Source organism: Roseivirga pacifica, from assembly GCF_900111145.1.
Classification (GTDB): Bacteria; Bacteroidota; Bacteroidia; order Cytophagales; family Cyclobacteriaceae; genus Roseivirga; species Roseivirga pacifica.
Genome location: NZ_FOIR01000001.1, coordinates 1,103,257 through 1,218,599, shown reverse-complemented (window position 1 = coordinate 1,218,599; position 115,343 = coordinate 1,103,257). Strand labels below are relative to the sequence as shown.

Genomic DNA, 115,343 nt, shown 5'->3' with positions numbered 1-115,343 from the left:
ACCAAAAATATTCTAGGCACTTGGAATATCACCAAACTGCAACCACGTAAAACTCGAAGAAAGGGAACGCTAATGAACATGGGGATGACAGTAGAGTTCCACGATCCAACAAAACAAATAACCAACATTGCCATCGAAAGTGATTCTGTTTTCATTTCCTTCTTATCAAACAATACATATCAGTTATTAACTGGCAACAAGGTGCTTGATGAAGGAAGCTGGAAACATATTGAGTCCACTCGTCTAATTGAAATTAAAAGTTTCGATAAAGAACGACTTTCTTTGTTCTTTGGGGCAAAGTATCTTCACATTGACAAAATCTCAAAAAACAACGTTAAAATAAGGAGTGAATTCGGCCTATTAAATATTAAAGATGAGGTCTTAATCGAACCGGCAAGAATCACGCTCAGAAAAGTAAAAAGATGAAAAAACTACTACTTACAACTTTCCTAATTTCCTGTTTCACCAATTTTCTGTTGTCTCAAACCTACAACGAATACGAGGTATCTTTCGACAACCGTGTTCACCATGAGGCGAATATCAAAGTCACTTTTAGCAACCTTGAGAACAAGGTGCTTGAAGTACGCATGAGCCGCAGTTCTCCTGGCCGATATGCCGTGCATGAGTTTGCTAAAAACGTATACTCAGTAAAAGCAACTGACGGAAAGGGTAAAGAATTGGCAGTTACCAGATCTAACCCTCATCAGTGGGATATAGCCGGCCATGACGGCACTGTAGTTTTTGAATACACTTTGTTCGCTAACCGTGCAGGCGGAACCTATTCGGGTATAGACGAAACGCACGCTCACCTGAATATTCCTGCTACTTACGTTTGGGCAAGAAATTACGACCATCGCCCAGTAAAAGTGAAGTACAACTTACCTACAGGTTCCAACTGGAAAGTGGCCACGCAAATGAAGGACTTGGGTAACGATACCTTCTACGCGCCAAACACCTACTACTTTATGGATAGCCCAACAGAAATCGCTGACTTCCATTTAAGAGAAAGAATGGTAGATGGGCAAAATATTCGTTTGGCGCTCCACACTCCTGCTACTGATGCAGAAGTTAATGCTTATTTCGAAGAAGTGATTGGCATTGTAGAGCAGCAGGCCGCAGTTTTCGGTGAGCTTCCGGATTTCGATTTTGGTGAATACACCTTCCTTTCTTGCTACGTACCAAACGCCAGCGGTGATGGCATGGAGCACAGAAACTCTACTTATGTGGTGTCGGGTAAACCAAACGACCGACCATTGGGCAGCACTTCAATGGGTACTATTTCTCACGAGTTTTTCCATGCTTGGAATGTGGAGAGAATCCGTCCTGCTTCTTTGGAGCCTTTTAGCTTTGAAGATGCTAATATGAGTGGCGAGCTTTGGTTTGCCGAAGGTTTCACCAGCTATTACACCAACTTGATAAGAGCGCGATCTGGAAGCATTACACCCGAGCAATACGTAAACGGACTGGGTGGTGCTGTAAGCTATGTAATCAATGCTCCGGGCAGAAAATACTTCAACCCAATCGAGATGAGTTACCGCGCTCCGTTTGTAGATGCCGCCAGCTCAATCGACCCAGACAACAACTCAAACATCTTCATTTCTTACTACACTTATGGTTCAGTACTCGGTTTGGCACTAGATATGTCGCTCCGCACTATGGACAATGGCAAAAACCTAGACGACTTTATGAAGCATGTTTGGCAAACTCAGGGTAAGCCAGAAATTCCTTACTCTGTGCGCGACCTTCAGGCTAGACTGGCTGAATATGCTGGGGAAAACTTTGCGAATGAATTCTTCAGCCAACACATCTTCAAAAGTGAGATGCCAGATTATGAGGGCTTATTCAAGGAAATGGGTGTAGTGTTTGAAAACCCAAATGCAGGTGCTCCTACATTGAATGCTCGCATAATTGTTAGGAGTACAACAGGCTCCATGGTTCAGAACGCTCTTGTTGGAACTCCACTTTATGAAGCTGGTATTGAAAAGGAAGATAAAATCCTGAGCATCAACGGAACATCACTTGCTACTTACCAAGGTAGAAATGTAGATGAGCTAATTGCCGACAAAAAACCGGGAGATGTAATTGAAGTTGAAATTGACCGATGGGGCGAAAAAATGACTAAAAAAGTAACGCTTGCAGCTAGCCAAAACATGCGCTCTAGCTGGGATGCCAATGCAAATGCTACCGCTAAAAAGAGAAGAGAAGATTGGTTAAAGGCGAAGTAGTATTGGGTACTGAGATATGAGTATTGAGTACATAGTACTAAGATGCTAGATTTCAGATATCAGATTTTAGACACTAGATATTAGAGAAAGGGCTCTGGAGTAATTCAGAGCCTTTTTTTGGTTAGACAATTTCCTAATTTAAGCTAAACCCTTGAGGTTTCGGTCTTTTGTAGCTTGGGTTTAAGTACAGCGGTTGCAGTCAGAATGTAGCCCTCTTCCAACTAAATCGAAGTACGTTTGAGCAGCACTATTTATGTCAGCTTGAGCAGCTTCATCATTAATAGCAACATTCACCTCCTTTAGAATACAATAAAAAAAGGTGTAACATCGGTTGTTTTCAATATGACACTCATAGCCTTCTTTAAAAAAGTCTATCCTTCTGATCTCATTTACTGTTTCTCCAATACTGGATGCTTGCGTATGCTTTTTATTTAAATTCATACACAAAATTACTCAGAAGGTGATGAAAGGATGGGCTGGTAATTACGGTTTGAAGAAAAAATATTAACAAGTTTAAAGCTGGGTAGATCTCTCGACTTCGCTCGAGATGGAAAAGGATTTGCATCTATGCTTACGGTAAATAAAAAAAGGCTCCCAAGAGCCTAAGTAGTCGTCTGACCACTTCGAGTGGTCTGACGACAAATTTATACTAGTAACTAATTCCCCTCCTTTTTCAAGGAGGGGCCGGGCCTGCATGCCGCAGGCATGGGTGGTTACAATTCCTCCACTTTCTCAATATTCACAAACTCAATCTCCTTATCTGAGTTCAGCTCAACACTCACCACAGAATCTTTAGTAATCTTATCCGCTAGAATCTGTTTACTCAGCTCATTCAGCACTTTTCGCTGAATTACTCGCTTCAATGGTCTAGCTCCAAACTGCGGATCCCAACCCAATTCTCCCAAGTAATCAAGCACCTCATCGGTAGCCTCAATTTCAACTCCATTTTCATGCAGCTGCTTTTGTATCAGTCCGAACTGGATTCTAACAATCTGACGAATGTTGTCTTTATTCAACGGCATGAACATGATGGTCTCATCGATCCTGTTCAGGAACTCCGGCCTCACTGATTTCTTCAGCAAATCGAACACCTGAAGCTTCGTTTCATCGATAATCTCCAACACATTGTCTTCATCAATCTTTTCAAAATTGTCCTGAATCAAGCCAGAACCAATATTGGTAGTCATGATGATGATGGTGTTCTTAAAGTTCGCCACGCGACCTTTATTGTCCGTCAATCGACCATCATCCAGCACCTGCAAGAGAATGTTGAAAGCATCAGGATGCGCCTTTTCAATCTCATCTAAAAGAATGACTGAATAGGGTTTTCTTCGAACTGCTTCCGTCAACTGACCACCTTCATCATACCCCACATAACCCGGAGGTGCTCCAATCAAGCGAGATACCGCATGACGCTCCTGATACTCTGACATATCGATTCGCACCATATTGTTCTCATCGTTGAAGAGGTACTCGGCCAATGCTTTCGCCAATTCAGTTTTACCCACTCCAGTTGTTCCTAGGAAGATAAATGAACCAATCGGACGTTTAGGGTCCTGCAAGCCTGCTCTGCTCCTACGAACTGCATCAGATAAGGCAGCAATGGCCTCTTTCTGCCCCGCTACTCGTTTGCCTAGTTCTTCTTCCAGATGAAGTAATTTATCGCGTTCAGACTGAAGCATTTTGGAAACCGGAATACCAGTCCACTTAGCAACTACTTCAGCAATATCCTCCGAGTCAACTTCTTCTTTCAGCAAGGACTTCTCTCCTTGCATCTCCTTCATCTGCTCCTTGTACTTCTCAAGTTTCTGTTCAGCTTCGGTGATTTTTCCATAACGAATTTCAGCTACTCTCCCGAAATCTCCTTCGCGCTCGGCCTTCTCCGCCTCAGATTTATACCTATCGATATTCTCCTTTTCGGCACGAATACCAACAATCACTTCCTTCTCATTCTCCCACTTGGCTTTCAAGCTATCTCTTCGTTCCGAAAGCTCCGCGATTTCTTTCGAAAGCACCGACTCCTTATCCTTATTTTTCTCTCTACGAATAGCCTCACGCTCAATTTCCAACTGCATGATTTTACGGTTCAGCTCATCCAATTCTTCTGGCAATGAGTCAATCTCAATCCTCAGCTTAGAAGCTGCTTCATCCATTAAGTCAATGGCTTTATCAGGTAAAAATCTATCAGAAATGTACCGAGTTGAAAGCTCCACGGCCGCGATAACTGCATCGTCCTGAATTCTCACTCCATGGTGAACCTCATACTTCTCTTTAATACCACGAAGGATTGAAATGGCATCTTCTTGATTCGGCTCATCCACAATCACCGACTGGAATCTACGCTCAAGCGCCTTATCCTTTTCAATATATTTCTGATACTCCTTTAAAGTAGTCGCACCGATGGCATGCAGTTCACCCCTAGCCAAAGCAGGTTTCAGCAAGTTCGCAGCATCCATAGCGCCTTCTCCTCCACCGCCTGCACCAATGAGCGTGTGAATCTCATCGATAAAGAGAATGATCTCTCCATCAGAATCCTGCACTTCTTTAATAACGGCTTTCAACCTTTCTTCGAACTCACCCTTGTACTTGGCTCCAGCCACTAGCAGGCCCATATCAAGCGAGATCAAAGTCTTGCTTTTCAGGTTTTCAGGCACGTCACCATCAACAATACGTTGGGCCATACCTTCCACTATGGCTGTTTTACCCACACCTGGTTCACCCAAAAGAATTGGGTTGTTCTTGGTTCTTCTTGAAAGAATTTGAAGTACCCTTCGAATCTCTTCATCGCGACCAATTACTGGATCAATTTTTCCAGACTTAGCCAGCTCATTCAGGTTTTTCGAATACCTATTGAGCGATTGGTATTTAGCCTCAGCATTTGGGTCAGTAACTGAGTTACCACCACGTAATTCTTTTATGGCCGCAATCAGTCCTTTTTTATTAAAGCCTGATTCTTTCATTAAAGCAGCTGCCTTCTCTTTACCTTCCAAAGCTCCGAGTACCAAATGCTCTACCGCAGCGTATTCGTCTTTAAATTCCTTTAAAAAATCTAGCGCCTTGGTTAGTACCTGATGCCCGTCATTCGACAGGTATGGCTGTTGCCCACTCACCTTCGGATACCCGTTGATGATCTCATCCAGCTTGGTTTCAAACTGTGCCTTATTCACACCCAATTTCTTGACTAGAAATGAAAATACATTCTCATCAGTCAAGAGGATGGCCTTCATGATATGGCCCGGTTCAATGGCTTGCTGTTGATTGCCAGTAGCCAACTCGGCCGCCTTTTGAATGGCCTCCTGCGCTTTGATCGTATATTTTTTAAAATCCATGATTTGTGTTTTCTCCTTTTGTGTTTACTCAACACTCGGCCATAGCTCAAACCACAGTCCAATCCAATAAATCGGAAAATATGGCTGAAAAAAGGATCGTAATGCAGGTTTCTACAGACATTATGTCTTATTTTGACACACATACAAGAGACAAAAATGAGTCGAATAAAAATACAACTTCCGAAAAAGGAGCTATTCCAAACCAAGCTAACAGTAGCCATTTCAGACATTAACTATGGCGGGCATCTCGGCAACGATAAAGTATTGAGCATGGTGCACGAAGCTCGCTTTCGCTGGCTCAGGTCGTTGGGTTATAAAGACGAAATTTCCATTGATGGCGTAGGCACCATTCAAGTAGATACGGGTATTCAATACAAAGGCGAAGCTTTTCACGGAGACGAAATTTTGATCACCATATACCTAGGAGATACCACTGCCCGAAGCATGGATTTGTACTATCATTTAACCTGCAAAACAAAGGAGATAGCACGCGTAAAAACCGGCATAGCCTTTTTCGATTATACAGAAAGAAAGGTGACCATGATGCCGGATGCCTTTAGAGAGAAGGTCATGTAACTCTTACTCTGAAAGAGCCACAACAGCTAATCCACTGAAAAATAGATACTAGCACAATTTTTGTTTGGCATTATTAACAATAAGTGAATTATTGCTACTAGTAAACTAAAGCACTGTGAAACACACTCTCTTGCTTTTCTTCCTAATTTTATCCCATTTGTCCTTCTCTCAAGGTTTTGAAGTTATTGGAAGAGTGGTAGACGAAACCGGAAATCCGGTAGCACTTGCCAATGTCTACCTATCGGGAACCACGCATGGTAGCGCAACAAACAAGCATGGCGAATTCAAAATATCGAACATAAAACCTAGCCAATACCAACTCATTGTAAGCCATGTAAACTATAAGCTAAAGTTGGTCAACATCGAAATTTCATTATCAGGTTTAGACCTTGGTAGAATTAGCTTAGAAGAAACTACGTATGCCTTAAGTGAGGTTGAGATAACCAAAAAAGTGAACAAGAAGAGGTGGAACAAGCACTTTAAAATGTTCAAAGAATTTGTTTTTGGAGAGCATTTTAAAAACCGTCACATAAAAATCCCTAACTCTTACAATGCCGATTTCGAAGTAGATGGAAAGACCATTAAGGAATACTATCCTTTTCAACTAAATATTATCAATACTTACACAGGTTTTGAAATGCTTTATGCAGTAGAGTCTTTTCAAATAGGGGAAGCTCGCAAGCATGCATTGGCTTATGTTGGTTTTACCCCGCTACAACCCAATGATTCAGAGCAAAAAGCCACTTGGGAGAACAACCGCTTTGCAGTATATAGGGGCTCCCTGAGGCATTTTTTTAAATCATTGATCAATAACGAACTGCCTGAAAACGGTTTTAGAGCACGCGTAAGCTTCACCGGTGAGAAGGGAAAAGTTTTTCAGAGGGCTTCGAGCGCACCTCTTTTTGACGAAAAACTAAAAATAGAGCCTATTGGAGATAAAGTACGAATAAGCTTTGAGCAAGACTTGGGCATCGACTACTTCAACGAGTTGGGAGGAAATGGAAATGCCCAAACAAGCTTTGTTCGCACTTACAACGGGTATATCGATGTATATGAAAATGGAATTCCGGTAAACCCAGGCTCTTTTGACATATATGGTCACCTGGCAACTGAAGGACTTTATGAGATGCTTCCTACAGACTATTCATTTAGTGATGAACTTGAAAAAGAGATCAATAAAGCAGATAACATTACAGAAATCGCGAACAGGCTTTTCAACCACATTACCGAGAAACCAACAGAGAAAGTCTATTTACACCTAGCAAAACCTTACCTGGCTTACAACGAGCTTATGCGCTACCAAGCCTATGTAGTAGCCGGCCCCGAACACATTCCAACCACGCTAAGCCAAAACCTAACGGTGGAACTCTTCGACCAGTATCTTAATAAGATAGATCAGCAAGAACTGTTCGTAGAGAACGGAATGGCCGAAGGCGACTTCCTAATTGCAGACACGCTGCAATCCCAAACCTTTTACCTAAGAGCCTACACCGACTGGATGCTCAATTTTGATGAGGACTTTATTGAATTAAGAAAGTTTGAAATTGCCAACAAGCAAACAGATAATCCGGAAGAAATACCTACACCCAATCTTAGATTTTTCCCTGAGGGAGGCTACCTAATTGCCGGGCTCACCTCTAATATTGCATTTGAGTACAACTTAGGCAAAGAATACTTTAGTGGTGAAATTCGCGATGAAAACGATAAAGTAATAGCAAAGTTTGAAGGGAAAGACTTTAGGGGGAGCTTTCATTTTAAACCTGAAAAAGGGAAAAATTATTACGCCACAGTTAATGGTAGCAACAACAAGTTTGACCTACCAAAAGCCAAAAACACAGGAGTTGTACTAACTGCTAACAACAATGCTGAATACGAACAGCTTTACATGGCACTTGCTACCAATGAACCCATTGCAGATAAAGCGGGGCACTTACTTATTCATACCCGTGGCTTAGTACAGTATTACGAAAAGATAAACTGGAACGACAACGCAATAAGCGTTAACGTTCCTACCAAGTTAATAGCTGATGGACTCAGCCACATCACCTATTTTGATGACGAGATGACTCCTCTTGCCGAAAGGCTCTTTTTCAAAAAAAGTAAAGAAGAGAAGTTAAAGGTTTCAATAGACCTCAACAAGCGTGCTTATTCACTTAGGGAAGTAACTCAAGTCTCCATTGACATATCCGACCAAGACTGGGTGGGGCAAATGGCTTCCGCTTCCGTAAGCATAATAGATATCAACCAAATCGATCCAGAAGCATTTGGGCAAAACATCCTGTCCAATTTGCTGCTGTCCTCTGACATTGCAGACGGAATAGTTAATGCGACTAAGTATTTAAACGGAAGCATTGAAGAACTGAAAGCGCTAGATTTAATATTGCTCACCAAAGGTTGGAGAAGGTTTAAATGGGAAGAAATAAAGGAGAATAAGCTCGAAATAGAATACGCGCCCAAGGTGGGTTTTGAGGTTAGCGGACAGATTTTCGCAAACGGACGTAGAAAACCACTAGCCGACCAAAGTATCATGCACCTGTCCCTATTCAATAATCAAAATAGTTTTAAGGAATCGATAAGTGGAGAAGACGGTAGCTTTCACTTCAATGAGCTTAAGTATTACAAAAACAGCTCCTATCTCCAAATGAACGACATCAAGGTCCGTAACACACTACATTTTTCCTCAATGAAGTATAACCTGGCAGATAAGCCAAAGTTAAAAAACATACGCTATAACCCTAACGATTTGGGAGCCAAGCAAGCCAATAGGATGGTAGATGTGCTTGAAATGCAAGCAATACTCGATAGTACATATTACCGAGACTTAGGGTCTTTTGTGGTAGAAGGAAAAAAGGAAAGCGGTTTTCTAGAGAATCAAGCGAGAGGCCAGCTATATAAAAGCGGAAGATATAGCTATAGCATAACAGACCTTATGAAAAGAGGGCACTACTTCAGAAGTCCACTGCATGCGCTCCTTGGGCGGTTACCAGGCTTCGAGATGATTAATAATATTCAAGACCCAATGTCTCCTCGCGTAAGTTTAAGTAGAGCTAATGCTGGCATACAATTTAATAGTAACCCAACCCCGCTATTCTTTATCGATGATGGCAAAGTTCCGCTGTTTCAAGTCATGATGACCCCTCTTGTTAGAATTGATAGAATTGAAGTTATGAAAGGCACTCAGGCGTTCCACAATTATGGACCAGAAGCTGCTGGTGGAGTAATTGCCATATACACCAAAACGCCAGAAGAAATGCAAGAATATAACAGGTTCATGACCGAGAAGTTCGGGGTAAACAAACACTTCGAACAATACATACTACCTGGTGGATATTATCAGGTTAGAGAATTCTATTCACCAGATTACAGCACCGAACGACTAGAACATGCCAAAACGGACTACCGTAATTTAATTCATTGGGAGCCGAAAATAAGAACCACCGAGAGCGGCCAATATCAGTTTAGCTATTACAATGCGGATATTCCTACTGAAGTTATGATCATATTGGAAGGCGTTACAGACCATGGTGAGCCTTTTTTCTCCACCAAAACCTATCAGGTTAATAATAGGGACAACTAAATATTAGTGTTGAAAAGCTGATGGTACGCTAAGCCGATTACCAATTTATTGAAATTGAGATAATAGCATTAGTTTTGCACCGTGATAGCAACAGAAGTTAAAAAGCGGGACATTCGTCAGCTTACGCAAGACGAAATCAAAGACTTTTTTGTATCGATTGGAGAAAAACCTTTTCGTGCGAAACAGGTGTACGAATGGCTATGGAAAAAGTCTGTGAAAGACTTTGACCAAATGACCAACATTTCTTTGCCCACCCGCGAAAAACTGAAAGAGCACTTTGCTATTAACCACATTAAGGTGGACGACATGCAGCGTAGTTCAGACGGCACCATAAAAAATGCTGTAAAGCTACACGATGGCCTAGTGGTAGAATCTGTGCTAATTCCTACAGATACACGAATTACCGCCTGTATCTCTTCACAAGTGGGCTGCAGCTTAGACTGTAACTTTTGCGCCACTGCCCGCCTCAAGCGCATGCGCAACCTCAACCCTGACGAGATTTACGATCAGGTAGTAGCCATTAAAGAAGAAGGTGAACACTACTTTAACAGACCGCTTACCAACATTGTGTATATGGGCATGGGCGAACCTTTGCTCAATTACAAAAATGTGCTCAAGTCCATCGAGATGATTACCTCACCCGAAGGCCTGGGGATGTCTCCAAAGCGGATCACGCTTTCCACTGTAGGAGTTCCAAAAATGATCAAACAGCTGGCTGATGATGAGGTGAAGTTCAATTTGGCGGTTTCACTGCACTCTGCCATTGACGAAAGTCGTTCGCGCATGATGCCGATAAACGAACGCAGCAACCTAGCAGAATTAGCCGATTCACTGCAATATTGGTATCAGAAGACCAAGCGCAAAATCACCTTCGAATATGTGGTTTGGCGCAACATTAACGATGATGAAAAGCACGCCAAGGCATTAGCAAAATACTGCGGTAAGGTAGCCTCCAAAGTAAACATAATCGAGTACAACCCGATTGACGATGGTGAGTTTCAGCAAGCCGACCCAGCTAAGCTAGATATGTACAAAAGAGTTTTGGAAGAAAAAGGCATTATCGTAAACGTGCGCAGAAGCCGAGGCAAAGATATTGATGCTGCCTGCGGACAATTGGCTAATAAAAGCTAGATAGCTGGAATTCGGATTAACTAATCCTTACTCGCATTAAAAAGCTTTTGCTTTTCTTCTTTGGTAAGGGCATCGTAACCTCTTTCGGAGATTTTATCTAAGATCGCGTCTATTTCTTCTTGTGGCGTTACCGAGCTAGTACTTGGTGCACTTTTGGCTTTTCTAGATGACGATGTAGCCTTCTTTTGTGTGGATGACTTTCGCTCACTACGGTAAGACACCTTGATTTTGGGCTGTGGTTTAAATAGACTCTTTACCCAAGTAACAAACTGTACCACCGGCTTGCTCCAATCATTGCCACGCTGCAATTGCGACATGGCCAAATAACCAACCAAAGCACCTCCTAAATGGGCGATATTGCCGCCAGAATTATCCCCCGTAACACCACTAAGAGAAAGTATAACTATAACTGCAGCAACATATTTAATCTTAACAGGTCCAATCAATATGAAGCTCATAGAAAAATTAGGTTGAAATACTGCTGCACCAACTACCACAGCATAAACACCAGCAGAAGCCCCAATCATTCTAGGGTTTGCTCCACCTAATACCTCTACTGATGGGAAAATATTATATAAAACAATGTATAAAAGAGCACCAGCAATTACTCCCCAAACATATAAGCCTAGCAACTTATTCTGGCCTAAGAAGTCCGTTATTATCCTGCCAAACCAGTATAAGATCAGGAGATTAATTAAAATATGGAAGAAGTTGAAATGTGTAAAACCGTAGGTAATGAATGACCAAGGCTTGTAAATTAACTCATCAAGCCTTGGATCGAATGCAAAAAGACTCTCTATATTAAAGAGCAACAAGTCCTGTTGCCCAACCCTTAATACCAGTCCCAATAAAAGGAAAACGATAAACACCACCACATTAATGATGATGAGCTGATTTAGGATATTGCCCGTGCGAAAGGCAATTTTAAAATCGTCCAGAATGCTATTATTCATTGTTTAGTAAAAGTCTTGTCGTTGCGACTTCCAAATTCTTACCAGTATGTAGGCAATCAAAGCACCGCCAATGTGCGCCAAGTGCGCCACGTTATCTCCCGGTGCACGCTGCAGTTCAGCGTAGACCTCGTAGAGAATATACACACTCACCAAGTATTTGGCCTTAATTGGAAAAGGAATAAACAATAAGAAAAGTTCTGTATTCGGGAAAAAGAGCGCAAAAGCCGCCAGCACACCAAAGATGGCTCCTGAGGCACCCACCATATTGTATTGGCCATAAATACTGTAAAGCTGATTAGCCAACCTTACCGATTGCTCTTTCAATTGTGGGTCATCTTCATTGCGCGAATACATATCCACAAAATCATATATCTGCGGATTCAACCCACTACCATGTTCTATTAAAAGCCTGTTGAATTCGTCTGAGCTTGGATTGGCCACATACGCCTCTACATCACGCTTTACATCGGCCACCTCAATATAGTTTACGGCTGTATAGAAAAGCCCTGCACCAACTCCCGTAACCATATAAAGAATCAGAAACTTCTTTTGCCCAAGAAATTGCTCTAAAAGCGGGCCGAAAATAAAAAGGGCAAACATGTTTCCGAAAATGTGCATCATACTACTAGTAGAGTGCAGAAACATGTAGGTTACAAACTGGTAAGGCTTAAACTCGGGCGCCAAAATAAAGTGTAGCCCCAGGTACTGCCCCAAGTCCAACTTCATGAAAGCCTGAATGAGCGCAATGCCTACGTTTATAATCAATAAGTTCTTTACTAGGGGAGTTAGTCTTCCAAACATAAATGCTAGTTAAATAACTGGTCTATTTTTTCCAATTCCAGTATGTGTGTCGTTTTGGTACCATCGGGTGCATAGCCGGGGCTTTTGCACGCAAACAGTTGGTCAATTAACGAGGACATCTCCTCTTGAGTTAGCCCAATTCCCGATTTTATTGCCGAACGCTGCGCAATGGCACGCGCAATGCGCTCATCGGTAGAAATGCTCAAAGTATGCTGAAAATGCTTAAACTGTTCAATAAACCCTTCAAACAAAGCTTTTTCGTTGGCCGCCTTTAAATCGGCAGGCACTCCTTCTATAATTAATGCGCTATTGCCGAATGGCGAAAATTTAAAGCCTATGGCATTCAATTCCTCGGCCATGTCTTGCACCAAAGCAAAATCTGCCGGGTTAAGCTCTAGCGTTTGCGGAAACAAAGATTGCTGGCAAGCCCCCGAGCGGTTTGAAAGTTGGGTTTGAAAACGCTCGAACAAAATACGCTCATGCGCCCTATGCTGATCGATCAGCATTAGGCCCGACTTAACTTGCGTGGCAATATACTTTTGGTGAATCTGAAAATAGCCTTTTTTAATAGGCTCTTGCTTAGGCAACTGTGAAGTTTCGCCAGCCGAAGAAGTACCGCTTACGGCACTACTCATGGTAATGGTTTTGGCCGCTTCGGGATGAATTTCCATTTGCGAATTTCTTACTTCTTCCTGTTTCAATTCTTTTTGCAAACCTTCGTACAGCTTTTCCCAATTACCAGCCGATTGCCTGGTTTCTACCGTTTTAAACTGACCATATGCCCTATCGGCTTGCGCCTGCGTTTGCTTAACCTCAGGTTTTACTTCTGGCCTAAAAGACGCAAAGTTAACGTCCTGAGAGAAGTCGATGGCCGGAGCAATGTTATGCGTACCCAAAGCTTGGCGCACCGCTGCTTTTATAATGGCATACACCGTACGCTCATCGTCAAACTTAATTTCTGTTTTGGTCGGATGCACATTAATATCAATGTGCTTCGGGTCAATTTCTATAAACAAAGTGTAAAAAGGGAATGTGCCCTCCTGCAAAAGTCCTTCAAAAGCTGTCATTACAGCATGGTGCAGGTATCCACTTTTAATAAATCGGTTATTGGCAAAGAAGAATTGCTCGCCCCGGGTTTTCTTGGCATGCTCTGGTTTGCCAACATAACCCCAAACGCGCAACACATCCGTCACCTCTTCGCAAGGTGCCATTTGGTCCTGATACTTTCGCCCAAAAATGCCTACAATGCGTTTGCTCAGCTTAGCCGAAGGCAAATGGTACATCTCCAAATCGTTTTGGTAAAGCGACATGGCAATGTCTGGATAAGCCAAAGCTACATGATGGAATTCGTCTACTATATGGCGCATTTCCACCGCATTCGATTTTAAGAAATTCCTTCTGGCCGGTACATTAAAGAACAGGTTCTTTACACAAATAGAAGTACCTATTGGAGTAGAAACCGGCTCCTGATTTTTCACATCACTGGCTTCTATATTTATACCCACGCCAAGTTCATCTTCTTCCCTACGGCTTTTTAATTCTACCTGAGCAACAGCGGCAATAGAAGCCATGGCTTCTCCGCGGAAACCCATCGTTCTAATATTAAAAAGATCGTCTGTCGATTGAATTTTAGAGGTAGCGTGGCGCTCAAAGCACATGCGCGCATCGGTAAGCGACATGCCCTTGCCATTATCTACAACTTGAATGAGCGTTTTGCCACTATCTTTTACAATCAGCTTAATATCTGTTGCACCGGCATCTATGGCATTCTCCAACAGCTCTTTTACCACAGAAGCAGGTCGCTGAACCACCTCTCCGGCCGCTATTTGGTTAGCAATGTTATCTGGCAATAACTTTATAATGTCGGGCATTCTCTCCTTTGGAATTACTTTCTAAATTTTTTCCAAAGATAGAAGGGAATATAGAGTAAGGCTAAATAAAATACTTCTGTTCCGATATAAAGAAATCCTCCTGCGAATAATACCAACACTATCAGGATGATAAGGCGCAGCATTACCGTTTGGTCTACACCACCGCCTTTGGCGTGTTTCATATTTTTGCGGAAAGAACCGGAAATCTGCGACCGATAACCAGCATCAATCTCATCTTCCATCATACCCATCTCCGCTTTTATGCGCGAGGTACGATTTTCAATGTCTTCTTTAATAGGATCATAATACCGCGGCTCTATGCGAAAACGTTGGTATTTTGGTTTTTTTACTAAACTGGGCAATTTCATCATATCGGTTCTGCCTCCTTATCGTTCTATAATTATGTAAAATTATAGTTTATTTGTTCTTTGTAAAATTCAAACGCCTTTATGATTAAAAAAGTTATCTGGTTCTGTTTCTCCTTGTTACTTGTAAACACCTCTTTACAAGCTCAAAAAATTTATAATAAAATTGACACCGAACGTCAAAATCAATGGGCAGATAGCATTTTCAATGCCATGACACCTGATGAGCGATTAGGACAGCTTTTTATGGTGGCGGCTTATTCCAATAGAAACGAGGAGCATTACAAAGAAATTGACCAATTGGTAACCGAGTACAATGTTGGCGGATTGATCTTCTTTCAGGGCGGACCATACCGCCAAGCCAAACTGCACAACCGCTATCAGGCCGAAGCCAAGGTGCCACTTATGGTGGCCATGGATGCCGAATGGGGCATTGGCATGCGCTTGGACAGCGTGTATGACTTTCCGAAACAAATGACGCTTGGCGCCATTCAAGATGACGAATGGGTTTACAAAATGGGCGAAGAAGTAGCAAATCAGTTTAAGGCGCTGAAAATGCACATCAATTTTGCTCCAGTGGTAGATGTAAACGTGAATCCCAACAACCCAGTGATTGGCTACCGTTCTTTCGGAGAAGACAAATATGATGTGGCCGAAAAAGGCATCGCTTATATGAAAGGCCTGCAAGACAACGGCATAATGGCCAACGCCAAGCATTTTCCCGGGCATGGCGATACCAGCGTAGACTCGCACCACGATTTGCCAGTAATTAACCACGACACCGTGAGAATGTCTGACACGGAACTTTATCCTTTCCGTGAACTTATGAAAGACAGCCTGCTTAGCGTAATGGTGGCTCATTTGCAAATTCCCGCTTACGACAACCGCAAAAACACACCTACTACCCTATCCGATAAAGTAGTTACCGACCTTTTGAAAAAAGACCTTCAGTTTGATGGACTAGCATTTACTGATGCAATGAACATGCAAGGTGTGGCCAAATACTATGAGCCGGGCGAAGCAGATGTTAAAGCACTGCAAGCAGGTAACGATGTAATACTCTTTCCGCTTGATGTACCAAAAGCTATTAAGCAGGTAAAAAAAGCCCTTAAAAAAGGTGAATTAGACCAAGCAGACATCGATCAGCGTGTAAAAAATGTATTGCGTGCTAAATACTGGCTAGGTCTTGAGGGCGACAACATGGTAAACATGACCAACCTGAACAAGCGCATTAACAACGATTATGCGCTAATGCTCAACAAGATTTTATACCAGAAAGCCATCACTGTTGTTGACAATCAGGATCAGCTATTGCCTGTGCTTTCGCTTGATAAAAAGAAGTTCGCTACGGTGCACTTTGGCGAAAAAGCCCCGGATGAATTCCACCGTATGATGGATAAATATGCCAAGTTTGAGCACATTCAGGTAGATACGCTTACCGATGAAACACTCGATTACCTATCCAATTTTGATTTGGTGGTAACCGCTTATACTGGCATCACCAATTCGCCACGCAACCAACACGGAGTGGATGATGAAAAAGTGGAGTTCTTAAAGCGCCTTCAGGCTAAAACCAAAACGATTACAATTGCATTCGGCAACGCCTATTCCTTGCAGTATTTCAACGGGCTGAAAAATATTATCTGCACTTATGAAGACAACGAGCTTACGCAGAACATTACGCCACAAATCATCTTTGGGGCTATAAAAGCAGAAGGAAAACTACCAATCACTGCATCGCCAAGCTTTAAAAAAGGCATGGGCATTGAAACGCTTACCACTTCGCGCTTGAGCTACGGTTTCCCGCAAGAAGCTGGCATGTCGCTAGATACACTTAGAAAAATTGATGCGATTATAGAGCAAGCCATAAAAGACAAGGCAACTCCGGGAGCACAGTTGCTAATAGCCCACAAAGGCAAGGTGGTTTACGAAAAGCAGTACGGTTACCAAACCTATGACGAAAAACGCCCGGTAACCGACCGCACCATTTACGACATTGCCAGCATTACTAAAGTGGCCGCCACTACACAAGCCGTAATGAAACTCTATGAGCAACAACGACTGGACATCAATAAAACTCTGGGCGACTATCTGCCCGAATTGAATGCAACCAACAAAGGTCCCCTCATCATTCGTGAAGTAATGACCCATCAGGCCGGGCTTAAGCCTTACATTCCTTTTTGGGAGCAAACGGTAAAAGACGAAAGCCTAAATCACACCTATATTAATGATGCTCCTGGGCCATCGGGCAGCCCTGCCATAATGGAAGAAGAAGTTCCAGTGGCACTTGCCGATTCCATCTGGAAATGGACGCTAGCGTCAGACTTGCGACAATTGCCAAGAAGAAAACAAAAGTACGATTACCTCTACTCAGACCTTGGCTATACGCTTATGCAAAGGGTAATTGAAACCATTATTGAAGAGCCGCTTCAGGATTTTGTGGCACGCGAATTTTACGCACCACTCGGCATGTGGAGAACAACTTTCCTTCCGTTAGAAAAAGGTTTTTATGAAGAAATAGCCCCAAGCGAGGTGGATGATTACTTCCGTAACACTATTGTATGTGGCAATGTGCACGATCAAAATGCCTCGGTTATGGGCGGCATTTCAGGGCATGCCGGCTTGTTTAGCACAGCCAGCGATTTGGCCGTTTTAATGCAAATGAACATGAATATGGGCGAATATGCCGGCAAACGCTACTTCAATGGATGGACCGTTCCTATATTCACAAACGCCCAAAACATGGAAAACCGCAGAGGCATGGGCTGGGACAAACCGATAACCGCAACAGACGAGGGACCAACAAGCAAGTTTGCTTCGGCAAGTACTTTTGGCCACACCGGATTTACGGGCGCTGCCATGTGGGCCGACCCTGCCAACGAATTGGTTTTTGTATTTCTTTGCAACAGAACTTACCCCGATAGCGAGAACTTTAAATTGATAGAGGATAATGTGCGCACCAGAATTCATGATTTGGTATACCAATCCATCATGGAACCTTAATGCACCTTTACCAGTTTAACTTGGCACAGCAGAATTTACTTCAATGAAAATAGGAATAGTTTGCTACCCAACTTTTGGTGGTAGCGGAGTAGTAGCAACCGAGCTAGGAAAAGGATTAGCCAAAAATGGGCACGAGGTACACTTTATTACATACTCTCAACCCACCCGACTCGATTTCTTTAACGAAAACCTATTTTATCACGAAGTAAATATTCGCTCTTACCCGCTCTTTAAATACCCACCTTACGAACTTGCCTTAGCCAGTAAAATGGTTGATGTGGTTAAATTCGAAAAACTGGATTTACTTCATGTTCATTACGCCATTCCGCATGCTTCGGCTGCAGTTATGGCCAAGCAAATCCTTAAATCGGAGGGCATTGAAATACCGGTGGTAACCACCCTGCACGGTACCGATATTACTTTGGTAGGAAAAGACCCATCGTATGAACCGGTTGTAACATTCAGTATTAACCAGTCGGACGGGGTGACAGCGGTTTCTGAAGACCTGAAAAAAGACACTTATAAGCACTTCAATATCACCAGAGAAATCAAGGTGATTCCAAACTTCATCGACTTAGAGAAGTTTCAGCGATTGAGAAAAGATCACTTTAAAACGGCCATTTGTCCTAATGGTGAAAAACTGATCGTTCACACTTCCAACTTCCGAAAAGTTAAACGTGTGGATGATGTGGTGAGGATCTTTAATGAAGTGTCCAAAACTGTACCTGCTAGGCTACTGCTAGTAGGCGATGGGCCGGAAAGAGGCCATATTGAAAGCCTTTGCCGCGAATTGGGAATTTATGACGAGGTGCGATTCTTAGGAAAACTAGAAGCTGTAGAGGAAGTGCTTTCCGTAGCCGACCTGTTTGTAATGCCTTCGGAGAAAGAGAGCTTTGGTTTAGCCGCGCTTGAGGCCATGGCTTGTCAAGTTCCGGTAATCTCTTCCAACGCAGGTGGTATTCCTGAGCTAAACATTGATGGCGTAACCGGCTATACCTCAAAAATTGGAGACATTGAAGAAATGACCCAAAATGCACTTCATATTCTAAGTGAAGATAACCTAGAGACTTTCAAGCAAAACGCATTAGAACACGCCAAGCAATTCGACATAGAAAAGATTTTGCCTATGTACGAAGAGTTTTACCGCGAGGTATCTGAGGCAGTATTATCGGCTGCACAACAATGAGTACCGTAGGCATAATTGGCTGCGGTTGGTTGGGGCTACCACTTGGCAAACATTTGGTTGAAGCTGGCTACAAAGTGGTTGGCAGTACTACGAGGCCAGAAAAATTAAAATCGCTGGAGGAAGTTGGTATAGAGCCAGTTTTACTTTCTCTCAACCCCATGCCAGAAGGTCAAGACTTCAACAAGCTCTTTAAGGCTGAAACACTGTTTATAAATGTGCCTCCACGCAGCAGAATCCATACGCCTGAGTATTATAGGGAGCAGATAAAATACCTTAAATACCAGCTTCAGAACTCATCGGTAAAGCGCGTGATCTTTATCAGCTCCACTTCTTTTTACCCAAATACAGGCGAAGCCGTAGACGAAAGCACGCCTTACGATTTACAGAAAGGATCGACCAAGGCAGTGGTTTATGGAGAGTTGGAAATAGCGCAAATCAGTCAGCCGCTCAGCATTTTGCGATGTGGAGGGCTAATGGGTGGAGACAGAATACCCGGTAAATGGTTTGCTGGCAAAGAAACCACCGGTGCCGAAACGCCAATAAACTACATTCACCGCGATGATGTTATAAAATATGTGACTTGGCTTTTGGAAAAAGAAAGCTGGCCTGCCATAAAAAATATGGTAAGTAGTGAGCACATTAGCCGAAAGCAAGTGCATGAAGCTATGGCCACTAAGTACAATTTTGCCCCACCTGTATGGATTAATCCTCAAATGTTGACCAGCAAAATAGTAGAAAGTAACGTTTCAGCTCCTTTCGAATTCAAATCGCCACTTAGTTACTAAGCAGCCTCAATTGCATCCAGAAAAGTCTCGCCCTTCTTAAGCTTTTGAATGGCTTGGCGGGTTTTAAGCTTGTACTGCGATTGCAAGTACGCTTCAAACTCTTGTTGAGATTTCTCCCAACCTGATTTATAAGTAGTTGGGTCCAAAGACAAAGTCGATTTTTTGAGTTCCATTTTTGCCACTTTTTTATGACTAATACCTCAAACGGCAAAAAACCCTATTGTAGTTCCCTAAACTTTACAAAATGATGTGAAAAATCAGCAGAATGCATAGAAATGCGTCTGAACAACAGGTTTTTACAACAAAAAATGGCTCAGCAGAAAGCTACTGAGCCAAAATTGTTATTGCCAAGCGGCTAATATCACTCCAACAATAGTGTAAGCCACTATATGATAAAGCGAATCAATCGCGATTAGCGAAGTAGATTTTCTAGAGAAAAGATAATTCATGGCGGTGGACGGAAAAATAAAGAAGATGCCCGTCATAATTCCGTAGCCAGCTCCCATGCCTACAGTCATTGGGTTTTCTGGGTCGGTACCAAAGCCAAAGAAGAACATGGCCATACCAAAGGAAATGATAAGCGCCATAATAAATGCACTGCCAAAGAGCTTGCCCATATTGGCACTTTTAATCTCTTCATCGCTTAAGCCCACTCCTTTTTGCCACGCTTTGCCAAATAGTGGGCCATACCAAAGCGAGCCTAAAATGAAAAATACAACAGCCGCTACGACTACTGCCAGCCAGTTAATTCCTGATAAATCCATAGTATAATGATTTGGTTAAAAATTATTCTCGTTTAATCTGCACTCCACTATACAAGTCATCAGCATTTCCGTCACTGTCCCAGTCTAACAAACCTATGAAAGCCGCCTTGCCATCCATCCACTCAAAATAATATGCGCCAGTTACACCATCTTGGGTTAGGTAGAGTGAATCTCCCTTAACCGCCCAAGTTCCCTCGGTAGTTTGAATTGGAGATCCATCCAAAGCCACATACTCAGAGGTAAAAGTGCCATTTTTATAATAAGTAGTGTTGATTGGTTTGATTTGAAGGGTCTCCTCCCAATGCCCTGCCGGAACACTAAAAATGGAATCACTACTATTGGGATAATTGAGTTTAACCTCGAGCGATTGATTATACCATTGCCCTAAAATCAATGTTTCGGTGTTCTGAGAGGAACAACCAATTACCAAGACACAAACAGCCAATATGCCGAACAACACCAGTTTTTTCATAATCAATAAATGACGCGTAATTAAATTAAGTAATTGCTTACTAATCTTCTAGTAAATCTATCAAATCGTCAACTTCAGAAACAAGTTGCACGTTTTTCGGATACTCTAGCTCCTCCATAAAATAGGGGTTGCCAGTAATTAGAATGCGTTTTTCCGTGAACTTCTCTGAAAGTTCGTACACATAGGCTTGTGTATCAATTTTGGCGGCTGGTGCCTTTACAAAGGTAAAAAGCACATCGGGCTTAGTGATTTCCGTTACCTTTTGCAGGTCTTTAAACGGAATATCCGCCCCTAAATAAATACATTGTTTGCCCCGGTTTTTCAATAGGTAAGTAAAAAGTAGAATCAACAAATCGTTGAATTCAGACATTGGCAAAAACAGCAAGTACTTCTCCGCATTGTTTGGTGGCATCATCAGTCCATCAATCGCCACAATAATTTTTTGGCGAATAAGCTGATAAATAAAATGCTCCTGCGCAGTAGAAACCTCTCCCGTTCGCCACATGGCCCCAATTCTTTTTAAGAAAGGGTACATAATGTCCGTTAGCGTTTTCTCAAAAGTGCGAATGAGTAGACTAGAACCAAGCACCTTTTCAAAGCGCCTTTCGTCCAGGTCGAGCATAGCCAAAACTAACTCGTTAATCGCTACGTTTACGTGCTGATCTAAAAACTCCAGTTTTTCCTCGCCTATTACGGTTTTCAATTCTTGGTTAAACTGATCTTCAGAATACTTACTGATTTGCGAGATCTTGTAACCGTTTTCAATCAAAAGGGAGACATTCAATAAGAATCGCAACTGATCGGCATCATAATAGCGAATATTGGTAGCCGTGCGCTTAGGTACAAGCAAGTTGTAGCGCTGCTCCCAAATACGTATTGTGTGGGCTTTTATGCCCGAATACTTCTCCAGATCCTTTATTGAATACTTAACCACAGTTACTAAAGTCGCTAGCGACCAAAAAAGTTACAAAAACGAAAAAATCCGCCACTAAACTAGTAAGTAACTAGACGAACCTCAACTCTTCTGTTAATTGCGCGACCTGCAGCACTAGAGTTTTCTGATAAAGGCAAGCTTTCACCCCTTCCGAACACCTTGATAAGATCCGGTGAAATACCTGCCTCCAACAGGAAATTAGCTATTATTTGAGCTCTCTTTAGAGATAAACGTTGGTTTAAGTCATAAGGCCCGGTGCTATCTGTGTGGCCTTCTACTACGATTAAATATTTTTTCCCCTCAAGGCTAATATCTTCTACCAATGCCTCCAGTTCCTGCCTAAAATTTGTCAATAGCTTGGTTTGATTAGTGGCAAAATAAATAGTCAGTTCTGATTCTATGACAGCAGCACCTTCTTTTCCAAATTTATCAGGCACAGGCTTTAACCCTTTGGCTTTAATTGGTAATTGTTGAATGCTGGTCATGGGAGCCCGCTCAATTGTAGGCACACTAATCACAGCCCTATTTGGCACTGCAGGCGCAATAGCCCTTGCTCCTCTTCGCTTCTTCCTTCTCCTCTCTTTCACCTTGCCTATGTATTTAATGCCAAACTCAATAGCTCCTTGGTTATTTATAGCGTTGGCAGAAACAGGCACATCGTATGCTATGCCAAAAACAAAGTGATTCTTTCGAAACTCAGCGGCCAGAATTAAATCTTTGCCAATTAGGTAACGCGGCTTGAACGCCAGGGACTGTTCAGCATCGAAGGTGTAGGTTGTTGACACCCCAGCATTATAAATCAAACCACCAACCTGATACACAATAAGCAGTTCGGGAGAAACACTCCAATCGAGGTTTTCGTAAATGGATAGTCCTGCGGTGAGCATATACGTAGGGTCGAACTTAACCGCATCGGAGTAGAATGAATCGACTGGTCTGTTGAGGTCAAAAACGGAAAAGCCAAAGTGCCCCAGTTTTCTTCCAAAATCATTAACCTGCTGCCAGAAGATGCCCGCATTAACGCGATTAAAATTCTGTTTTGTAGAAATAAGATTCTCTCCAGAGCCAATACTCAAATCGAAGCCACGGCCGGTTACATATTGCATGTTTGTAGTTACCCCAGCATAATCAAATCCTCTGTTTTGATTTGAAAGCCCTACTCCCAAACCAAGAGATTGACCCTTTGCCCCGATTATCCTTAAGCTGTAATTAAGACCAGCTTCTTGAACTTTGAAAGTATTGGTTTGGCCAGAAACATCGTTCAATAGATTAATACCCAAGGCACCTTTAATTCTTTCCCCAAAGGGAAAAAGTTGTGGATAAACAGCTTGAAATGAAGTACTGCTAATGCGAAAATCTGCGGCTCGGTTCTGTTGGCGCTGCACCAATGATGCTCCCCAAAATCCATCCATTCCTAACCATGCCGGATTGACCCTTTGCTCTGTAAAATCAATCAAGGAGAAATTGAATTGTTGGGCATTTGTATAAATGCTAAACGTAAAAAGTAATGCAGTAATTAGAACCAACCTCATACTACCTGATCAAACTGAGTGTTCCTTTTTTACTTCCATTTAGGTCAACCGACTGGCCATTCGGATACTCTCCTTTTACGTACCAATAATAAGTACCATTGGGTGCTGGTTGGTTATTGTTTGTACCGTCCCAGCCAGTTTGCATAGCCTCTGTAGAGTTGGTGGTTTCATAAACCAACACGCCCGACCTATTAAATATCTGAAATTGAAAGCTAACTGGCTTCTGGGTGAGGAAAACCAACAGGTTATCATTGTTTCCATCACCATTTGGAGAGAATAAATTGGCCACATTGCCCACTTGCTCCACTTCTACCATCACCGAAAACTGTTCCGAACAGGTGCCTCTGTTAGATATAGTCACTACATAGGTTGTGTTTTCAGTGGGTTGTGCTACTGGTGTAGCAATGGTTGGATCATCTAAACTTATCGCTGGCGTCCATTCGTAAAATACACCACCATACGCCTCAAGCTGCACAGTTTGACCATACTGAATATTGTAAAGCGTATCTGCAACCCCTGCTTCAAACATTACCGGCACAACCCTTACTTGACTGGTAACAGTACAGCCTTGAGTAGTTTCTGCCTCGAAAAACAGGGTGTGCTCCTCTGTTGGCAAGTAGGTTACCGAATGCTCATTAGATATCACCCCATTATCCCAAGTAGACCACTCTGGGTTAATAAAGCTATCGGAAACAGTTAGATTTAAATCCTCGCCAGAACAGACAAAGAGTTCATTCGGCAGGTTAGGCGAATCTCCGCTGATCACCCGGATATTGATCTCTAACTGACCGAAGTGACAATTTTCAAAACCAATTACGGAGCCATAGAGTGTGTCATTTCCCTCAGCAACATAATTCAACATTTCGTGCTGTCCTAAAGCTCCTTTAGTGGTTGAATACCAATATCTCTCCACCCCGATTTCACCAAAATATTTTTCGCTTCCTCGGCATAATGTCTCATTCACAACCACTAGGTCTTTTGTTTCGCAGACAGTACAAAGGCTGTAATTTCCATTCCCCGTATCCGAATTGAACGCATTGTCTACAGTACCCACGGCAAAGAGGTAGTCTCCCGGCTCAATCGCGTAAAACATCTTGTGTCGAGTGTATTCCTGAAAACCATTGGTTGGAAAAAACAGGTTGCGTGAAGCTGCAGAAATATTAGTATTGCCGACCTGTGTACTATCTTCCGCTTTTAAAAAAATAAGCTCATAGGTAATAGTAGAATCCCTTGCCAAGTCATCTGTTCCATTTTTCCAGGCAATAATTAAGTTGTCCCTAGCCTGTACGCCAGACCTATTAGAAGGCCCTCCCGGTGCTTCATTTTGTGTTTCAATATCATTGCCAAAAAACACTAAGTCGAAATGAAGACTATCCTCTCGCAGTAGCTGTGCAAAGTCTAAATGGCCGTTTAAATTCCAATCTGCAAACGCTGTGTGTACCACATCGGCAGTATCGTAAAGTACCACATCTGAGAAAGTAGGAATACTATCCATAAAGTAGCCTTTATCGTTACCGTTGAACAACCACAAATCTGAACTACCATTGGAATTGAAGTCGGCAACTAAAGCGTCAGAGACAAAGATTGAATCTAAGACTTTCTCCGTAGTAACCGTATCACCTATAGTTACCAACCCATTCCAAGCACTGCCATCTCCATCCTCTCCAAACAGGAACAAGTCTGGAAAAGGGCTTTCTGTCCACTTTCCTTGGGTAATACCACTCAACTGTTTTAAGTCATTGGTTTTAAGCTGAAGCGTGCTGGCCCATTCAAAATTACCAAGGTTTGTTGCGAAATGAACTAGCGTATCGGCATTGGGCGTGGTGTAAATTATATCTTTCAACCCATCGCTTTGGAGATCAGAAACATAAAGCTGCCCTACCTTTTTGTTTTGGAACAAAGGCAGCGAATCGTTGCCGCTAAAGACGGTAACAATAGAATCCTTTAGCGTAAGCAAGTCCAACTGCGTGTCATTGTCCAAGTCTTCAAAAAAGAAATCGCTGACGGTATAGTTCAGTATTGGTTCTGCCGAAATATTAAAGTTCAGCAGGCTATCAACAGTTAAAAAACTGGTCAGCGGTGTTAGCTCAAATGTTCCGGTAAAAGCCAGTTCTGCAATACCATTACGATCGATGTCAGTTCGCTTTAGTTGCGAGATAAAAAGACCTGTTATGAGCTGTTCAGATGCCACAAATTCTGCCCGACCGTTATTTATTACCTTAAAAATCGTCCCCGTTTTAGCCGAATCCTGGCCATATACAACCAAATCATAAAATCTATCGGCATTCAAGTCAATCCACATCATTTCAGGGTTACGAATCCCTTCCACATCAATAGAATCTACTTTTTGATACTGCTGGGCGCTAGCCACAGAGGCCAGCCCCAGTATCAGCAAAACAAAAATTAGGCGTGTGCTAGTCATTGTTTTTTTCGGTTAAGCTAAAGTTTACTTTAATGTTCAAATAACTATCTACCGCCTCACCATTGTAGCTACCAGGCTCCCATTGCTGAAATAGTTGGAGCACTCGAATAGCCTCTTGGTCAAAGGCATCTCCCAGTGACTTTCTAATCTTAAAGTCTTCCGCAATGCCCTTTTTATTCACTTTAAAAAACACCCTTACATACCCCTCCACATTAGCACCTATTTCACTTTCTGGGTAAACCAATTCCTTATTAATGAAATTGTTAAAAGCTTCTTCTCCCGGAATTGGCTTGGCGGGAATTATAACATCTTCATAAACAACAGTCGTTTTGGGCTCCTCTTTGACGGGTTTTGAACTTGGCTTCTCCTCCTCCGCTTGTTGGGGCTCTACAACCTTTGCCTCTTTCACAGCACCAACATTGGAAGGTTTGGGTTCAGGTTCAGCCTGTTGTTTCAAAGTATCAGGTTCAGGCTTTATTGGCGCTACCACTTCCTCTTGAATGTTAGGTTCTTCGTAGGGCACCTCATTCTTTTCTTCGTTTGTAAAAAAGAACCAAGCGCCCAATGCTACAAAAAGTACTAGAGCAAAACCCCACTTTGCATTTGAAACGTTAGTTTGTTTATGGTAGCTCGCTCTGTTTAGCGTAGCTTGTTCCAAAGCCTTTTCAAAATCCATTGTGTTGTGGATTTCTTCGGCACTCACCTCTTTTATACGTTTAACAAATTTGTACTTCATCTCGCGCTTGTTTTAAAGTGAGACTTCATTCTTTTCAGTATTCGGTAAATTTTTGTTTTGGCATTCCCCTCGGTTATTCCCAGCAAGTAACCAATCTCTGAGAAGCTCTTTCCTTCAAAAAACCGAAGCTCTATCAACTCCAGTTCTTGCGGATTCAACTGCCTTAATACCTCTGGTAAAATGGCCAACCAAATGTCCTTTTCGCTATCATCTAACTCTACCTCAAACACCAAATCGTGCATCACGTAATTATCTAGCGCAATTGTTCGCTGTGCTTTTGAGGCCCTGAAATAATCGTGGCAACAATTAATGGCAATGCGAACCAGCCATGCCGAAAACGGAAAGCCTTTATATTCAAAGCGCTTAATATTCACCATAGCTTTGGCAAATGCTTCAGAACATACTTCCCCTGTCAAAGGCACATCGCCCAAACGAGCGTAGACTATTCGAAAAACCTGCTCATAATACTTTTCATAAAGCGGCCGGAAAAACCGCAGGTCTTCCTTAGCCTTTTCTATCAGCTCGTTCTCAGTCAAATTGTTGATACTTGTGGTATTCAAGGTTTATTTTTAAGGTAGGTTCGCTTGGAAAACGGAGATTATCAAAAAAGAAACACTTCTGCCTAACCAAAGCATTAATATCGGTCGAATTAATGTAATTTAAGTTAAACCAATTTACACCGAGTAGCGTTGAGTACAAACCCATGAAAGGCTATCGATTTTCAAAATTCATTCCCAAACCGGCTCAAGGTTCTTCTGCTTTCGATAATCTGCTCGATGTTTTCTTACAGCTGGTAAGCATAACCGGAGGCGATGTTTCCGAAGCACTGTCTTGGCTCACTAATTTGGACAAGCAGTATAATATTACGCCAGAAGGCTACGGCATTGGCGATTTTATTGACGAACTGAAAGAAAAAGGCTACCTAACCGAAGAAAACCAAGAGGGAAACTTTGAGGTGACAGGAAAAACCGGCCAAGCCATTCGCAAATCGGCTCTAGAAGAGATTTTCGGCAAGCTGAAAAAATCTGGCAGAGGTCAGCATAAAACCAACATCTCAGGCACGGGCGATGAAACCGGCACCGACCGCAGGCCATTTGAGTTTGGCGATTCGCTGCAGCAAATTGCCATGACGGACTCCATAAGAAACGCCCAGATTAACCATGGTTATGGCGATTTTATGATGACCGAAAACGATCTGGAAGTGGTGGAGAATGAGTACAAAACGCAAACCTCCACCGTACTGATGATCGACATTTCGCACTCTATGATCCTATATGGTGAAGATCGTATTACACCTGCCAAAAAAGTAGCCATGGCTTTGGCTGAACTTATTCAAACCAAGTACCCAAAAGACACGCTAGACGTAATTGTGTTTGGTAACGATGCCTGGCAAATTGAGGTAAAAGACCTGCCCTACTTACAGGTTGGCCCTTACCACACAAATACCATTGCCGGGCTGGAACTCGCTATGGATATTTTGCGCAGAAGAAAGAATGCCAACAAGCAGATTTTTATGATTACCGATGGCAAACCCACTTGTATGAAAGTGGGCATTAAGTACTATAAAAATGCTTTTGGCCTCGATCCAAAAATTTTAAACAAAACGCTTAATCTGGCCACACAGTGCCGCAGACTAGGCATTCCGGTAACCACCTTTATGATTGCCTCAGACCCATACCTAAAGCAATTTGTACAAGAGTTTACCAAAACGAATAATGGCAATGCTTACTACAGTAGCCTGAAAGGCTTGGGCCATTTGATATTCGAAGACTATCGTAAAAACCGAAGAAAAAAGTTCTAAGATGAATTATACAGAATTGACCGCAGATCAATTATTAAAAATACATACGCTGGGCGAACTAAAAGCAACCGGCTACCAAAGCAAATCTGTTAAGCAAGAATTACGCGACAACCTCATAGGCAAACTCCAACGCAAGGAACCTACTTTCGAAGGTATTTGGGGTTATGAAGACACCGTGATTCCCGACATAGAACGTGCTATTCTTTCCATGCACAACATGAATTTATTGGGGCTACGCGGCCAGGCAAAAACCAGAATTGCCCGCCAAATGACAGCATTGCTAGATGAATACATTCCCGTAATTCAAGGGAGTGAATTGAATGATGACCCACTACAGCCACTAAGCCGATACGGAGTAGACAAAGTGCACGAGCTTGGCGAAAAAACACCAATCGGTTGGTTGCATCGCAGCGAACGATATGCCGAAAAGTTGGCCACACCAGACGTTTCTATTGCCGACCTAATTGGTGATGTAGATCCGATTAAAGCGGCCTCGCTTAAACTGCCATATTCTGACGAACGCGTGATTCACTACGGACTAGTACCGCGCTCGCACCGATGCATTTTCGTGATCAACGAGTTGCCCGATTTACAGGCGCGTATTCAAGTAGCGCTGTTCAACATTCTGCAAGAAGGCGACATTCAGATAAGAGGATTTAAATTGCGATTGCCTCTCGATATTCAGTTTGTGTTTACGGCCAATCCGGAAGATTATACCAACCGTGGTAGCATTGTAACTCCGCTGAAAGACAGAATTGACAGCCAGATTATCACGCATTACCCGAAAACGCGTGATATCAGCAAGCAAATCACTACTCAAGAGGCCAAAATTAAAGAGCCGCAGAAAGACAAAGTAGTGGTAAACCAGATTGCCCAAGACCTGATTGAGCAGGTGGCTATTGAAGCTAGAGATAGCGAATATGTGGATGAGAAAAGTGGCGTATCGGCACGTTTGACCATTTCTGCTTATGAAAACTTGTTGAGCGCAGCAGAACGCAGAACCCTGATCAATGGCGAAAACCAAACCTACATTCGTGTATCGGATTTTATTGGCGTTATTCCTGCCATTACCGGCAAGGTAGAATTGGTTTATGAAGGAGAGCAAGAAGGAGCTGGCATTGTGGCGCACAACCTTGTGGGCAAAGCCATTCGTACCATGTTTACGGACTATTTCCCTAAGCCAGATGACAAAAATAAGGAAGGGAAAAGCGACAATCCGTTCAAAGCCATTATCAATTGGTTTGGCGAAGGCTACACCATCGATTTGTTGAACGATCTTTCAAACGAACAATATGAACTAGCCTTGAACAGTGTGCCAGGGCTTGCCGATTTGGTTAAAAAGCATCATAAAGAAGCCAACAAACACGAGCAGGTTTTCTTAATGGAATTCGCCCTGCATGGTTTGGCCGAATACAGCAAACTGAGCAAAAGTGCGCTGGATACCGGTACCCGATTTAAAGACCTGCTCAGCAGCATGTTCTCTATGCCAGACCTTGACGATCTGGACGAGGACGATTTGAGCTAAATTTAAAACCGTATCACCTTAATTTAGCTTGGTAAGCAATTTGGGAAGATGGAGTTGAAAGATGTTCAAAGGTTGGCCAAGCGAGGCGAAGGGCAGTTGCTAGAGTTTAAAAAGAAGGCCAATTACCCTGAAAAAATCATGAAGGAGCTGGTGGCTTTTGCCAACTCAAACGGGGGCACCTTGCTTTTGGGAGTAGACGACAATGGCGATGCCAATGGCGTGCGCGAAATTGATGGAGAAACCTTTTTGGTCGAAGATGCTATCGAAAAACTCATTCGACCAAAGCTCAATTATTCGGTAGAAATAATTCGTGTAAATGAGAAAAAAGGAATTGCCGTTTTTCAAATTGAAGAAAGCCACAAAAAGCCTCACTTTGTAAAAGACAATCCAAAAACACGACAAGGCACCGCTTACATTCGCTGTGCCGATGAAAGCCTAAAGGCCAGCAGGGAAATGCGCGAAATCATTCGCAGGCGCCTTAAAGCAAAAGACATTCAGTTTACCTATGGCGACAAAGAGAACACTTTGCTGAAGTTGCTAGATGAGAAAGAACAGCTGAGTCTACAGGAGTTCGCCAAAAGCAGCCAATTACCAACTTTTGTAGCCTCAAGAACCCTAATCCGCCTTGTATTGGCCAATGTACTCGAAGTTAAACCCTCGCCCAAAGGGGATTTATATTCGCTAAAAAAATAAAAGCCACCTGAAAACATCAGGTAGCTTAGATAGAAAACCGTTGGCTTAACCTATTAAACCACAGGGTATTTATTCGAAAGTAACGGCAGTTCCGCTAGCCGTTACCATCAACATGCTAGAGCTTTGTCCAATGGTTTCGTAATCCAAATCGATGCCCACAACTGCATTTGCGCCAAGCGCTCGTGCATTATATTCCAGCTCTTGCATGGCATTCTGTTTAGCTTCGCGAAGCACTCGCTCGTAAGACCCCGAGCGACCACCAACCAAGTCGGTAATGCTTGCAAAGATGTCTTTAAAGAGGTTGGCACCAATGATGGCTTCACCAGAAATTACGCCATGATATTGCTTAATGGTATGCCCCTCAATGGAATTTGTAGTAGATAATAACATGTTTGTTCTTTTGATTTTGAGTGATTGTCCAATGGACACGTTTAATCTTTCGTAAATCGTTCAATCAAAGTTTGGTGCTGCGGATAAGCGGATGATAAGTCTTGGCGACCGGCCAATTCAAAGTCCTCAAATTCGAAACCTGGCGCCACAGTACAAGCAACCAAAATGTAGTCGCCAGCTACAACTTCGGCAGCAAACCAATGGCCTCTAGGAATTATTACTTGAAGGCTTTGCCCGTCTTCCAAGTCGGCACCAATGGTTTTATCACTCAGCTCTCCAGTAGGTGAAATCATGTGGATGGTAGCTGCACCACCCTGATGAAAGTGCCAGATTTCGTCTGACTTTAAACGGTGAAAATTGGAAACACTATCTGGTTTAAGTAAAAAGTAAATGGAGGTGCCGAAAGTTCTGGCACTGCCATATCGTTCAGGTAAAGCCTCAACATTTACCTGTTCATCGGAACGATAAGTTTCGCTAAAGAAACCTCCTTCGGGATGCTCCTGCAGCTTGAGTTTTTCTATCCAGTATTCGGGTGTTTTCGCCATAGTACATGAAAGATAAGATGAAAAAATGCGGTTACAAACCAGCCATAAAATCAAGGTCTCACTTAAAGTGAGGCCTTGAATCTGCCAGTGAATGGCTGCTTTTTCAAAAGTTCAACTTTGACAAACTTAGATTAGCGAAACCCTGCGAGACCAAAGCTATAGCGAGGTTAGTAATTAAAAGTCTGTCAAAGCTTATTCTCTAACCCACAAGTCTTGTGTGTCTATTATGCAAACCCCAAAAGACTGCGAAACAAAAAGGCCTCACACATGTGAAGCCTTCAATACCTTATATGCTTAAAGCCTAACTACTGCACTGACATCTCAATGTTACAGATGATCTCGATGATTGGCGCCACGGAACCTGAGGCTCCATTTACACCAAATTCTGTTCTATCTACCTCTCCGTGCAGCCTGAAGCCAACCAAATCTTTCCCACTACGGTTCTTTGTAGAGCCAATGTGCTCTGCCGTAAGCGTAACTTGTTTGGTGTTACCTCGCATGGTTAGGTTACCAACCACTTCATATGTACTCCCCTTTTTCTTTTTGAAAGAAGTGCTCTCAAAAGTCAATGTTGGGTGATTTTCTACATCAAAAAAGTCTGCCGACCTCAAGTGATTGTCTCTTGGTTCAACATTGGTATTAATGCTAGCAGTTTGTGCCGTAAACGCTACTTTAGCTCCGCTAAAATCATCTACTTTGCCACCTTCAACTGTTCCCTCAAACTGATCGAAGCGACCGTTTACAAAGGAAATACCAGAGTGTTTTGCATTGAACAAAATGCTTGAGTGAGCAGGATCAACTTTCCAGGTTTGAGCCTGAGCAGTATTGAATGCCGTAGCAACAACCACTGCTAATAGTGTAAAGAGTATCTTTTTCATCATTAATAGTTTAGTATACATGTATGTACATTAATTGCGTAACGTGAATTGCCACAAGATGTTCAGTTAATCATCAAAAACTGTGACGATGTGTGAGGCCGATACCCTAATCTACATAATCCTTCATCAGCTCTAACAACCTCAGCTGGTTTTTGGCGCGAACCAAGTTCTCTTTATCAAAACTGGTTTTGTAATAGATATCTCCGTTCAGGTAGTCAGTAAAAAACCTTATGGCCGTAATGTATGTCATACACAAACCGCCAAACTCAAGGGTTTGCAGCTCTATTGGCGTGAGTTTCTGTGCTAATAGGGACTGGAACTCTTCCTTCAGAATATCGAGGTATGCTGGACGCACCACAATCTTAGTATGGTCTGCTTCGTTTTCTGGAGCAATGGTGAACAACGATCGCATTATATCACCATAATCATTCAGCACATAACCCGGCCCAAGCGTATCTAAGTCTATAACTTTGGCAAAAGACTTATCTGCCTTATTCAAAAGGATATTACCGGTTTTAGTATCATTATGGCATAAACGAAGCGGTAAACCTTCAGCAATAAGTTCATCCATTTTTTCAGCCACCCACCTAAAAGAATTAATGCCTTCCAACTCGGTTTTCGAACCTTCCAGCCTATTGCTAAAATTGGTGTTTATAGCATCATCGAGCTGCTCCAGTCGCCAGTTCAGATCGTGAAAACGCGGAATTGGCAACTCATAATTGCTCGCATCCTCCGTTACAAAAGCAGCCATCATTTGTGCATAGCCGCTGGCCACTGCACGGGTCTCTGCTTCACTTTTCACCTCGTTTGGCGAATAAGTATCGGACATGAATGCTTGCATGCGCCAGCAAAAGTCTTGGCCAATAAGGTGATACCTATTTTCAGTAGCTTTTAACTGCGCTGGAAACAGCTTCGGAAACTTTTGTACAACCCTGGCAATGTTTTGTTCGAGCACTTCAGGCTTTTTAAACACCTGTGTATTCACTTGCTGCAACAGGTATTCGCCCTCGCTAGTGCGGACTATATAGGTATCGTTAATATGCCCCAAACCAAAAGGAGCAATCTGTTCGACTGCTCCTTCAATTTGAAAATATTTTAAGGCTTCTTCTGCCCTCATTTACTTTACTTCTTCTGGGTAAGTACCATCAGCAACCATTTGCTTAATGCCGGCTACAACGTGCTCCTTGTCTTCTTTGTAAGTAACACCCAACCACGAAGCTGATGTTGGAACAACTTTTACCACAGCCTTGCCTTCCTTCATAAGGTTACCTACCTCAACAGGCATAAAGCACTCAGCCTTTGGCGACTCTTTGTTTTCTTCTACAAAAGCAATGAACTTTTCTTCGAACAATGGCAAAACAGATGGAGGGAAGCCAAAGAAATTCATCGAAACATACGTATCTGGGCTCAATTCATGGGTTACGCCATCTTCCTCATAAGAAATTTTACCGTCTTTCTTACCTATAGAAAGGGTCTCTTTTATTCCTACCAAGTGCATGTTTTCATCTACCTGACAAACACCGCGGTTTACCGTTCCGTGATCAGAAAGGGTATTCACAAGCTCGTACCCCATAATTAGGTACTCATTCTCTTTCAAGTCTTTCATGGCTGCCACCACTTCTTTAAAAGACTCCTGACCGTAGTAGTCATCAGCATTAATTACCACAAAGGGTTCGTTAATTAAGTGCTTGGCGGCAAGTACTGCGTGTGTTGTTCCCCAAGGTTTTTTGCGAATTGGCTCATAAGGAGCAGTATGCTCAGTGTATTCGTTTTGGAAGGCATATTCCATTTTGATCTTGCCTTTAAAACGCTCCGCATAGTGGTTTTCGAAAGCTTCTTTTAAGTCGGTTCTGATGATGAACACCACTTTCGTAAAGCCGGCATTAATGGCATCGTGAATTGAGTAATCCATGATAATTTCACCATTTGGGCCAATACCGTCCAACTGCTTGTTTCCGCCATAACGGCTTCCCATTCCTGCCGCTAAAACTACTAAGGTTAAATCCATAATTTCCTCTTAAAAAAGTTTTTAACTTGTCGGTTTGAAATTGTTTAAAAACTCCATAGAAACCAATTGTTCAACCTATTTATTATGAATCTATCCACTTTAGACTGGGGCATAATTGCCTTATTTTTTGTCGTTTTCCTTGTCATTGGTATCCGTGTTTCAAAACAAGCAGGTTCTAGTGCCAAAGAGTTTTTCTTATCTGGTAGAAACATGCCTTGGTGGCTTATTGGTGTCTCCATGGTTGCCACCACTTTTTCAGCTGACACCCCCAATTTGGTAACCGACATAGTAAGAACAAATGGTGTGGCCGGTAACTGGTCGTGGTGGGCATTTTTGGTTACGGGAATGGTAACCGTATTCATTTACGCCAAATTGTGGCGCAAGTCGGGCGTAATGACCGATCTGGAGTTTTACGAAATTAGGTACAGTGGAAAAGCAGCACGCTTTCTCCGTGCCTTCCGTGCCATTTACTTAGGCTTTTTCTTTAATGTAATGATTATGGCTACCGTAACACTTGCGGGTATAAAAATCGGAGGTGTACTGTTTGGTCTCAGCCCAGTGCAAAGCATTCTTATTGCCTCAATTATTACGGTGATTTATAGCTCCCTTGGTGGTTTACGTGGCGTTATTCTCACCGATTTCCTTCAATTTATTATTGCCATGGTAGGCTCCGTTGGTGCCGCCATTTACGTAATGAATATGCCAGAGATTGGTGGTTTAGACACTTTACTTACGCATCCTAATGTTACAGATAAGTTGAATATTCTACCTGACTTTAGCGATCCGGCAGCTTATGTGCCACTTATCATTGTGCCGCTGGCCGTTCAGTGGTGGAGTGTTTGGTATCCGGGTGCAGAACCTGGTGGCGGTGGCTACATTGCTCAACGTATGCTTTCTGCCAAAAACGAAAAACATGCAGTTTTAGCTACCCTGCTTTTTAACGTAACGCACTACGCATTGCGCCCTTGGCCGTGGATCATTATTGCGCTGGCATCTTTGGTGGTTTATCCGGACTTGGCAAGCATTCAAACCGCTTTCCCTGACATTAGCGAGAAAATTGTTAAGGATGACCTTGGCTATTCGGCCATGCTATTGAACCTGCCAAGTGGGCTTTTGGGTATTGTAGTGGCATCGCTTATCGCTGCTTTTATGTCAACCATTTCTACACACTTAAACTGGGGATCTTCTTACCTAGTACACGATTTTTACGAGCGTTTTGTAAAGCCAGAAGCCAGCGAAAAAGAGAAAGTAATGGTAGGAAGAATCTCAACAGTTGTACTCATGATTTTTACTGGCCTTTTGGCCTTAGTGCTCGAAAATGCTTTGGAGGCATTCGAAATATTGCTACAAATTGGTGCTGGCACAGGTTCAATCTTTATTCTGCGCTGGTTCTGGTGGCGCGTTAATGCGTGGAGTGAGATCAGTGGTATGATCGTATCATTTATTGTTGCCGTCTTACTCAAAGCATTCCCTACCGGACTAGAAAGTCATTGGGAGTTAATTTTGGGCGTGGGGATTACCACCGTTACTTGGGTGTTGGTTACCTTCTTAACCAAACCAGAGGACGATAAAACGCTAGAGAAATTCTACAATTTGGTAACGCCCTATGGCATGGGCTGGAACCGATTTAAGACTAAAATGCAGTTCGCTGGCGTGAGCCTGAAAGAAGGCACCGGAAAATTCAGTGCAGATTTAATGGCTGTGATCTTAGGGATTTTTATTGTTTACAGCGCACTGTTCGCCATTGGTATGCTGGTATATGGCGAATTAACCAATGGTGTGATTCTAGCAGTAATCACTGTTGCTTCTTCAATCGGCTTAATCAGAATTTGGAGAAAGCTGAGTTTTTAGACTAAGACATAAAGGCGTCACAAAAGCCTTAGAGTCGTCATTCTGAGCGAGAAAATTTCTCCTTAGAGAAATAGTCGAGCAAAAGAATCTGTTTGTTAATTGCAGTGCATTTATCGGGCAGATTCTTTCGTCCCGAATGCTCGGGACTCAGAATGACGATATTTTATCCTTAATAACTATCATCAAAAGCGAAAATAGGCTTTCGGTTAATCCACTTGCCTCGTGTAAAGTCTGGGAACTGCACCGGCTCACTACCCTTAGAAATCGACTCTTCCGATAGACAAGTTACGGCCATCCAGCTGGCAGCATCATATACATCGAGCGGCATTGGTGCTTTGCGTTTCCATGCCTCAATAAAGGCATGCATTACAAAGAAATCCATCCCGCCATGGCCGGCAGTAGCAGCTTGCTTACCATATTTCTTCCACAACGGGTGATCATACTTCTCCATAAACGCCTTATCGTCCGTCCAGCGGTGCGGCTCACTCACGCCCTCCACATACAATGAGTCATTTATGTCCATCCAAAGACCTTTGGTACCTTGGTAACGGAAACCCAAAGAGTACGGTCTAGGTAAGTTGGTATCGTGGTTTAGGGTAATGGTTTCACCGTTTGCGGTTTTAATTAAGGTGGTCACCACATCGCCCAACCTAAAGTTAACTTTGGCATTTGGGTGATCTTTGCCACCATTCGGATGGTTTACAATGTACTCATGCAAACCGCGCGATTTTGTAGCCATTGAGGTAAGATATTCAAAACGGTTCCCTCTGTTCACATTTACCGTAGTGGCGACCGGCCCTAACCCATGTGTTGGATAAAGCTCTGCATTTCGGTGCACCGAATGATTGGTTCTCCACTTGGATTCGCTGTAGCCTTCATCGCCAAACTTCACACCTTGACCATATGGAGACTTCCCATCGTTAAATTTCACCCCTCTCAAATCGTGCTGATAGCCGCCTTCTAAGTGAATCATTTCGCCAAAAAGTCCTTCACGCACCATGTTCATTACCGCCATTACATCTCTGCGATAATTCACATTTTCCATAAACATAAACGGTGTGCCAGTTTCTTCTTGCACATTCACAAGGTCCCAGCACTCTTGCAGGTCAGTCGCTCCAGAAACCTCCATGGCCACAGCTTTACCAGCCCGCATGGCATCAACCCCCATAGGCACGTGCCAAACCCAAGGGGTAGCAATGTAAACCGCATCTACATCGTCACGCTCCAATAGCTTTTTGTAGTCGTAATCACCATTACCATAAAGGGCCGGCTTATTGCCTTGTCGCTCCTCTACCATTTTGGCCGCTTTGTTCAATACCTCGGCATTCGGATCGGCCAAAGCCGTAATTTCCACATCGTCTCTGTAGAGCGCCACGCTAAGCTGGCCGCGACCTCTTTCGCCCGTTCCAATAAAAGCAAGCCTAATCTTTTCGGCCTTTGTTTCGCCAAAAAGCATGGATGGTGAAACCAAAGACATGGCAGTGCCCGCCAAGGCTGTTGACTTAATAAATTTCCTCCGTGAGTTCTGATTTGAGCTGAATGTCATATCGATCTATTAAAAAGTTGAGCTTGAAAATACTAATTCATTTAATACCAGCCCATTGTTACCATAATTGATATTATCTAAATATTAACAATGCGCTGGGCACTTGTTTCAGTCGAATATTTACTAAATTAAAACAAGTTCTAACCTTTCTTATCCGAAGAATATATGCCGAGAGCCAAGAAGTCGACTGACAGGAAAATTTTCGTACTCGATACCTCCGTAATACTTTTTGAACACAACGCCATCATGAATTTTGAGGAGCACGATGTTGGGCTTCCGATTACCGTGTTGGAAGAACTAGACCAGTTTAAAAAGGGAAACGACACCAAAAACTTTGAAGCAAGGGAGTTTACTCGCCTGCTCGACAAACTGGCTAAAGACAAATCGTTACAAGATTGGATTCCGCTAAACGGAAAAACCCGCGGAAGTTTTAAAGTAGTAATGGAAGCCGGTTCGGGCGAAAATCAAGTGGATGCCAACCGTGTTTTTGGTGAAAAAAAGAACGACCACCGCATTTTGAATGCCGCCCTCAGGTTGAAGGACGAAAACCCTGATCGTAAAGTAATTTTGGTTTCGAAGGATATAAACCTGCGCATGAAGGCCAAGTCGATGGGCTTACCTGCTGAGGATTATGAAACTGGAAAGATCAAGAATGTAGACTCGCTCAGAAAAGGTAAAATTGAAATTGAAAAGGTAGATTCTGACCTGATCAACCACCTTTATGAGGATGGCACGCTTTCACCAAAGGAGGTGTTAAAGCGCAAAAAGGCGCAACCCAACCAGTACTTTATATTAAAAAGCGATAAAAACTCTGTACTGGCCTACTACAACTCTATGGACGAAACCATTGAGAAGGTAGACAAGCGACCAATTTCAGGCATAAAGCCCCGCAATGCCGAACAGACTTTTGCTATTCATGCGGTAATGAACCCGGAAGTAAAGCTGGTAACCATACAGGGTGTAGCGGGTACCGGTAAAACGCTACTTACACTTGCTGGTGCATTGGAACAACGTAGAGAGTTTAAGCAAATTTACTTGGCACGACCTATCGTTCCGTTGAGCAATAAGGACATTGGCTACTTGCCTGGCGACATTAAGTCGAAGCTTAACCCATACATGGAACCGCTTTGGGATAACCTCAAGTTTATTCAGAACCAGTACCGCGAAACCGATAAAGAGTTTAAAGCCATTACCGAAATGGTGAATAAGGAAAAGCTGCTGATTACACCTTTGGCCTACATTCGTGGGCGCAGTTTGTCGAACATATTCTTTATTGTGGACGAAGCGCAGAACCTAACGCCTCACGAAATAAAAACCATTATTACAAGAGCTGGAGAAAACACAAAAATCGTGTTTACAGGAGACATCCACCAGATTGATACACCGTATTTGGATTCGCAGTCCAATGGGCTTTCATACCTTATTGACAGGGTGAAAGATCATCCGCTCTACGCACACATTACGCTAGAAAAAGGTGAAAGGTCTGAGTTGGCTAACTTGGCGAATGAGATGTTGTGACCATAAATACTATTTAATGTTTAAGTATGAGAAAAAACACACTTCAATACACTCTTACATTTCTACTTTCACTTTTCCTTGGTGCCCTCTTGATATGGGCTTTATGGTATTTAGAAAGCCCTGAAGATAAAATTGCAGTTTTTGGAATTGTTGCAATAATATTAGCTGCATTGACCTCTGTCTTGACTGTTTCTATATCGAATAACAAAGTAAAACAGAGAGAATATGACCTTTTGATTCTTAAGGAGAAACAAAAAGTTTATGATCATTTTTACGAAATGCTATTCGAGATTTTCGGAAACACACTGAAAGGCAAGAATAATATCAACCATAAGGTGTCATCAGAAATGATGTTATTTAAAAGAGGGCTAATGAACTGGGGAAGTGAAAGACTTATTACAAAGTATTTAGAGTACGAATCCAATTTATCCATCCTTTCTAAACTAGGAAGTACAAAACAAATGATAAATGCGTCAGATGATTTTTTAAAAGAGATTAGAAAAGAAATGGGTTTTGAAGACTCAAAAAGGCTTAGTTTAATGAGCATAGTGCTAAAAGAAGAATCTAGAAAGGAGCTTGGCGTACTTTAAACAAAAAACACCTGCCCTATTTAAACCGAGCATTTATCTGACACATTAGCTCAAATATTTCGTAAATTCACTTCATGGATATTTTAAGTCGAATTACTGTTAACCCCGACATATGCCATGGTAAACCTACCATTCGCAATAAAAGATACACTGTCGATTTAATTTTGGACTTACTAGCTGCCGGTGAAACACACGAAGAAATATTAAGAGAATATCCATCTTTAGAAGAAGAAGATATTTTAGCCTGTTTAGCTTATGCCACAAAACTTACAAAATATTCAGGCTATACTCGGCTTTCTTCATGAGGGTTCTAATTGATGCCCAATTACCACAATTGCTAAAAGAGATTTTAGCTTCTATCGGTATTGAAGCGACTCATGTGATTGAGCTACCAAAAGGAGATACAACCCCAGACTCCGAAATTCAAGCTTATGCTGATGAAAACGACTTGATGCTCATTACAAAAGATTCAGACTTCTACTATTCTCACATTACCCTTTCCAAACCAAAAAGACTATTCCTAATAACTACGGGGAATACTAAAAACAGAAAACTCTTTGATCTCTTCAGGGACAACTCCTTAATCATTGCTCAAGCTGTAAAGAGAAGTTCATTTCTTGAGTTAAATAATGAAGGCATTATCGAAAGAGACTAACTTCTAGCTGCCCAATTAATCAATAGCCACAAAAAAGCACACTTAAAACTGTTCAGAAACCAATCAATAGGTGTACGTTTTTAGTACATCTTTTTTTGTACACTTTCGAACACAAACCCGTAACTATTTGATTTTCTGTTGATTAAAAGTTTTGGCACACGGATTGGCTATAGAATGGCAGGTCAGATTTTAAAAAATGTCAAAAACTCAAAACAACACGGTCATGAATAGCTCAGAGGTTAAATCAAGCAGTAAAAACTCAAGAACAAAAGTTAAAAACTTAAGTGCCATTTTAGCAATATGCCTGGCGGTCATCACGCTTTTTCAGGCTGGCACTGCAAACTCAAAAGATGAAAGAAAAATGTCAGCACTCGAAATCGAGTTGCTGACAGAGATTGACGAAATGTTCGCAACTCAAGAAGATCTTTCTCTAGAAGAAGTAATTATTGAAGAAGTGGAAGCATTGACTGAAACCAACAAAGTGAAGGTATACGATGCAAATGGTGAACTTTTAGGAGAAGGTGATCCAAAAACCAACGAATCACTTCGTCAATTAGTAAACAAAGCTGATTTTCTAAATGAATATGCGGGAAGCAGCTTTTACCAAGTAACGCAATAGTTTTAGTAAGAAAATAGTCTTTAGTAGGGTTAATTTTTGGTTGAAGGCCGGTCGGGGGATCGGCCTTTGTCATTTATGGCATTTGCTGAAACAGGTCGTGTTTTGGCCAACTGTCTACCATTTTAATGCCTTCGCGCATTGCCCACCGGCTGGTGCTGGTAAAGCTACCTCTGCGAGGCGTTGTATTGGTTACCACCACCCACGAGTAACCGTTTAAATCTCTTGTAAGAATGGCCGAAGTACCCGAGAGGGTTCCGGTTCGCCACCAGTGTTCGCCATTAGTACTTCGCCAGCCCAACGGCCTGTTAACACCACTCACACCGTTTACCATCTTATCGACTAAATCGGTACTCAAAATATCCTTATAGCGTTTAGAATAACCATCAACCATTACCAACACGCGCATTAAATCGGCACCAGTAGCCAACCACCCACCAGCAGGCCCCAGCATTTCAATATCATCGGCTCCGTATGGTTTGTAAACCATTTGTCCACTACCGTTAAAGGCTAACTGCTGATTATCGGCACTAAAGTCGTAGTATTTCACCTCGTTTGGCAAGCGGTCTTTTTCAAAGCTTCCTGCTATTTCCATATCGGTAATACCGTTTGGCGCCAGTATTTCATTTTTCACCCAAGCCTCATAATCCTGGCCTGTTTTGGCCTCAATAACACGGCCCAGCAGGCAGTAGCCAAAGTTGCTATAATTAAAGTGCGTACCCGGGCGATATGGCAAATGCCTAGTGAGCACAAACTTTATTACATCATCAAATTCTATTGGGTAACTCACCTTATCCATCCGGTGAATTTTTTGCGGTATAAACATAGGGTCGCCATAGGTAAGCAAACTCCAGCCCGAAGTGTGATTAAGCAAATGCTTCACTTTGATCTGATAGACGTTTCGGTTTTTTATTCCGGTATATGGGGCACCTTTTAGCACACCACGCTCGCCAAAAACATAATCGTCCAAGCTTAGCTTTCCATCCTCTACCAATTTAAGCACAGCTATTGCGGTTATTAACTTTGAAACTGAGCCAATTCTAAACAGGTGATCTTTGGTTACAGCTACTTTATTTTCTCTATCTGCATAGCCAAATCCTTTGGCATAAACCAAGCGCTCGTCTTTTACCACCGCCACCGAAGCACCCACCAATCTTAAACTACGCATTACGCGATTTACCATAGAGTCAATCGGGTCTAGGGCATTGGCAGTGTTTTCTAAAATTGCAGCAATCGGGTCGGCAGGGTTGCTTTTTCTTACCAAGCTTGGTGCATTGGTTACTGAGGTACAAATGGTTAGAATAGGAATGAGTAGAAGCAGCCGGTACGCTTGTAGCATAGAATTTTGACCCTTTTTATAAAGGGTACAAGTATAAGAAATAAAACATCAAAAAAAATACTGCTTAGCAAGCAGTATTTCGATTTATACAACGTGTATAAAGATTACTTAGTATCATTCAAATTCCAATCGTAATCAAGGAATTTGATTTTAGCATCTTTCGCCAATTTGGTGTTTGAATATTTGTTCAAAAACTCCACCAGTGTTTGTCCTTTAGTAAAGTCTCCACCAAACCAAGAAAAGATTTTTGACAGCTGGGCTTCGTCCTTTTTAATCACGTTTCTCGATTTATCGTTTAAGAACACCTTGGCCTGCTGGCTTAATTGCGTGTCAATTTTATCTGCCACAAACGCTTCATTAAGCAGCACTGGGCAAGATATTGAAGCACAGTTGACCGCAAAGTGAATGCGCGGCTCATCAAATTCCTTTCTAAGAATTTTATGTTCTATTCTGTCTAGACTAAAGTCTTCGCCCCCAATTTTAAACCACTCTTTTGCCCAAACCGTGTTGATTGTAGGCAGGCTAATGGTCGGATTCAAATCCTTGATGCTTTCCACCGGATAATTATCAACTATGAGCTTGACTGTAAAAGCATTATAGGCATTAATCCAGTAGGCTAACTTCTCCTCTCTCGACCAGTTATCAGCAGGCGGATTTGCAGAAAGCTCTTCTGTATAAGCATCCAATCTCTCCTTTTCGCTAATAAACCCTTGATAATTCACTAGGCCATTACTGGCCACGTACTTCTGTAAAAGAGCTGTCCACTGTGAATGATCGGGTTTACCCGCTGTTTTAAAGCTTGTGGCTTCTGCCCTACAGGCAAACAAGACAAATGCGGTAATTAGAGTAAGCGCTACTTTTTGCATGATGTATAACTTTTGAGTTATAACATACTTACGTATTGTCTTGTTGCAAAGGATTGTCCGCTGCACAACATGTACCCACTATCTGTTCATGTAGGTAACCTCTACCCTTTGCTCACCAACATCTATGCGGGAAACACCGCCATAGCCAGAAGTTAAACGGAAGAAATTCTTTGGTTGCATTTCTAAGAACGTACCCAAAAACACCCTAATAGGACCGGCATGAGTAACAATAACCACCTTTTTATAAGGCTTTTTGCTCAGCTCGGTTATAAACGATTCGCAACGGTTTTTAAGGTCGATAAAGCTCTCTCCACCTGGCACCTTATGGTTGACAAAATCATCCATCCAAGGCATTATTTCATCCTTCGGAATATCATCCCAAGGCTTCATTTCCCAGGCTCCAAAATCGAGCTCCTTCAGCCTATCATCTACCACGATGTTTTCGTGAAGCGAGCGTGCAAGCTTTTCGCTACGCTGCAACGGACTAGTATAAATACAGTCGATATTCACTGGCATTTTTGCATCTACCAGCTTTCTGTCTGTCATAAAAGAATCGGCCAAGTCCAAATCTGTTTGACCGTAACAAATGCCCTTTCGCACATTGGGCCTTGTGTGTCGCACTAAATAAATTTCCAACCTATTAATACACTTAGGTAAAACACTACTTCAGTAATTTGTTGAGTAGCTCCGAGGCAATCACCCGTGTATCCATCTATCCACTTTTGAAAATACCTACCCAATAACCATTTGGTTAGGTACAGCGGAAGCACCAGCAGGAACACAGCTAACTGCTCAAAAATTAAGAGGGGGAAAAGGCCAAAAAATGCTGCGGTAAGCAGCTCAAAGAAGGAAATCTTTTTCCCTATCGGCTTCACTTTAGAAGTCGCATCTGATCGTGAGTACTCATGAGTAAAGATAAAAGTTGCAGCCATGAATCGGCTCATGCTATGGGCCGAAATTATAATGGCGGCCATATACACCATTTGGTGATTGAATAGCTGTGATAAGCGGAAAATCAGCAGAAATTTGAGTCCCAAAAGCAGTATCATTCCTATAACTCCATAGGCCCCAACACGGCTATCCTTCATTATATCGAGGATTTTTTGCTTGGTCCAGCCACCGCCAAAACCATCGCAAACATCGGCAAATCCGTCTTCATGAAAAGCTCCCGTAATCCATACGCTGGCAATCATTGAAAAGACAATACCAACTGCAGGTTCATTCTGCCAATTGAAGAGTGCATAAAATGCAAAGGCAAACCCACCAACTATCCAGCCAATTAGTGGAAAGTAGCGAGTGGCTTTATTGATGTAGTCTTCAGAATGATCTACCCATTTGGGGCATGGAATACGTGTGTAGAACATTAAAGCGGTAAAGAAGATTCTGATCTGCTGTCTCATACTATTTGTCACTAACTCCGGCCGACTCGAAACTGGCCATCTCGTTTAAGAAATTAACAGCCGATTGTATTATTGGATAGGCCATGGTACATCCGGTTCCCTCTCCCAACCTCATTTGCAAATCGAGTAACGGATTTGCCTCTAAAAATTCTAGCAAAAGTGCGTGTCCCTTTTCATCGCTTTTATGGCAAAATATTGCGTACTCCTTTGCAGAAGCATTGAACTCCGCAGCCATTAGAAAAGCCGAAGTAGCAATAAATCCGTCTACTAAAACCAGCATTTTGAGCTCGGCTGCTTTTAGCATTGCACCACACATCATGGCAATTTCAAAACCGCCATATGTAGCCAATATTGAGTGCGCATTATTGGGTTTACCATTAGCCGATAACGCACTGCTTAGTATCTCATATTTTTGCTTCAAGCCTTGGCTATTGAGGCCGGTTCCGGCACCAATGCATTCTTGCAAAGGAATACCCGTAACCACGTGCATCAGCATTGAAGCTGACGATGTATTTCCAATTCCCATTTCGCCAAAACCTACTACGTTGCAGCCGGTTTTCGCTATTTCTTCTACTAAGTCGCTTCCCTTGGCTAGTGCTTGTTTGCACTGCGCCATGGTCATGGCGGGCCCGTTTAAAAACGACTCGGTGCCAAAGGCTACCTTAGCATTTACTAAGCCCTGAACATTTTCGAAACTGTGGTTTACACCTGCATCTACTACTTTAAGCGTAATGTTATGCTGTGCTGCAAATACATTTATGGCGGCTCCTCCGGCCAAAAAATTGAGCACCATTTGATGGGTTACCTCTTGTGGATATGCACTTACTCCCGAAGTAGCAATGCCATGGTCGGCCGCAAAAACCATAAGGTGCGGCTCGGTTAGTTTGGGCGATGTTGTTTGCTGAATTAAGCCTATTTGCAAGGCCAAGGTTTCTAGTTGACCAAGAGCGCCCAAAGGCTTGGTTTTTGTGTCTATTTTGTGCTGTAAGCTTTTTTTAACTTCCTCTTTTAAAGGCTGAATATTCCAGTTCATTTAAAATAAATCTTGAAACCAATAGGTTACGGTTTCATCGTTTTCCTTCGATAAATTGTATTCTTTGGCAACAACTTCTCCGCGCTCAAACTGAATTGGTTCTTTGAAGATTGGCCCCTCAAAAACAAAGGAATGGAACTCCCCGTTTTCTCCGCATGGGTCTACTCCCTCGGGCAAATCATTCAAAAAAGCTTTGTCAATTTCTCGCCCTACAAAGGACTGGTCGAGCTTGCTACCATCTACAGACACAACCATAGTTCTAAAGCCCAAATCGATAAATTCGTGCACTAGCTCGGTGGTATCTCTTTTCCATAAAGGAAACTTACCTGAGAGACCAACTTCTTCAAGTCGCTGTTCTCTGTAAGCTTTTAGGTCTTCTAAAAAGATGTCTCCAAAAACAGAAGTTGTAATCCCCTCCTCTTTTACTTGGTTCATCTGAATCCTCATCATTTGGTCATACTCCTCCATTGTAATTTCTCCGGGCAAGCACAAAATGCTTAACGGAATGCCAATGGCATAGGCTTGCTTTTCGAGCAAACTAAGCCTAACTCCGTGCATAGAAATGCGCTCGGTTTCAATATTAATAGAAGTAAGCAGCCGTTTTATTTGATGGGAATCATCTTTTAGCGAATGGTATAGCGCCAAAGCACTGTCTTTACCACCACTCCAGTTAAAAAGGGAAAATTCAGTCATTATTTTAGTTTCATTGGAATTCCTGATACCATTAACCAAGCTTCATCTGCCCTAGCAGCAATGAACTGGTTCATCCAACCTTGCAGATCGGTAAACTTTCTTCCAACTTCTGTATGCGCGTGTGTTCCCATGCCAATTTCATTGCTAATGAAAATGAATGTGGCTTGCTGTTCTATGAGTTTTGCAAACTCTTGCTTTGCCAAGCGCAAACACTCGTCCACATCATTCTTTGTGTCAACAAAGAAATTCGTCAGCCAAAGGGTAACACAGTCAACTAAAACAACTTTTCCTTCAAGCGTTAGGGTGCTCAAATATTTCTCCTCTTCAATATTCTCCCAACGCTCGTCTCTATCGGCCTTGTGCCGTTCAATTCGCTTTTCATAGTCTCCGTCCCAGTGGCGCGATGTTGCCAAATAAACTGGGTTATCCGAAAGACTCAGGGCCAGTTTTTGCCCGTAACTTGACTTTCCTGAACGCTGCCCTCCTGTAATGTAGTAGATCATAAACGTGCAGTTTAAGTCTGAAAAGTAGTACGATGAAGGTCTAAAAATGCATACGTGTTGTGTGTTTTTACCGACCCGGTATCGACCGCAATAGTCGTACCATTAAGCGGTCCATCAAGCACAAAAGTATGGTACTCACCATTCTCTCCGCAAGCATCAATCCCTAATTCTTCAAACTTTTTTATCAGCGAACCATCTATCACCTCACCCAACAAACTATCAGCCAACTCTTTACGGCAAGAAACGATCATCGTCTTTATGCCCGCAGTAATCATCCCCTCTACCAATTCCTTTCGGTCGCCTTGCCAAAGGGGTAAAACTGCCTTCACATTTGCAGCGTTGGCTACTTTTTCTTCCCAGGCCCTGTGCGATTCAATATCAATATCGCCAAACACCGCATGGGTAAACGCATACTTTTCGTGCAACTCTTTAAGCTTTGCAATGTAGCGTTCTTCATAGGTCTCCCATGTGGTTTCAATAAACTCAATGGGTAAACCAACAGCTTTAGCCTGTTGCTCCAATAACTCCTTCGGAATACCATGAGACCTCGATTTATCTCCGTATTCATTAAGGGTATTGAGTAAAACCTTAGGTTTATAGCCTTGCTGAACTGCCCTGTAAAAAGCAAAATAGCTGTCCTTTCCTCCACTCCAAGAGCAAAGGAAAGAACCGCCATTTTGTTGATTACTCTTCATTAATTAAAACTTGGCAGTTACACCAATTGTGAAGTTAGCAGGGCGTGTGCTGAAGCCATAAACACCAACAAAGTCTTCATCAAGCAGATTATAAACCGCACCTGTAAACACCAAATCACCATCGAACAATTCGTGTGAAATGATAAGGTCAACCATGTTGTAACCATCAAGCGTAACTTGGTATGGATCACTAAAAATGGCTGCCTCTCTATCGCCAAAGTAGCTATAGTTTAGGCCAACCTGAGTGTTAGCGAAGGTATACTGACCAGAAACACCATACTTTTGACTTGGGATTCGGAAGAACTGATCTGGATTACCAAAATTATAGTCAGCAAAGTGGCCGGTTAACCTAAACTGCTCAAGTACATTCCAGGTTAAGTCAAGCTCAAATCCATCAATTTCTCGCTCGCCTGCTACGTTGTCGTAGCCACCACCAATGTAGTTACCCTGATCATCGAACTGCGAAACAAAGTCAATTGCATTCTCCTCCGTACGATCGAAATACTCAGCATTCAAGGTCAGCTTGTCTGAAAGGTAAATTGAAAGCCCAAACTCTAAAGACTCCGTAGACTCTGCTTCTAGGTCAGGATTCCCGTAAAACTCTGCAAACAACTGGTACAAGCTTGGCGCAATAAACGCGGTAGAGTAGCTACCAAAAAGCTTTAGCTTGGCATCTTCTGATATTGGAATTAGATAAGAAGGGTTCACCATGTAAACAAAGTTTGAACCGTATTCACTGTTAATGTTTAGTCTAACGCCAGCGTTCAGGGTTAATCCGCCTACAATATCTGCCATCACGTTTACATATGGATCAACGTTCGATTGGTTTGGCTCTTCATCTCCGTTTTGGAATTTGTACGATTGATACTGCACACCAACAATGGTTTTTACTTTATCATTTAGTGCATAATCATTACTCAAATCGGCCTGAAAACTCTTGCCTTTTGCGGTAGAAGGATAGGCAGAAATAAACTCTCGTCTAATTCGGTTGAAATTAGTTTTCAACGAGAGTTTTCCGCCTCTATATTTCCATTGTGGGCTTAAACCGAAAGTAACCTGACGAATATCAAACTCGTTGTCTGCATCGGCAAAAGCGCCATCATCATAGTCAGACTTTAGCTTTTCGTAAGAAAGTAAACCTTGAAGCGAAAATGCTTCTGAAAAATCGTATCCGAGCTTTGTTCTTCCTGTATAGCGGTAGAATCCGTCTTTGTCAAACTCTATTGTCGGGTCATTATCTTCCGCAGCAGAAATACCTTCGCTTATGGAAAAAGAACCTCCCGCCAAGTAACTCAACTTGCCTACTTTGCCTTGAACATCGGCATTGGTGTTTGAGGTTTGGAAGGAACCTACGTCCTGCGTAAGCGTAACTTTTGGGTCCTCACTTGTCGCTTTTTTCAATTTAATGCTGATTACCCCAGCAGCTGCATTAGTGCCATAAAGTGTACTTGCACCACCTTTTAGCACTTCAATCGACTCAATTTCATTGGCATTCAATAGCCTTAAATCGTAGTCATTTGCAATTGAAGAGGCATCATTAATTGGTAACCCATCAATTAAGATCAAGGTGTGCTTGTTTCTGCCTCCACGGATGTTATAATCCAAGTTAGTGCCTGGTGTACCATAGGCTCCATCTATGTTTATTCCCGGCAAAGTGTTCAATAAATCGGCTACATTTCTGCCCGGCATTTTTTGAATATCGGCCGCGGTAATTTGGTAAATCACCTTACCCGACTTTTCGATTGGGGTTTCGAAGCGGCTTGCTGTAACTACCACTTCACCCAAATCTTTCGATTCTTCCTGTTGTGCGAACGATGCGTGGCCAGCCGTGGCCAAAAGTGCACCAAGGGCAAGCGCCCTATTCCATTTCATCTTCATTGAGTTGATTTAATTTTATAAGTAGGTGTTCAATTGAACTGATTTGAAATTCACCCTGAACCAGCCAAGGCGTTTTGGTTGCTGTCTCCTCCACAGCAACCGAAAAATCTTCATTAGTGGTTACTAGCTGAAAGCCAGCCCTGAGCAAAGCGCTCTTTGTCCAGTGAAAGCGCTGACCATCCCCTTGCAGTAATATTTTAGCTCCTTCCCTGGCCTTTTCTTTCTCGAATCGCCCTAGCGAATAATTGAACGAAAGCCCCTCTTTGGAAAAAGCCTTTTCCAATTCACCATTGAGCACCAAATCTTCTGGAGCGCCTTGGTGTATGGTTTGATCCGACACTAACCAAAGCTTATCGGCATTAGCCAAAGCGGTTTCTATGTCGTGTGTTGAAATGAGTATCGCACGCTGACCGTTAGCCACTAGCTCTCGTAGCAAGTGGAAAATTTCAATGCGATTTGGTGAGTCTAAATGCGCGGTAGGCTCATCTAAAATGATCAAGTCTGTTTCTTGTGCCAAAGCGCGGGCAATCATTACTTTTTGGCGTTCGCCATCGCTTAATTCACCAATGTGTCTATCGGCAAACTGAAGCGTGCCCGTGGACTCCAATGCCCATTGCACAATGCTCTTGTCTTGTGCCGAAAGGCTGCCCATCCAACTGGTGTATGGAAAACGGCCTAATGATACCAGCCCATAAACCGTCAGGTTTCCGGGGGCGGTTCTATCAGTAAGCACCAAGCTTAATTGCTTGGCCAATGCTTTCGGGCTAACCTCGCTCAATTGTTTGCCAAGCAAATCCACTTGGCCCGAAAGTGGTTTTTGGATGCCTGCTATCGATCGGATTAAAGTGGACTTACCGCTACCGTTTGGCCCAAGCAAACAGGTTAACTCACCCTTTTTCAAATCGAGATTTAAGCCAGAAAGCACTGTTTTTTGTGATGACTTAGCGGTATAGCCAACGGAAAGCGACTCGGTATGTAAAATGCCTTTACTCATCTTAAAAACTCGATTTTAGGTTTCTTCGCTTTACAATTATCCAGATGACGATTGGCGAGCCAATCATAGCAGTAATGGCGTTTACTGGTAGCACAGTGGTGCTGCCCGGCACCTGCGAAATAATATCACAAAAGAGCATAAGTATGGCACCTACCAACACACAACTCGGTATAAGCAAGCGGTGATCCGATGTGTTCAAGAAGCTGCGTGTAAGATGCGGAACTGCAATTCCCACAAAGCCTATTGGGCCGCAAAAACCAGTAATAGCACCGGCAAGCACGCTGGTCACAAAAATGATGAGCATGCGCGAACGCCTAATATTCAGCCCCATACTTTGGGCATAATCTTCACCCAAAAGCAAGGCATTTAGCGTTTTAGAAAGTAGAAAAGTGGCTAAAATACCCCCTCCAACAATTCCGCCAAGAACACCTAGCTGATGAGTTGTAACACCACCAAGACTTCCGAAAGTCCATAAAATGTATTCTTGAATTTGCTCTGGGTCTGAAAAGTATTGCCAAATGCTTACCACGGCAATGGTAATATTCGCCACCATAATGCCAACAATGAGCATTACCACATTGTCGCGAATACGGTAAGAAATTGCCAAAATAATGAGCAGTACCAAGAAAGCACCAACGGAAGATGCCAACACAATGAGCCAACTACTACCAATACCCAAAGAACGAATGGCAAAAGCCGTGGTGGCACTGCCTGCTGCCAGCATTATGGCCGCCACGCCCAAGCTGGCACCGGCCGTAATACCCAAAACAGAAGGGCCAGCCAGCGGATTCCGAAACAGTGTTTGCATTTGCAAGCCACCAACGGAAAGCGCTGCGCCTACCAATACCGCAGTGATGGTTCGCGGCAACCTGATCTTCAGGATAATATTCTGCCAAGCCTCATTTTCAACAGTTTGCCCAAGCAGTATTTTGGCCACTTCATCAATAGGAATGGTTACCGAACCTAAGCCCAAATTGAGCAAGAAAAGGCCGAGTACTACAATAAATAGCACCACAAAGGCTCTAATACTAAGACCTGTTGAAGGAGTGTTCACCAAAAATTAATTAAAGTTGATTATTGCAATTGCGCGTAGTAGACAAGCTCGTGATCGGGCAATAGTTCTGGATGAAATATGCGCACCACGTCTTTCAAAATCACCTGTGGATTTACAATCCCAGATTCGTAGTAATCGTTGCCTCCGCCCTCGGTATAGCGGCCGTAAATATTATAAATCTGTTGCTTACGGAAAGATTTAAAGTCTGTATAGCGCATGTCGCGTTGCTCAATATCGCTTAACGACTTGGCGCTACCTGGCACCATCCAGTAGTCGGCTTCCAGGCCAAATTCATATACGGTTTCAAAGTCAAGCTTCAGGCTTCCGGTAGATTTATCATTGCTCCAAGGGTATTGCACATTGGCAATTTCCAGCACGTGGTAACCAAAGCTTTTACCACCTGCCACAAACCAGGCATCGCCTTGGGCAATTCCTGTGATTGTCATTGGCCCTTGTTCTACCTTGTTCTCTACTAGCTGAAGTACCTCGTTGTATTCGCTTTCAATCTTTGAGAAGGCCGTGTTCACCTCCTTCTCTTTGTTAAGTAGAAGCGCTAAAACCTTTACCCATTCGGCACGACCAAGCAGGTTGAACTCTTGCCAGTCGGCATTCAAGAGTACGGGGATGCCTGCATTTTCCAACTCTTGATAGCTATCGTTTTGAGAGTTCGGGTAACCAACCCCTAGCAGCACATCTATTTCAGAAGCTATGGCCAATTCGGTATTGAGCATACCCGCAGGCGCCAATTCCAACACCTTCTGATCCTCAATTAGCTTATGTACTTTTTCGCTCGAAATATATTTGGCTGTCTCCACAGCCTTAAGGTTATCCAAGGCATTCAGCATTTCGAACATGCCAATGTGGGTAGTAGACATTGAGCCAATTTGTGCTACCGGCACCTGAACGGTACGGTTTTTAGCATACCCTTTTGGTTTTGGCGTACCTTTTTGCACCAAGGCAAAACGAACCGTATCTACAAAATCGTTGTAATGCCTAAATATCTGTAGCTCCTTCCAATTGTTATGGTAGGCCACATCAAAACCAACGGCATGATCTATGGAAATCTTTTCGGGAAAATAGTCGTGATTCGGGTCGAAAGACTGGGCGTCTTCCGATGATTTATTGGATGAGCTGCAGCCTACAAAAAGTGCTAGCAAAAGTAACCACGGCAAGGTGTTGTCCGCCCAACGGTGGTAATGTTTAAATCTTAGTCTCTGCATACTATGGGCTTTTCCTCAGAAAGCGGTTTAGTGAACATCAACAAAGGCAGGTCTTCTGACTTTCCCTGTTTACCGGCCTTCCCGCTCCTACATGAGCAGTGGCAAAATTGGCAAACAACAAATGGGATTACAGCAGCTGGGACTGTTCAGGATTCTCACCCGATTCCCTTTTAATTCCGACAATCAGCTTATCGGAAACCCTTGAGGTAGCGCAAATGTATGGAAAATATTTTATCTGATAATTTAAAGTTTGCTAAAGGCTGAATTCAGGTATGTGGTTGCAGAGTCTGTTTTTAGTTCGAACCATATAGGGTAATGGTCAGACATTTGGCGCGACAGCCAATGTACCCAAAAGTAATTTGGGTAGTTTGCCTCATTAAAAGTCTTGCTTGGATTTCTTCTTTGATAATCTTCTCGCGCCATGGCCCGATAAGTTTCCACATCATCTTCAAACAAAGACCTAAAGTCCAAAGTACCGCCCTTTTCAAGTCCATCTTCGCCCTTTACTATTTCAAAATACTTGTCTCTCCTTATAAAAACCCTGTCATACGTATAGTTATTCTTTGCCAGCGTGGTATCTACAGATTCAAGTTTGGTTAGTTGTTTGAAGTCGTAACCTGCAAGTAAGTCTACCGATTCATCATCTATGTTAGGGTAAAAATTGAAATCTCCCGTAAGAATGATGTTTTCATAGCCTAAACCCTGTGTTTTTAGCTTAGGGCTCATGGTTTCCATTATCCGCTTTAGCTCATCATACCTGTGCAACTTGTTCTCACTCTTTTTACCAGGATCTAAATGAACATTTATAATCGAAAAGTGCTTCCAGCCTGAAATAAAGCCTGTAATATGAGGCGTGCGTTTTAATTGCGGTCCATCCACAACAACCAACTCACCAGAAAAGCCATTAAAATCTACCCTACGTTTGTCATAAATAATTGCCCCACGTTCACTATTTCCGGCACTTCCCTCGGTTACGTCATTAATCACATATGCCCAATGTTGCCCAAGAATATTCACAAGTATCTGCAATTCCCTGATAGAGCGCCTAACCTCCTGAACTACAATCAAGTCGAATGCGGACATCATTTCTGCGATGTAGTAATGAAACTCTGGGTGCTTAGAGGTTTGGCCGAACTCCTTTAAATTCCAGTTAGCAACTAGTAGATTATCCCCCTGTTTTTTGGGAATGCCCTGCTCTACTATACTCTCCTTGATCTGGAGAATTTTCTTTATTGCTCTTTTCTTTTCTTGCTTGTTTAAAGACCGCTCGATAAAGCGCGGATGTCCGTGCTTTTCAATTTCCGATTCGGACAATAGGTCGTAGTAATTTGGCATGTGCGTGTTGGTTGAGGTTTAAAAACATTTGACTGAATTTAACCAAAAAAGTAGCCGCATCAAACAACACACCCCTAACTATCAGTCAATTACGAAAGGAATCGCTTCACAAGTTCCTCCACCTTTTGCTTGAGCACCGGAAGCGCTTCGCTTGGTTCAGTAAAATCGATATCGTGTACTTGCCAATATTCTATTTGGTTTACCCATTCAGGAAATTGCTCTTGCATCATTGGTCGGTGCTCGGTTTCATCCAAGGCAATTACCAGTTTAGCTTGCTCAAAATGTCGCTCTTCCATTTGATCTGGAAATTTGGTTACACCAAGCGGCAATTCAATTTCACTCGCATATTTCAAGGTATGCGGAGATATAAATCCTGGGTTAATTTTTCTGTAGGCCAGCAGTCCCTTTGAGTCTGCGAAAAAAGGCCGTTCTGCCATCAACTGATTAAAATATAACTCACAGAAACGACTGCGATAGTAGTTACCAGTGCAGAGAAAAAGCACATCGGGAACTGCAGTATTTACCGTTCCATTGAGCCAAAAACTAAGTGCTCCTAGCGTTTGCGCATCTATGACCTTACCGCCCTTAATAAGCACAGCAACTTCATCCTTGGTGAAAAAATCAAAGGTATGCTCGGCTTCACCTTCGGCACCTAAAAGCTCACCTATGTATATTGAAATGTACTCATTGGAATAACCTACCGATGGAGTGATTGTAATAAGGTCATGCGTGTAGCCAATATCAAAACCAGTTTCTTCCTTCAGCTCTCTGCGCGCAGCTTGCTCAGGAGTCTCATTCAACTCACTCACACCACCGGGGATTTCAAAAGTATCGAAAGGAAAATCGTTCCTTCTCATTTGAATAAGCAGCACCTTGTCTTCTTTCAGGCCAAGAATAGCACCACAGCCAGGATGATCGATTATGGCATTAAACTCAGCACGAGGGATTTTCTTCATACCACTAAGAAAGCAGAATAGAAGTTAAGCGCACATTAAGTTTGAAGAACTTGTATATGCTTCGCTCTAAGAAAACTCGATGCCGGGGCAGGATAACAGAAACCTCAATCCAAGACGGTGATTCTAGACTCGGAAAACAAGTCGTAAACGGCAATGGTAGCACTATGACCTCCGGTTTCTCCCCAAAACGGATACTTCCTGATTTTTTCTCGGCTGTCTACATATTCCGGATGGTATTCGCCATCTAGCTCGTCCCACACAATCAACATGTACTCATAAGCCATTTTGCTTTCCCGACCTTCTTCAAGCCACTGCTCAAACTGAGACTCTTCTATAGATTTAGGGTATTCGTTACCGTCAAACATGCACTAAAATTGAGGCTTGAAGGTAAGCAACAATTGGAATTTTATAGACAGCATTAGCAATCAACTTTAGAAGAAATACATCCGAGCCCTTGCCCTAAAGGAAAATAAACCGACTTGATATTAATGCCCTTTAGGGTGGGTTAAAGGCTAATCGGATTTTGATTGCCAACGAGCTTTTTTTCAAAGGCTGTAATGCACCTCAGGCAATTCTCTCAAAACCTTGGCACTATATTCTGCAGTAATGTCGCGTTGCGGATTCGCCATCATTTCAAAGCCTACCATAAACTTTTTAACTGTTGCCGAACGCAACAATGGCGGATAAAAGTGCATATGTAAGTGCCATTCTGGGTGCGCCTCTCCATCTGTTGGTGCCTGATGAATTCCCGAAGAATAAGGAAAAGAGGTTTCAAAGAGGTTGTCGTATTTAACCGTTAGGCGCTTCATAATACTGGCATAACTAGCCACTTCCTCATCGTTTAATTGGCCAATATGCTGCACCGCTCTTTTGCTAATAAGCATGGTTTCGTAAGGCCAAACTGCCCAATAAGGCACCAAAGCTACAAAGTGCTCATTCTCTAAAACTATGCGCTCACCTGCAGCCAGCTCCTGTTTCAAATAATCGCCCAACAAGGTGCATCCATGCTCAGCAAAATATGTTTTTTGCGCTTTGTTCTCCTTAAAAGGCTCGTCAGGAATGTTGCTTGTTGCCCAAATTTGACCGTGCGGGTGGGGATTGCTACATCCCATTATTTCCCCTTTGTTCTCAAAGATTTGAACGTAGTTGATGAAGTCTTTGGCGCCCAATTCTGCGTATTGTGTTTGCCACAGGCGAATAACCTCCTCTATATGGTTTTCACTCATTAAAGGCAGCGTCAAACTATGGTCAGGCGAAAAACAAACCACCCTACAAATGCCTTTTACCGTTTCGGAAACCAACAAACCATTACTAGATTTTTCCTCTTCACCTTCTGGCAAAAGCGCCCCAAAATCATTGGTAAAAACATAGGTAGAAGTGTACTTGTCGTTCTCTAGGCCGCCCGCCCGTGTGTTACCGGGGCATAGGTAGCAGCTTGGGTCGTAACTAGGCCGATTATCGGCTGGCAAACTTTCTGTTTTGCCTTGCCATGGCCTTTTTGCCCTATGTGGTGAAACAAGCACCCACTCGTTTGTTAGCGGGTTGAACCTTCGATGAGGGTTATTCTGTAAATCAACCATTGATTAATAAAGAGGCTGTAATTTCTGATGAACCAGATGAAGTTTTAACACGATAGATGGCTGGCGCTTTTCCGTAGGCTGCTTCGTATGCTTTAGAAACGCTTAACTCAAAGTCTTCTACGAAATCATCTTTTACCAAATTGATTGTGCAGCCACCAAAGCCGCCACCCATCATTCGCGACCCAAGAATTTCTTCCTTATCCCGGGTAAAATCAACAAGAAAATCGAGCTCCTTGCAGCTAATTTCAAACTCGTGCTGCAAGCCAGCATGGGTAGCATAAAGCAAGCTACCAAGCTCAGGTAAATCATTGCTCGTCATGGCTTGGCAAGCTTTACCCACCCGAGCAATTTCTTCAATCATATATTTTGCACGCTTGTAAACAACCGGCCTAAACTCATCTTTCTGTGCTTCCAAATCTTCAATTGAAGCATCGCGGAGCGCTAAGAAGTGCGGATGGTTTTGCTGCAGAATGGCAAGTGCTTCTTCGCACTCTGCCCTGCGGACATTATATTCGGAAGAGGCCAAATTGTGGCTTACCAAAGAGTCTACCAATACGAGTTGATAGCCCTGCATTTCCAATGGATAAAGCTCGTAGCTTAAGTCTCTACAATCAAGCTTCAGCGCCTGGCCTTCAGCCGCAAAAACCGATGCAAACTGATCCATTATACCGCAGTTTACACCTACATACTGATTCTCTGCCTTCTGCGCGATAAGCGCTATTTCCTTTTTGGAAAGTTCAACATTGAAGAGGTGCTTTAGGCCATAAAGTGTGGCGCATTCTAAAGCTGCCGAAGAAGACAGACCTGCTCCCAGAGGTATATCGCCCTGAAAAACACAATCGAAACCGCCAATGGCAATTTCCATTTGTACCAACTGGTCAATTACACCAATAATGTATTTGGCCCAACCGGCAGACACTTCTTTGTAAGTATCTATAGTGAAGCTAACGCACTCCTTTTTATCTACAGAATAGAGGTTAAAGGTGTCGGAGAAATTCACTCCCATCACCATACAAATCTCTTTATCTATACCCGCAGGCAGCACAAACCCGTCATTATAGTCGGTGTGTTCGCCAATTATATTTATCCTTCCTGGAGAGCGAAAAACTCTCGGTTCGGAATTGAATCTATCTTTATAAAGTTGTAATAACGCTGAATACTCCATTACCAAAACATCGCGTAAAGCGCACCTAGAATTAAAATAATACCCATAGCCAGCGCATTAAAAGTTGGGCTGGTTTTGAACAAACTCGGACCGATCTTAATTGCCTTAGGCGAATCGCCTTGGCTGGTAGCAAAAGAAATGGCTATGATAAGCGCAGAAAGTGCCAAGAATACCACGCCCATTTGGTTTAAGAAAGGCATACTTGGGAAAGCCAAATCGACCACCACACTAAACGGCACCGATGCAATAGCCGCCCAAAGTGCTCCTGTGGCAGTGGTGCGCTTCCAGAAAAGCCCGAATAAGAATAGCACTACAATACCCGGACTCACATAACCGGTGTACTTCTGAATAAACTGGAAAACCTGCTCTTCGCCACCAAGTAGTGGTTGCGCTACAAGCACAGCAATTACCACTGCAGTTAATCCTACAATTCTTCCCACTGTTACCAGCTTAGTTTCAGAGGCCTCTGGGTTTACAAAGGGCTTGTAAATATCCATGGTGAAAATGGTAGCGGTACTGTTCATCATTGAGCTCAATGATGAAAGTGCTGCGGCAATTAAAGCCGCGAAGGCCATCCCCTTAATGCCTACCGGAACCAAGTTGCCAAGCAACCATGGGTAGGCCTCATCGTATCTTGCAATATCTGCTTGCAACACAAAAGCCGCGATTCCCGGTATTACCACAATAATTGGCAGCAAAAGCTTTAGATAACCCGCAAAGGCCAAACCCTTTTGTGCCTCGCCAATGTTTTTGGCCGCAAGTGCCCGCTGAATAATGTATTGATTACAACCGAAGTAGCTAATGTTAGCAATCCAAAGACCACCTAAAATCACGCCCAAACCCGGCAAGTCCTTATAGAACTCATTGTCCTTACTCAAGATCATATCGAACTTTTCGGGAGCTTTTTCCAACAGTACCTTAAAACCTGCAGCCGGACCTGCACCAGCAGAAACAGCATCCAATGCCAAGTAGGTTGTGATCAAACCACCAATTACCAAGAAAACCACTTGGATAACGTCCGTCCATGCTACGGCCTTAAGCCCGCCATAAATGGAATAAGCTACGGCCACCGCAGCAAGCCCAACAATCGACTGTGTCATGGAAATGCCAAGCACCAAACTTAGGGCAAGCGAAGAAAGATATAGTACAGTAGTAAGGTTTACCAGCGTATAAAGAAACACCCAGAAAACTGCCAAAATCGTTCTGATTCGACTATCGTAGCGTATTTCCAAAAACTGAGGAAGAGTGAATATTTGCTTCTCAATAAAAATCGGCAACAAGTATTTCGCCACCAAAATGAGGGTCAATCCACCCATCCATTCGTAAGAAGCAATACCCAAACCTATGGCATAACCAGAGCCCGACATGCCAATGAATTGCTCTGCCGAAATGTTCGATGCGATAAGCGATGCACCAATGGCCCACCATGGCAGTGCTTTGCCCGCCAAAAAGTAATCGGCCGAGTCTTTTTTGTGTCCCTTTTTTTCTCGGGAAATCCATAGTCCGAAGGTCACAATCATGACACCATAGACAATGAACACGATAATATCTGTAGTAGAAAAGTTCATAGGTGATGAATTATTACATCGTTAAAACGTTCAAATTACGCTTTTTTATCAAATGCCACTCATGCCTTGTTCGAGTGGCAAACAGATTTAATAGGCAAACGTTTTTCTAACAGTTTAGAAAGCACAAATCATTACAAGAAATCAAGGTGCTTTAATTCAAAATTATTTAAACGTAAAAATAACGTTTAATACAAGAATTAAAAACCCAACCATGTAATTGTGGCCATTATTTTCAATCGTTTTCAATGTGACACGGCTTAAGCACTAACCTTTTTGGTTTTGTTTTAAGTTATAAATGGTCTGTAAAAAATCTAATCCTTAAATTGAGGGCTTGATTAAGAAATGAGCAGTTCGAACAATACAATGACCAACGAAAATCTGAAGGAAACCATTTTGGCTACCTACAGCAACGGCCAACCAATTTTGATGGCCGTAGACTGCATTATTTTTGGGGTAGAAAACAACCAGCTAAAGCTATTAATTTTTAAGCGTGAGGTTGAACCATTGGCCGGCCATTGGTCGCTGCTTGGTCGTTTTGTTAGACCCGATGAATCGGTGGATACAGCGGCTGAAAATGTGCTGCACGAACTTACGGGCATTCGCGACATCTATATGGAGCAGCTCCACTGTTTTGGCGACAGCAATCGTGACTCAGGGGGTCGCGTGGTTTCCGTTGCTTACTGGAGCCTTATAAAAGTGGATCAGAACCAAGACCAGTTCAGCATAGATCATCACGAGGCGAAATGGGTACCTTTCGATCAGGTTCCTGAGTTGATATTGGACCATGGCGACATGGTAACTATGGCCATTGAAAACTTGCGCGAACGGGCTAGGTTTCACCCAATTGGCTTTGAACTTGTACCGAAGCAATTTACGCTCCTGCAACTTTTGAAAGTGTATGAGGCCATTTTCTCTCATCCAATTGACGATCGGAATTTTAGAAAGAAAATATTGAAGTCGGGCTTGCTGACTAAGCTTGAGAAGAAAGATATGAGTACTTCAAAGAAGGGCTCTTTCCTTTATGAGTTTAATGAAGAAACCTATCAGAAACTCTTAAAAGAAGGTTACAACTTCGAGTTTTAGAAATTCCGGAACCCTTCTCTGAACCACTACAGCTCAAAGAAGCATTCCGGAACTTTTATTCATTGCTATTTTACATGTAGCTCTACAGATGATTTTTTAAGCCCATCGGACTTTACAGTTACCGTGGCCTTACCAGCCCTATTGGTAGAGCGTAAAATGATCATGGCTTTTCCATAAAACAGCTTTACACGGTTGCCCTGAAACGGCTCGAAAGACTGCGGATTTCCATTGCCAACACCGGCAATCTCCACACTTCCTTTCACATCAATTTCAACATATCCATCTGCCCATGGGTGTGGGTTTCCATCAGCATCGGTTGCTTCAACCATTACGTAGGAAAGGTCTTCTCCGCCTTTTTCAATTGCAGTTCTATCTGCGGTGAGTTTTAAGTTGGTCGCCTCCCCAGTAGTTGAAAGTGTTTGCTCGCCAAGCAATTCTCCGTTTTTATAAACCACTACCTTTAATTCTCCTGGCTCGTAAACCACATCTCTCCACATTAAGCGAAAACGCTCCACAGAGTTTTTTGAGGCCGGATCTTTCTGCTGAAAACCTTGAGATTTCCCGTTCAAGAAAAGCTCTGCCTTGTCGCCATTGGTATAAACGAATACAGGTACGTTCTTCCCAACTCTGTCAGGCCAATTCCAATGCGGCAAAATGTGTATGGTCTTTTCCTCAGGCATCCAATAACTTTTGTACAAATAGTACCTGTCTTTCGGAATTCCAACCATATCCACAATGCCAAAGTAAGAGCTGCGAGAGGCCTCTTTATCGCCAAAGCCCATTCCCTTTACTGAGCGGTTATCGTATGGTGTTGGCTCACCCAAATAATCAAAGCCGGTCCAAACAAATTCGCCAGCAATGTAAGGTTCGTCTTGCTGCCACATAAAATCGTCATCACCAATTTCAGCCCAATCTGGTGCATTCAGGTCGTACGAACTTACCTGTAAAGATTTGGTGAAGTCGGTCTTTTCTTCAGGTAAAGGAAATTCATAAAAGCCTCTTGTACTTACTGTAGAAGCTGATTCGCTAATCACCACCGATTTGTTAGGCTCCATTTGACGGGCCAAACGGTATCTTCTCCCATAATTCCAGGCGTGCACATCGTACAAATCGAAGTGGCGCATAGATGCCCCCTCCATATTGTCGTTTACCAAAGTAGTTGGACGCGTTGGGTCGTACTTGTTCACGTAGTTCAACATGGTGTGCAGGCGCTTAAAACCGTTGTTGATATTCCACTGCACATCGCCAATCTCATTCCCCACACTCCACAAGAAAATAGATGGGTGATTTCTGTCGCGTGTTACAAAGCTTTTGATGTTTCTGTGTGCAAACTCATCAAAGTCTGTGTCTTCAAGAATATCCGCTTTGTTATCGTACTTATCGAATACTTCATTGAACATCAATAAGCCCATTTCATCACACAGTTCCAGTAGCTCAGGTGCCGCAGTATTGTGGCTGTTTCTAATGGCATTTACCCCCATCGACTTCATGATCTCTAACTGGCGCTGCATGGCTCTTTTGTTGAAAGCAGCACCCAAAGGACCATGCCCGTGGTGAAGATTCACTCCTTTTAGCTGAACCCTTCTTCCATTTAAATGAAAGCCGTCATCGGCAGTAAAAGCAATTGTTCTTACTCCGAACTTATTGCGTGTAATATCTACCGCATTTCCATCGCTCAAAATGTGTGTTTCGGCTGTGTAAAGTGCAGGATTTTCAACATCCCATCGCTCGGGGTCTATCAACCTAATATCAACTTCCAAGTCGGCTGTTCTACCAGCTTTCACAGTTCTTGAAATGGTATCTTGCCCTACTTCAATACCATCAGGGCTGAAGATTTTCTGCAAAACCGTAATCTCAGCATCTGCCGAAGAAGTGTTCTTTACTGCGGTGCTAATTCTTACATCAGCGTAATTAGGTTTTACAATTGGCGTGGTAATGTAGGTGCCCCAAACTTCAGCGTGAACTGGATCGGCAAACACCATGGTTACTTTGCGGTACATACCCGCCCCCGGATACCAACGGCTACCATGCTCGCGCGTATCAGCATGCACGGCAAGCAAGTTGTCCTCTCCAAATTTCACCGCATTGGTTACATCTAGATAGAATGAATTGTATCCATAATCCCATTCACCTACATTTTCTCCATTGAGGTAAACCTTAGGAAAAGCCATTACCCCATCAAAAACTAAGTAAACGCGTTTTCCTTCAGCACTTGCAGGAATTTCAAGTTCATTTCTGTACCAGCCTTGGCCTTTCCATGGCAGCTTGCCGGTACTCCCGTTTCCATCAATCTCAAAAGGCCCCTCAATGGCCCAGTCGTGCGGTACGGCTACTTCCTCCCAGTCGGCATCCTTAAAAGCCGGTGCGAAGGCATTTGCTTGTTCGCCTTTAGCAAACTTCCAACCATTACGAAGTACCGTAGAAGTACGCTCTTGCCCCAAGGCACTTTGGCTAAGGCACAGGCATATAAGTGCTACCGTGGCGAGTAGCTTTGAATTTATATAATCTCTCATCTGATTAGTGTTTAGTCTTCTTTGGCCCCATTGTAAAAGCTCAAAGCCAATGTTGCTTTGTTGCTATGGTCGAAAAGTGTGGCGTTGTCCCAATGAGACCCCTGCCCCCACTGCGTGCTGCATCCGGTAGAAACCCAAGCCGGCTCCCAATACACTAAACCGGCACCCCCTGCCTCAGAAATTACTGCTCCGAGTTCTAGCAGGTAATCCAATTGCCCTTGTTGAGAAGCTGGGTAACCAGAAATCAGCGCATCGTTGTTGAGGATATTGTTCGCAGGGTCATTATTCTCCATGGTGAATGGATAGGCGGTTTCAACCACCATTAGCTGCTTGCTGTAGGTGTCAACCAATGTTTTGAAGGCGTCTCCAACATTATCCAGATTGTACTCTGACCAAATTGGGTAGTAAGAAAGACCAATCCAATCATAGTCTGTCACTCCTGCATCTGTAGCCTGTTCAAACCACCAAAGTGCATTTTCGGGCTGGGCAATATGGAGCATTACTTCAATCTCCTTACTGAAGTCAGATGAAGCATCGCGCACGGCTTGAATACCGCTATTGATTAAGGCGGAGTTTCTATTCCAATCGATTGGCCATTCCAACTCACCTTGCTGTAGCATCATGCCATTAATTTCGTTACCTACTTGTACCATTTCTGGCAGCAGGTTTTCCTCGCTCAGGTGTTCTAACGTCTCGTAAGTATAATCGTAAAGCAACTGAGTGAGTGCTTGTGTATTGTCTATTTGGTCTGCCCAAGCGGCAGGAATCTCTTGTTTTGCTGGGTCTGCCCATTCATCTGAATAATGAAAGTCGAGCAACACGTTCATACCAAGCGCTTTTGCTCGGCTAATGGTTTGCTTTGCGTCTTCTAGGTCAGAGTAGTCAGTCCATTCAGCATTGTGCCAAAGTCTTACCCGAACCAAGTTGGTTCCGGCTTGTTGAAAAATCTCGAAAGGATCTTGCGCATCGCCATCGGCATTGTAATAAGTGGCTCCGCAGTCTTCCATTTCGTTTACATATGAAAGGTCTGCGCCATAATAAGATAGGCCTGTAACAGGAGGCGTGGTAGGGTCATCTTCTCTTGGGCCTACTTCGATGCCACCATCGTCAGAACCACAAGAAGAAAATAAGAAAAGGCTGAAGAGTATTTGGAGCATACCAGATCTCATCATTTTATAGGGGTTTAGTTTTTTGGGTAGGTAGTTTTCTAAAGAAAAGGAAGGGCAGCGAACCACCCTTCCTTTGGTATTTTCAACACTGAATTAGTTCAATGTGATTGTCTTGTTCGCTGTATCTACAGTTAGGGTATAAGTACCCGGAGTTCCGATAAAGCTAAAGTTGCTATCGCCATCTTCAGCATTTTCGAAGTTCGCATCAATAGTGTAACCTTCATCTACAAAGTATGGGTAGTTCAATCCAGAACCCCAATCAGTATCAACTGTGAAGAATCTGAAAGCACCATTGGTTAACTCTACATCCACTGAGTAAACGTAAGGATCAACTTCAACCATTACAGGTCTGTTTGCCCAATCCCAACCGGTTTGAACAATGGCCTCACCTACTAAGTAGTACTGGCTTTCATTCAAAGTGATGGTTTTGTTCACATCGTCAACTACTAGCTCGTAAACACCTGGCGTTCCAATAAAACGGAAGTTATTATCACCATCGGCAGCGTCCTCAAAGTTTGCATCGATAGTGTAACCTTCGCTTACATAGTAAGGGAAGTTCATGCCAGAAGCCCAATCGCCTTCAGTACTAAAGAAGCGGAAAGTTCCGTTGATCAATGATACGTGAGTAGATCTTACATCGTTTTCGCAAGTGAATTCAATTGGAGAAGACCAATCCCAACCTGCATCTTCAGTAGCTTCACCTACAGCCCAAATAGAAGCACAAGTTCCATCAGGTTGTCTTTCGATTACCTCAATGTTCAAAGGCTCAATTTCAGAGATCATTTCGGTTGGCTCACCTTGGCCTGCGCCTACAAAAGCACGCAATCTGAAGTAAACCTGACCAGTATTGCCCATATCAGCAGTATTTGGATCATCATCAAGACCTAATTCTTCGGCCATATCCAACAACACACTTACAGTAACACCAATATTAGTTTCGGCTGTTGATCCTACAATTTCTGAAGTAGCGAAAGTTGGATCAATAGAACCGTGCAATTCGTAAGTAACGTTTACAGGCGCACCAAAATCCGCCTCATTCCAAACAAATCTTTCAGCAAGGTTGTCTGCTGTTTCTTCAGACAAAAGGTAGTTCGAAGCGAAGGAGTTTTGAAAAGCAACTCCCTCTTCGCTTGGAGTGGCAATAAATACCAGTCCGTCATCTTCAGCACAACTAGCTACAAAGAATAGCGCTAGCACTGCCAACATGTATGTTTTTATAGTTTTCATATTTCTAAATTCTTTAAGTCGATTAGTAACCAGGGTTTTGAGTTAAGTTAGGGTTAGCGGCAAGGCTAGCCTCAGGAATTGGGTAAATAGCCATGTGTGCGCCAAGCGGAATACCGTTTGGTGCATTACCCTTCCAAGACCAGTTGTAGGCACTACCGGTATATTTACCGAAGCGGATTAGGTCTTGTCTACGGTGAGCCTCCCAATGTAACTCAACTTGTCTTTCATCTAAGATTAAATCGAGTGTAAGCGCGCTCTGGCCAATTGTATTCGGGTTATTTGCCCTAGTTCTCAAGTCGTTAATGTAACCTACCGCAGTAGTAGCAGAACCTCCACCACCTCTTAGGTGTGCTTCAGCATACATTAAGTACACATCAGCCAAACGGAACATTGGGAAGTCTGTATCAACAATCTCGTTGGCGCTACCATTTGCTCCACCAGAAGTTTTGTTAGACCATTTACCAATAATGTACCCTGTAGAACGGTCTGCAATATCAGAAACCTCAATAGTACGATCAGCTGTGATCAAAGTATTTCTATCATCCGTTCCGTAAGAACCATTCATGAAAACCTCTGAAAACTGCTGAGTAACTCTTAGGGCTCCACCCCAGCCACCTGCAGCGACACCAAAGTCACCACCATTAGCCTCTGTAGAACCAACTTGGCCGTTGATCATAACTGTAGTTGGGCCGTAGTTTTGCGTAGTAATACCATCAGAAACCACAGGGAAGATGATTTCGTTGCGCGCAACGGTTTCATCATTGTCTGCCATAAAGTTCATCAAGTAATCTGGCGTTAACTCAAAGCCCGCTGCGATAATATCTTCGCAGTAGCTTAGGCAGTCAGCATATCTATCTTGGCCAATGTAAACTTCAGCATTCAAATAGATCTTTGCTAAAAGCATCCAAGCAGCAGCTTTATCCGCTCTAGCGTATTCGTTCATCAATGGCTCAGCCATTTCAGGTAAAATTGCCAGCAATTCAGATTCTACGTAAGCAAAAAGCTCGGCTCTATCTGCCTTTGGCGCCTGGTAAGCTCCAACAGGATCATCCTCTGTAATCATTGGCGCTTGACCAAACAGGTCCATCATATTGTAATAAGCCATTGCTCTTAAAAAGCGAGCTTCAGCTCTATACACCTGAATATCGGCTCTTGTGGCATCATCCACACCTCTATCATTCAGTGCGCCATCGGTAGTTTGTCTTAGGTACTCGTTTGCGTAAGAAACAGAATTCATTAAACGACCGAACATCCCCCTTAAGATTGGGTTTGTAGCACTCCAAGTGTTTCTGTTCAAAGAGCGTAATCCTGGGTCGTTTTCCCAAGACCAAACAGCACCGTCACTTGCCAATTCGTTCAAGTTCCAAAGCCCACGACCGTACTGAGAAGTACCAGCATCGAGCCCTTGAATACTTGAGCTACCCGGACCAGAAGGCCCTGTAAGTGAAAGGTTACCATATACACCGGCAAGCCCCTGTTTGTATGATTCCGGAGTTGTGTAGAAATCATCTACCAAGATTACATCCGGATCGTTAGGCGTAACATCTAGCTGTCCCGTACATGCTGAAAGCAGTACAAGTGAGCATACGATTGTTATATATTTTTTCATATCTAAGTTCATCACAGATTAGAAATTGAATTTCAGCGCTAAGAAGTAAGTTCTTGCTCTAGGGTAAATGGTGTTATCAATACCATTATTGAATACCTCAGGGTCAATGCCAGAGTAGTTTGTAATAACAAACACATTCTGAACACCCGCTGAAAGATTTGCTCCCTTCATACCTTTGAACCACGGATTAGTGAAGTTGTAGCCCAAAGTAATGTTGTCCAACTTAAGGTAAGATGCCTCCTCAATGTAGTAGTCTGAAGTGATTACGTTCTCAGTAATTTCAAACTCAGAGTCCAAAGTAGAAACCGGAATGTTAGACAACACATTGTTCAACTTAATGTTAGCCAACTGCGCATTTACAGAGTTAACGTTGTTGTAGTTGTACTGACCTAAAGCAGCTCTTAGGTTAAAGCTTAGATTCCAGTTCTTATAGTTCATGTTAGAAAGGAAGCCCATTGTTACATCAGGAATACCATTTCGGTGCAAGTAACGATCCTCATCGTTGATCACGTTATCACCGTTTAAGTCGGCATAAGCACCTTCAATTGGCATACCTGTTTCGTCATACACTTGCTTGTGTACGTAGAACATGTAAGGTGAATAACCCACTCTGTGCAATTGAATATTACCGCCTGTACCACCTGCAATTCCACCTGCTAAGATATCGGCACCAAGGGCCAACTTGGTAATCTCTTGAGTAATGAAAGTGGTATTGTAATTTACATTCCAGTTAAAACCTTCGTTAGACCTGATAATATCACCGTTGATACTGAACTCAACACCTTGAGTAGTGAAGTTTCCTAAGTTTTGGATACCTGCGTTGCTAAAGTTAGAACCATCAGCAATTGCTGAGTTAGTCAAAAGATCTTTAGACTCTTTATAGAAGTATTCTACCGAACCAAAGAAACGATCGTTGAACAAGCCAAAGTCTACACCAATGTTGGTGGTCATTGTTTCTTCCCACTTAATTACATCGTTACGGAAAATTGGCACACCAACTTGCAACACTTGGTTACCGAACTGGTATTGAGAGGTTGGTAAACCAATTGAATATCTTGGTAAATAAATGTCTCTATCACCAATATCCTGCTGACCTGTGATACCCCAACCAGCTCTTATCTTCATGGTAGAGAATACGTCAGAGTCTGGGAATAAATCCTCATTAATTTTCCAAGAAACTGCCGCTGCAGGGAAGTAACCCCATCTATTATCTTCAGCAAAACGAGAAGTACCATCAGCTCTGTAAGAAAGCGTTAAGAAGTACTTGTTATCCATTGAAAGGTTTGCTCTACCGAATAAACCAATCAATACAAGATCTGGAGAAACGTTATAAACTGGCTCAGAGTCTTCTTGGTCGTTCAATAGTTCACCAGAACTCCAGTTGTCATCTTTAAACTTCTGGAAAGAGTAACCAACAGTACCTTCTACATTAAACCTTGTAAGCTCTTTTGCATAGCGCAAGTAACCATCAAACAATCTGTTTACTCTGTAGCTGGTATATTCTGAAGATGACCCCAAGAATAACTGATCTGGTGGCTGAGTAACTGGACTTTCGTTAGAGGTTCTGCTAAAGCCTTCGCCACTCTGCTCATCGTAACCCAAGTTAACTGTAGCAGTAAGTTCTGGGAAGAAAGGTAGCGTGTAGTCCAATTTAATGTTACCAAACACTCTGTTAACAGTACTTCTGTTTTCAGTTTGCATAAGGTTGGCTACTGGGTTCCAAGCCGCAAACGGAGTTAAATCGTTTACATCCCAAACACCATCGTTGTTATCCTGATAGTACTGGAAGTATCCACCAAAAGGAGATTCCTCATCGTAAACTGGCTGTGTCGGGTCGAAAGTGATCGCATTACCTTCTTGACCACTAGCAAAGCGGTTCTTCTCAAGTGAGTAGTTTACGTTCACGCTAACTTTAAGGGCATCGTCAAAGAAAGACGGACGCATGTTTAAAGTTGCTGCACTTCTTTCAAACTCCGAAGTAAGACGAATACCTTCTTGGTCGGTTCTGTTCAAGCCAATTCTAGTCGGCACTTTTCCGAACAAAGAACCTTCGGCAGAAAGGTTGAAGTTGGTCGAAACACCTGTTCTGTAAATCTCTTCTTGCCAATCTGTGTTAGCATCGCCAAGATCACCTACTAAGTCAGGTCTTCTTTCGTTAATTAATTCACGGTACTCATCGGCACTAAATACATCAAACTTATTAGCCAATTGGCTTACATTCGTTTGCATACCAAGCGTAATATTTAGCTGGTCTTGAGCCTCTTTAGTAGTAATAATAATTACCCCGTTAGATGCTCTAGAACCATAAATAGCGGTAGCCGAAGCATCTTTCAATACAGTAAAAGACTCAATCTCATTTGGGTTCAAAGAACTCAAAACAGAACGAGACCCACCTACTGAAGTATTCTCAATTGGCAAGCCATTAATAATAATCAAAGGATCGTTCGAAGCATTTAGCGAAGCACCTCCTCTAATTCTAATAGTTGACCCTGCACCTGGCTCACCGCCTTGATTAATGGTCAAACCGGCCACACGGCCATTCAAAAGACTTTCTGGCGTAACAATGTTACCCTTGTTAAAATCTTCCTCAGAAATTGCTTCCATCGATCCGGTTGCATCCTTAATATTAGTAGTACCATAACCAATTACCACCACATCGCCCAAGGCTTGTGCAGTTTCGGCCATTACTACATCCAAGGTTCCTGTGGCTACCGTTTTCTCTAAGGTTTCAAAACCTACAAAAGAGAAAACCAGCACATCGCCTGCGTTCACGCTAAGTTCATAGCGCCCCTCTGCGTTGGTAAACGTACCCCGTGTGGTGTTTTTTACGGAAACCGTAACACCGGGTAGTGTACCACCATCTGATGCAGCACTTACCACTCCTCTCACGGTCATGGTTTGACCAAATGCCTCTGTACTTACCGCCATTAATAGCAGCAAAGAACAAAGCCACGAGCAGAGCGATTTAGTGCCCATAGTTAGTTTAGTTCTCATCATAGTTATCACTCATTATGGATTCATTATGCTACTAATTTCAGTTGTTTAATGCCCGTTTCAAATGCAATCGTTTGTTACGCTTCAGAAGGGCGATTTCTATGAGAAAAACTCATTTAAAAGTGGAATTCGCGCTGAATCGTGGAAATCGTTTGAACATGGCCACATTAAAAAATGAGGCTGTTTTTAGCACTCATAAAATAATACGACCGTTAGGCTTTCAAACCTTGAAATTATTAAATGTACTTTTTACGTTTATAAAAGTAAGTAAATCAATTCAGAAAACCATAAAAATATTATCAATGGTGTATGCAAACGCTTGAAACCTTTCTCCCAAGTGGATTTTAATCACCATTTTTGATGGAATTAGGCGCATTCACCAATAATTATTTCGTACTAAAATGTATAACATGCGAAGAAGAGAACTCACTTATGTTGCAAGCCTTATAATGGTTTGCCTTGCATTCGCCCTAGTGCCTAACAGCCTAAGTGCACAGAAAAAAGATGTGTATGTAGACAAGAAAGGCGTAATGCGTTGGGGGCACAACAAAGAAGAAGTAAAAGGATTTGGGGTAAACTACAGCGCCCCTTTTGCCCACGCTTACCGCTCGGCCAAAAGACTTGGCGTAGATGTAAAACAGGCCATTGATAACGACATCTATCATTTCACGCGCCTAGGCTTCGACTTGTACCGTATTCACGTTTGGGACACGGAAATCAGTGACACTCTGGGCAACCTGCTTACCAACGAGCACCTGGATGCATTCGATTACCTACTTTCTAAATTGAACGAACACAATATTAACTATGTAATCACTCCAATTGCATATTGGGGCAATGGCTGGCCAGAACCAGACACCGAAACACCAGGTTTTAGCCATAAGTATGGCAAAGGCAATAGCCTTTCGGAGCCAGGTGCTGAAGCAGCGGGGCAAAACTACTTAAAGCAGTTTTTGAACCATGTAAACCCATATACGGGCGTGGCCTACAAAAACGAGCCAAACCTAATTGCGTTTGAAGTGAGTAATGAACCTCACCACCGCGGAGAAGGCAGTGAGGTAACTCGATTTGTTAAAGGCATGGTTGACGCCATGAAAAGCACTGGTACCAAAAAGCCCATTTTCTACAACATTAGCCACGGTGTTCACTTTGTAAACGATTACTTTGAAGCAGGAATAAATGGTGGAACGTTTCAGTGGTACCCAACCGGATTGACTTATCAAAAGGAGATTCCGGGCAATTTACTGCCTAATGTAAACGATTACGACATTCCATTCGACAAGGATATTTTGGCGAACAAAGGTGCCAAGTTGGTTTATGAATTTGATGCAGCCGATGTAGGCCGATCGTACATTTACCCAGCCATGGCCCGTAGTTTTAGAGCGGCCGGCATTCAAATAGGTACACAGTTTGCCTACGACCCTACATTTATTGCCCCATATAATACGGAGTATAATACGCACTTTATGAACCTCAATTACACCCCACAAAAAGCCATTAGCTTAATGATTACGGGAGAGGTTTTTCACCAAATACCACGTTACAGCAGCTTCGATGCTTACCCAGCGAACACATCGTTTGGCGACTTTAAAGTTGACTACAAAGAAGATTTAGCCATTTACAATGCTAACGACAAATTCTTCTACACCAACAATACCCAAACAGCACCTAAAAACGAAGCAGCCTTGACCAAAGTGGCCGGCTACGGAAACAGCCCAATAGTAACATACGATGGGCAAGGAGCTTATTTTCTAGATAAAATTGCCAATGGTTTATGGAGATTGGAAGTAATGCCAGACGCTATTTGGGTAGACAATCCTTTCGGTAGAAATAGCCCTAAGAAAACCGTAGCAGTAATAAACTGGGCCACACATAACATGCAAATTGGGCTCAACGAATTAGGAAGTGATTTTTCTATTGAAGCGATAAACGATGGAAACACTTATACTGCTAAAGCAAACGGCACCTCGTTTGACATTCGTCCAGGCACATACATGTTATCAGCAGAAGGCAACACAGCACAATGGAACCGTGGTGATGCTTTTGGAACAAACAGGTTGAGCGACTTCTATGCGCCAGCAACAACCGTGGAAAAAGCATGGTTTAAACATGAGCCGCAAAAGCAAATTGGCAGTAATGAGGATTTAACCATCAGTGTTCAGTTTGTTGGGCCTAAAACACCAGAAGCTGTTCAGCTGATTACCTCTGGCTGGAGAGGCGAAACCATAGACATGGAAAAGGATGGTTATACCTATTCCACAACTGTCCCAGCTGATAAAATCAATGGCGATAGTTTTAACTACTTTATTAGCATAAAATATGCAGACAACAAGCACGTGACCTACCCTGCCGGAAACGAAGGTCTGCCGAGCGAATGGGACTTTTATAACAACGAGCCATATTCCGTGGCCATAAAAAGTCCATCACAACCAATTTATCTTTTTGAAGCTGTAGAGGATGTAGCCGATATGGTGACCAGCAAGTGGGCGCGCGGTTTCAAAATGGTGCCAGCAGGCAATAGGGCCTCCGAATACCAAATGAACCTAGAGAAACTATTCACCCCAGACAATGAAAACCTGAATGCAGCACCGGTTTACGATTTCTCGTTTAAGACTTACATTCTTGATGATATTGCAGGAAGAACCAGCGATTTGAAGCAGATGAAGAAGCTTGTTTTTGAGGGGCGTTCGCTCAACAATAAAAACGACAAACTTCAGGTTGCTTTTGTGCTTGATGATGGTGCAGCTTATGGAGTCACTATAAACCTAACACCTGAGTTGAAAGCATATGAACTTAGTTTGGCAGACCTAAAGCCTGTAAAAACGGTTACTATGCCAAGGCCTTACCCAAGCTTTTTGCCTTACTTTTTGGAGCACAATATTGCCGCTCCGTTCGATATTGAGCGAATAGAAAGCGTGCAGTTTTCTATTGGTCCTGGGCTTGAAACAAATGAGCTAGAGCAAGCACACGGGGTTGGAATAATCCGATTGAGTTTGCAGCAATAAGACCTCCATTTCTAATGTTGTGCGGGGGTTGACTTTAACGGGTCGACTCTCGCACAACTAATTTACCCACCAAACGCACCGAGCCAGCCTCCTCATCTTTTATCAGCCGATCGAAAAGCGCTTTAGCAGCTAACTTGCCCATTTTCCCCATGGAGTGATCTACACTAGTAAGTTTAGGAGTTGTGTATTCGCAAATAGCCCGGTTATCGAACCCACAAACGGAAATATCTTGAGGAACCCTTTTGCCTTTAGCCTCTAAAAAGTTGAGTACCTCTACGGCCACCATATCATTATAGCAAACTATACAGTCGTAAGGTAATTCAGCAAGCCCCAGCTTCAGCCTTTCTTGTGCTTTAAAAATGTCTTGCACAAAAAGGGTATCGCATGGTGTCAAGTCTTCTTTTTCCAAAGCCCTGTTGTAGCCTCGCAGTCTTTCTCCATCATTTAACAAGCTTTCGGAAATGCCAACATAAAGCATTCGCTCACAACCCGTTTTAATCAGGTAAGTACCCAGTTCAAAAGCATCGTGAAAATCTTGATAGCCGATATTAGCAAACTTGGTATGACTAAATACCCTGTCGAAAATCACCACCTCAATTCCATTGGCCTCCGCCCTTTCCAGATAGTCCATATCGGTGGTTTGTGCCGAAGGAGAAATGAGGATGCCCTCCACATTAATAGCCGAAAGTGTCTGAATAAGCTGCCTCTCCTTTTCAACCGATTCATTCGATTGGCAAATGATCAGGTTGTAGCCATGGCCATTGGCCACTTCTTCGATACCGGCAAGTACGCGGGCAAAGTAGTCATCACCAATATTGGGCACAATAATACCAATAAGCTGAGTTTTGCTAGTACGCAGCGAACGAGCCACCGAGTTTGTCTGGAAGTTCAGGCGCTTGGCAGCATCCTTTACTTTGGTAACTAACTCACCTTTTCGAGCTCCAATTTTACCACTCAAAATACGAGACACCGTAGAGGCAGAGATGCCTAACTCATCGGCAATATCCTTCATAGTAGGTGGCCTGCGCCCCGAATCCTTTTTTCTAGCATCCATAGTGAGTACTCAAACTTGAGTATACTCAAATATAGTATGAAAAGTTTTTTGAATTGGATTAAAAAGTAGCCCCGCTAGGAATCGAACCTAGATCTAAAGTTTAGGAAACTTCTATTCTATCCATTGAACTACAGGGCCAAGAATCTAGCCTATGCTATCCTCCCGATGCCTCGGGAAAACTGCTGGCCAAGCTGGATTTCAATTTTCATGATTCAAAAAACAAAATCCAAAGCATTGATAAAGAAATTGAAGTGGTTAAAACAGATTCGTTAACCACCTTCTACCTTCTTGTTAATAGTAACTATCCTTTAAATAGTTCGGGAAAATCTGAAAATGACGCTTTTTCACTTTTTCCATTAGCACCTCGCGAAACTCGTCCATGTTCTGCTTTTCCGTAGCGGAAATGAAAACAGCATCGTTTTCAGCCTTGTTCATGTACGTGCGCTTAAGGTCATCGATGGTCGGTGGCGGGTTGTCCATCTCTTCAAGCAGCTCTTCATCTAACTGCTTAAACTGATCGATCTTGTTGAATACCAAAATGGTTGGTTTGTTGGTCGCCCCAATTTCAATCAGCGTTTGGTTTACCGTTTCCATCTGATCCTGAAAATAAGGATGCGAAACATCGATTACGTGCAAAAGTACATCCGCTTCAAGCACCTCTGCCAGGGTTGACTTAAACGACTCAATGAGGTGCGTAGGCAACTTGCGAATAAACCCAACTGTGTCTGAAAGCAGGAATGGAATTCGGTCTAAAACAACCTTTCTAACAGTAGCATCTACAGTGGCAAAAAGTTTGTCTTCGGCCAGCACATCGGCTTTAGTAAGCAAGCGCATAAGTGTAGACTTACCCACGTTGGTATAACCTACCAAGGCTACCCTTACCACACTTTGGCGCGACTTGCGCTGCACCTCATTTTGCTTTTCAATCTTCTCCAGCTTCTTTTTAAGCACCGTAATTTGGTTCCGGATCATACGCCTATCCGTCTCAATTTCCTTCTCACCAGCACCACCACGGGTTCCGGTTCCTCCTCGCTGTCTTTCAAGGTGCGTCCACATGCGGGTAAGGCGTGGCAACAGATAACTCGATCGGGCCAGTTCTACTTGCGTTTTGGCCTGTGCAGTTTGTGCACGCTCTAAAAAGATATCCAGAATCAGCAGTGACCTATCGTAGATTTTCACTTTAAGATCCCGCTCCAAGTTGCGAAGCTGCGAAGGCGACAAGTCATCATCAAAAATGATCACTTTAATGTCTTCTGCCTTTATGTATGTTTGAATCTCCTCAAGTTTTCCGCTCCCCACAAAAGAGCGAACATCGGGCTTATCTAAACGCTGTGTAAAAGACTTCACAACGTCAAGCCCTAGAGTTTTGGCCAAAAAAGCCAGTTCATCAAGGTATTCTACAACCTTTTCTTCAGGTTGCTCCTTGTTGATAAGCGCCACCATTACTGCGGTTTCCGCTTCAGTTTCGTATGTTAGATAACCTCCCATAAATTTCAGCTGCAAAAATACAACTAATCGATACCAAACTGAAATTTAACGATTAATCAAACCATTGGCCGAAAATCCGGGCTGCATTACCGCGCAATCCCCATCTTTGTATTACTTTCGAAACTGACGATAAAGACATGAAAATTATTGAAACCGGATTTGACGGCCTTTATGAGCTAGAGCCTAATGTTTTTGGAGACAAAAGGGGGTACTTTTTCGAATCTTTCAAAAAGTCTCTTTTTGTTGAGCTCGGCATTACCGAGGATTTCGTTCAAGACAATGAGTCGTTCTCTGTAAAAGGGACATTGCGTGGTTTGCACTACCAGCAAAACCCGCACGCACAGGCCAAACTTGTTCGTGTAGTTTCGGGCAAAGTGCTAGATGTAGCCGTAGACCTAAGAAAAGACTCGCCTACTTTTGGCAAGCACCACACCGTAATTTTAGATGCAGAAAAGCACAACATGTTTTTAGTTCCTGCCGGTTTTGGTCATGGCTTTGTAGCGCTAGAAGACAGCGTTTTCACATACAAATGTTCTAACTATTACAATAAGGAATCGGAAGGTGGAGTACTTTGGAGCGACCCTGTGCTAAACATTGATTGGGGAATTGAAAACCCAATTGTTTCAGAAAAAGATCAAGTTTTACCTACATTTGACGCTTATAAACAAAACCCTGTTTTTTGAGCTTGTTTTCACTTTTTAAGCGGAATAAAAACACCATTCCCGACCTTGGCCCAATCGAGGTTGACATTCACTCTCATTTAGTGCCAGCTGTTGATGACGGCATTCAATCCATTGAACAAGGCTTGACCATACTGCGCGAAATGGAGGCTTTGGGTTATAAAAAGGTAATTACCACTCCGCATACCATGTGGGGCTCTTACGACAATACACCCGAAAGCATTCTAGGTGGTTTAGAAAAAATTAAACAGGCCGCAAAAACGGAGGGCATTTCCATTACCATGGAGGCCGCAAGCGAGTATTTTCTAGATGAACATTTTATGGAAAGGCTAGAAAGTGGTCAGCAAATTCTCACCTTCGGAAAAAATTACGTTTTGCTAGAAACAGGTTTTATAAATGAACCTCCTCATCTAAAGGAGGCCTCGTTTCATTTAACCATGAAGGGCTACAAAATGGTGTACGCTCACCCAGAGCGTTACATGTACTTGCAAAATAACGACAAGCTAATTGAGGAACTTTTGGACAGGGACATTGTTTTTCAGCTTAACGCAGTTGCGCTTACAGGTTGTTACTCAAAACCAGTTCAAAAACTGGCCGAACGATTAATCGACATGGGCGCCATACGCATGGTGGGCACCGATTGCCACAACATGGGGCACATTAACCTTTTAAAAGAGGCAACTAAAACTAAATATTGGCAAAAACTGATCAAGCTCGATTTGATCAACAACAGTCTATAAGCATGAAGGTTTTTATTACCGGTGCAACCGGTTTGGTAGGCAGTTTTATCTGTCGTGAGTTATTAAGCAAAGGCCACAGCATTCGCGCGGTAAAGCGCAACACCAGTAAAATGACTTTGGTGGAAGATGTAGCCAACCAAATAGAATGGGTAATTGGCGACATGCGTGACTCACAGTTTCTTCATGGAGCGCTTGAAGGCATGGATGTCGTAATTCATGGAGCTGCCATTATTTCGTTCGATAAGCGCTTTGAAGACCGCATGTACAAAACTAATGTGTTGGGCACGGCCGACTTGGTAAACGCCTGTCTAAAAGTTGGGGTGAAAAAGTTTATGCACATCAGCTCTGTGGCCGCTATAGGCCGAAAGCCCGACCAAAAGTTTATAGATGAAAACGACCGCTGGGAAGGCACTAAATTCGATTCGATTTATGCCCGATCTAAATATTTGCAAGAGCTAGAAGTTTGGAGAGGAGCCGAAGAAGGACTTTCAGTAAAAATTGTAAACCCTTCTATTATTCTTGGTCCTGGCTTGTGGGGCGAAGGTGGTAGCACAGCTACTTTTAAATATGCTTATGATGAAAAAGGCTTTCATCCAGAAGGCACGGTAAACTTTGTGGACGTGCGCGATGTAGCCAAGGCCGTGGTAAAATTGGTTGAGTCTGATATTGAAGGCGAACGCTTTGTACTTAATGCCGGAACCCTTCGCTATAAAGATTTCTTCGGTAAAATTGCCACAGCATTTGGCAAAAAACCACCTACCAAGCAGGTAAAACCTTGGATGCTAAGCTTAGCAGTAGCTTTTGAATGGCTACGCTCTCGCTTTACAGGCAAAGAAGCCATGATTACGAGCGATTCGGCCATTCTTTCGCGCGCCAACTTTCATTTCAAAAACGATAAGATAATAAAGGCACTCGATTTTGAGTTTACCCCAATAGAAGAGTCCATTAGCTGGACAATTTCAGAATTAAGAAAAAAGTATCCGCTTTAAACTTAATATTCTGTTTTTCAATAAAATAACTAGCTTTGCACCCCGCCTGAGAGAAGGGATTTGCAGGGAGGAGATGAAATTTTCATTCGGACTATGTGGTTTTGAAATGGGATTTCAGTAATTTGAATAAACCAATTGACATCAATGCACGAAGATTATCCGAGCAGAGAAGAGGAACGCGGGCTGGTAAAACGATTCGAGGATCAACTCAAAAACAATAGTTTCCACTTTTTCGATGTTTCAGAATACGAAACCATCATTCAACATTATCTTGACCAATTTCAATATGGCAAGGGGTTAAAAGCCAGCAAAATTGCTTTGGAACAATACCCTTTCAGCCAAGAAATTAGTGTACTTACGGCTCAGTGCCACATTGGCAAGCAAGAGTACGATGATGCACTTAAGGTAATTGACAATGCCCAAAACCTTCACCCCAACGATGTCGACCTAATTACCATTAAAGGGAACATTTACTCCATTTTGGGTGAATACGAAAAGGCCATTGAGCTATTGGAAAACACACTCGATGTAGCCGAAGACAAATCTGAAGTTTACTATAACATAGGTCTTACCTACCAAACCAATGGCAAGTACAAAGATGCTATTAAGCAGTACAAAAGGGCCATTGAATTGAATATTAACCACGAAAACGCCCTTTACGAATTGGCCTACTGCCTTGACGTAACTGGCAAACTGGAAGACAGCGTGGCCTATTACCAACAATTTATAGATCGTGACCCGTACTCTGCTTACGCATGGTACAACTTGGGCATTGTTTACAACAAGCTCGAAAAGTATGAAGAAGCCCTAAAGGCTTACGACTATGCCTTGGTAATTGACGAGTCGTTCTCATCGGCTTGGTTTAATATGGGCAATAGCCTAATGAGTGTTGACAAATACCCTGAAGCATTGGAAGCATACAAAAACACGCTTTCGAACGAAGGGCCATCGGCAGAAGTATTCTGCTGCATAGGTGCTGCCTATGAAAAGATGGAAGAATACGACTACGCCATTAAGTACTACCGCAAGGCAGCTAAAGTAGACCAGTTTTATGAAGATGCATGGTACGGCATTGGCTGCTCTTTGGCAGCACAAGAAAAGTACTACGAGGCAATTCATTTTTTGAACAAGGCCCTGAAGCTGGACCCTGAAAACGCTAACTACTGGATGGCCATTGCCGAAGCAGAAGCGAACATTGGCAACATCGTTTCGGCCAAAGAAGCCTATCAGGAGGCTGCCATGCTAGAACCTGAGCAAAAAGAAATTTGGCTCGACTGGTCAATGATTTATTACGATCAGGGCGAGTTTCAACAGGCTATCGAACTCATTGAAAGGAGTTTAGAAGAGATTGAAGACGATTCTGACTTGCTTTATCGAATGGTGGCTTATCAAATAAATGCAGGACAATACAAAGAAGCCTTCACATATTTAGAAAATGCGCTAATTTTGGACTTCGAAAATCACGAGGTCCTGTTTGAATTCTTTCCAAAACTGGAAACTCAAAAGGCACTTTTCAAGATTATTGATCAATTCAGAAACAAAAACTAGATGCACTATTTTTTGACTAATGTGCCCGAAAGGACACAAAAGCCAAGGGACAAAGGTTTTACCATGGCCATGGACAAAGGCCTTAGCGTTCGTCAAGCGGAAGATTTTATCAACGTTTGTGGCGAATATGTAGACATTGTAAAGCTTGGCTGGGCTACTTCTTATGTTACACCAAATCTTAACGATAAACTGAATGTTTACCGCGAGGCGGGCATCCCATTTTACTTTGGCGGTACCCTTTTCGAGGCATTCATTGTAAGAGACCAGTTTGACGACTATCGCAAAGTACTCGATAAATACGAGGTACCTTTTGCGGAAGTATCGGACGGGTCGATTGAGCTGGACCACGACCTAAAATGTAACTACATTTCGAAACTCGCAGAGCAGGTGACTGTACTTTCAGAGGTAGGTTCTAAAGATGCAGAAAAGATTATACCTCCATACAAGTGGATTGAGCTGATGCAAAAAGAGCTTGATGCTGGTGCGTGGAAGGTAATTGGCGAAGCGCGCGAAAGCGGTAACGTGGGCCTTTTCCGTTCTTCTGGAGAGGTACGCTCGGGTTTGGTTCAAGAGATTTTGACCAAAATTCCTTTCGAAAAAATTATTTGGGAAGCACCTCAAAAAGCGCAGCAAGTGTACTTTATAAAGTTAATGGGCTCTAATGTAAACTTAGGCAACATCGCTCCAGAAGAGGTAATTCCACTAGAAACGATTCGCTTAGGACTTAGAGGCGATACTTTCGATCACTTTCTAGACCAAAAGTAAGCATGAATCGACTGGTCGATTACGTTTCACTTTACCTTAAAGGTATAGCCATGGGAAGTGCCGATGTTGTTCCTGGCGTTTCCGGTGGCACCATTGCCTTTATTACTGGCATTTACGAAAAGCTGTTGCAGTCTATAAAAAACTGCGACTTACAGGCTTTGAACTACCTGAAAAAGCTTGAGATAAAAGCACTTTGGGAGCACATAAACGGCACCTTTTTAGTAGTACTATTGGCAGGAATTGCCACAAGCGTACTATCACTGGCAAAAGTGATTACACCCCTTTTGGAAACACAGCCTATACAGGTTTGGTCATTCTTTTTTGGACTAATCGTTATTTCAGCGCTTATTATTCTTAGGGAAGTTAAGCAGTGGAATTTTGGGGTAGTAATAGCCATTTTGGTGGGTATAGGAGTAGCGTATTACATTACTTCATCTACTCCAGCTGAAACTCCAGACGAGCCTTGGTTTCTGTTTATTGCTGGTGCCGTGGCCATTTGCGCCATGATTCTGCCGGGCATTTCAGGCTCATTCATCCTCTTGCTTTTTGGTAAGTATGAATATGTACTTAGCGCCATTAAGGAATTCCGAATTGCCGATTTGGTCTTCTTTGGGCTAGGCTGCATTGTAGGTATTTTGAGTTTTGCGCGCTTGGTTAGCTGGCTTTTCAATAAGTACCACAACATTACTGTGGGCGTACTTTCTGGTTTTATGATTGGCTCTCTCAACAAGGTTTGGCCTTGGAAAAATACCATTGAAACCTATGTTGATCGACATGGAGAAATTAAGCCGCTGTTTCAGGTAAACGTTTTACCAAACGACTACTTGGCCAAAACTGGCGGAGAGCCATACTTTATAGAAGCTATTGGCTTTGCCGCACTTGGCTTTCTTTTGGTATTAGGTATTGACAGACTAGCAGCATATTTATCGAAAGACTAACATGAGAACGTTTGGATTAATCGGCTACCCGCTGTCCCATTCCTTTTCAAAAAAGTATTTCACAGAAAAATTCGAGAAGGAAGGGATCGAAAACACAGTTTACGAACTCTTCCCTCTTGAAACTATTGATGCGTTTCCCGAGCTCATCAAATCAACCCCGAACTTAGTTGGACTGAATGTAACCATTCCCTACAAACAAGCTGTAATGCCTTTTTTGGACGAGCTCGACCCAAAGGCCGAGGCCATAGGCGCAGTCAACACCATTAAGCTGGAAAATGGCAAACTAAAAGGCTATAACACAGATTATATTGGCTTTAAGGAATCGCTGATAAAGTTTGTGGGACCAAACCCGATGCCGCAACAGGCTTTAATTCTGGGAACTGGCGGAGCTTCCAAAGCAGTACAAGTTACCTTGGAAGACTTAGGCATTAGCTACCAGTTTGTTTCCCGCAAATCTGTAGATAACCAGTTGACGTACGATGAAATCACCTCATCACCCCATCACCTCGCAACTTCATCATTGATTGTAAATACCACCCCACTTGGCATGTCGCCAAACATTGAAGGCTTGCCAGACCTGCCCTACGAGCAACTTACGCCAAACCACTTTCTTTACGACCTGGTTTACAACCCACTAATAACCGCCTTCATGCAAAAAGGCATTAATGCAAACTGCTGGGTGAAAAACGGACTAGAAATGCTCCATGGCCAGGCAGAAGCAGCTTGGAAGGTTTGGAATGGCTAGACTCGCATAGCTGTTTTTTTGGCATAATTATTTCTATATTCTTCTCATCTGAAAAACACACATATGAGAAAGCTACTATTCCCTACCTGTTTATTGCTGTTTGTTTTTAATGCCATTCACGCCCAACATACATTTGAGCTAAATGTAAATTACGGTGTTGCTGGAAACTTTCAATTGGATTATGAACAGCCACAAAGCGAAGTTCCAGGTGGCTTCGTCTCCTTTTATAACAAGAACTTTTTGGGATCTATTGGCGGCATAGAATTTCAATGGAACATAAAAGATAGTAAGGCATCAATTGGCGTTAGTTATGATCGCGAATCGCACATTGGCGAAAAAAACTACAGCCAGTTAATAGGTAATGACACCTACCTTGAAATTATCGATTTCAAACTCCGCCACATCAACGAAATGTACAGCGTTTTTTACAAAAGAAGACTAAGTGAAAAGCTGCTATTAACTGGTGGTGCCTTCTTTGTTAACCCAAAAATGCAAGAGATTGAATACTACACTAATGCCTTCATAAACAGTACACAAACAATTGCCACACTCGTTTCCATACAAGAAAGAAATGGATCTAACTCAAACTTGGTAGATGCTGGATTCTTTATTGGGGCAGAATATTACTTTTATAAATCAGGCAACTTCCAAGTAGGCATTCAATCCAGACTTTTCCACACCACTAGTTTGGGCTGGTTTGAAACCATTACCCTTACACCTAAACTAAGGTATACATTTTAAACTCACACCTTTCACCAAAGAGTAACCTAGTAATTTCTAAATTCTTAAACCCAAAACTCACAATTGATGTTAGATTTGGGTAATGGACTTCAAACTCACTTCTGAATATCAACCAATGGGCGATCAGCCCAAAGCCATTGAAAACCTAAAAGCTGGTATTAATGCTGGCGAAGAAGCTTTGGTGCTACTTGGTGCAACGGGTACTGGTAAAACATTTACCGTAGCCAACCTTATTCAGCAAGTGCAAAAACCGACACTCGTACTTTGCCATAACAAAACCTTGGCGGCTCAGCTGTACGGAGAGTTCAAGCAATTCTTTCCGGAAAATGCGGTGGAGTATTTTATCTCGTACTACGACTACTATCAGCCGGAAGCTTTTATTCCTACCAGCAACGTTTATATAGAAAAAGACCTTTCTATTAACGATGAAATTGAAAAGCTGAGACTAAGTGCCACTTCGTCTCTACTTACTGGCCGCAGAGATGTAATCGTCATTGCTTCGGTTTCGTGCATTTACGGTATCGGTAACCCCGATGAATTCGGTAAAAATGTGGTGCGTTTGCAAGTGGGCGATGTGGTTCCGCGCAACCAGCTGCTCTTTGCCTTTGTAGATATTCTTTATAGCCGAACGGAAGCGGAATTCAAACGCGGTACTTTCCGCGTAAAGGGCGACACGGTAGACATCTTTATCGCCTACGGTGATTTTGCCTATCGCATCTTCTTTTGGGGTGATGAAATTGAAGCCATTCAAAGAATTGACCCTGTTACGGGAAAGAAAATCTCGGATGAAAAGATCATTACCATCTTCCCTGCCAACCTTTTTGTAACGGGCAAAGAAGTGCTAAACCAAGCCATTCACGAAATTCAGGATGATTTGGTAGAAAGGCTCAATCAGTTTGAAGAAGACCGTAGATTTTTGGAGGCCAAGCGCCTTAAAGAACGTACCGAGTTCGATTTGGAGATGATGCGCGAACTAGGCTATTGTTCAGGCGTTGAGAACTACTCGCGCTACTTTGATAGAAGACAACGCGGCCAGCGCCCCTTCTGTCTGCTCGATTACTTTCCAGAAGACTACCTAATGGTAATTGACGAAAGCCACGTAACCGTACCGCAAGTACGCGCCATGTGGGGTGGCGATAGGTCGAGGAAGGAAAATCTGGTAGAATTTGGCTTCAGGTTGCCTTCTGCACTTGACAACCGCCCACTAAAGTTTGATGAATTTGAAGGTTTGACGAACCAAGTGGTTTATGTTTCGGCTACACCTGCTGACTATGAGTTGACCAAAACCCAAGGGGAAGTGGTAGAGCAGATCATTCGTCCTACCGGCCTGCTAGACCCTAAAATTGACGTGCGCCCTTCGCAGAATCAGATTGATGATTTGCTGGAAGAAATTGATGACAGGGTAAAGAAAGAAGAACGCGTGCTGGTAACCACACTTACCAAGCGAATGGCGGAAGAGCTAACCAAATTTCTGGAAAGAGCCGGTGTAAAAGTGCGCTACATTCACTCTGAGGTAAGCACCCTCGATCGTGTAGAAATCCTTAGAGAACTACGGCTTGGTATTTTTGATGTGTTAGTTGGCGTGAACCTTTTGAGAGAAGGGCTCGATTTACCCGAAGTTTCGCTAGTAGCCATTTTAGATGCCGATAAAGAAGGGTTTTTGAGGAATCAGCGCTCTTTAATTCAGACCATTGGTCGTGCTGCCCGAAATGAAAACGGCCACGTAATTATGTATGCGGATACAATCACTGAGTCTATGAGCAAAGCCATAGACGAGACCAACAGAAGGCGTTCCATACAGATGGCCTACAACGAGAAGCATGGCATTACCCCGAAAACAATTCTTAAATCGAAAGAAGCCATTATGGGCCAAACCAGTGTGGCCGACTCTAAAAAAGGTGCTAAAACTTACTATGTAGAGCCAGAAGAGCAATCCGTAGCGGCAGACCCTGTAGTAGCCTACATGGACAAAAACGGACTCGAGAAAATGATTCAGAAAACACAGAAGTCCATGGAAAAAGCTGCAAAGGAGCTAGACTTTATCGAAGCCGCTAAATTGAGGGATGAATTAAACGAACTGAAAGCGCTGCTTTCTTCTAAAGAATAGTTCAACCTTAAATCATCTGAGCTCAAATTAAACAGTCCCCTTTCCCCAATCTTTCGATTACCCTTATTCTCTGCCCCTAGCAGGAATCATATCCGTGATTTGCCAAAAATCAGGCAGAAATCACACCCACTTTTCAATCGTTTCCATTTATTTCAAATCCAACCAATCCATATGTTAACTCTAAATTGATTACTTTACGTAATTATTAACTGAATAGGTTGTTTATCAAACCTACTTCTAACCTTTTTACTAAAAATGAGAAAACAGTGGATTCCAGGATTCTCCATCCTGATTTTGTTAGCGCTACTTAGCCTGCTAGATATGCCTTCGACAGAAGCAGCAACAGCAGACCCAAACTTAGATGGCGGTGACACAGCTTGGATGCTAGCCGCAACCGGACTTGTATTATTAATGACCCCAGGCCTTTCCTTCTTTTATGGCGGAATGGTAAGCAAGAAAAGCGTGATATCTACCATGCTACAAAGCTTTATCTGCATGGGCATAATTACATTGGTTTGGGTTGTATGCGGTTTCAGCCTAGCATTTGGCGATTCGATTGGTGGCTTTATAGGCGACCCTACAACTTTTGCCTTTTTTAAAGGCGTAGGCGCAGCTACGCAATCAGAGTTGGCACCAACCATTCCGTTTGTGCTTTTTGCCCTTTTTCAAATGAAGTTCGCCATTATTACTCCTGCCCTTATTACAGGTAGTTTTGCCGAGCGCGTTAGGTTCTCCAGCTTCCTTTTGTTTATCATTTTATTCAGCATAATTATTTACAGCCCATTGGCGCACATGACATGGCATCCTGAAGGCTTTTTAAGAAAATGGGGTGTGCTAGACTTTGCCGGAGGTACTGTTGTGCACATGTCTGCCGGATTTGCCGCCATAGCAGCGGCCATTATTCTGGGCAGAAGAAAAAATCATGGTACTGCGGTTCACCAACCAGCCAACGTACCTTATGTATTGCTGGGGACTGGCTTGCTGTGGTTCGGTTGGTTCGGCTTTAATGCAGGCTCAGCCCTTGGCGCTAATGGCGATGCCGCCTTGGCATTTGCCACCACCACAGTTGCATCGGCAGCTGCCATGCTTGCTTGGGTATTTTACGATGCCCTTATGGGCAGAAAGATATCCGGCTTAGGCGCTTCGATTGGTGCAGTGGTCGGCTTAGTGGCCATTACGCCTGCTGCTGGTTTTGTAACTATTGGGCAAAGCGTTTTCATCGGTGTGGCCGGTGCCATTGTTTCGAACATTGTGGTGTATTACAAAAACAAAACGGGTATTGATGATACACTTGATGTATTCCCTTGCCATGGCGTGGGCGGAATTGTAGGAATGATACTTACAGGAGTTTTTGCTAAAGATGTAGGCCTGATTTACGGAGATCCTTCAACCTTCTTAAAACATATGGCTGCGATATTCTTGGTGGGCGGTTTCACTTTTGGGCTATCATACCTTTTGTTTAAAGTTACTAATGCCATTATACCAATGCGCGTAACAGAGCAAGCAGAAGATTTGGGCTTAGATATAAGCCAACATAATGAAAGTATTGTGGTAGAAGATATTGCCGCAGAAATAGAAGGTACAATGCAAAAAGCATCTTAACCCTGGCTTCCCTCAACCAACCAGGTTAATAACCTTTACTACTAACTATGATTAAGCCTTACTTCGAATGGAGTAAGGCTTTTCTTTTTATCGAAAAGGACTGAATTCTCTTTCAAAATGAAAAATTCCTTCCAAGAATGATGTTTTAGCATACAAAATACCGCTATTCAAATACTACAATACTTCCTTATATGTTGTAGAATTTCACTATTCTCCTCTAATATTCTACGAACCTCAAATTATTCATGGTTTATCGGCACTCTGGTAGTGTATTGGCAACTCTACTGGCCAAACCAAAATTCGAAATCATGAAAAAATTAATAATTCTTACACTACTACTATGTTTTTCTACCCTTGCTATGAGTCAGACAGAATACGACCGATGGAGATATAAACTCGGGGTCACTCATATGGGATTGGATATTAGATACAACGATGGTCAGTACAACTTTAGCGACCTCCACAATGTGGGTTTTATTGTGGGTACCGAATACTACATCAACCCAAGTTTAAACGCAGCTTTGAATATATCGAGAGGTAAAGCCCGCCACGAAAGAGAATTTAGAGCATTGATTACCGATGCAGACCTTAGGTTAAACTACAAATTCAATAATGGCTACATTTTGAAAGAAGACGCCTTCTTCGCTCCATATATATCGGCAGGTTTAGGGTTTTCTCATCTTAAAGAACAAGAGTACTATTTTGACGAGTTTGAGGGTGGTCACGCAATTATGCCCCTAGCCGTAGGTGCAAACATGAGAATTAATGACAAAACTGACGTTTATACGGAAGCGGCACTTAAAAAATCACTTGACGATTCTTACAACTATACACAGTTTAATATAGGCGTAAAATTCTCGCTAAAGAAAGATAAAGACAGCGATAACGATGGCTTGATAGACAGAAAAGACGAATGCCCAGAAGTTGCCGGTCCATCTACCAACAATGGTTGCCCGCTAGCTGATGACGACAATGATGGTGTTCCAAACTTGTATGATGCATGCCCTACAATTCCTGGTAGTATAGATGGCTGCCCTGATCAAGACGGTGACAAAGTACCAGACATGTATGATGTTTGTCCTACAAAAGCCGGGTCTCCTGAAACTGCCGGTTGTCCTGATAGAGATGAAGACGGTGTGATCGACTCACAAGACCCTTGTCCGAACAAATTTGGTACAATGAACGGCTGTACTTTGGAAGATTACCAAAATATTACTCCTGAGTCTGAAGGGAGCATAAAAGTACAATTGATCGAAGCGGCTGAAAACATTCTTTTTGAACTAGACGAAGCCACTTTAACTGAAGGATCTTACGAACCATTGAACGATATTCTTGTAGTACTGAGGGAAAACCCTGAGATCAAGCTTGACATTAACGGTCATGCAGATTCAACAGGCTCAAGTGACTACAACATGAACTTATCGCAAGAGAGAGCGGAAACTGTAAAGGAATATTTCATTGAAAATGGAATTGCCGAAAGCAGACTGATGGCACAAGGATTTGGCGAAAGAGCACCAAGAACTGATAATGATACCTCTGGCGAAAGAGCCTTAAACAGAAGAGTAGATATTGACTTTATTATCTCGAATAAGTAAGGTAAACTAAATAGATAAGCTTAAGCCCGATGAAATTCATCGGGCTTTTTTTATGTTCCACTACTCAGTACTATTTTTCCTCTATCATGCTTTGAAACATCTCTCATAAAAGATCTAAAATCTTCATATAGCTGAGCTTCAAACACCCCTTCATTTACCTTAATTTCACGAATAAACTGAAGCGTACTGGTTTCATTATCGAAAGAGTACTCAAGCTTATAACTGCCGAACTCAGACTCTATTGAAACAGGCTCCATTTCAAATTCCATTCTGAAACTTTCTGGTATACTTAAGTTAACCGTATCTATATCGTAGTAACCAAAATCCATTAAAATTGGTGAAACCCTATCGGAATCTTTGGGTGGACTTACACTTATTCTATTAAGTACATTTGGATTAAGAAAAAGCCTACTACCGCTTTTAGATGCAAACTTTGGAATATTCAACGATATAGTTTCTTTGAGAACTGGGCTTTCAGCTGATCGAATATCCTCATATTCAAAAGAGCCTAAATTGAATGTAGGCAAATCAATTGTCTTTAAAAGGTACTTGCGCATATCACTTTCACCTTCAGTAGCCCTCCAGTAATTCTGTCCATACTGTTTACCTGTAAATTCCGTACTAGCTACTACTTCAGCATCACCATTTTCTGATAATGTTATATTTATTACTCTAGACTGCCTGCTGTCTTCGGCTTTATACTTTGGGGTTTTCACTAATACTCCCCCATCTTCTGTAACCATTAGGCCATATCGATTATCCGTAAAACTCCCCAAGAAATTAAATGGCGCAACTTGACTAGTGCATTCCAACCAAACAGTATCTTGCTCCATTGGCACGGCCAAAATTACATGATTGAACTGTGTACTGGCAAAATCACTCTCAATAGCATCGGCTCCTGCCCCACCATAAATAGCAACATAGTTAGAGCTAATTCCTGCATGTTTTAATAAACTGTAGGTGTAGTTGGTGAGTGCTTTACAGTCTCCATAACCTGTATCTATTACTTCTTGCGCAGTAAAGGGCTGAAACCCACCAATACCTAGTTGAATACTCACATACCTTGTCTTAGACTGCATATACTCATAAATAAGCCTAACTTTTTCCCTTTCTGAAGCAACATTTTCTACCAAGGCATTAATCTCTTGTTTGGTGCCGTCACTAAGTGCATCTCTTCCTTTATTCAGAGCCCCAAGCCATTTGCCAAAAGTGTTCCAATCCTTGAGGTTTCCTTCATAACCTTCCATCGCAAACTCAGTTGGTGCCAAAAGCACATGTGGGCTAAGTTTGGCTATTGATTTTCCTCTATACTCTTGCTCCTTTGGCTTTCTTGAGCTTACCTCCCACCTTAGGACATCCATCCCTTCCTCGCTTGACATTTCTGGCTCACCAACGTCATTCAGTAAATGATATTTTACCTCATAATTTTTGGGCTTTCTAAGGGTATATGATGAGACCTCTATTCCTACCCTTTCAAAAACCTCCGGTTTAAACTCAGGGAAATAGAGCATACTTTGATAATCATACTCAAACGAATACTCAACAGTAAAAGGGTACTCATATGCTGGCGGAGCATAATATTTAACTTTGTTATCATCGTACAAGGAAGATGAAGAGGTAATATTAACATCTTCAATTTCACTGTTTTTTACCTTATCCAGCCTTTCACCGTTTTTATCATAATAGGCAATTTCAACTTTCTTGATTTTTCTAAGCCCGGTATAGGTTTGATAAAAAACGGCCAAGTCTCTGGCGTCTTCATTAAAAATCGTAATAGCCTTTTTTACGCTATAAGTAGCTGCAGAAAAATCATGGATCTCAAACTCTTGCTGTGAATCCCGAATGATAGCATCCGCACCTTTCCTTAGTGCTGGCTCAATCAATTCAATATTATACGCTTGCCCAAAAAGGGACTTACTTATAAGAACAAGCAAAAGAAGTTTTAGAGCACGCATATTATTCAACCTTTTTCTTTAAAACCACTTGCTCTTCTTGCTTCGCAATTATTAGCTCGTAAAGCTTTTTCAAACTGGGATATTCCTGCTGCACGTATGTCAGCTTAGACAAATTAAACCTTACCATAATTTGTATCAAACCCTCCTGAACAGCGGTAGTATACATATACTTTCCACCATTTTCTGGTAGAACAAGACTCATAGGTTTTGGGGTCTCTACAACCTCATAACCATCTGGCACCTTTATTTTGAATATATAGGTATTAGCAATTGGCTCGGCAAACTCTACTGGATAGAGCCGTTCTTCCAGTTTAAATGGGTTTTCAGTAGCCATTTTTATCAAGAGGGGGTTAAGAAAAATATTGTCTCCAATCTCATTCACTCCCATATCTGAAGTAAAGTCATAAGTTATTTCGAGAGATTGCTCTGGATCTTTAACATTTTTTATCTCTAAATTTTCTACCTCACCTGTCTTATAATCATCCAAAGACTCCTCATCTTCTTCTGCGTCACTCTCTTCAGTAGTTTCAGCTTTTTCCTCTTCTTCATACAAAGAAGCTCTAAGGTCTGCTGCAGAGCTACTCCTTAAAACAACCTGCATTTTCCCCTCTAATGCACCATCATCATTCAGACTGAAATCCCCAGATATAACCTTAGAGTTTATCTCATTATTTAAATTTAAATTAATCCATTGTGGACCATTAGCCGTAATCCTCAACCCCTCACCATTAAGGGCTCTGCTAGGCAGAACGTTATATGGTCTAAATTTGTCAGTAGCATCAAGTAAAAACTCTTCTTCGCCAATCTTAACATAGAGAACCAAGTAGTTGAACTGCCTAACAACAGGCACAAACTTATTTACATAACCATTTCCTCTCGTGCTAAGAATAACTGGGTCGACCTCAAACCCTGCATGTTTTAAAAATTGAGCAAGTGTGATATTAATATCCGCATTATCGCCTTCTGCTTCGCTCCAAAGCTCTTTAGAGGAATCTACTACTCTATAGGAAGCCCTTTTATTCCACTTAAAATGGTCACGAACAAAATCATAGATTTCAACCATACTCTCTTTATCGGTCTTCCAGCTTTTCTCTTCAGGGTAAATCCTTCTAACAGCATTGTTTTTATTAATTGCACCACCCAAGTCATCTCTCTCAAACATTTCGGTATTTATGGAATTCCAATTTTCCATGTAAACCTCGGTTCCATAGCCTGGCACTGAAATGGACTTTATTTCAAACTCAACTCTTGACCTATAATTTTCAATTGTTGATACATACGGTTCTTTGGTTAACGCAGGAACATCCTTCATAATAATGTGGTATAAGCTATTGGCTGTATTTTGATATACCGGTGTTTGGTAGCCCTGAAATTTCGGTTGATAAGTTCCATACTGAGGCATGTGGAGTTTATACTCTGAATAAGCTACAGGTATTGAAGATTGAAAACTCCAAGAAGGTAAACTATACAAGCTTCCTGCATTCCTACGATATGTATACTCAATAACCGAACCTACTTTGGCATTAGGAAAAGACACCTTTTTGGACCAAAACCGATCATTTACTTTTTCAGTAATCCAATCTCGTTTTGATATCTCATGCTCAACAACTTTGCCATCTTCAAGATTGTAAATACTTGCTTTTAAACGCCCATAATCGGTCTCCCCTTTAATATAGTTAAGGGTTAAATCTGCATAATCAAGGCCATCTTTGTCAAGTATCTTTATCCGAACATGCACCTCCATTGACATGGCCAAATCATTCTCTCGAAATGTAGCCTCTCCAAAATCAATTAAATAAACAGCTGAAGCACTAGAATCGTGCTTGTAGTGGGTCATTTCTAACTCCTCAATACTCACCTCACCATAGTCTGGCTTTTCTGGTACTTGTGCTAAACAATTAGAAAATAGCAAAAAAATAAAAAGTGTTGTGATTGTGGCTTTTATGTTCATTATAAATTCGGTTAAAAAATGGAAAATACTTGACCAAGCCTTTAAGAGCAAACAATTAAACCAAACAATTCATTAATTCTTAATCACTAAAACCATATGTTTTTGATCTTTAAAAAGTTACTAATAAAAACAAAAAGCCGTACACCTTAAAGATGCACGGCTTTTATTATGTCGAATTAAATTAGTCTTATTTACCAGCAGCGTAACGCTTGCTCACTTCTTCCCAGTTAATTACACTGAAGAACGCTGAGATATAGTCAGGTCTTCTGTTCTGGTAGTTTAGGTAGTAAGCGTGTTCCCACACATCAAGACCCAAAATTGGTGTACCACCGCAGCCTACGTTTGGCATTAACGGGTTGTCTTGGTTAGCCGAAGAGCAAACCTCTACTTTTCCGCCAGAATGAACACAAAGCCATGCCCAACCAGAACCGAAACGAGTAGCTGCTGCATTAGAAAATGCTTCTTTAAAACCATCGAAAGAACCGTAAGCCTCTTTAATCGCATCGGCCAATTCGCCAGAAGGCTCGCCACCACCGTTTGGAGACATTACCGTCCAGAAAAGGTTGTGGTTGTAGTATCCTCCACCGTTGTTTCTAATAGCGCCATTGTCACTGTTGTTCTCCAATAGCTCTTCAATACTTTTTCCTTCCATGTCGGTACCTTCTACAGCACCATTCAATTTAGAAGTATAACCAGCGTGGTGTTTTCCATGGTGAATTTCCATGGTTTTTGCATCAATATGTGGTTCCAATGCATCGTGTGCATATGGAAGTTCAGGTAATTCAAATGCCATTTTTGTTATGTTTAATTTGATGAAAAAATAATTTCAATTTCTAAGCTCAGCAAAGAACCGTTTGATCAAAGCCTCGCTCTCCATACCCAACAAACCTGAGCTTACTTCTGTTCGCGGATGCAACAAGTTTTTCCCTTTTGTGGTAAAACCGCGCTTACCATCGCTTGCAGCATAAACCAGTTTGCCAAGTTGCGCCCAGTATAAGGCACCTGCACACATAGCGCAAGGCTCTAAGGTAACATATAAAGTGCACTCATTTAAGTACTTTGCTCCCAAAGCATTTGCTGCGGCCGTAACCGCCAACATTTCGGCATGAGCGGTAACATCGTTTAGCCGCTCTGTTTGGTTGTAAGCGCGCGATACAATCTGCTTCTCTACCACCACAACCGCCCCTACTGGCACCTCGCCTTCTTCATAGGCAATTTGGGCCTGTTTTAAAGCTTGGTTCATAAAGTGTTCATCGCTGTGAATAGAGAGCTCCATTTTGCTGGGTTTTCATGCAAAACTACCCCCAAATGCTAAAAGTATTGCTAAATTTGCGACTCATTTTTAAGTAGAATACCATGTTGAGAACACATACTTGTGGCGAACTAAGAATAGATAATGTAAATAATGAGGTAACGCTATCTGGCTGGGTGCAGAAAATTCGCGATAAAGGCGGATTGATGTGGATTGACCTTCGCGACAGATATGGTGTTACTCAGCTTACGCTAGAAGAAGGTAGAACACCTGAACAAGCACTAAAAACTGCCCGCGAATTGGGTAGAGAGTTTGTAATTTCTGTAAAAGGAAAAGTAATAGAGCGCTATTCTAAAAACGACAAGATTCCAACCGGAGAAGTGGAAATTGATGTACAAGAAATCAATATCCAAAATGCTTCTAAAACACCTCCTTTTGTAATAGAAGACGAAACAGACGGTGGTGAAGACCTGCGCATGAAATACCGCTACTTAGACTTAAGAAGAGGAGAAGTACGTAGAAAACTAGAGCTAAGAAGTAAAATGGCCAATGCTGTAAGAAACTTCTTGAGCGACCAAGAATTTATTGAGGTGGAAACGCCTGTACTTATAAAATCAACTCCAGAAGGCGCCAGAGACTTTGTGGTACCTTCTAGAATGAATCCGGGCGAATTTTATGCCCTGCCGCAATCTCCACAAACCTTTAAGCAGTTGCTTATGGTTTCGGGCTTCGATAGGTACTTTCAAATTGTAAAGTGCTTTAGAGATGAGGATTTAAGAGCCGACCGTCAGCCAGAATTTACCCAGATTGACTGCGAAATGTCCTTTGTAGAAAGAGACGATGTGCTCGATACGTTCGAGGGCATGACCAGACACCTATTCAAGTCGATTAAAGGCGTAGAGCTCGGTGAATTCCCTCGCATGGAATATGCCGAAGCCATGAGCAAGTACGGTAGCGACAAGCCAGACGTACGCTTTGGAATGGAGTTCGTAGAATTGAACGATGTTGCCCAAAACAAAGGCTTCAATGTATTCGACCAAGCTGAGCTAGTGGTAGGAATTTGCGCCAAAGACTGTGCAGAATACACACGCAAGCAGCTCGATGCACTTACCGACTTTGTAAAAAGACCTCAGGTTGGCGCCAAAGGTTTGGTGTATGTAAAATGCAATGTAGATGGCACTTTTAAATCTTCGGTAGACAAGTTCTACTCACAAGAAGACCTAAAAGTTTGGGCTGAAAAAGCTGGTGCTGAAGCTGGCGACCTAATGCTGGTACTTTCTGGCGCTACCAATACCACACGCAAGCAAATGAACGAATTGCGCTTGCACATGGGCAAAGAGCTTGGCCTAAGAAAGAAAGACGAGTTTAAACCACTTTGGGTGGTGAACTTCCCACTACTGGAATGGGACGAAGAAACCGAGCGTTTCCATGCTATGCACCATCCGTTTACCTCGCCATTGAAGGAGGACATTGCAAAGCTTGATACCGCACCTGGTGAAGTAAGAGCAAACGCCTACGATTTGGTAATTAACGGTGTTGAGATTGGCGGTGGCTCTATTCGTATTCACGATAAAACAACACAGGCACTTATGTTCAAGCACCTTGGTTTTACGCCAGAAGAAGCGAAAGCACAGTTTGGCTTTTTAATGGATGCTTTTGAATATGGGGCACCTCCACACGGTGGCATTGCCTTTGGTTTCGATAGACTCTGCGCCATGTTTGGTGGTTCAGACAGCATTCGTGATTACATCGCTTTCCCTAAAAACACATCAGGACGTGACGTAATGATTGACTCTCCTTCTGTCGTAAATAATGCGCAGCTTGACGAGTTAGGCATTCGTCTTAAAGAAGATTAAGCAAGTTTAGCCTTGGCGGGTTTTGTAAAAATCCGCTAAGGCGTATCTTGTAGCTTCGGACTTTTTAATACTCAATGAAAATAACACTAACACCGAAGTTTTATATGCGACTCAGCCTAGTGCTGGCCGTACTGCTTTGGCTTATCGTTATTCTTATTGATGTGCTGCAGCTTCTGGCAATTCGCAGCGATTTGGATTTGGGTATTCGGGCTGAAATTCCTCGCCTTATCGAAGCCCTTTTCTATGTCTTCATTGTTATTTACTACCGTTTTAAAATTAGCAATGTAGAAAGTGGCAACTTTGTAGACCTGCTTTGGCGGGTATTTGCAACAGGCCTTGTCACAACCATTATCTCCCTAATATTCCGGCTGTTTTATAGCTCTATTGATGGCACAGCGCTGGCCAACAACGAGTTTCTCATTACGGCACTTTACGACATTAACAAAGCACTGATCTCAGTATTCCTTATCAGTACTTTTACGGTTTGGAAAAGGTTGATCTTATACCAGAAATCGAAAAGGCTGGTCTTTTACTGGAATACCTTTGAGGCAGGTTTAATGCTTTCTATTCTGTTTAACCTTACGGGGTATAACTTGCAAAGCCACCTGTGGTTCCAAATTCTATTTGTCGCCTTGGGCGGTATGTCCATTGTGCTTTCCGGTAACCTTAAGTGGGTAGCCTACCTTAACTTTAAGCAAAAGTGGAAGAGCATTCTACTGATTCTGCTCATCATTATTTACATTTTCTACTTCTTCTCTTACCTATACACACCACCTGAAGAATCGCTGGCCTTCTTGCAAGATATTGACAGCCTATTCCTAATTGTGCTGTTTACCTTCCTTACGTTTTACAGTATCTTTTCTCTCTTGGTTATCCTGTTCAACCTACCGACATCATCGGTTTTTGAACAGAAAATGGAAGAAGCCATCAACTTTCAGCGGCTTAGCCAATCTATACAGCAGGGCGAAAATGAAGACGAAATATTCGATGTACTGCTAACCTCATCGATGAGCGCGGTATATGCCGATGCCGGTTGGATCGAAATCAATTCACATGACAAGGAGTCAAAGTTCATTGCCAAGCACATTAGCCGCGAGAAGATAAACCAGGTTAAGGAACATACGCATCGGGCGAAAAGCCGTACGGTAATGAAAAACCCTTTCTCTTCGGACAAAGATTCGGAGCGGGTTTTAATCACACTAAAAAAATCTACTTACCGCTCTGTTTTTATAGTGCCTATTACGGTAAAAAGTAATGTGGTTGGCTTTATGTACTTGCTCAACGAAGTTACCGATGGCTTCAACAAGGAAATGATCAACATCATCAACACATTTGCTAGCCAGGCCAGTGTGTCCGTTGAGAACTTCCGCTTGATGGGCGAAGCCATAGAAAACGAGCGTTACAAAGAGGAGTTGAACATTGCCAAAAGCGTACAACGGGCGCTGCTGCCAGAGCAGCTCGACCATAACGATGCTTTTCAAATTCATGCCTTTACCGAAGCCGCTGCAGAGGTTGGGGGCGACTATTACGATACCTTTAAACTCAGTGACACCAAGTTTGCCATTGTAATTGGTGACGTTTCGGGTAAAGGAACTTCTGCCGCATTCCACATGTCGCAAATGAAGGGGATTTTCCAAAGTTTGGTTCAATTAGACCTTAGCCCTAAAGAATTCCTGATTCACGCCAACACGGCACTTAGTAAGTGTTTGGAACGCACCTCTTTCATCACGCTTACGTATTACATAATCGACACCGAAAAAAGAGAAATAGAATATGCACGAGCCGGCCACTGCCCAACCCTTTACTATGATAAGCAGAAAAAAGAAGCAGACTTTTTTCAAAACAAAGGGCTTGGACTAGGGATTATGCGCAACGATAGCTACAAAAACTTCATCGAGGTTAATAAGATATCGTTCAACAAGGAAGACATTTTGGTGCTATACACCGATGGAATTTCTGAAGCCACTAATTCTGAGAAAGATGAGTTTGGCTTTGAAAGAATGAAGAGCCTTTTGGAAAAGAATGCACACTACGATCCTGTGATGATTCAGAAGGTATTTATAAGCAAACTCTATGAGTTTTGTGAACGCAAAGATTTGGACGATGATTATACAATAGTGGTGATCAAGTTTAAATGAAATACGTAGAATTAAATAGCGATGCTAACAATAGATAAACAAAACGAAAACCATTTTCTGCTTATTCACGTAAGTGGAGAAGCCGATGCAAGTTCATCCATTCATTTGGATAAAGCCATAAGAGATGCGATGGACGAAGGAATGCCACAAATCCTAATCGACTGTACCAATCTTAACTACATATCTTCGGCCGGACTGGGCGTGTTTATGTCCTACATAGAAGAGATCAATCAAAAATCGATCAGCTTTATCATTTTTGGCCTTTCTGAAAAAGTGCTGAAAGTGTTTGGAATACTTGGCCTAGACCAACTTTTAACCATTAAAAAAGACAAAGAAGAAGCTATTGAAACGTTAAATGCCGTATAGTTTTAACATACCGAGCAGTAAAAACCAGCTTAGGCTGATGCGCAAGTACGTAACAGAAGTGCTGGCAGATCATCATGTTTCTGAAATAGAAACTAACATGATGGTGCTAGCCGTTGACGAGGTTTGTGCAAACATTATTATCCATGGCCATGCCGGCAAAGATTTTGAAAAAGTAAGCCTCTCAATCGACTTCAAAACCGAGGGCGTTCAATTTGAAATCATCGATTATGGCCATGCCTTCGACATTGTTAATTATGAAGAACCCATTATTGGCGAACTGATTAAAAACAAAAACAAGGGAGGTATTGGCATTATGTTGGTTAAGAAAATCATGGATAGCATAGAATTTCAATCTACACAGAACAAAAACGTTCTTCGCCTCTTCAAAAAAGTTACCTTCGAGGATTAATTGCCTTCGAAAATGCGTCTCAGTATACTTTTTGCACTTCTGGCCTTTTCTACTGCCCAAACGTTTGCTTGGCAACAAAGCAACACGGTAGCCACTATTAACAATACTGAAATCACTGCCGGTGAACTACTCTATGCTTACAACAAGAATAGGGACAACAGCCTGCCAATTCACCACGACTCCTTAAGAACTTATTTAGATCAGTACATTAATTTTAAACTAAAGGTACTCGAAGCCTACGATCGAGGCCTAGACCAAAACGCTGCTTTTCAGCAAGAGCTCAATGCTTACCTTTCCCAAATAAGAAAGCCCTATTTGCAAAGCAATCGCACCGAAGAAGCCTTGGTGCAGGAAGCTTACGAACGCATGCAATGGGAAGTGAATGCATCTCATATACTGCTAAGAGTTAATCCCGATGCCGAACCTGCAGACACGTTGGCTGCGTATAACAAACTAGATAGCCTACGCGCAACCATTACCGATGGAAAAGCTTTTGCCGATGCAGCCAAAACACTTTCACAAGATGGTTCGGCAAAAGACGGTGGAAAACTCGGCTGGTTTTCGGCCTTCATGATGGTGTATCCTTTTGAAACAGCAGCTTACGAAACTGAGGCCGGAGCCACATCAAAAATATGCCGAACAGAATTTGGCTACCACTTGGTTTATGTAAACGAAAAGCGCCCAGCCCGAGGCAAAGTGCGTGTTTCGCACATCTTTTTGAGCAACCAAAAACATGGCTCGCCTACTGCTCAAAGGCTGGCACAACAAGCTTACGATTCATTACAAACAGGCGCTAACTGGAACGATATAGTAAAGCGCTATTCTGATGACAATAATACAAAAATGAAAGCCGGTGCTCTACCGTTTGTTGGGCTACGGCAGTTACCCGATGACTTTTTGGACATAGCCTTTTCTATAGAAACCGAAGGGACATACACACAGCCAAAACCTACCCAGTTTGGCTGGCACATAGTACGCTTAGATGCCAAACAGCCACTGCCCCCACTCACAGAACTAAGGGCAGAAATAGAAAGACAAATCAAGCAGTCTGGCCGAAACCAGCTAAGTCGCCCTAAACTTTTGGCAAAGCTTAAGGCTGAAAACCAGTTTGTGAGAACCAGCAATGAAAATGCTATTCTGAACGAATTGGCTAACAAAAACCTAAAATCGATAAACAACCGAACACTAAGGAGTCAGACATTCTTTAAGCTGCTGAATAAACCCACCACCGCTTTCGACCTGAAGCAATACTTGCTACCAACAGACTCAGTATGGAGCATGCCTCGTTTGCAAAAAGCTTATTCAGAATTTGAAGCAGCCACTTTGTTACAGGTGGAAGACTCTTTGGCACCTACGAAATACCCAGAGTATGGCTACCTGAGACAAGAGTATGAGGAAGGTCTTCTGCTTTTCGAAATAATGCAAAAGGAGGTTTGGGACAAGGCCTTAGAAGATAGCCTTGGGCAAGTAGAATTCTACCAGAACCACTTGAACAGCTACACTGCAGAAGAACGCTATGTGGTTACCAAGGTCAACGGACTTTCCAATGAAACCCATTCTGCTGTAAAGAAAGCTCTTACAGAAAACCCTAATTACGAGGATATTCAAACCTATTTAACTGGTGTTATTGATCAAAGTGAGGTGGCAAAGTTAAAATTTGCTAAAACAACTATTACCAAAAGTGAAATACCTAATTTTGAATCTTTTGTTGCTCTAGCAGGAGGTTTTATACCCACTAACAACACCACTGAAATTATTCAAATAAACGAAATACGCCAAGCTGGGCATTTCAGTTTTGAAGAAATTAGGGGAAGGGTAATTTCTGACTACCAACAAGCGTTGGAAAACGAGTGGAACAATAAGCTAAGATCTGAAAGAAAGATTGTAGTGAACGAACAGAAGCTTAAAGCGCTAAGTAACCTTGACAAATAAGTACCATTATATATTATTTTTTGCCTGCTTTTTTGTACTCTCTTGCGAGTACCTGAGTCCTGCTAGTGATAGCCCCCAACAAACTGGAACTTCCGAAATTGTTGGGCAGGTTGGCACATCTATACTTACCAAAAGCGACATTGCCAATTTAGTTGGACCAAACACCTCAAAAACTGATAGTGCCAGCATTACCAATAGATATGTAGAAAACTGGCTCAAAAAAGAACTTTTGGTGCGAAAAGCCAATGAAAATATGCGCATCGATATGGCCGATATTGAAAAGAAAGTGGCCGACTATCGCTATGCCCTAATTTCTTATGAGTATCAAAAACTAATGGTAGAACAGCGGTTAGACACCGTGGTTTCTAATCAGGAAATTGAGTCCTATTATAACCAGAACAAAGACAACTTCTCGCTTCGTCAAAATATTTTCAGAGGCAGATTTATTAAAGTAAGCCAGCAAGCCCAAAAGCTAAACAATGTAAAGCGGTGGATTAAATCCTCGCGCCCGAACGATTTAGAGTCGCTGCGATCTTATGCGTTTCAATTTGCTGACAACTACAGCTTGGAAGACTCTACTTGGATAAAGTTTGACGACATCATTAAGAATTCACCTTTTTCTACAATCTCCAACAAAATCCAGTTTCTGAGAACAAACCAATATGTTGAAGAAAAGGATTCTCTATATCTTTACCTCCTCAAAATCAACGAGTACAAAATTTCTGAGGAGTTATCACCGTTGGAATTTGTAACTGATGACATTAGAAACATCATCATAAACAAGCGTAAAATAGAGCTGGTAAAGCGGTTGGAAAATGAAATTTATGAGCAAGCTAAAGAGAATGAAGATTACCAAATATTTCGCTAGTATTTGCCTTGTGTTTTTGGCATTGCAATCGGTTAATACCTTTGGCCAAGACGGCCAAGTGGTAGATAAAATCGTAGCCAAAGTAGACGACAAGATTATCCTTAAAAGCGACCTTGAGGCCGCCTATATCAACTTTTTGCAAAGTCAACAAGCAAGAGAATTCCAAGGAGATGCACGCTGCCTTATCCTAAGAAACTTTGTTGAAAACAAGGTAATGCTTGTAATGTCTGAAATTGACTCCGTACAGCTTGACCCGGGGCGTGTAGACTACGAAGTTCAGGGTAGGATGCAGCGCATTATTCAGCAGTTTGGTTCAGAAGAAGCGATACAGCAGGCCTACGGAAAATCAGTTGAGCAATTTGCTGATGAACTACGCCCAACTATTGAAGAGCAACTACTAATTCAGGAGCAAGAAACTAATATTCTGGCCGAGACATCTGTAACGCCAAACGAGGTAAAGAAATTCTTTAATCAGATTCCTAGAGATAGTTTGCCACTTTATTCGGTAGAATACGAGGTAGGCTTAATTGTAAAAGAACCTGAAGTTAGTAGGGCAGAAAAAGATAAGATTAGAGAACAACTGGTTGCCATTCGTGAAAGGGCTTTGAAAGGCGAGTCTTTTGAAATTCTGGCTACTTCTTATTCACAAGGACCTTCGGGACCAAATGGTGGTAACTTGGGTTTTGCAGCGCGTGGTTCAATGGATCCTGCCTACGAAGCAGGAGCACTTTCTCTTAAACCAGGTGAAATTTCTCAACCCATCGAATCGAGCTTCGGAATTCACCTTATTCAATTAATTGAAAAACGAGGAAATGAATACAATAGCCGCCACATTATTATGATGCCAAAACCTTCGGAACAAGATGTGGTTAGAGCCGTTAACTTCTTAGACAGTTTGAGAACACAAATTCAGGCAGACTCTATCACTTTTGAAGCAGCTGCCAAAGAATACTCTGACGACAAGCAGACCTCTACTAATGGAGGGTTTTTGCAAGGTCAGTTTGGTTCTTTGAAGGTACCTGCTGAAGGTTTGGACCCAGAACTTTTCTTTGCGATTGACAAGATGAAGGAAGGTGAAATTTCTGAACCACAAAGGGTGCAAGTAAGTGCCGATCAACAGATTGTTAGAATTATTTATTATAAAAAGAGAATTCCTCCACACAAGGCAAACCTCTCGGACGACTTTGAAAAATTGAAGGCTGCTACCTTACAAATGAAAAAAGCGATTACCCGACAAGAGTATCTCTCCGATAAAATGAAAGAGGTTTATCTTGAAGTTGATCCTGAGTATAATAGGTGTGGAATCGTAAACGAACAATAGTATGACTGACAAATCCCCTGATGTGGCTTTGGCCGATCGGTTTTTCGAAGACTTTAAGAAACTAAAATCAGAAATATCGAAAGTAATTATTGGGCAAGATGAGGTGGTAAACCTTATGTTGACTTCAATATTTTGTCAGGGGCACAGTTTGTTGGTTGGGGTGCCAGGTCTGGCCAAAACCTTGCTTATCCAAACCATTGCATCGGCCTTAGATCTAAGCTTTAAACGCATTCAGTTTACGCCAGATCTTATGCCATCCGATATCCTTGGTGCCGAAACCATTGATAAGGACCGCAATTTCAAGTTTATTCAGGGGCCAATATTTGCCAATATTATTCTGGCAGATGAGATCAACAGAACTCCTCCAAAAACACAAGCAGCGCTTTTGGAGGCTATGCAGGAATATTCTGTAACTGTTGCCGGTCAGCACTTTCCGTTAGAACGACCATTTTTTGTGCTTGCCACGCAAAACCCTATTGAACAAGAAGGAACCTATCCCCTACCTGAGGCACAATTAGACCGCTTTCTATTCAATATATCATTGACTTACCCAAGCTTTCAATCAGAGGTTGATATTGTGAAGAACACTACCACCGATGAAAAACCTAAGGTGAATCACGTGCTTGGAGCAAAAGAGGTAATGGAATACCAGCATTTGGTACGCAGAGTACCCGTTGCTGACAATGTGATAGAATACGCTGTTGGGCTCGTTCATAAAACCCGTTTTGAGAGCGAAAAAGCACCAGGTATCACAAAAGAATACATTGAGTGGGGTGCAGGCCCACGTGCTTCACAAAGCCTGATTATTGCCGCTAAGTGTAATGCCTTGATTAATGGAAAGTATTCGCCCGACATTGAAGATGTTCAAGCCGTGGCATTGCCAATTCTTCAACACAGAATTGTAAGAAACTTTAAGGCAGAAGCCGAAGGAATTACAATTGCTAAGCTAATTGAGGACTTGCTTTAGTCGTAAGTATAGAACCCCTTCTTGGTTTTTCTTCCATGATGCCCCGCATCAACTTTCTGCTGCTGAATACGCGATGGCCTAAACTTAGCATCTTGATGAAAAGCATTGAACATGGAAACCGTAACGGAATAGTTGGTGTCAATACCAATCAAATCCATCAGTCGGAATGGTCCCATTTTAAAGCCAGTTGACTCAATTAGTTTATCAAGGCCTTCAAAATCTGTCACACCTTCTTCCACGGTTTTAAGGCTTTCCACATAAAAGTGGCGTGCTACCCTGTTCACTATGAATCCCGGGGCATCGTTGGCCATTACAGGCACTTTGCCTAACTTTTTAGACAGGTCGTAAATGGTTTGGGCAATTGCTGGTGCCGTAGCCGCTCCCGAAATTACCTCCACCAACTTCATAATATGTGCAGGGTTGAAGAAGTGCATTCCCACAAAGCGCTCAGGATGCTTCAAGTCGGCTGCAATTCTCGTGATTGGAATTGAAGACGTATTGGAAGCCAAAATTGTCTGATCAGAGTTTATCGATTCCAACTGAGCAAAAAGGCTTTTCTTTACCTCCAGTTTTTCTACAATTGCTTCAATCACTACATCAGCCACTAATTCCGACTGCTCAACTGTAGTTTGAATATTTGCTAGACAGGCCTCCTTTTGTGCTTCGGTTACCTTCCCTCTTTCAATACCTTTGGAAAGGTTTCCTTCAATTTTCTGAACAGCGTTTTCAAGCGCAGTGGCATTCAAGTCGAATAATCGTACCGAGTAGCCTGCCATGGCCGATATTTGAGCAATACCCTGCCCCATGGTACCTGCCCCAACAACTGCTATCTTTTTTATGTTTTCCAACTCCATCATACAGTGTTGAATTGTTTTAAGAATCGAATGTCGTTTTCGGTAAACAGACGCAAATCTTTGATTCCATATTTCAACATGGCAATACGCTCTATACCCATTCCGAAAGCAAAACCTGTGTATTTGGTAGAGTCAATTCCACAGTTTTCAAGCACGTTCGGATCCACCATACCAGAACCACCAATTTCTACCCAACCAGAATATTTACAGATGTTACAACCATCACCATGACAAATCTGGCAAGAGATGTCGATTTCCGCACTCGGCTCAGTAAAAGGGAAGTAAGAAGGGCGAAAGCGCACTTGGGTATCCTTATCGAACATTTCCTTGGCAAAGTGATAAAGCGTCTGCTTAAGGTCAGCAAAAGAAACGCCTTCATCTACATAAAGACCTTCCATTTGATGAAAAACACAGTGTGCTCTGGCAGAAATCGCCTCATTTCTAAAAACCCTTCCTGGGGAAAGCGTTCTTATTGGTGGCTTTTCATTTTCCATTACACGAATTTGAACACTTGACGTGTGGGTTCTAAGCGCGATGTCTGGGTTCTTCTCAATAAAGAAAGTATCCTGCATTTCTCTTGCCGGATGGTTTTCCGGAAAGTTTAAGGCAGTAAAGTTGTGCCAATCATCTTCGATTTCCGGCCCTTCAGAAACGTTAAACCCAATACGTTCAAAGATCTGAATGAACCTCTGGCGTGTAGCTGTAAGCGGGTGAATTGAACCAAACTCTGAATGAACAGGCGGCAAAGTTAAATCTATCGGGCTCTCCGAGTCATCCTCGGAAGTTTCCAAACTTGCAATTAGCTCCTGAAACTTTGTTTGCGCCAACTCTTTTAGCTCATTCACCGCTTGGCCATAAGCCTTTTTCTCTTCGTTTGGCACATTTCGGATTTCAGCAAATAAATCTACCAGCACATTTTTTCTCCCAATAAAGCGAAGTCTATATGCCTCCAACTCTTCTTGATTACTTACTGAATAGCCTTTAATTTCTTCCGCAATTGTCTCGAGCTTGCTCGCCATACCTATTCTTTTCTTTTAAAGTTGCACAAAAATAACAGAGCCGTTCTTAATATGTTAAAATGTACCTTATTTTTGAGTTATTATGAAAAACATTCTTGTCACAGGCGGAGCAGGCTATATAGGGTCACACGTAGTTGTACGCCTCCACGAAGAGGGCTTCAACCCAATAATTCTCGATAACTTTTCCAACTCTGAAAAAAGTGTAATGGATGGACTGAAGAACATTACGGGAAAATCCTTCAAATTATATGAAGGTGATTGCCTTGACAGAAAGCTCATGAAGCAAGTTTTTCAAGATCAAGAGATTGAAGGCATCATTCACTTTGCTGCTAAAAAAGCCGTAGGTGAGTCTGTTGAAAAGCCTTTGATGTACTATGAAAATAACATTTCGGCATTAGTTCTTTTGTTGCAAGAAATGACAGAAGCCAAAGTGCAGAACCTAGTTTTCTCATCGTCTTGCACGGTTTATGGCCAGCCGGAAAAATTACCAGTAACTGAAGAAACTCCAAAACAGCAAGCAACCTCTCCTTACGGCAACACCAAGGCTGTTGGAGAAGAAATTTTAGAAGATACAGTTAAAAGCGGAGCAGCACTTAAAATAATCTCTCTAAGGTATTTCAACCCGATAGGTGCGCATCCATCGGCCGAAATTGGCGAATTGCCATTAGGTGTGCCGAACAACTTAGTGCCATTTATTATGCAAACTGCAGCTGGTATAAGAAAAGAGCTCACGGTGTTTGGCGATGATTACAATACACCTGACGGAACCTGTATTAGGGATTACATACACGTAATGGATTTAGCAGATGCGCATGTTCAATCAATCCGTCACTTAAACAGCATTGAAGAGAGTAACCACATAGACTTTATAAACATTGGAACCGGCAAAGGAAATACGGTACTAGAAGCCATTAATGCTTTTGAAAAAGAGACAGGCCAAAAGCTGAACTACAAGGTTGGCCCTAGAAGACCTGGTGATGTGGAGAAGGTATACGCTCAAGTAGACAAATCGAAAAAGCTATTGAACTGGGAATGTAAATACACCCTTTCTGATGCTATGAGGGATTCTTGGAAATGGCAGCAGGCATTATCAAACGCTTAACGACAATAATGGTACATTCACCGATATTTTTAGGAGAGTCATCCAATTAATAAAGTAAACGACATTTAAGAAAATAGATTTGTAGTAAATAAATAATCATGAAAATCACAATTGTAGGAACCGGGTATGTAGGCTTAGTAACAGGCACTTGCTTTTCGGAAGTAGGGATAGACGTTACATGTATAGATATAGACCAAAAGAAAATCGAAGGGCTTAAAGAAGGTGTAATGCCTATTTATGAGCCAGGTTTGGAGGACATGGTTAAAAGAAACTATGAAAAAGATAGGCTACACTTTTCAACAAAATTGGCCGATTCTGTAAAAGATTCTGAGGCAGCGTTTATTGCTGTAGGAACACCTCCGGGAGAAGATGGCAGTGCTGACCTTAAATATGTACTAGCCGTGGCCAGAGAGATTGGTCAGAACATAGAAGACTACATTGTAGTAGTAACAAAAAGCACAGTACCTGTAGGAACTGCTCAGAAGGTTAAAAACGCTGTTCAAGAAGAATTAGATAAAAGAGGAGTAAACATTCCATTTGACGTAGCATCTAACCCGGAATTCCTAAAAGAGGGAGCTGCTATTCAGGACTTCTTAAAACCAGACAGAATTGTTGTTGGTATCGAGTCTGACAATGCTAAGAAAATCATGGAAAAGCTTTATAAGCCTTTCTTATTAAATGGTCACCCTACAATTTTTATGGATGTACCTTCTGCCGAGATGACCAAGTATGCAGCAAACTCTATGCTTGCTACTAAAATCAGCTTTATGAACGACATTGCGAACCTTTGCGAAATCATGGGAGCAGACGTGAACATGGTAAGAAAAGGAATTGGTAGTGATAACAGAATTGGTACCAAGTTCATATACCCAGGTGTAGGTTATGGCGGATCTTGTTTCCCTAAAGATGTAAAAGCACTGATTAAAACTGCAGATGAAAATGGTTATAACATGCAAGTGTTAAAAGCTGTTGAAGGGGTAAATGAAGCTCAAAAGTCCGTACTAGTTAAAAAGATCAAAAATCACTTTGGAGATGACCTTAGCGGAATGACTTTCGCCATCTGGGGGCTTTCTTTCAAGCCTAAAACAGACGACATGAGAGAAGCGCCTTCTATCGTAATCATTAATCAGTTACTAGCACTAGGGGCCAAAGTAAAAGCGTTCGATCCAGTAGCAATGCACGAAGCTACTCGCGATTTAGGTGATACAATTACATACGCTAAAGACGAATATGACACTTTAGTTGATGCAGACGCACTTTTGCTGGTTACTGAGTGGCCAGAATTCAGAGTTCCAAACTTTAACGTTATAGGAAAGCTTCTTAAGAATAAAGTAATCTTCGATGGTAGAAACATTTATGACCGAGAAGAACTTAGAGAAGCCGGCTTTACCTACTATGGTATTGGTCTTCAATAAACAATCATGAAAAAAAGAGTATTAATAACAGGTGCCGCAGGCTTTTTAGGCTCTCACCTTTGCGACAGGTTTATAAAAGAGGGATTTCATGTTATAGGCATGGACAACCTTATTACCGGAAGCTTAGACAACATAGAGCACCTTATGCCGCTTGAACACTTTGAATTTCATCACCATGATGTTTCGAACTTTGTTCACGTCTCGGGCAACCTAGATTATATTCTTCATTTCGCCTCACCAGCGAGCCCTATTGACTATTTGAAAATCCCGATTCAAACTTTAAAGGTTGGTTCATTAGGAACACATAATTTACTAGGGCTGGCTAGAGTTAAGCAAGCTAGAATGATCATAGCCTCAACTTCTGAAGTTTATGGTGATCCATTGGTTCACCCACAAACGGAAGAGTACTACGGAAATGTAAATCCGGTAGGGCCAAGAGGTGTATATGACGAAGCCAAGCGCTTTCAAGAGGCCATGACGATGGCATACCATACCTACCACGGTGTAGAAACTAGAATTGTTAGAATATTTAATACTTACGGTCCAAGAATGCGTTTAAACGATGGGCGTGTACTACCTGCCTTTATTGGGCAAGCGTTACGTGGTGAAGACCTAACCGTTTTTGGAGATGGTAGTCAAACAAGGTCTTTCTGTTATGTGGATGACCAAGTTGATGGTATTTTCAGGCTACTAATGTCAGACTATCCTCAACCTGTTAACATAGGTAACCCTGATGAAATAACTATTTCTCAGTTTGCCGAAGAAATCATCAAACTAACAGGCACTGATCAAAAAGTGGTTTATAAACCGCTACCGAAGGACGACCCAATGCAGCGACAGCCTAATATTACTAAGGCAAAGGAAATATTGGGCTGGGAACCTAAAGTGAGTAGAGAAGAGGGACTTAAAATAACCTACGAGTACTTTAAGTCTTTGCCACAAGAGAAACTCTTTAAGAAGGAGCACAAAGACTTTTCTAATTATAGAAGATAAACATAAGACCAGCTGCTTGGCTGGTCTTTTTTAATATGCCTTTTCCTGACCTTTTGCTATACCCAGCATTGTCAGCAATATGATTTTCATATCGAGTAAAAAGGACCAGTTCTGTAAATAGAACCTATCTAACTTCACTCTAGAGTTCATTTGGTAATAGTCGGTAATCTCACCTCTATAACCCATTGACTGTGCCAAACCAGTTACCCCAGGCTTAAACTCATGGCGTTTGGCAAACTTTTGTACTGTGAATTTATATTGATCATTTAAAGATATGGGATGAGGCCTTGGGCCAACCACCGACATTTGCCCTAGAAATACATTAACAAATTGTGGAAATTCATCTAATGAGGTCTTTCTCAGAAAAGCTCCAATTTTGGTCATTCTGGGATCATCAGGCGAGGCCCACTTAGTGTCTGCTTGACTGTTAACAACCATTGTTCTGAACTTGTAGCAGAGAAAATAATCGCCATCTTTTCCTTCCCTCCACTGCTTAAAAAGTACGGGGCCTTTACTATCTCTTTTAATTAAAATAGCTAAGAGCGGATAAAGCCAAGAAAGCACAAAAACAACAATAAAGCCTGAGAAAACAATATCAAAAGCCCTTTTAGCAAATCTGTTCAACCCATGATCTAATGGTAAGTTATTGACATCAATAACCGCAATAGACTCATATCTCCTTAGCACAAAAGTCTTTAAGGCATCTGTTTTAATTTCTGGTAATAACTTTACCTTTTTTGCGTAGAAATCAGCAACCTCAATTACCCTATCTTTAATCTCCTGCGAAAGACTATCGCTTATATATATGAAATCGTAGTCCTTAAATTTATCCTCAATGAGCTCCTCTACGGAGCCCATCTGAGGGTATTTATATGCTCTACTCTCACTTGGTTTTCCTTCAAAGTATATCCCTTGAGACCTAATACCATAATGAGGCTTCTTCTTAAGTAAATCAAAAAGCTTAAACCCTAGTTTATCATACCCAACAATAGCAGCATACCTAATATTTCCGCCAAAAGCCCGATACCTATCAAGTGCAAGGTGAACAAATACCCTATATATGGTTAACCACAGAAATAGGAACAGCACCAAAGCCATAATGAATTGACGATTGATTTCTTCGCCAGCCACAAAAAGCCATAGTAATGAAATAGAGGACACGAAAATGAAAACACTAGCAAAAGCCTTTTTAAAGGTATTGTTATAGCTAACAGCCCTGCCTATGTTGTAGTCTTTATTGACATAAGAAAATATTGGCCAAAGTAAGATGTATACAATAAAGGCATAGGAATACGGAACATTAAGTTCAAAAGAGCCAAAAGCCACATAAAGCGCAATAAAAAAGATAATGGTAAGAACCACTACTTCACCTAAAATGAAAAGTGGTGGAAAGTATTTATTGAAGCGCTTTTTCACGTGTGTTTTTTAAAAGACCATGCAAAAATACGAATTTGAATGATTTTGGTATTCCAGTAATATTAATGCTTTGTAAATATATAACTAAATGTTAACTCACCTCCCACATTGCTATACAACTCCCCCGTATCAAAGGCCACCTTCATCCCAACATCAATTGGGTGATTTTTGAATGGCCTTTTAAACTTTAAATCCAACAAAGAATAGTATTGGTCTTTTCCTCCACTAAACACATATTCAAAGCCAGAGCTAATAGCCACCCCACCCCAATTATAACGACCATCGTACAAGCCGGCATACGTGCCATAGTTTTGGCTATACACCACTTGCAATTTATAATCAATAATACTCGATAAAGCTCCTTTCACTCCTACTGTAAATGCATTAATTCTATTATTTGAAAACATCACATTGTAATCAGGATAACAGTCTAAGAAATTTCTTGTCCAGTCGTATGTCAAAAACAGCGCGTTCCCCAAAGAGCGCCCATGATAAGAAAACCCAGACCGGTACAGGTAGTTATTGTGGAAATCGTCTCTCCCACCGAACTCCCTTCCTTTATTAGCCGCTACATCAGGAAACTGAGGCACTGGATCTGGTAACCCGGGTCCTGACTGACGTTTACTCTTAGTATACTCTACCATAACCTCTTGAAAAAGACCTCCTTTGTTTGGCAAAACCCACTGAAAAGCAGCTAGGTAATTCTTGAAACTGATCATATGTAGACTCCCACTATCGTCAAATGGTGTCTGAAAATTGAAGTTCAATTTATGATCACCAAAAGACTTCTGAATGTCAACATCAGTCATTCCCAAATGATTACCGAGCGCGTTTGCCTCACCCGCAGTACCTCCAAATTCATTTGGTATGCCTCTACCAAAGAATACCTTTAAAAAATCATCGAAGCTACTGGGTTGCTCTTGGCCAAAAGGGTCTGTTCCTCCGTACTGTGCGAAATGCACCAGGCCAGCCCCCACAGTTAAACCAATCTCACGCTCCAAGTTAATTCTCACATACAAATCCTTATTATGCATTCGCGTGTTTGAGATATACCGGTCTTCTTCCAGCCATCTCTGACCTATATGTGCTTTGAACTGCAGGTACCCTTGAGTAAAAGGGATATCCGTGTAATCATGCATTCCTAACTCTATCATAGGCACTGGACGAGCGTTTCTTCCTAACCCATAATTGACTACAGTTAAGTCAGAAGCCAATCCGCCTAATTGCTCTTTATAGGCACCTGCTCTTAAATAAAAGACATCATAATTTGCAGCTAAATAGTAGCTAGAAAAGATCTCATTTCTGAAAGAAAACCCAGATTCAAAACGCCAATTGTTATTAAGCCTATAGTTATAGCTCAATTCCCCAGATGCAAAAATGGTTTGTTCGTCACTTACCTCACCCCAACGATTGTGTACTAAAAAAAAGGGAGCAAAATCCTCTGAAGACACTATTGTTCCTAGACTAACTGCTGCTCCAAGGCTATCCCTTTTGGCCTCTTGGCTAAAGAGAGGTTCTATCGAGTAGGCACAAAAAACAAGGAAGCAAAAAACTCTAAACCTCATGAAGCATTCATTTTAAAGTTAAAGATGCGAAGCTAACCCGATATGCCCAATTTTTTATTATTGAAGACATAATATGTAATGACATACTTTCAGTACCCTCAATATAAAAAATGGCAAACATTATAATTTAATGGTTAAGTTTGGGCGTTTTTTATATGCGCTAAAAAGTTACCGATGCTTTAATTATGTCTAAAACCTGTAAAAGCACAATTCTTCCTTTCCTCTTACTTTTCTGCTTAGGGTGCTCCAAAAATAGTGTTGATGAACAAGTTATTTTTTGGGATGACTTTGAACAGACTAACAGCCCAGAAGTTAGCTCAGATGTTGGTTACTACACATACCATAACGCTGATGAACGTTATATTGAGTTCAATGGCTCGAGAAACCTTGGCCAATTTGAAAGGGGAGGCATAACGCTAAATTTAGGAGGCATTCCCGAGCATGACTATTTGAGAATAAGTTTTGACCTCTACATTCATGACAAATGGGAAGGAAATGGTGAAAGAGGAAATGGCGAAGACGTATTTATAATGAATATAGATGGTGCCACTTTATACTTTTCTTCTATTATAAACACCAAGTGCCAAACCCAAAACTGTGAAGGCGTACAAAGTTTTCCTGACATTATCAAAACCACCGATAACCCAGAAAATGCCGAAGTAAAAGATGCTTCCCTACCAGGTCTTTGCCATTATAAAGGAGAGATAGGCGGTAGCAAGCTCATTCAAATTGCTAAGCGATACCCACACGCGGCAAGTGACCTAAAGCTTAGAATTGCAGCTGACATAAAAGATGCAGGACCAGACCTCTGCTATAAAAGTTGGTCAATAGATAATTTGAAGGTAACAAGCGTAGAACTCCCTGAGAGATAAAAAATTATGACGAGTAATCGACTGGCTTTTTTGCTATTAATCTTAATAAACAGCGTAAGTTCCTTTGCTCAAGGACAATTGGCCATTGGTTCTGCAGGAATAGAAGACTTCTATCGCAGACAACAGCTCATAGGCGAATACGATAGTACGGTGTCATTTTTAATTCGCCCGATTAGCAATAATAACTTTAAGTCTAACAATCCATATTTATTAGGTAACTCTACAAAGGAAAAAAATAAACTAATCTTACTCCCATTAATTTCTCAATCCAAATACGCCAACAAGCAACCCTATGGATGGAACGATGGGAGCTTACTACCCGTAGGAGGTTACCAGCAACTAATATCGGCTGGTGTTACCGGTAAATTCGGCCCTTTAAACATTCAGCTTAACCCTGAGTTTCATTATGCTCAAAATCTGGATTATGACGGGTTTCCTTTAGACGCAGGCACTACACTTTGGTCTACATATTATAGAAGACAACTAAATTTTATCGATACACCTGAATCGTTTGGAAATGAGCCTATAAATAAACTCATGTGGGGACAAAGCTCTATCAAATTGGAGCTAGGACCAGTTTCAGCTGGTTGGTCTAATCAAAACATTTATTGGGGGCCAGGCAAAAAGAATGCCCTTGTAATGTCTAACAATTCAACTGGTTTTCAACACCTAACACTGAATACCAACAAGGCTATTAAAACTCCAATTGGTCACTTTGAAGCACAGGTAATAGCAGGTAAACTTGAGGGCTCTGGCTATGATCCTCCTAGGGCAAACATGGTAGTTAATAGTGAGTTTATATACAGACCGAGGAGCAAAGATTGGAGATACCTTTCCGGAATTGCAATGACATATCAACCAAAATGGATTCCAAGACTATCTTTAGGCTTTACTAGAGTGGTTCAGCAATACAGTAAAACGGCCAAAGAAAATAATGACTACTTTGCGGCTTTTTCTAACTTGTTCAGAAGCAATGATAAGTTTAATGATATCGTAAGAGATCAGCTAGCTTCAGTGTTTTTTAGGTATTTCTGGACCTCCACAAAAAGTGAATTCTATTTTGAGTTTTCCAGAAATGACACTTCCATTGACTTTAGAGACTTCTTTTTAGAGCCCGGCCATGCAGCCGCATACTTGTTTGGATTTACTAAGCTCTTTCCCTTCCAACAGAAAAAGAATGAATTCATAGAAATGGAACTGGAGTGGACAATTTTACAACAAGGGTCCGGTAGAATTATAAGGGACGCAAGTACATTTTACATTCACAGCCGAGTCCGACACGGTTATACACACAAAGGTGAAATTTTAGGAGCTGGTATTGGCCCGAGTGCAAATGCTCAAACCATTAATGTTAACTGGGTTTCTGGAATGAACAAACTCGGCATTCAACTTGAAAGATATGTGCATAACAATGATTTATATATAGACCTTTTTGAGAATGTAAGAAATTATAGAAGGCATTGGGTTGACATTAGCGCTTTTGTGACGGGGTCTTGGCAGTTTGATGACTTAATTTTAGGAGGAAAAATCGGACTTATAAAATCGCTCAACTACCAGTATCAGTATTATACTACTCCTTCATTTCAGGTAGGATTTGCTGATAAGTATAACTACACGGCTAGTTTTGATGTTATATATTTGTTCTAATGTCAATAAAGAAGAACTACAGCTTTAACCTTCTTAACTCTCTTCTTAATATAATTTTTCCGATTATCACTTTTCCCTATGCGGCAAGAATACTTTCCCCAGAGGGAATAGGTGAAGTGCAATTCATATTTTCTTTTGCACAGTACTTCAGTATTCTTGCAGCTTTCGGCATGCCCATTTACGGAGTAAAGGCCATTGCTTCAGCAAAAGGCAATAGTTCAGAAGAATCAAGAGTGGCTTCTACGCTTATTCTCCTTTCCATCATTACCGCAACCATTGCATTTGCAATATTCTTTGTCAGTGTGCAATTCGTTGCCCCATCTAAAAATAGTTTTGCCACTAACTTAATCGCAGGACTATTAATCCTTTTTGGCTTTTTAAATGTAGACTGGTTTTTTTCAGGCCGGCAAGAGTTTAAGCTCATTGCCCTAAGGTCTTTTATCGTGAAGCTTTTTAGCCTCAGTATACTTTTTTTCTTTGTAAAAGAACCGGAAGACACATTTCCTTACCTGCTATTCTTAGTGTTTCTATATGTTGGCAATTACATACTCAACTTCACCTTTCTGATGAAGAGAATCAAACTTTCTCTGAAAGACATATCGATAAAGCCACACCTCAAACCTCTCACTTTAATATTTAGCATGGCGGTAGCCACAACCATCTATACAACTTTAGATGTAGTTATTCTGGGTCTATTGAGTAATGAGAGACAAGTTGGCCTATATACGGCAGCGGTAAAACTTTCAAAAGTATCTCTACCAATACTTACTAGTTTAGGGCTAGTCGTTATTCCCAAGGCCACTCAAATACTTGCTTCAGGGCCAAACGGAAACAATAAGCTATTCTCTAAATCATTCTCCTTTATAGTGTTACTGGCTGTTCCAATGTGCGCTGGCATATACCTTTTGGCACCAGAGTCTGTAATCCTTTTCTCAGGGATTGAATTTATTGAAGCCGCAGAAGTAGTAAAAGTGCTCTCTCTTTTGCCACTGCTAATTGGTATTGGCCACTTTGCCTCATTTCAAATTCTGGTGCCACTGAATAAAAATGCCGCCATTTCCATTTCAACGTTTGTAGGCGTAATACTCTTTCTGCTAGCCACTTTTTTATTAATACCAAAGTTCGGCAGTACGGGTGCGGCAGTTGCTACAGTATCAACAGAACTAGTTGTCTCAGGGATATACCTGCTATTCATACCAAAAGAACTGCGCCTTCACCTTCCTTGGAAAAAGATCCCATATGCGATTGCCTCATGTTTGCTGTTTATTCCTATCGTTTTATCGCTCCGAGCAAACC

The 115,343-nt window shown here is 42.2% G+C and carries 96 protein-coding genes, 1 tRNA gene and 1 riboswitch (2 of these 98 only partly in view); of the genes, 44 read left to right on the top strand and 53 right to left on the bottom strand.

What is annotated here, in order from left to right; genetic code table 11:
• On the top strand, positions 1 to 426 hold the 3' end of the coding sequence (locus tag BMW98_RS05370; RefSeq protein WP_090257487.1) for a hypothetical protein. Its footprint begins 702 nt before the window's first position; the window shows 426 of its 1,128 coding nt (coding positions 703–1,128); its start codon lies off the left edge, out of view; it ends in the stop codon at positions 424 to 426.
• Positions 423 to 2,225 (top strand): M61 family metallopeptidase, encoded by a 1,803-nt coding sequence (locus BMW98_RS05365; RefSeq protein WP_090257486.1) that lies wholly within the window; start codon positions 423 to 425, stop codon positions 2,223 to 2,225. Before BMW98_RS05370 ends, BMW98_RS05365 begins: the two co-directional genes overlap by 4 nt.
• A gap of 713 nt (positions 2,226 to 2,938) precedes the next feature.
• Here BMW98_RS05365 and clpB read toward each other — a convergent pair.
• Positions 2,939 to 5,554 (bottom strand): ATP-dependent chaperone ClpB, encoded by a 2,616-nt coding sequence (gene clpB, locus BMW98_RS05355; protein WP_090257484.1) that lies wholly within the window; start codon positions 5,552 to 5,554, stop codon positions 2,939 to 2,941.
• Between the two features lie 156 nt (positions 5,555 to 5,710).
• Here clpB and BMW98_RS05350 point away from each other — a divergent pair, with 156 nt between their 5' ends.
• From BMW98_RS05350 to rlmN, 3 genes are all read left to right on the top strand, one after another.
• Positions 5,711 to 6,130: an acyl-CoA thioesterase gene (locus tag BMW98_RS05350; protein ID WP_090257483.1), complete on the top strand. Its 420-nt coding sequence runs from the start codon at positions 5,711 to 5,713 to the stop codon at positions 6,128 to 6,130.
• Positions 6,131 to 6,245: 115 nt separating this feature from the next.
• Complete coding sequence (locus BMW98_RS05345) at positions 6,246 to 9,707, top strand: TonB-dependent receptor (RefSeq protein WP_090257482.1); 3,462 nt, start codon at positions 6,246 to 6,248, stop codon at positions 9,705 to 9,707.
• Between the two features lie 81 nt (positions 9,708 to 9,788).
• Positions 9,789 to 10,838: a dual-specificity RNA methyltransferase RlmN gene (gene rlmN, locus BMW98_RS05340; RefSeq protein ID WP_420820074.1), complete on the top strand. Its 1,050-nt coding sequence runs from the start codon at positions 9,789 to 9,791 to the stop codon at positions 10,836 to 10,838.
• 20 nt (positions 10,839 to 10,858) lie between these two features.
• Here the strand turns inward: rlmN and BMW98_RS05335 are convergent, their stop codons facing one another.
• Genes BMW98_RS05335 through BMW98_RS05320 form a run of 4 tightly spaced genes read right to left on the bottom strand, consistent with a single transcriptional unit; the run spans position 10,859 to position 14,834 of the window.
• Entirely contained in the window at positions 10,859 to 11,791 is a 933-nt protein-coding gene (locus BMW98_RS05335) for a rhomboid family intramembrane serine protease (RefSeq protein ID WP_090257481.1), read from the bottom strand.
• 3 nt (positions 11,792 to 11,794) lie between these two features.
• Positions 11,795 to 12,592 (bottom strand): rhomboid family intramembrane serine protease, encoded by a 798-nt coding sequence (locus BMW98_RS05330; protein ID WP_090257480.1) that lies wholly within the window; start codon positions 12,590 to 12,592, stop codon positions 11,795 to 11,797.
• A gap of 5 nt (positions 12,593 to 12,597) precedes the next feature.
• Positions 12,598 to 14,463: a DNA mismatch repair endonuclease MutL gene (gene mutL / locus BMW98_RS05325; protein WP_090257479.1), complete on the bottom strand. Its 1,866-nt coding sequence runs from the start codon at positions 14,461 to 14,463 to the stop codon at positions 12,598 to 12,600.
• Positions 14,464 to 14,477: 14 nt separating this feature from the next.
• On the bottom strand, positions 14,478 to 14,834 hold the full coding sequence (locus BMW98_RS05320) for a hypothetical protein (RefSeq protein WP_090257478.1): 357 nt from the start codon (positions 14,832 to 14,834) through the stop codon (positions 14,478 to 14,480).
• Positions 14,835 to 14,912: 78 nt separating this feature from the next.
• Between BMW98_RS05320 and BMW98_RS05315 the strand changes: the two genes are divergently transcribed.
• From BMW98_RS05315 to BMW98_RS05305, 3 genes are read left to right on the top strand one after another with little or no spacing between them, the layout of a single operon-like run.
• On the top strand, positions 14,913 to 17,831 hold the full coding sequence (locus BMW98_RS05315) for a serine hydrolase domain-containing protein (protein WP_090257477.1): 2,919 nt from the start codon (positions 14,913 to 14,915) through the stop codon (positions 17,829 to 17,831).
• A gap of 43 nt (positions 17,832 to 17,874) precedes the next feature.
• Positions 17,875 to 19,017 (top strand): N-acetyl-alpha-D-glucosaminyl L-malate synthase BshA, encoded by a 1,143-nt coding sequence (gene bshA, locus BMW98_RS05310; RefSeq protein WP_090257476.1) that lies wholly within the window; start codon positions 17,875 to 17,877, stop codon positions 19,015 to 19,017.
• Positions 19,014 to 19,802 carry an NAD(P)-binding domain-containing protein gene (locus BMW98_RS05305; protein WP_090257475.1) on the top strand — a complete coding sequence of 263 codons (789 nt, stop codon included), beginning with the start codon at positions 19,014 to 19,016 and terminating at the stop codon, positions 19,800 to 19,802. Before bshA ends, BMW98_RS05305 begins: the two co-directional genes overlap by 4 nt.
• Here BMW98_RS05305 and BMW98_RS20405 read toward each other — a convergent pair.
• The 8 genes from BMW98_RS20405 to BMW98_RS05270 all read right to left on the bottom strand — a co-directional run bounded on the left by BMW98_RS20405 (position 19,799) and on the right by BMW98_RS05270 (position 27,222).
• Positions 19,799 to 19,975, bottom strand: coding sequence for a hypothetical protein (locus tag BMW98_RS20405; protein WP_162844687.1), 177 nt, complete (start codon positions 19,973 to 19,975; stop codon positions 19,799 to 19,801). The two genes, BMW98_RS05305 and BMW98_RS20405, sit on opposite strands and share 4 nt — an antisense overlap.
• 168 nt (positions 19,976 to 20,143) lie before the next feature.
• On the bottom strand, positions 20,144 to 20,566 hold the full coding sequence (locus BMW98_RS05300; RefSeq protein ID WP_090257474.1) for a DUF1761 domain-containing protein: 423 nt from the start codon (positions 20,564 to 20,566) through the stop codon (positions 20,144 to 20,146).
• A 22-nt stretch (positions 20,567 to 20,588) separates the two neighbouring features.
• Positions 20,589 to 21,038 carry a hypothetical protein gene (locus tag BMW98_RS05295; protein ID WP_090257473.1) on the bottom strand — a complete coding sequence of 150 codons (450 nt, stop codon included), beginning with the start codon at positions 21,036 to 21,038 and terminating at the stop codon, positions 20,589 to 20,591.
• Positions 21,039 to 21,078: 40 nt separating this feature from the next.
• On the bottom strand, positions 21,079 to 21,972 hold the full coding sequence (locus tag BMW98_RS05290) for a MerR family transcriptional regulator (protein WP_090257472.1): 894 nt from the start codon (positions 21,970 to 21,972) through the stop codon (positions 21,079 to 21,081).
• A gap of 59 nt (positions 21,973 to 22,031) precedes the next feature.
• Positions 22,032 to 23,504 carry a PorP/SprF family type IX secretion system membrane protein gene (locus BMW98_RS05285; protein ID WP_090257471.1) on the bottom strand — a complete coding sequence of 491 codons (1,473 nt, stop codon included), beginning with the start codon at positions 23,502 to 23,504 and terminating at the stop codon, positions 22,032 to 22,034.
• A gap of 1 nt (position 23,505) precedes the next feature.
• Complete coding sequence (locus BMW98_RS05280) at positions 23,506 to 25,926, bottom strand: T9SS type B sorting domain-containing protein (protein WP_090257470.1); 2,421 nt, start codon at positions 25,924 to 25,926, stop codon at positions 23,506 to 23,508.
• Positions 25,919 to 26,662 (bottom strand): energy transducer TonB, encoded by a 744-nt coding sequence (locus tag BMW98_RS05275; protein WP_090257469.1) that lies wholly within the window; start codon positions 26,660 to 26,662, stop codon positions 25,919 to 25,921. The genes BMW98_RS05280 and BMW98_RS05275 overlap by 8 nt, the downstream gene beginning before the upstream one ends.
• Positions 26,659 to 27,222 carry an RNA polymerase sigma factor gene (locus BMW98_RS05270; protein WP_090257468.1) on the bottom strand — a complete coding sequence of 188 codons (564 nt, stop codon included), beginning with the start codon at positions 27,220 to 27,222 and terminating at the stop codon, positions 26,659 to 26,661. Before BMW98_RS05270 ends, BMW98_RS05275 begins: the two co-directional genes overlap by 4 nt.
• A 143-nt stretch (positions 27,223 to 27,365) precedes the next feature.
• Here BMW98_RS05270 and BMW98_RS05265 point away from each other — a divergent pair, with 143 nt between their 5' ends.
• The 3 genes from BMW98_RS05265 to BMW98_RS05255 are packed head-to-tail and all read left to right on the top strand — an operon-like array spanning position 27,366 to position 30,681.
• On the top strand, positions 27,366 to 28,463 hold the full coding sequence (locus tag BMW98_RS05265) for a vWA domain-containing protein (protein WP_090257467.1): 1,098 nt from the start codon (positions 27,366 to 27,368) through the stop codon (positions 28,461 to 28,463).
• 1 nt (position 28,464) lies between these two features.
• The gene (locus BMW98_RS05260; protein WP_090257466.1) at positions 28,465 to 29,988 is read left to right on the top strand and encodes a P-loop NTPase family protein; all 1,524 of its coding nucleotides are present in this window, start codon (positions 28,465 to 28,467) and stop codon (positions 29,986 to 29,988) included.
• Between the two features lie 48 nt (positions 29,989 to 30,036).
• Positions 30,037 to 30,681 carry an AlbA family DNA-binding domain-containing protein gene (locus tag BMW98_RS05255; RefSeq protein ID WP_090257465.1) on the top strand — a complete coding sequence of 215 codons (645 nt, stop codon included), beginning with the start codon at positions 30,037 to 30,039 and terminating at the stop codon, positions 30,679 to 30,681.
• Positions 30,682 to 30,750: 69 nt separating this feature from the next.
• Here BMW98_RS05255 and BMW98_RS05250 read toward each other — a convergent pair whose 3' ends face one another.
• The 5 genes from BMW98_RS05250 to BMW98_RS05230 form a co-directional block, all read right to left on the bottom strand.
• Positions 30,751 to 31,071, bottom strand: a complete 321-nt coding sequence (locus tag BMW98_RS05250) for a heavy metal-binding domain-containing protein (protein WP_090258220.1) — start codon at positions 31,069 to 31,071, stop codon at positions 30,751 to 30,753.
• 41 nt (positions 31,072 to 31,112) lie between these two features.
• A complete protein-coding gene (locus BMW98_RS05245) occupies positions 31,113 to 31,616 on the bottom strand; it encodes a cupin domain-containing protein (protein ID WP_090257464.1) in 504 nt (167 codons plus the stop codon).
• Positions 31,617 to 31,921: 305 nt separating this feature from the next.
• Positions 31,922 to 32,494, bottom strand: a complete 573-nt coding sequence (locus tag BMW98_RS05240; RefSeq protein ID WP_090258219.1) for a YceI family protein — start codon at positions 32,492 to 32,494, stop codon at positions 31,922 to 31,924.
• 106 nt (positions 32,495 to 32,600) lie between these two features.
• Positions 32,601 to 33,611, bottom strand: a complete 1,011-nt coding sequence (locus BMW98_RS05235; protein ID WP_090257463.1) for an aminoglycoside phosphotransferase family protein — start codon at positions 33,609 to 33,611, stop codon at positions 32,601 to 32,603.
• Positions 33,612 to 34,502 carry a nucleotidyltransferase family protein gene (locus BMW98_RS05230; protein WP_170836507.1) on the bottom strand — a complete coding sequence of 297 codons (891 nt, stop codon included), beginning with the start codon at positions 34,500 to 34,502 and terminating at the stop codon, positions 33,612 to 33,614.
• A gap of 84 nt (positions 34,503 to 34,586) precedes the next feature.
• Here BMW98_RS05230 and BMW98_RS05225 point away from each other — a divergent pair, with 84 nt between their 5' ends.
• Complete coding sequence (locus tag BMW98_RS05225) at positions 34,587 to 36,353, top strand: sodium:solute symporter family protein (protein WP_090257461.1); 1,767 nt, start codon at positions 34,587 to 34,589, stop codon at positions 36,351 to 36,353.
• Between the two features lie 169 nt (positions 36,354 to 36,522).
• Here the strand turns inward: BMW98_RS05225 and BMW98_RS05220 are convergent, their stop codons facing one another.
• Positions 36,523 to 37,899, bottom strand: coding sequence for a Gfo/Idh/MocA family protein (locus BMW98_RS05220; RefSeq protein WP_090257460.1), 1,377 nt, complete (start codon positions 37,897 to 37,899; stop codon positions 36,523 to 36,525).
• A gap of 165 nt (positions 37,900 to 38,064) precedes the next feature.
• Here BMW98_RS05220 and BMW98_RS05215 point away from each other — a divergent pair, with 165 nt between their 5' ends.
• The 5 genes from BMW98_RS05215 to BMW98_RS05195 all read left to right on the top strand — a co-directional run bounded on the left by BMW98_RS05215 (position 38,065) and on the right by BMW98_RS05195 (position 41,281).
• Positions 38,065 to 39,417: a PhoH family protein gene (locus tag BMW98_RS05215; protein ID WP_090257459.1), complete on the top strand. Its 1,353-nt coding sequence runs from the start codon at positions 38,065 to 38,067 to the stop codon at positions 39,415 to 39,417.
• 26 nt (positions 39,418 to 39,443) lie between these two features.
• The gene (locus BMW98_RS05210; RefSeq protein ID WP_090257458.1) at positions 39,444 to 40,007 is read left to right on the top strand and encodes a hypothetical protein; all 564 of its coding nucleotides are present in this window, start codon (positions 39,444 to 39,446) and stop codon (positions 40,005 to 40,007) included.
• A gap of 74 nt (positions 40,008 to 40,081) precedes the next feature.
• The gene (locus BMW98_RS05205) at positions 40,082 to 40,312 is read left to right on the top strand and encodes a DUF433 domain-containing protein (protein ID WP_090257457.1); all 231 of its coding nucleotides are present in this window, start codon (positions 40,082 to 40,084) and stop codon (positions 40,310 to 40,312) included.
• The gene (locus tag BMW98_RS05200; protein ID WP_090257456.1) at positions 40,309 to 40,662 is read left to right on the top strand and encodes a DUF5615 family PIN-like protein; all 354 of its coding nucleotides are present in this window, start codon (positions 40,309 to 40,311) and stop codon (positions 40,660 to 40,662) included. The genes BMW98_RS05205 and BMW98_RS05200 overlap by 4 nt, the downstream gene beginning before the upstream one ends.
• 223 nt (positions 40,663 to 40,885) lie before the next feature.
• Positions 40,886 to 41,281 carry a hypothetical protein gene (locus BMW98_RS05195; RefSeq protein WP_090257455.1) on the top strand — a complete coding sequence of 132 codons (396 nt, stop codon included), beginning with the start codon at positions 40,886 to 40,888 and terminating at the stop codon, positions 41,279 to 41,281.
• 73 nt (positions 41,282 to 41,354) lie between these two features.
• Here BMW98_RS05195 and BMW98_RS05190 read toward each other — a convergent pair whose 3' ends face one another.
• From BMW98_RS05190 to BMW98_RS05105, 18 genes are all read right to left on the bottom strand, one after another.
• Entirely contained in the window at positions 41,355 to 42,617 is a 1,263-nt protein-coding gene (locus BMW98_RS05190; protein WP_090257454.1) for a serine hydrolase domain-containing protein, read from the bottom strand.
• Between the two features lie 104 nt (positions 42,618 to 42,721).
• Positions 42,722 to 43,483: a DUF547 domain-containing protein gene (locus BMW98_RS05185; RefSeq protein ID WP_090257453.1), complete on the bottom strand. Its 762-nt coding sequence runs from the start codon at positions 43,481 to 43,483 to the stop codon at positions 42,722 to 42,724.
• Between the two features lie 78 nt (positions 43,484 to 43,561).
• A complete protein-coding gene (cobC, locus tag BMW98_RS05180) occupies positions 43,562 to 44,104 on the bottom strand; it encodes an alpha-ribazole phosphatase (protein WP_162844686.1) in 543 nt (180 codons plus the stop codon).
• Positions 44,104 to 44,883, bottom strand: coding sequence for an adenosylcobinamide-GDP ribazoletransferase (locus BMW98_RS05175; protein WP_090257451.1), 780 nt, complete (start codon positions 44,881 to 44,883; stop codon positions 44,104 to 44,106). The genes cobC and BMW98_RS05175 overlap by 1 nt, the downstream gene beginning before the upstream one ends.
• A gap of 1 nt (position 44,884) precedes the next feature.
• Positions 44,885 to 45,916 (bottom strand): nicotinate-nucleotide--dimethylbenzimidazole phosphoribosyltransferase, encoded by a 1,032-nt coding sequence (gene cobT / locus BMW98_RS05170; protein ID WP_090257450.1) that lies wholly within the window; start codon positions 45,914 to 45,916, stop codon positions 44,885 to 44,887.
• Entirely contained in the window at positions 45,917 to 46,609 is a 693-nt protein-coding gene (locus tag BMW98_RS05165; protein WP_090257449.1) for a Dph6-related ATP pyrophosphatase, read from the bottom strand.
• The gene (locus tag BMW98_RS05160) at positions 46,609 to 47,112 is read right to left on the bottom strand and encodes a bifunctional adenosylcobinamide kinase/adenosylcobinamide-phosphate guanylyltransferase (protein WP_090257448.1); all 504 of its coding nucleotides are present in this window, start codon (positions 47,110 to 47,112) and stop codon (positions 46,609 to 46,611) included. Before BMW98_RS05160 ends, BMW98_RS05165 begins: the two co-directional genes overlap by 1 nt.
• 11 nt (positions 47,113 to 47,123) lie before the next feature.
• Positions 47,124 to 47,807, bottom strand: coding sequence for a Dph6-related ATP pyrophosphatase (locus BMW98_RS05155; RefSeq protein ID WP_090257447.1), 684 nt, complete (start codon positions 47,805 to 47,807; stop codon positions 47,124 to 47,126).
• Positions 47,808 to 47,810: 3 nt separating this feature from the next.
• A complete protein-coding gene (locus BMW98_RS05150; protein WP_162844685.1) occupies positions 47,811 to 49,679 on the bottom strand; it encodes a TonB-dependent receptor plug domain-containing protein in 1,869 nt (622 codons plus the stop codon).
• Positions 49,666 to 50,679 (bottom strand): ABC transporter ATP-binding protein, encoded by a 1,014-nt coding sequence (locus tag BMW98_RS05145; protein ID WP_090257445.1) that lies wholly within the window; start codon positions 50,677 to 50,679, stop codon positions 49,666 to 49,668. Before BMW98_RS05145 ends, BMW98_RS05150 begins: the two co-directional genes overlap by 14 nt.
• A gap of 1 nt (position 50,680) precedes the next feature.
• The gene (locus BMW98_RS05140) at positions 50,681 to 51,733 is read right to left on the bottom strand and encodes a FecCD family ABC transporter permease (RefSeq protein ID WP_245733492.1); all 1,053 of its coding nucleotides are present in this window, start codon (positions 51,731 to 51,733) and stop codon (positions 50,681 to 50,683) included.
• A 20-nt stretch (positions 51,734 to 51,753) separates the two neighbouring features.
• A complete protein-coding gene (locus tag BMW98_RS05135) occupies positions 51,754 to 52,953 on the bottom strand; it encodes an ABC transporter substrate-binding protein (RefSeq protein WP_090257443.1) in 1,200 nt (399 codons plus the stop codon).
• A 28-nt stretch (positions 52,954 to 52,981) separates the two neighbouring features.
• A riboswitch (cobalamin riboswitch) is annotated at positions 52,982 to 53,171 on the bottom strand.
• A gap of 25 nt (positions 53,172 to 53,196) precedes the next feature.
• Positions 53,197 to 54,288: an endonuclease/exonuclease/phosphatase family protein gene (locus tag BMW98_RS05130; protein ID WP_090257442.1), complete on the bottom strand. Its 1,092-nt coding sequence runs from the start codon at positions 54,286 to 54,288 to the stop codon at positions 53,197 to 53,199.
• An 89-nt stretch (positions 54,289 to 54,377) separates the two neighbouring features.
• Positions 54,378 to 55,244: an NUDIX domain-containing protein gene (locus BMW98_RS05125; RefSeq protein ID WP_090257441.1), complete on the bottom strand. Its 867-nt coding sequence runs from the start codon at positions 55,242 to 55,244 to the stop codon at positions 54,378 to 54,380.
• 104 nt (positions 55,245 to 55,348) lie between these two features.
• Positions 55,349 to 55,609, bottom strand: a complete 261-nt coding sequence (locus tag BMW98_RS05120) for a hypothetical protein (protein WP_090257440.1) — start codon at positions 55,607 to 55,609, stop codon at positions 55,349 to 55,351.
• 180 nt (positions 55,610 to 55,789) lie between these two features.
• Complete coding sequence (locus tag BMW98_RS05115) at positions 55,790 to 56,824, bottom strand: UDP-glucose--hexose-1-phosphate uridylyltransferase (protein WP_090257439.1); 1,035 nt, start codon at positions 56,822 to 56,824, stop codon at positions 55,790 to 55,792.
• On the bottom strand, positions 56,817 to 57,989 hold the full coding sequence (galK, locus tag BMW98_RS05110; protein WP_090257438.1) for a galactokinase: 1,173 nt from the start codon (positions 57,987 to 57,989) through the stop codon (positions 56,817 to 56,819). Before galK ends, BMW98_RS05115 begins: the two co-directional genes overlap by 8 nt.
• On the bottom strand, positions 57,989 to 59,557 hold the full coding sequence (locus BMW98_RS05105) for a sodium/sugar symporter (protein WP_090257437.1): 1,569 nt from the start codon (positions 59,555 to 59,557) through the stop codon (positions 57,989 to 57,991). The genes galK and BMW98_RS05105 overlap by 1 nt, the downstream gene beginning before the upstream one ends.
• 342 nt (positions 59,558 to 59,899) lie before the next feature.
• Here BMW98_RS05105 and BMW98_RS05100 point away from each other — a divergent pair, with 342 nt between their 5' ends.
• Positions 59,900 to 60,640 carry an NUDIX hydrolase gene (locus BMW98_RS05100; RefSeq protein ID WP_245733490.1) on the top strand — a complete coding sequence of 247 codons (741 nt, stop codon included), beginning with the start codon at positions 59,900 to 59,902 and terminating at the stop codon, positions 60,638 to 60,640.
• A gap of 65 nt (positions 60,641 to 60,705) precedes the next feature.
• Here BMW98_RS05100 and BMW98_RS05095 read toward each other — a convergent pair whose 3' ends face one another.
• The 5 genes from BMW98_RS05095 to BMW98_RS05075 form a co-directional block, all read right to left on the bottom strand.
• The gene (locus tag BMW98_RS05095) at positions 60,706 to 63,153 is read right to left on the bottom strand and encodes a glycoside hydrolase family 2 TIM barrel-domain containing protein (protein ID WP_090257435.1); all 2,448 of its coding nucleotides are present in this window, start codon (positions 63,151 to 63,153) and stop codon (positions 60,706 to 60,708) included.
• A gap of 11 nt (positions 63,154 to 63,164) precedes the next feature.
• Positions 63,165 to 64,325 carry a glycoside hydrolase family 53 protein gene (locus BMW98_RS05090; RefSeq protein ID WP_090257434.1) on the bottom strand — a complete coding sequence of 387 codons (1,161 nt, stop codon included), beginning with the start codon at positions 64,323 to 64,325 and terminating at the stop codon, positions 63,165 to 63,167.
• A gap of 90 nt (positions 64,326 to 64,415) precedes the next feature.
• Positions 64,416 to 65,549 carry a SusE domain-containing protein gene (locus BMW98_RS05085; protein ID WP_090257433.1) on the bottom strand — a complete coding sequence of 378 codons (1,134 nt, stop codon included), beginning with the start codon at positions 65,547 to 65,549 and terminating at the stop codon, positions 64,416 to 64,418.
• Positions 65,550 to 65,571: 22 nt separating this feature from the next.
• The gene (locus BMW98_RS05080; RefSeq protein ID WP_090258218.1) at positions 65,572 to 67,158 is read right to left on the bottom strand and encodes a RagB/SusD family nutrient uptake outer membrane protein; all 1,587 of its coding nucleotides are present in this window, start codon (positions 67,156 to 67,158) and stop codon (positions 65,572 to 65,574) included.
• Positions 67,159 to 67,176: 18 nt separating this feature from the next.
• Entirely contained in the window at positions 67,177 to 70,155 is a 2,979-nt protein-coding gene (locus BMW98_RS05075; RefSeq protein WP_090257432.1) for a SusC/RagA family TonB-linked outer membrane protein, read from the bottom strand.
• 407 nt (positions 70,156 to 70,562) lie between these two features.
• On the opposite strand from BMW98_RS05075, the gene BMW98_RS05065 reads away from it, so the two are divergent.
• Positions 70,563 to 73,157, top strand: a complete 2,595-nt coding sequence (locus BMW98_RS05065) for a hypothetical protein (protein ID WP_090257430.1) — start codon at positions 70,563 to 70,565, stop codon at positions 73,155 to 73,157.
• Positions 73,158 to 73,191: 34 nt separating this feature from the next.
• On the opposite strand, the gene BMW98_RS05060 is transcribed toward BMW98_RS05065, so the two are convergent.
• The 3 genes from BMW98_RS05060 to hflX all read right to left on the bottom strand — a co-directional run bounded on the left by BMW98_RS05060 (position 73,192) and on the right by hflX (position 75,699).
• Positions 73,192 to 74,211 (bottom strand): LacI family DNA-binding transcriptional regulator, encoded by a 1,020-nt coding sequence (locus BMW98_RS05060; protein WP_090257429.1) that lies wholly within the window; start codon positions 74,209 to 74,211, stop codon positions 73,192 to 73,194.
• 66 nt (positions 74,212 to 74,277) lie between these two features.
• A tRNA-Arg gene (locus BMW98_RS05055) sits at positions 74,278 to 74,349 on the bottom strand.
• A 153-nt stretch (positions 74,350 to 74,502) separates the two neighbouring features.
• On the bottom strand, positions 74,503 to 75,699 hold the full coding sequence (gene hflX / locus BMW98_RS05050; RefSeq protein WP_090257428.1) for a GTPase HflX: 1,197 nt from the start codon (positions 75,697 to 75,699) through the stop codon (positions 74,503 to 74,505).
• A gap of 137 nt (positions 75,700 to 75,836) precedes the next feature.
• On the opposite strand from hflX, the gene rfbC reads away from it, so the two are divergent.
• From rfbC to BMW98_RS04995, 11 genes are all read left to right on the top strand, one after another.
• Entirely contained in the window at positions 75,837 to 76,382 is a 546-nt protein-coding gene (rfbC, locus tag BMW98_RS05045; RefSeq protein WP_090257427.1) for a dTDP-4-dehydrorhamnose 3,5-epimerase, read from the top strand.
• On the top strand, positions 76,379 to 77,119 hold the full coding sequence (locus tag BMW98_RS05040) for a tyrosine-protein phosphatase (protein WP_090257426.1): 741 nt from the start codon (positions 76,379 to 76,381) through the stop codon (positions 77,117 to 77,119). The genes rfbC and BMW98_RS05040 overlap by 4 nt, the downstream gene beginning before the upstream one ends.
• A 2-nt stretch (positions 77,120 to 77,121) precedes the next feature.
• Positions 77,122 to 78,108, top strand: a complete 987-nt coding sequence (locus tag BMW98_RS05035) for an NAD-dependent epimerase/dehydratase family protein (protein WP_090257425.1) — start codon at positions 77,122 to 77,124, stop codon at positions 78,106 to 78,108.
• Between the two features lie 144 nt (positions 78,109 to 78,252).
• Positions 78,253 to 79,656, top strand: a complete 1,404-nt coding sequence (locus BMW98_RS05030) for a tetratricopeptide repeat protein (RefSeq protein ID WP_090257424.1) — start codon at positions 78,253 to 78,255, stop codon at positions 79,654 to 79,656.
• Positions 79,657 to 80,421 (top strand): phosphosulfolactate synthase, encoded by a 765-nt coding sequence (locus tag BMW98_RS05025; RefSeq protein ID WP_090257423.1) that lies wholly within the window; start codon positions 79,657 to 79,659, stop codon positions 80,419 to 80,421.
• 2 nt (positions 80,422 to 80,423) lie between these two features.
• Positions 80,424 to 81,359: a polyprenyl-phosphate transporter gene (locus BMW98_RS05020; RefSeq protein ID WP_090257422.1), complete on the top strand. Its 936-nt coding sequence runs from the start codon at positions 80,424 to 80,426 to the stop codon at positions 81,357 to 81,359.
• Between the two features lies 1 nt (position 81,360).
• Positions 81,361 to 82,104: a shikimate dehydrogenase family protein gene (locus tag BMW98_RS05015; RefSeq protein WP_090257421.1), complete on the top strand. Its 744-nt coding sequence runs from the start codon at positions 81,361 to 81,363 to the stop codon at positions 82,102 to 82,104.
• A gap of 63 nt (positions 82,105 to 82,167) precedes the next feature.
• Positions 82,168 to 82,845, top strand: a complete 678-nt coding sequence (locus tag BMW98_RS05010; protein ID WP_090257420.1) for a hypothetical protein — start codon at positions 82,168 to 82,170, stop codon at positions 82,843 to 82,845.
• A gap of 82 nt (positions 82,846 to 82,927) precedes the next feature.
• Positions 82,928 to 84,952, top strand: coding sequence for an excinuclease ABC subunit UvrB (uvrB, locus tag BMW98_RS05005; protein ID WP_090257419.1), 2,025 nt, complete (start codon positions 82,928 to 82,930; stop codon positions 84,950 to 84,952).
• A 255-nt stretch (positions 84,953 to 85,207) separates the two neighbouring features.
• A complete protein-coding gene (locus tag BMW98_RS05000) occupies positions 85,208 to 86,554 on the top strand; it encodes an ammonium transporter (RefSeq protein WP_090257418.1) in 1,347 nt (448 codons plus the stop codon).
• Positions 86,555 to 86,862: 308 nt separating this feature from the next.
• Entirely contained in the window at positions 86,863 to 88,149 is a 1,287-nt protein-coding gene (locus tag BMW98_RS04995; RefSeq protein WP_162844684.1) for an OmpA family protein, read from the top strand.
• 50 nt (positions 88,150 to 88,199) lie between these two features.
• Here the strand turns inward: BMW98_RS04995 and BMW98_RS04990 are convergent, their stop codons facing one another.
• From BMW98_RS04990 to BMW98_RS04975, 4 genes are all read right to left on the bottom strand, one after another.
• Positions 88,200 to 90,083, bottom strand: a complete 1,884-nt coding sequence (locus tag BMW98_RS04990) for a DUF3857 domain-containing protein (protein ID WP_170836506.1) — start codon at positions 90,081 to 90,083, stop codon at positions 88,200 to 88,202.
• A 22-nt stretch (positions 90,084 to 90,105) separates the two neighbouring features.
• Positions 90,106 to 91,962, bottom strand: coding sequence for a DUF3857 domain-containing protein (locus BMW98_RS04985; protein WP_162844683.1), 1,857 nt, complete (start codon positions 91,960 to 91,962; stop codon positions 90,106 to 90,108).
• Between the two features lie 280 nt (positions 91,963 to 92,242).
• Positions 92,243 to 92,848 carry a superoxide dismutase gene (locus tag BMW98_RS04980; RefSeq protein ID WP_090257414.1) on the bottom strand — a complete coding sequence of 202 codons (606 nt, stop codon included), beginning with the start codon at positions 92,846 to 92,848 and terminating at the stop codon, positions 92,243 to 92,245.
• Between the two features lie 33 nt (positions 92,849 to 92,881).
• The gene (locus BMW98_RS04975) at positions 92,882 to 93,331 is read right to left on the bottom strand and encodes a nucleoside deaminase (protein WP_090257413.1); all 450 of its coding nucleotides are present in this window, start codon (positions 93,329 to 93,331) and stop codon (positions 92,882 to 92,884) included.
• Positions 93,332 to 93,411: 80 nt separating this feature from the next.
• Between BMW98_RS04975 and aspS the strand changes: the two genes are divergently transcribed.
• The 8 genes from aspS (at position 93,412) to BMW98_RS04935 (ending at position 103,164) form a co-directional block, all read left to right on the top strand.
• On the top strand, positions 93,412 to 95,163 hold the full coding sequence (aspS, locus tag BMW98_RS04970) for an aspartate--tRNA ligase (protein ID WP_090257412.1): 1,752 nt from the start codon (positions 93,412 to 93,414) through the stop codon (positions 95,161 to 95,163).
• Positions 95,164 to 95,267: 104 nt separating this feature from the next.
• On the top strand, positions 95,268 to 97,301 hold the full coding sequence (locus BMW98_RS04965) for a GAF domain-containing SpoIIE family protein phosphatase (RefSeq protein WP_090258217.1): 2,034 nt from the start codon (positions 95,268 to 95,270) through the stop codon (positions 97,299 to 97,301).
• Between the two features lie 21 nt (positions 97,302 to 97,322).
• Positions 97,323 to 97,667, top strand: coding sequence for an STAS domain-containing protein (locus tag BMW98_RS04960; RefSeq protein WP_090257411.1), 345 nt, complete (start codon positions 97,323 to 97,325; stop codon positions 97,665 to 97,667).
• Positions 97,657 to 98,076: an ATP-binding protein gene (locus tag BMW98_RS04955; RefSeq protein WP_090257410.1), complete on the top strand. Its 420-nt coding sequence runs from the start codon at positions 97,657 to 97,659 to the stop codon at positions 98,074 to 98,076. The genes BMW98_RS04960 and BMW98_RS04955 overlap by 11 nt, the downstream gene beginning before the upstream one ends.
• Before the next feature lie 12 nt (positions 98,077 to 98,088).
• Positions 98,089 to 100,008 carry a peptidylprolyl isomerase gene (locus BMW98_RS04950; RefSeq protein WP_090257408.1) on the top strand — a complete coding sequence of 640 codons (1,920 nt, stop codon included), beginning with the start codon at positions 98,089 to 98,091 and terminating at the stop codon, positions 100,006 to 100,008.
• A complete protein-coding gene (locus BMW98_RS04945; RefSeq protein WP_090257407.1) occupies positions 99,998 to 100,876 on the top strand; it encodes a peptidyl-prolyl cis-trans isomerase in 879 nt (292 codons plus the stop codon). Before BMW98_RS04950 ends, BMW98_RS04945 begins: the two co-directional genes overlap by 11 nt.
• On the top strand, positions 100,833 to 102,197 hold the full coding sequence (locus BMW98_RS04940) for a peptidylprolyl isomerase (protein WP_162844682.1): 1,365 nt from the start codon (positions 100,833 to 100,835) through the stop codon (positions 102,195 to 102,197). The genes BMW98_RS04945 and BMW98_RS04940 overlap by 44 nt, the downstream gene beginning before the upstream one ends.
• A gap of 1 nt (position 102,198) precedes the next feature.
• Positions 102,199 to 103,164 (top strand): AAA family ATPase, encoded by a 966-nt coding sequence (locus BMW98_RS04935; protein WP_090257403.1) that lies wholly within the window; start codon positions 102,199 to 102,201, stop codon positions 103,162 to 103,164.
• On the opposite strand, the gene BMW98_RS04930 is transcribed toward BMW98_RS04935, so the two are convergent.
• Positions 103,161 to 104,021, bottom strand: coding sequence for a 3-hydroxyacyl-CoA dehydrogenase NAD-binding domain-containing protein (locus BMW98_RS04930; protein ID WP_338060832.1), 861 nt, complete (start codon positions 104,019 to 104,021; stop codon positions 103,161 to 103,163). The genes BMW98_RS04935 and BMW98_RS04930 overlap by 4 nt on opposite strands.
• Positions 104,018 to 105,037, bottom strand: coding sequence for a phenylalanine--tRNA ligase subunit alpha (gene pheS / locus BMW98_RS04925; protein WP_090257401.1), 1,020 nt, complete (start codon positions 105,035 to 105,037; stop codon positions 104,018 to 104,020). The genes BMW98_RS04930 and pheS overlap by 4 nt, the downstream gene beginning before the upstream one ends.
• Positions 105,038 to 105,119: 82 nt before the next feature.
• Here pheS and galE point away from each other — a divergent pair, with 82 nt between their 5' ends.
• The 3 genes from galE (at position 105,120) to BMW98_RS04910 (ending at position 108,547) form a co-directional block, all read left to right on the top strand.
• Positions 105,120 to 106,139: a UDP-glucose 4-epimerase GalE gene (galE, locus tag BMW98_RS04920; RefSeq protein ID WP_090257400.1), complete on the top strand. Its 1,020-nt coding sequence runs from the start codon at positions 105,120 to 105,122 to the stop codon at positions 106,137 to 106,139.
• Positions 106,140 to 106,237: 98 nt separating this feature from the next.
• A complete protein-coding gene (locus BMW98_RS04915) occupies positions 106,238 to 107,554 on the top strand; it encodes a UDP-glucose dehydrogenase family protein (protein ID WP_090257398.1) in 1,317 nt (438 codons plus the stop codon).
• A gap of 6 nt (positions 107,555 to 107,560) precedes the next feature.
• Positions 107,561 to 108,547: a UDP-glucuronic acid decarboxylase family protein gene (locus BMW98_RS04910; RefSeq protein WP_090257397.1), complete on the top strand. Its 987-nt coding sequence runs from the start codon at positions 107,561 to 107,563 to the stop codon at positions 108,545 to 108,547.
• A gap of 30 nt (positions 108,548 to 108,577) precedes the next feature.
• Here the strand turns inward: BMW98_RS04910 and BMW98_RS04905 are convergent, their stop codons facing one another.
• Positions 108,578 to 109,963, bottom strand: a complete 1,386-nt coding sequence (locus tag BMW98_RS04905) for an exopolysaccharide biosynthesis polyprenyl glycosylphosphotransferase (RefSeq protein WP_090257395.1) — start codon at positions 109,961 to 109,963, stop codon at positions 108,578 to 108,580.
• A 62-nt stretch (positions 109,964 to 110,025) separates the two neighbouring features.
• Complete coding sequence (locus BMW98_RS04900; protein WP_090257393.1) at positions 110,026 to 111,528, bottom strand: capsule assembly Wzi family protein; 1,503 nt, start codon at positions 111,526 to 111,528, stop codon at positions 110,026 to 110,028.
• 185 nt (positions 111,529 to 111,713) lie between these two features.
• On the opposite strand from BMW98_RS04900, the gene BMW98_RS04895 reads away from it, so the two are divergent.
• The 3 genes in view from BMW98_RS04895 to BMW98_RS04885 are tightly spaced (at most 6 nt apart) and all read left to right on the top strand, a layout consistent with a single transcriptional unit that may run on beyond the window.
• The gene (locus tag BMW98_RS04895) at positions 111,714 to 112,400 is read left to right on the top strand and encodes a hypothetical protein (protein WP_090257391.1); all 687 of its coding nucleotides are present in this window, start codon (positions 111,714 to 111,716) and stop codon (positions 112,398 to 112,400) included.
• A gap of 6 nt (positions 112,401 to 112,406) precedes the next feature.
• On the top strand, positions 112,407 to 114,047 hold the full coding sequence (locus BMW98_RS04890; RefSeq protein WP_090257390.1) for a capsule assembly Wzi family protein: 1,641 nt from the start codon (positions 112,407 to 112,409) through the stop codon (positions 114,045 to 114,047).
• A protein-coding gene (locus BMW98_RS04885; protein WP_090257388.1) for a flippase crosses the window boundary here: on the top strand, positions 114,047 to 115,343 show its 5' portion. Its footprint extends 134 nt past the window's final position; the window shows 1,297 of its 1,431 coding nt (coding positions 1–1,297); it begins with the start codon at positions 114,047 to 114,049; its stop codon lies off the right edge, out of view. Before BMW98_RS04890 ends, BMW98_RS04885 begins: the two co-directional genes overlap by 1 nt.

Bases quoted from the DNA above. Each gene is read 5' to 3' on its own strand.
- hflX (WP_090257428.1), bottom strand. From the start codon at position 75,699: ATGGGAGGTTATCTAACATACGAAACTGAAGCGGAAACCGCAGTAATG.
- BMW98_RS05220 (WP_090257460.1), bottom strand. From the start codon at position 37,899: ATGACATTCAGCTCAAATCAGAACTCACGGAGGAAATTTATTAAGTCA.
- BMW98_RS05260 (WP_090257466.1), top strand. From the start codon at position 28,465: ATGAATTATACAGAATTGACCGCAGATCAATTATTAAAAATACATACG.
- BMW98_RS05085 (WP_090257433.1), bottom strand. From the start codon at position 65,549: ATGAAAACTATAAAAACATACATGTTGGCAGTGCTAGCGCTATTCTTT.
- BMW98_RS05210 (WP_090257458.1), top strand. From the start codon at position 39,444: ATGAGAAAAAACACACTTCAATACACTCTTACATTTCTACTTTCACTT.
- BMW98_RS05305 (WP_090257475.1), top strand. From the start codon at position 19,014: ATGAGTACCGTAGGCATAATTGGCTGCGGTTGGTTGGGGCTACCACTT.
- BMW98_RS05240 (WP_090258219.1), bottom strand. From the start codon at position 32,494: ATGAAAAAGATACTCTTTACACTATTAGCAGTGGTTGTTGCTACGGCA.
- BMW98_RS05135 (WP_090257443.1), bottom strand. From the start codon at position 52,953: ATGCAGAGACTAAGATTTAAACATTACCACCGTTGGGCGGACAACACC.
- BMW98_RS05155 (WP_090257447.1), bottom strand. From the start codon at position 47,807: ATGAAGAGTAATCAACAAAATGGCGGTTCTTTCCTTTGCTCTTGGAGT.
- BMW98_RS05285 (WP_090257471.1), bottom strand. From the start codon at position 23,504: ATGAGGTTGGTTCTAATTACTGCATTACTTTTTACGTTTAGCATTTAT.
- BMW98_RS05065 (WP_090257430.1), top strand. From the start codon at position 70,563: ATGCGAAGAAGAGAACTCACTTATGTTGCAAGCCTTATAATGGTTTGC.
- BMW98_RS04995 (WP_162844684.1), top strand. From the start codon at position 86,863: ATGAAAAAATTAATAATTCTTACACTACTACTATGTTTTTCTACCCTT.
- BMW98_RS04950 (WP_090257408.1), top strand. From the start codon at position 98,089: ATGCGTCTCAGTATACTTTTTGCACTTCTGGCCTTTTCTACTGCCCAA.
- BMW98_RS05105 (WP_090257437.1), bottom strand. From the start codon at position 59,557: ATGAACTTTTCTACTACAGATATTATCGTGTTCATTGTCTATGGTGTC.
- BMW98_RS20405 (WP_162844687.1), bottom strand. From the start codon at position 19,975: ATGGAACTCAAAAAATCGACTTTGTCTTTGGACCCAACTACTTATAAA.
- BMW98_RS05300 (WP_090257474.1), bottom strand. From the start codon at position 20,566: ATGGATTTATCAGGAATTAACTGGCTGGCAGTAGTCGTAGCGGCTGTT.
- BMW98_RS05245 (WP_090257464.1), bottom strand. From the start codon at position 31,616: ATGGCGAAAACACCCGAATACTGGATAGAAAAACTCAAGCTGCAGGAG.
- BMW98_RS05080 (WP_090258218.1), bottom strand. From the start codon at position 67,158: ATGAAAAAATATATAACAATCGTATGCTCACTTGTACTGCTTTCAGCA.
- BMW98_RS05330 (WP_090257480.1), bottom strand. From the start codon at position 12,592: ATGTTTGGAAGACTAACTCCCCTAGTAAAGAACTTATTGATTATAAAC.
- BMW98_RS05225 (WP_090257461.1), top strand. From the start codon at position 34,587: ATGAATCTATCCACTTTAGACTGGGGCATAATTGCCTTATTTTTTGTC.
- BMW98_RS04895 (WP_090257391.1), top strand. From the start codon at position 111,714: ATGTCTAAAACCTGTAAAAGCACAATTCTTCCTTTCCTCTTACTTTTC.
- BMW98_RS05030 (WP_090257424.1), top strand. From the start codon at position 78,253: ATGCACGAAGATTATCCGAGCAGAGAAGAGGAACGCGGGCTGGTAAAA.
- BMW98_RS05000 (WP_090257418.1), top strand. From the start codon at position 85,208: ATGAGAAAACAGTGGATTCCAGGATTCTCCATCCTGATTTTGTTAGCG.
- BMW98_RS05335 (WP_090257481.1), bottom strand. From the start codon at position 11,791: ATGAATAATAGCATTCTGGACGATTTTAAAATTGCCTTTCGCACGGGC.
- BMW98_RS05120 (WP_090257440.1), bottom strand. From the start codon at position 55,609: ATGTTTGACGGTAACGAATACCCTAAATCTATAGAAGAGTCTCAGTTT.
- BMW98_RS05365 (WP_090257486.1), top strand. From the start codon at position 423: ATGAAAAAACTACTACTTACAACTTTCCTAATTTCCTGTTTCACCAAT.
- BMW98_RS05295 (WP_090257473.1), bottom strand. From the start codon at position 21,038: ATGAAAAAACTGGTGTTGTTCGGCATATTGGCTGTTTGTGTCTTGGTA.
- BMW98_RS05015 (WP_090257421.1), top strand. From the start codon at position 81,361: ATGAGAACGTTTGGATTAATCGGCTACCCGCTGTCCCATTCCTTTTCA.
- BMW98_RS05090 (WP_090257434.1), bottom strand. From the start codon at position 64,325: ATGATGAGATCTGGTATGCTCCAAATACTCTTCAGCCTTTTCTTATTT.
- galE (WP_090257400.1), top strand. From the start codon at position 105,120: ATGAAAAACATTCTTGTCACAGGCGGAGCAGGCTATATAGGGTCACAC.
- BMW98_RS04930 (WP_338060832.1), bottom strand. From the start codon at position 104,021: ATGATGGAGTTGGAAAACATAAAAAAGATAGCAGTTGTTGGGGCAGGT.
- BMW98_RS05230 (WP_170836507.1), bottom strand. From the start codon at position 34,502: ATGGATTTAACCTTAGTAGTTTTAGCGGCAGGAATGGGAAGCCGTTAT.
- BMW98_RS05250 (WP_090258220.1), bottom strand. From the start codon at position 31,071: ATGTTATTATCTACTACAAATTCCATTGAGGGGCATACCATTAAGCAA.
- BMW98_RS05075 (WP_090257432.1), bottom strand. From the start codon at position 70,155: ATGATGAGAACTAAACTAACTATGGGCACTAAATCGCTCTGCTCGTGG.
- BMW98_RS05160 (WP_090257448.1), bottom strand. From the start codon at position 47,112: ATGATCTACTACATTACAGGAGGGCAGCGTTCAGGAAAGTCAAGTTAC.
- BMW98_RS05115 (WP_090257439.1), bottom strand. From the start codon at position 56,824: ATGGTTGATTTACAGAATAACCCTCATCGAAGGTTCAACCCGCTAACA.
- BMW98_RS05025 (WP_090257423.1), top strand. From the start codon at position 79,657: ATGCACTATTTTTTGACTAATGTGCCCGAAAGGACACAAAAGCCAAGG.
- BMW98_RS05200 (WP_090257456.1), top strand. From the start codon at position 40,309: ATGAGGGTTCTAATTGATGCCCAATTACCACAATTGCTAAAAGAGATT.
- BMW98_RS05060 (WP_090257429.1), bottom strand. From the start codon at position 74,211: ATGGATGCTAGAAAAAAGGATTCGGGGCGCAGGCCACCTACTATGAAG.
- rfbC (WP_090257427.1), top strand. From the start codon at position 75,837: ATGAAAATTATTGAAACCGGATTTGACGGCCTTTATGAGCTAGAGCCT.
- BMW98_RS05280 (WP_090257470.1), bottom strand. From the start codon at position 25,926: ATGACTAGCACACGCCTAATTTTTGTTTTGCTGATACTGGGGCTGGCC.
- BMW98_RS05130 (WP_090257442.1), bottom strand. From the start codon at position 54,288: ATGCCAAATTACTACGACCTATTGTCCGAATCGGAAATTGAAAAGCAC.
- bshA (WP_090257476.1), top strand. From the start codon at position 17,875: ATGAAAATAGGAATAGTTTGCTACCCAACTTTTGGTGGTAGCGGAGTA.
- BMW98_RS05190 (WP_090257454.1), bottom strand. From the start codon at position 42,617: ATGCTACAAGCGTACCGGCTGCTTCTACTCATTCCTATTCTAACCATT.
- BMW98_RS05150 (WP_162844685.1), bottom strand. From the start codon at position 49,679: ATGAAATGGAATAGGGCGCTTGCCCTTGGTGCACTTTTGGCCACGGCT.
- BMW98_RS04940 (WP_162844682.1), top strand. From the start codon at position 100,833: ATGAGCAAGCTAAAGAGAATGAAGATTACCAAATATTTCGCTAGTATT.
- BMW98_RS04980 (WP_090257414.1), bottom strand. From the start codon at position 92,848: ATGGCATTTGAATTACCTGAACTTCCATATGCACACGATGCATTGGAA.
- uvrB (WP_090257419.1), top strand. From the start codon at position 82,928: ATGGACTTCAAACTCACTTCTGAATATCAACCAATGGGCGATCAGCCC.
- BMW98_RS05035 (WP_090257425.1), top strand. From the start codon at position 77,122: ATGAAGGTTTTTATTACCGGTGCAACCGGTTTGGTAGGCAGTTTTATC.
- BMW98_RS05265 (WP_090257467.1), top strand. From the start codon at position 27,366: ATGAAAGGCTATCGATTTTCAAAATTCATTCCCAAACCGGCTCAAGGT.
- BMW98_RS05195 (WP_090257455.1), top strand. From the start codon at position 40,886: ATGAATAGCTCAGAGGTTAAATCAAGCAGTAAAAACTCAAGAACAAAA.
- galK (WP_090257438.1), bottom strand. From the start codon at position 57,989: ATGGAGTATTCAGCGTTATTACAACTTTATAAAGATAGATTCAATTCC.
- BMW98_RS04910 (WP_090257397.1), top strand. From the start codon at position 107,561: ATGAAAAAAAGAGTATTAATAACAGGTGCCGCAGGCTTTTTAGGCTCT.
- BMW98_RS05275 (WP_090257469.1), bottom strand. From the start codon at position 26,662: ATGAAGTACAAATTTGTTAAACGTATAAAAGAGGTGAGTGCCGAAGAA.
- BMW98_RS04975 (WP_090257413.1), bottom strand. From the start codon at position 93,331: ATGGAGCTCTCTATTCACAGCGATGAACACTTTATGAACCAAGCTTTA.
- BMW98_RS04935 (WP_090257403.1), top strand. From the start codon at position 102,199: ATGACTGACAAATCCCCTGATGTGGCTTTGGCCGATCGGTTTTTCGAA.
- pheS (WP_090257401.1), bottom strand. From the start codon at position 105,037: ATGGCGAGCAAGCTCGAGACAATTGCGGAAGAAATTAAAGGCTATTCA.
- BMW98_RS05100 (WP_245733490.1), top strand. From the start codon at position 59,900: ATGAGCAGTTCGAACAATACAATGACCAACGAAAATCTGAAGGAAACC.
- BMW98_RS05165 (WP_090257449.1), bottom strand. From the start codon at position 46,609: ATGACTGAATTTTCCCTTTTTAACTGGAGTGGTGGTAAAGACAGTGCT.
- aspS (WP_090257412.1), top strand. From the start codon at position 93,412: ATGTTGAGAACACATACTTGTGGCGAACTAAGAATAGATAATGTAAAT.
- cobT (WP_090257450.1), bottom strand. From the start codon at position 45,916: ATGAACTGGAATATTCAGCCTTTAAAAGAGGAAGTTAAAAAAAGCTTA.
- BMW98_RS05315 (WP_090257477.1), top strand. From the start codon at position 14,913: ATGATTAAAAAAGTTATCTGGTTCTGTTTCTCCTTGTTACTTGTAAAC.
- BMW98_RS05145 (WP_090257445.1), bottom strand. From the start codon at position 50,679: ATGAGTAAAGGCATTTTACATACCGAGTCGCTTTCCGTTGGCTATACC.
- BMW98_RS05175 (WP_090257451.1), bottom strand. From the start codon at position 44,883: ATGAGACAGCAGATCAGAATCTTCTTTACCGCTTTAATGTTCTACACA.
- mutL (WP_090257479.1), bottom strand. From the start codon at position 14,463: ATGCCCGACATTATAAAGTTATTGCCAGATAACATTGCTAACCAAATA.
- clpB (WP_090257484.1), bottom strand. From the start codon at position 5,554: ATGGATTTTAAAAAATATACGATCAAAGCGCAGGAGGCCATTCAAAAG.
- BMW98_RS04960 (WP_090257411.1), top strand. From the start codon at position 97,323: ATGCTAACAATAGATAAACAAAACGAAAACCATTTTCTGCTTATTCAC.
- BMW98_RS05010 (WP_090257420.1), top strand. From the start codon at position 82,168: ATGAGAAAGCTACTATTCCCTACCTGTTTATTGCTGTTTGTTTTTAAT.
- BMW98_RS04915 (WP_090257398.1), top strand. From the start codon at position 106,238: ATGAAAATCACAATTGTAGGAACCGGGTATGTAGGCTTAGTAACAGGC.
- BMW98_RS04965 (WP_090258217.1), top strand. From the start codon at position 95,268: ATGCGACTCAGCCTAGTGCTGGCCGTACTGCTTTGGCTTATCGTTATT.
- BMW98_RS04955 (WP_090257410.1), top strand. From the start codon at position 97,657: ATGCCGTATAGTTTTAACATACCGAGCAGTAAAAACCAGCTTAGGCTG.
- BMW98_RS04890 (WP_090257390.1), top strand. From the start codon at position 112,407: ATGACGAGTAATCGACTGGCTTTTTTGCTATTAATCTTAATAAACAGC.
- BMW98_RS05205 (WP_090257457.1), top strand. From the start codon at position 40,082: ATGGATATTTTAAGTCGAATTACTGTTAACCCCGACATATGCCATGGT.
- BMW98_RS05215 (WP_090257459.1), top strand. From the start codon at position 38,065: ATGCCGAGAGCCAAGAAGTCGACTGACAGGAAAATTTTCGTACTCGAT.
- BMW98_RS05125 (WP_090257441.1), bottom strand. From the start codon at position 55,244: ATGAAGAAAATCCCTCGTGCTGAGTTTAATGCCATAATCGATCATCCT.
- BMW98_RS05095 (WP_090257435.1), bottom strand. From the start codon at position 63,153: ATGAGAGATTATATAAATTCAAAGCTACTCGCCACGGTAGCACTTATA.
- BMW98_RS05350 (WP_090257483.1), top strand. From the start codon at position 5,711: ATGAGTCGAATAAAAATACAACTTCCGAAAAAGGAGCTATTCCAAACC.
- BMW98_RS05235 (WP_090257463.1), bottom strand. From the start codon at position 33,611: ATGAGGGCAGAAGAAGCCTTAAAATATTTTCAAATTGAAGGAGCAGTC.
- BMW98_RS05320 (WP_090257478.1), bottom strand. From the start codon at position 14,834: ATGATGAAATTGCCCAGTTTAGTAAAAAAACCAAAATACCAACGTTTT.
- BMW98_RS05255 (WP_090257465.1), top strand. From the start codon at position 30,037: ATGGAGTTGAAAGATGTTCAAAGGTTGGCCAAGCGAGGCGAAGGGCAG.
- BMW98_RS05020 (WP_090257422.1), top strand. From the start codon at position 80,424: ATGAATCGACTGGTCGATTACGTTTCACTTTACCTTAAAGGTATAGCC.
- BMW98_RS04900 (WP_090257393.1), bottom strand. From the start codon at position 111,528: ATGAGGTTTAGAGTTTTTTGCTTCCTTGTTTTTTGTGCCTACTCGATA.
- BMW98_RS05185 (WP_090257453.1), bottom strand. From the start codon at position 43,483: ATGCAAAAAGTAGCGCTTACTCTAATTACCGCATTTGTCTTGTTTGCC.